At 71.1% G+C, this 106,653-nt stretch carries 111 protein-coding genes, 2 tRNA genes and 1 pseudogene (1 of these 114 running past the window's edge); 74 read left to right on the plus strand and 40 right to left on the minus strand.

Annotated elements, in window-relative coordinates; genetic code table 11:
* The 3 genes from P3T37_RS19985 to P3T37_RS19995 all read left to right on the plus strand — a co-directional run.
* Nucleotides 1–32, plus strand: the final stretch of a protein-coding gene (locus tag P3T37_RS19985) for a DLW-39 family protein (RefSeq protein ID WP_211786189.1). It extends 97 nt beyond the left edge of the window; the window shows 32 of its 129 coding nt (coding positions 98–129); the start codon falls outside the window, past its left edge; the stop codon is at nucleotides 30–32.
* Nucleotides 33–168: 136 nt separating this feature from the next.
* Nucleotides 169–241 (plus strand) — tRNA-Ala (locus tag P3T37_RS19990).
* 104 nt (nucleotides 242–345) lie between these two features.
* Entirely contained in the window at nucleotides 346–1,629 is a 1,284-nt protein-coding gene (locus tag P3T37_RS19995; protein ID WP_280725093.1) for a site-specific integrase, read from the plus strand.
* A 55-nt stretch (nucleotides 1,630–1,684) separates the two neighbouring features.
* Here the strand turns inward: P3T37_RS19995 and P3T37_RS20000 are convergent, their stop codons facing one another.
* Entirely contained in the window at nucleotides 1,685–2,074 is a 390-nt protein-coding gene (locus tag P3T37_RS20000) for a hypothetical protein (RefSeq protein ID WP_280725094.1), read from the minus strand.
* A 20-nt stretch (nucleotides 2,075–2,094) separates the two neighbouring features.
* On the minus strand, nucleotides 2,095–2,511 hold the full coding sequence (locus P3T37_RS20005; protein ID WP_280725095.1) for a hypothetical protein: 417 nt from the start codon (nucleotides 2,509–2,511) through the stop codon (nucleotides 2,095–2,097).
* A 243-nt stretch (nucleotides 2,512–2,754) separates the two neighbouring features.
* On the opposite strand from P3T37_RS20005, the gene P3T37_RS20010 reads away from it, so the two are divergent.
* From P3T37_RS20010 to P3T37_RS20075, 14 genes and pseudogenes are all read left to right on the plus strand, one after another.
* Nucleotides 2,755–2,982 (plus strand): hypothetical protein, encoded by a 228-nt coding sequence (locus tag P3T37_RS20010; protein WP_280725096.1) that lies wholly within the window; start codon nucleotides 2,755–2,757, stop codon nucleotides 2,980–2,982.
* A complete protein-coding gene (locus P3T37_RS20015) occupies nucleotides 2,979–3,176 on the plus strand; it encodes a hypothetical protein (protein ID WP_280725097.1) in 198 nt (65 codons plus the stop codon). Before P3T37_RS20010 ends, P3T37_RS20015 begins: the two co-directional genes overlap by 4 nt.
* Nucleotides 3,173–3,370 (plus strand): hypothetical protein, encoded by a 198-nt coding sequence (locus P3T37_RS20020; RefSeq protein WP_280725098.1) that lies wholly within the window; start codon nucleotides 3,173–3,175, stop codon nucleotides 3,368–3,370. Before P3T37_RS20015 ends, P3T37_RS20020 begins: the two co-directional genes overlap by 4 nt.
* 263 nt (nucleotides 3,371–3,633) lie before the next feature.
* Nucleotides 3,634–4,008, plus strand: a pseudogene (locus P3T37_RS20025) (DNA cytosine methyltransferase); the annotation flags it as partial.
* A 375-nt stretch (nucleotides 4,009–4,383) separates the two neighbouring features.
* The gene (locus tag P3T37_RS20030; protein ID WP_280725212.1) at nucleotides 4,384–4,566 is read left to right on the plus strand and encodes a hypothetical protein; all 183 of its coding nucleotides are present in this window, start codon (nucleotides 4,384–4,386) and stop codon (nucleotides 4,564–4,566) included.
* A 103-nt stretch (nucleotides 4,567–4,669) separates the two neighbouring features.
* Complete coding sequence (locus tag P3T37_RS20035) at nucleotides 4,670–5,599, plus strand: mucin-2 (RefSeq protein WP_280725099.1); 930 nt, start codon at nucleotides 4,670–4,672, stop codon at nucleotides 5,597–5,599.
* Nucleotides 5,596–6,276 (plus strand): hypothetical protein, encoded by a 681-nt coding sequence (locus tag P3T37_RS20040; RefSeq protein ID WP_280725100.1) that lies wholly within the window; start codon nucleotides 5,596–5,598, stop codon nucleotides 6,274–6,276. Before P3T37_RS20035 ends, P3T37_RS20040 begins: the two co-directional genes overlap by 4 nt.
* A complete protein-coding gene (locus P3T37_RS20045) occupies nucleotides 6,273–6,689 on the plus strand; it encodes a hypothetical protein (protein WP_280725101.1) in 417 nt (138 codons plus the stop codon). Before P3T37_RS20040 ends, P3T37_RS20045 begins: the two co-directional genes overlap by 4 nt.
* Nucleotides 6,690–6,772: 83 nt before the next feature.
* Complete coding sequence (locus P3T37_RS20050; protein WP_280725102.1) at nucleotides 6,773–7,609, plus strand: hypothetical protein; 837 nt, start codon at nucleotides 6,773–6,775, stop codon at nucleotides 7,607–7,609.
* Nucleotides 7,610–7,766: 157 nt separating this feature from the next.
* The gene (locus tag P3T37_RS20055; protein ID WP_280725103.1) at nucleotides 7,767–8,783 is read left to right on the plus strand and encodes a hypothetical protein; all 1,017 of its coding nucleotides are present in this window, start codon (nucleotides 7,767–7,769) and stop codon (nucleotides 8,781–8,783) included.
* A gap of 59 nt (nucleotides 8,784–8,842) precedes the next feature.
* The gene (locus tag P3T37_RS20060; RefSeq protein ID WP_280725104.1) at nucleotides 8,843–9,040 is read left to right on the plus strand and encodes a hypothetical protein; all 198 of its coding nucleotides are present in this window, start codon (nucleotides 8,843–8,845) and stop codon (nucleotides 9,038–9,040) included.
* Between the two features lie 254 nt (nucleotides 9,041–9,294).
* A complete protein-coding gene (locus P3T37_RS20065) occupies nucleotides 9,295–10,224 on the plus strand; it encodes a class I SAM-dependent methyltransferase (RefSeq protein ID WP_280725105.1) in 930 nt (309 codons plus the stop codon).
* A gap of 45 nt (nucleotides 10,225–10,269) precedes the next feature.
* The gene (locus P3T37_RS20070; protein WP_280725106.1) at nucleotides 10,270–10,617 is read left to right on the plus strand and encodes an HNH endonuclease; all 348 of its coding nucleotides are present in this window, start codon (nucleotides 10,270–10,272) and stop codon (nucleotides 10,615–10,617) included.
* Between the two features lie 118 nt (nucleotides 10,618–10,735).
* Complete coding sequence (locus P3T37_RS20075; protein WP_280725107.1) at nucleotides 10,736–11,248, plus strand: hypothetical protein; 513 nt, start codon at nucleotides 10,736–10,738, stop codon at nucleotides 11,246–11,248.
* 201 nt (nucleotides 11,249–11,449) lie between these two features.
* On the opposite strand, the gene P3T37_RS20080 is transcribed toward P3T37_RS20075, so the two are convergent.
* On the minus strand, nucleotides 11,450–11,653 hold the full coding sequence (locus P3T37_RS20080; protein ID WP_280725108.1) for a hypothetical protein: 204 nt from the start codon (nucleotides 11,651–11,653) through the stop codon (nucleotides 11,450–11,452).
* A gap of 12 nt (nucleotides 11,654–11,665) precedes the next feature.
* Here P3T37_RS20080 and P3T37_RS20085 point away from each other — a divergent pair, with 12 nt between their 5' ends.
* From P3T37_RS20085 to P3T37_RS20185, 21 genes are all read left to right on the plus strand, one after another.
* A complete protein-coding gene (locus P3T37_RS20085) occupies nucleotides 11,666–12,844 on the plus strand; it encodes a terminase TerL endonuclease subunit (protein ID WP_280725109.1) in 1,179 nt (392 codons plus the stop codon).
* Between the two features lie 14 nt (nucleotides 12,845–12,858).
* Nucleotides 12,859–13,089, plus strand: a complete 231-nt coding sequence (locus P3T37_RS20090) for a hypothetical protein (protein WP_280725110.1) — start codon at nucleotides 12,859–12,861, stop codon at nucleotides 13,087–13,089.
* On the plus strand, nucleotides 13,089–14,279 hold the full coding sequence (locus tag P3T37_RS20095; RefSeq protein WP_280725111.1) for a phage portal protein: 1,191 nt from the start codon (nucleotides 13,089–13,091) through the stop codon (nucleotides 14,277–14,279). The genes P3T37_RS20090 and P3T37_RS20095 overlap by 1 nt, the downstream gene beginning before the upstream one ends.
* A 9-nt stretch (nucleotides 14,280–14,288) precedes the next feature.
* Nucleotides 14,289–15,266, plus strand: a complete 978-nt coding sequence (locus tag P3T37_RS20100) for an HK97 family phage prohead protease (protein WP_280725113.1) — start codon at nucleotides 14,289–14,291, stop codon at nucleotides 15,264–15,266.
* Nucleotides 15,267–15,301: 35 nt separating this feature from the next.
* Nucleotides 15,302–17,041, plus strand: a complete 1,740-nt coding sequence (locus P3T37_RS20105; RefSeq protein WP_280725114.1) for a phage major capsid protein — start codon at nucleotides 15,302–15,304, stop codon at nucleotides 17,039–17,041.
* On the plus strand, nucleotides 17,041–17,682 hold the full coding sequence (locus tag P3T37_RS20110) for a hypothetical protein (protein WP_280725115.1): 642 nt from the start codon (nucleotides 17,041–17,043) through the stop codon (nucleotides 17,680–17,682). Before P3T37_RS20105 ends, P3T37_RS20110 begins: the two co-directional genes overlap by 1 nt.
* 210 nt (nucleotides 17,683–17,892) lie before the next feature.
* Nucleotides 17,893–18,216, plus strand: coding sequence for a hypothetical protein (locus P3T37_RS20115; RefSeq protein WP_280725116.1), 324 nt, complete (start codon nucleotides 17,893–17,895; stop codon nucleotides 18,214–18,216).
* Between the two features lies 1 nt (nucleotide 18,217).
* Nucleotides 18,218–18,682, plus strand: a complete 465-nt coding sequence (locus tag P3T37_RS20120) for a hypothetical protein (RefSeq protein ID WP_280725117.1) — start codon at nucleotides 18,218–18,220, stop codon at nucleotides 18,680–18,682.
* A gap of 12 nt (nucleotides 18,683–18,694) precedes the next feature.
* Complete coding sequence (locus P3T37_RS20125; RefSeq protein ID WP_280725118.1) at nucleotides 18,695–19,558, plus strand: hypothetical protein; 864 nt, start codon at nucleotides 18,695–18,697, stop codon at nucleotides 19,556–19,558.
* Between the two features lie 25 nt (nucleotides 19,559–19,583).
* Nucleotides 19,584–20,066 carry a hypothetical protein gene (locus tag P3T37_RS20130; RefSeq protein WP_280725119.1) on the plus strand — a complete coding sequence of 161 codons (483 nt, stop codon included), beginning with the start codon at nucleotides 19,584–19,586 and terminating at the stop codon, nucleotides 20,064–20,066.
* Nucleotides 20,067–20,089: 23 nt separating this feature from the next.
* Nucleotides 20,090–20,320 (plus strand): hypothetical protein, encoded by a 231-nt coding sequence (locus P3T37_RS20135; protein WP_280725120.1) that lies wholly within the window; start codon nucleotides 20,090–20,092, stop codon nucleotides 20,318–20,320.
* Nucleotides 20,317–21,441: a phage tail tube protein gene (locus P3T37_RS20140; protein WP_280725121.1), complete on the plus strand. Its 1,125-nt coding sequence runs from the start codon at nucleotides 20,317–20,319 to the stop codon at nucleotides 21,439–21,441. Before P3T37_RS20135 ends, P3T37_RS20140 begins: the two co-directional genes overlap by 4 nt.
* Nucleotides 21,441–22,004: a hypothetical protein gene (locus P3T37_RS20145; protein ID WP_280725122.1), complete on the plus strand. Its 564-nt coding sequence runs from the start codon at nucleotides 21,441–21,443 to the stop codon at nucleotides 22,002–22,004. The genes P3T37_RS20140 and P3T37_RS20145 overlap by 1 nt, the downstream gene beginning before the upstream one ends.
* A gap of 19 nt (nucleotides 22,005–22,023) precedes the next feature.
* Nucleotides 22,024–22,488 carry a hypothetical protein gene (locus tag P3T37_RS20150; RefSeq protein ID WP_280725123.1) on the plus strand — a complete coding sequence of 155 codons (465 nt, stop codon included), beginning with the start codon at nucleotides 22,024–22,026 and terminating at the stop codon, nucleotides 22,486–22,488.
* Nucleotides 22,489–22,570: 82 nt separating this feature from the next.
* Nucleotides 22,571–25,252, plus strand: a complete 2,682-nt coding sequence (locus P3T37_RS20155) for a phage tail tape measure protein (protein ID WP_280725124.1) — start codon at nucleotides 22,571–22,573, stop codon at nucleotides 25,250–25,252.
* A 1-nt stretch (nucleotide 25,253) separates the two neighbouring features.
* Nucleotides 25,254–27,488 carry a hypothetical protein gene (locus P3T37_RS20160; protein ID WP_280725125.1) on the plus strand — a complete coding sequence of 745 codons (2,235 nt, stop codon included), beginning with the start codon at nucleotides 25,254–25,256 and terminating at the stop codon, nucleotides 27,486–27,488.
* A gap of 10 nt (nucleotides 27,489–27,498) precedes the next feature.
* Nucleotides 27,499–28,035: a hypothetical protein gene (locus P3T37_RS20165; protein WP_280725126.1), complete on the plus strand. Its 537-nt coding sequence runs from the start codon at nucleotides 27,499–27,501 to the stop codon at nucleotides 28,033–28,035.
* A gap of 52 nt (nucleotides 28,036–28,087) precedes the next feature.
* Nucleotides 28,088–28,456 carry a hypothetical protein gene (locus tag P3T37_RS20170; RefSeq protein WP_280725127.1) on the plus strand — a complete coding sequence of 123 codons (369 nt, stop codon included), beginning with the start codon at nucleotides 28,088–28,090 and terminating at the stop codon, nucleotides 28,454–28,456.
* Between the two features lie 3 nt (nucleotides 28,457–28,459).
* Complete coding sequence (locus tag P3T37_RS20175) at nucleotides 28,460–29,254, plus strand: N-acetylmuramoyl-L-alanine amidase (RefSeq protein WP_280725128.1); 795 nt, start codon at nucleotides 28,460–28,462, stop codon at nucleotides 29,252–29,254.
* Between the two features lie 23 nt (nucleotides 29,255–29,277).
* The gene (locus P3T37_RS20180) at nucleotides 29,278–29,517 is read left to right on the plus strand and encodes a hypothetical protein (RefSeq protein WP_280725129.1); all 240 of its coding nucleotides are present in this window, start codon (nucleotides 29,278–29,280) and stop codon (nucleotides 29,515–29,517) included.
* Entirely contained in the window at nucleotides 29,514–29,831 is a 318-nt protein-coding gene (locus P3T37_RS20185; RefSeq protein ID WP_280725130.1) for a hypothetical protein, read from the plus strand. The genes P3T37_RS20180 and P3T37_RS20185 overlap by 4 nt, the downstream gene beginning before the upstream one ends.
* Before the next feature lie 283 nt (nucleotides 29,832–30,114).
* Here the strand turns inward: P3T37_RS20185 and P3T37_RS20190 are convergent, their stop codons facing one another.
* The gene (locus tag P3T37_RS20190; protein ID WP_280725131.1) at nucleotides 30,115–30,648 is read right to left on the minus strand and encodes a hypothetical protein; all 534 of its coding nucleotides are present in this window, start codon (nucleotides 30,646–30,648) and stop codon (nucleotides 30,115–30,117) included.
* Between the two features lie 145 nt (nucleotides 30,649–30,793).
* On the opposite strand from P3T37_RS20190, the gene P3T37_RS20195 reads away from it, so the two are divergent.
* Nucleotides 30,794–31,066, plus strand: a complete 273-nt coding sequence (locus tag P3T37_RS20195; protein ID WP_280725132.1) for a GntR family transcriptional regulator — start codon at nucleotides 30,794–30,796, stop codon at nucleotides 31,064–31,066.
* A 56-nt stretch (nucleotides 31,067–31,122) separates the two neighbouring features.
* On the opposite strand, the gene tgmC is transcribed toward P3T37_RS20195, so the two are convergent.
* The 6 genes from tgmC to P3T37_RS20225 form a co-directional block, all read right to left on the minus strand.
* Entirely contained in the window at nucleotides 31,123–32,262 is a 1,140-nt protein-coding gene (gene tgmC / locus P3T37_RS20200) for an ATP-grasp peptide maturase system methyltransferase (protein ID WP_280725133.1), read from the minus strand.
* Complete coding sequence (tgmB, locus tag P3T37_RS20205) at nucleotides 32,259–33,224, minus strand: ATP-grasp ribosomal peptide maturase (RefSeq protein WP_280725134.1); 966 nt, start codon at nucleotides 33,222–33,224, stop codon at nucleotides 32,259–32,261. The genes tgmC and tgmB overlap by 4 nt, the downstream gene beginning before the upstream one ends.
* A gap of 1 nt (nucleotide 33,225) precedes the next feature.
* Nucleotides 33,226–33,510, minus strand: coding sequence for a putative ATP-grasp-modified RiPP (gene tgmA / locus P3T37_RS20210; protein WP_280725135.1), 285 nt, complete (start codon nucleotides 33,508–33,510; stop codon nucleotides 33,226–33,228).
* Between the two features lie 134 nt (nucleotides 33,511–33,644).
* Nucleotides 33,645–34,061, minus strand: a complete 417-nt coding sequence (locus tag P3T37_RS20215) for a hypothetical protein (RefSeq protein ID WP_280725136.1) — start codon at nucleotides 34,059–34,061, stop codon at nucleotides 33,645–33,647.
* A 126-nt stretch (nucleotides 34,062–34,187) separates the two neighbouring features.
* Nucleotides 34,188–34,769 carry an ATP-binding protein gene (locus P3T37_RS20220; RefSeq protein WP_280725137.1) on the minus strand — a complete coding sequence of 194 codons (582 nt, stop codon included), beginning with the start codon at nucleotides 34,767–34,769 and terminating at the stop codon, nucleotides 34,188–34,190.
* Between the two features lie 219 nt (nucleotides 34,770–34,988).
* The gene (locus P3T37_RS20225; RefSeq protein ID WP_280725138.1) at nucleotides 34,989–35,171 is read right to left on the minus strand and encodes a hypothetical protein; all 183 of its coding nucleotides are present in this window, start codon (nucleotides 35,169–35,171) and stop codon (nucleotides 34,989–34,991) included.
* Nucleotides 35,172–35,411: 240 nt separating this feature from the next.
* Here P3T37_RS20225 and P3T37_RS20230 point away from each other — a divergent pair, with 240 nt between their 5' ends.
* A complete protein-coding gene (locus P3T37_RS20230) occupies nucleotides 35,412–36,650 on the plus strand; it encodes a helix-turn-helix transcriptional regulator (RefSeq protein ID WP_280725139.1) in 1,239 nt (412 codons plus the stop codon).
* A gap of 328 nt (nucleotides 36,651–36,978) precedes the next feature.
* Here P3T37_RS20230 and P3T37_RS20235 read toward each other — a convergent pair whose 3' ends face one another.
* Nucleotides 36,979–37,839: a DUF5324 family protein gene (locus P3T37_RS20235; RefSeq protein WP_280725140.1), complete on the minus strand. Its 861-nt coding sequence runs from the start codon at nucleotides 37,837–37,839 to the stop codon at nucleotides 36,979–36,981.
* Nucleotides 37,840–38,018: 179 nt separating this feature from the next.
* Between P3T37_RS20235 and P3T37_RS20240 the strand changes: the two genes are divergently transcribed.
* Together P3T37_RS20240 and P3T37_RS20245 are read left to right on the plus strand one after the other, a co-directional pair.
* On the plus strand, nucleotides 38,019–38,543 hold the full coding sequence (locus P3T37_RS20240) for a peptidylprolyl isomerase (RefSeq protein WP_280725141.1): 525 nt from the start codon (nucleotides 38,019–38,021) through the stop codon (nucleotides 38,541–38,543).
* Between the two features lie 165 nt (nucleotides 38,544–38,708).
* A complete protein-coding gene (locus P3T37_RS20245) occupies nucleotides 38,709–39,680 on the plus strand; it encodes a rhomboid family intramembrane serine protease (RefSeq protein WP_280725142.1) in 972 nt (323 codons plus the stop codon).
* Between the two features lie 331 nt (nucleotides 39,681–40,011).
* Here P3T37_RS20245 and crgA read toward each other — a convergent pair whose 3' ends face one another.
* On the minus strand, nucleotides 40,012–40,263 hold the full coding sequence (gene crgA / locus P3T37_RS20250) for a cell division protein CrgA (RefSeq protein WP_280725143.1): 252 nt from the start codon (nucleotides 40,261–40,263) through the stop codon (nucleotides 40,012–40,014).
* A gap of 265 nt (nucleotides 40,264–40,528) precedes the next feature.
* On the opposite strand from crgA, the gene P3T37_RS20255 reads away from it, so the two are divergent.
* From P3T37_RS20255 to P3T37_RS20275, 5 genes are all read left to right on the plus strand, one after another.
* Nucleotides 40,529–41,200: a DUF881 domain-containing protein gene (locus P3T37_RS20255; RefSeq protein WP_348533261.1), complete on the plus strand. Its 672-nt coding sequence runs from the start codon at nucleotides 40,529–40,531 to the stop codon at nucleotides 41,198–41,200.
* A gap of 122 nt (nucleotides 41,201–41,322) precedes the next feature.
* Nucleotides 41,323–41,493 (plus strand): hypothetical protein, encoded by a 171-nt coding sequence (locus P3T37_RS20260; protein ID WP_280725144.1) that lies wholly within the window; start codon nucleotides 41,323–41,325, stop codon nucleotides 41,491–41,493.
* Nucleotides 41,494–41,553: 60 nt separating this feature from the next.
* Entirely contained in the window at nucleotides 41,554–42,216 is a 663-nt protein-coding gene (locus tag P3T37_RS20265; protein ID WP_280725145.1) for an aminodeoxychorismate/anthranilate synthase component II, read from the plus strand.
* A gap of 4 nt (nucleotides 42,217–42,220) precedes the next feature.
* Nucleotides 42,221–43,267 carry a class E sortase gene (locus P3T37_RS20270; protein WP_280725146.1) on the plus strand — a complete coding sequence of 349 codons (1,047 nt, stop codon included), beginning with the start codon at nucleotides 42,221–42,223 and terminating at the stop codon, nucleotides 43,265–43,267.
* 109 nt (nucleotides 43,268–43,376) lie between these two features.
* Entirely contained in the window at nucleotides 43,377–44,048 is a 672-nt protein-coding gene (locus P3T37_RS20275; protein WP_280725208.1) for a class E sortase, read from the plus strand.
* Nucleotides 44,049–44,129: 81 nt separating this feature from the next.
* Here P3T37_RS20275 and pknB read toward each other — a convergent pair whose 3' ends face one another.
* The 6 genes from pknB to P3T37_RS20305 form a co-directional block, all read right to left on the minus strand.
* Complete coding sequence (gene pknB / locus P3T37_RS20280) at nucleotides 44,130–46,244, minus strand: Stk1 family PASTA domain-containing Ser/Thr kinase (protein ID WP_280725147.1); 2,115 nt, start codon at nucleotides 46,242–46,244, stop codon at nucleotides 44,130–44,132.
* A 254-nt stretch (nucleotides 46,245–46,498) separates the two neighbouring features.
* Nucleotides 46,499–47,956, minus strand: coding sequence for a penicillin-binding transpeptidase domain-containing protein (locus P3T37_RS20285; protein ID WP_280725148.1), 1,458 nt, complete (start codon nucleotides 47,954–47,956; stop codon nucleotides 46,499–46,501).
* A 71-nt stretch (nucleotides 47,957–48,027) separates the two neighbouring features.
* Complete coding sequence (locus tag P3T37_RS20290; RefSeq protein WP_280725149.1) at nucleotides 48,028–49,470, minus strand: FtsW/RodA/SpoVE family cell cycle protein; 1,443 nt, start codon at nucleotides 49,468–49,470, stop codon at nucleotides 48,028–48,030.
* Nucleotide 49,471: 1 nt separating this feature from the next.
* Nucleotides 49,472–51,187, minus strand: a complete 1,716-nt coding sequence (locus P3T37_RS20295) for a protein phosphatase 2C domain-containing protein (RefSeq protein ID WP_280725150.1) — start codon at nucleotides 51,185–51,187, stop codon at nucleotides 49,472–49,474.
* A 98-nt stretch (nucleotides 51,188–51,285) separates the two neighbouring features.
* Nucleotides 51,286–51,828: an FHA domain-containing protein gene (locus P3T37_RS20300; protein ID WP_280725151.1), complete on the minus strand. Its 543-nt coding sequence runs from the start codon at nucleotides 51,826–51,828 to the stop codon at nucleotides 51,286–51,288.
* A gap of 12 nt (nucleotides 51,829–51,840) precedes the next feature.
* A complete protein-coding gene (locus P3T37_RS20305; protein ID WP_280725152.1) occupies nucleotides 51,841–52,698 on the minus strand; it encodes a DUF3662 and FHA domain-containing protein in 858 nt (285 codons plus the stop codon).
* 426 nt (nucleotides 52,699–53,124) lie between these two features.
* Between P3T37_RS20305 and P3T37_RS20310 the strand changes: the two genes are divergently transcribed.
* Nucleotides 53,125–53,208: transfer RNA gene (locus P3T37_RS20310), tRNA-Leu, on the plus strand.
* Between the two features lie 107 nt (nucleotides 53,209–53,315).
* Here the strand turns inward: P3T37_RS20310 and P3T37_RS20315 are convergent.
* The gene (locus tag P3T37_RS20315) at nucleotides 53,316–54,038 is read right to left on the minus strand and encodes a helix-turn-helix domain-containing protein (RefSeq protein WP_280725153.1); all 723 of its coding nucleotides are present in this window, start codon (nucleotides 54,036–54,038) and stop codon (nucleotides 53,316–53,318) included.
* Between the two features lie 225 nt (nucleotides 54,039–54,263).
* On the opposite strand from P3T37_RS20315, the gene P3T37_RS20320 reads away from it, so the two are divergent.
* From P3T37_RS20320 to P3T37_RS20330, 3 genes are read left to right on the plus strand one after another with little or no spacing between them, the layout of a single operon-like run.
* Entirely contained in the window at nucleotides 54,264–54,935 is a 672-nt protein-coding gene (locus P3T37_RS20320; protein WP_280725154.1) for a DUF4097 family beta strand repeat-containing protein, read from the plus strand.
* Nucleotides 54,936–54,947: 12 nt separating this feature from the next.
* Nucleotides 54,948–55,910: an ATP-binding cassette domain-containing protein gene (locus tag P3T37_RS20325; RefSeq protein ID WP_280725155.1), complete on the plus strand. Its 963-nt coding sequence runs from the start codon at nucleotides 54,948–54,950 to the stop codon at nucleotides 55,908–55,910.
* The gene (locus P3T37_RS20330; protein WP_280725156.1) at nucleotides 55,907–56,698 is read left to right on the plus strand and encodes an ABC transporter permease; all 792 of its coding nucleotides are present in this window, start codon (nucleotides 55,907–55,909) and stop codon (nucleotides 56,696–56,698) included. The genes P3T37_RS20325 and P3T37_RS20330 overlap by 4 nt, the downstream gene beginning before the upstream one ends.
* Nucleotides 56,699–56,706: 8 nt before the next feature.
* On the opposite strand, the gene P3T37_RS20335 is transcribed toward P3T37_RS20330, so the two are convergent.
* The 4 genes from P3T37_RS20335 to P3T37_RS20350 are packed head-to-tail and all read right to left on the minus strand — an operon-like array spanning nucleotide 56,707 to nucleotide 57,821.
* Nucleotides 56,707–56,859, minus strand: coding sequence for a DUF6126 family protein (locus P3T37_RS20335; protein ID WP_280725157.1), 153 nt, complete (start codon nucleotides 56,857–56,859; stop codon nucleotides 56,707–56,709).
* Nucleotides 56,856–57,209, minus strand: coding sequence for a metalloregulator ArsR/SmtB family transcription factor (locus tag P3T37_RS20340; RefSeq protein ID WP_280725158.1), 354 nt, complete (start codon nucleotides 57,207–57,209; stop codon nucleotides 56,856–56,858). The genes P3T37_RS20335 and P3T37_RS20340 overlap by 4 nt, the downstream gene beginning before the upstream one ends.
* A 3-nt stretch (nucleotides 57,210–57,212) precedes the next feature.
* A complete protein-coding gene (locus P3T37_RS20345) occupies nucleotides 57,213–57,407 on the minus strand; it encodes a hypothetical protein (RefSeq protein WP_280725159.1) in 195 nt (64 codons plus the stop codon).
* 39 nt (nucleotides 57,408–57,446) lie between these two features.
* The gene (locus tag P3T37_RS20350; RefSeq protein WP_280725160.1) at nucleotides 57,447–57,821 is read right to left on the minus strand and encodes a hypothetical protein; all 375 of its coding nucleotides are present in this window, start codon (nucleotides 57,819–57,821) and stop codon (nucleotides 57,447–57,449) included.
* Between the two features lie 227 nt (nucleotides 57,822–58,048).
* On the opposite strand from P3T37_RS20350, the gene P3T37_RS20355 reads away from it, so the two are divergent.
* Nucleotides 58,049–58,843 (plus strand): alpha/beta fold hydrolase, encoded by a 795-nt coding sequence (locus tag P3T37_RS20355; RefSeq protein WP_280725161.1) that lies wholly within the window; start codon nucleotides 58,049–58,051, stop codon nucleotides 58,841–58,843.
* Here P3T37_RS20355 and P3T37_RS20360 read toward each other — a convergent pair.
* On the minus strand, nucleotides 58,833–59,072 hold the full coding sequence (locus P3T37_RS20360; protein ID WP_280725162.1) for a chaplin: 240 nt from the start codon (nucleotides 59,070–59,072) through the stop codon (nucleotides 58,833–58,835). The genes P3T37_RS20355 and P3T37_RS20360 overlap by 11 nt on opposite strands.
* A gap of 388 nt (nucleotides 59,073–59,460) precedes the next feature.
* Between P3T37_RS20360 and P3T37_RS20365 the strand changes: the two genes are divergently transcribed.
* The 3 genes from P3T37_RS20365 to P3T37_RS20375 all read left to right on the plus strand — a co-directional run bounded on the left by P3T37_RS20365 (nucleotide 59,461) and on the right by P3T37_RS20375 (nucleotide 61,615).
* Nucleotides 59,461–59,814, plus strand: a complete 354-nt coding sequence (locus tag P3T37_RS20365; protein ID WP_280725163.1) for a hypothetical protein — start codon at nucleotides 59,461–59,463, stop codon at nucleotides 59,812–59,814.
* Between the two features lie 86 nt (nucleotides 59,815–59,900).
* Nucleotides 59,901–61,286, plus strand: a complete 1,386-nt coding sequence (locus P3T37_RS20370) for a DUF4331 domain-containing protein (RefSeq protein WP_280725164.1) — start codon at nucleotides 59,901–59,903, stop codon at nucleotides 61,284–61,286.
* An 11-nt stretch (nucleotides 61,287–61,297) separates the two neighbouring features.
* On the plus strand, nucleotides 61,298–61,615 hold the full coding sequence (locus P3T37_RS20375) for a hypothetical protein (protein WP_280725165.1): 318 nt from the start codon (nucleotides 61,298–61,300) through the stop codon (nucleotides 61,613–61,615).
* 14 nt (nucleotides 61,616–61,629) lie between these two features.
* On the opposite strand, the gene P3T37_RS20380 is transcribed toward P3T37_RS20375, so the two are convergent.
* Together P3T37_RS20380 and P3T37_RS20385 are read right to left on the minus strand one after the other, a co-directional pair.
* Nucleotides 61,630–62,796: a histidine kinase gene (locus P3T37_RS20380; RefSeq protein WP_280725166.1), complete on the minus strand. Its 1,167-nt coding sequence runs from the start codon at nucleotides 62,794–62,796 to the stop codon at nucleotides 61,630–61,632.
* Nucleotides 62,793–63,458 carry a response regulator transcription factor gene (locus tag P3T37_RS20385; RefSeq protein WP_280725167.1) on the minus strand — a complete coding sequence of 222 codons (666 nt, stop codon included), beginning with the start codon at nucleotides 63,456–63,458 and terminating at the stop codon, nucleotides 62,793–62,795. Before P3T37_RS20385 ends, P3T37_RS20380 begins: the two co-directional genes overlap by 4 nt.
* Nucleotides 63,459–63,710: 252 nt before the next feature.
* Here P3T37_RS20385 and P3T37_RS20390 point away from each other — a divergent pair, with 252 nt between their 5' ends.
* Both P3T37_RS20390 and P3T37_RS20395 read left to right on the plus strand, forming a co-directional pair.
* Nucleotides 63,711–65,477, plus strand: a complete 1,767-nt coding sequence (locus P3T37_RS20390) for a phosphatidylglycerol lysyltransferase domain-containing protein (protein WP_280725209.1) — start codon at nucleotides 63,711–63,713, stop codon at nucleotides 65,475–65,477.
* 236 nt (nucleotides 65,478–65,713) lie between these two features.
* Nucleotides 65,714–66,484, plus strand: coding sequence for a hypothetical protein (locus P3T37_RS20395; RefSeq protein ID WP_280725168.1), 771 nt, complete (start codon nucleotides 65,714–65,716; stop codon nucleotides 66,482–66,484).
* Nucleotides 66,485–66,549: 65 nt separating this feature from the next.
* Here the strand turns inward: P3T37_RS20395 and P3T37_RS20400 are convergent, their stop codons facing one another.
* A complete protein-coding gene (locus P3T37_RS20400; RefSeq protein ID WP_280725169.1) occupies nucleotides 66,550–68,340 on the minus strand; it encodes a serine/threonine-protein phosphatase in 1,791 nt (596 codons plus the stop codon).
* Nucleotides 68,341–68,944: 604 nt separating this feature from the next.
* Here P3T37_RS20400 and P3T37_RS20405 point away from each other — a divergent pair.
* From P3T37_RS20405 to P3T37_RS20425, 5 genes are all read left to right on the plus strand, one after another.
* Entirely contained in the window at nucleotides 68,945–70,162 is a 1,218-nt protein-coding gene (locus P3T37_RS20405; protein ID WP_280725170.1) for a rhodanese-like domain-containing protein, read from the plus strand.
* Between the two features lie 93 nt (nucleotides 70,163–70,255).
* On the plus strand, nucleotides 70,256–70,891 hold the full coding sequence (locus tag P3T37_RS20410) for a DUF5819 family protein (protein ID WP_280725171.1): 636 nt from the start codon (nucleotides 70,256–70,258) through the stop codon (nucleotides 70,889–70,891).
* Entirely contained in the window at nucleotides 70,888–72,231 is a 1,344-nt protein-coding gene (locus P3T37_RS20415) for an HTTM domain-containing protein (protein WP_280725172.1), read from the plus strand. The genes P3T37_RS20410 and P3T37_RS20415 overlap by 4 nt, the downstream gene beginning before the upstream one ends.
* Before the next feature lie 79 nt (nucleotides 72,232–72,310).
* Nucleotides 72,311–73,126 carry a BRO family protein gene (locus P3T37_RS20420; protein WP_280725173.1) on the plus strand — a complete coding sequence of 272 codons (816 nt, stop codon included), beginning with the start codon at nucleotides 72,311–72,313 and terminating at the stop codon, nucleotides 73,124–73,126.
* A 26-nt stretch (nucleotides 73,127–73,152) separates the two neighbouring features.
* Complete coding sequence (locus tag P3T37_RS20425; protein ID WP_280725174.1) at nucleotides 73,153–75,288, plus strand: FUSC family protein; 2,136 nt, start codon at nucleotides 73,153–73,155, stop codon at nucleotides 75,286–75,288.
* Here P3T37_RS20425 and P3T37_RS20430 read toward each other — a convergent pair.
* From P3T37_RS20430 to paaN, 6 genes are all read right to left on the minus strand, one after another.
* On the minus strand, nucleotides 75,268–76,050 hold the full coding sequence (locus P3T37_RS20430; RefSeq protein ID WP_280725175.1) for a TrmH family RNA methyltransferase: 783 nt from the start codon (nucleotides 76,048–76,050) through the stop codon (nucleotides 75,268–75,270). The genes P3T37_RS20425 and P3T37_RS20430 overlap by 21 nt on opposite strands.
* Before the next feature lie 47 nt (nucleotides 76,051–76,097).
* Nucleotides 76,098–77,072 carry a hypothetical protein gene (locus tag P3T37_RS20435; RefSeq protein ID WP_280725176.1) on the minus strand — a complete coding sequence of 325 codons (975 nt, stop codon included), beginning with the start codon at nucleotides 77,070–77,072 and terminating at the stop codon, nucleotides 76,098–76,100.
* Between the two features lie 463 nt (nucleotides 77,073–77,535).
* Complete coding sequence (locus P3T37_RS20440) at nucleotides 77,536–79,959, minus strand: protease pro-enzyme activation domain-containing protein (RefSeq protein WP_280725177.1); 2,424 nt, start codon at nucleotides 79,957–79,959, stop codon at nucleotides 77,536–77,538.
* Between the two features lie 246 nt (nucleotides 79,960–80,205).
* Nucleotides 80,206–81,078: an oxygenase MpaB family protein gene (locus tag P3T37_RS20445; protein WP_280725210.1), complete on the minus strand. Its 873-nt coding sequence runs from the start codon at nucleotides 81,076–81,078 to the stop codon at nucleotides 80,206–80,208.
* A 32-nt stretch (nucleotides 81,079–81,110) separates the two neighbouring features.
* A complete protein-coding gene (locus P3T37_RS20450; protein WP_280725178.1) occupies nucleotides 81,111–82,697 on the minus strand; it encodes an FAD-dependent monooxygenase in 1,587 nt (528 codons plus the stop codon).
* A gap of 192 nt (nucleotides 82,698–82,889) precedes the next feature.
* Nucleotides 82,890–84,587, minus strand: coding sequence for a phenylacetic acid degradation protein PaaN (gene paaN, locus P3T37_RS20455; protein ID WP_280725179.1), 1,698 nt, complete (start codon nucleotides 84,585–84,587; stop codon nucleotides 82,890–82,892).
* Between the two features lie 149 nt (nucleotides 84,588–84,736).
* Here paaN and P3T37_RS20460 point away from each other — a divergent pair, with 149 nt between their 5' ends.
* On the plus strand, nucleotides 84,737–85,327 hold the full coding sequence (locus tag P3T37_RS20460; RefSeq protein ID WP_280725180.1) for a TetR/AcrR family transcriptional regulator: 591 nt from the start codon (nucleotides 84,737–84,739) through the stop codon (nucleotides 85,325–85,327).
* 72 nt (nucleotides 85,328–85,399) lie between these two features.
* Here P3T37_RS20460 and P3T37_RS20465 read toward each other — a convergent pair whose 3' ends face one another.
* Nucleotides 85,400–85,612, minus strand: coding sequence for a hypothetical protein (locus tag P3T37_RS20465; RefSeq protein WP_280725181.1), 213 nt, complete (start codon nucleotides 85,610–85,612; stop codon nucleotides 85,400–85,402).
* Nucleotides 85,613–85,976: 364 nt separating this feature from the next.
* Between P3T37_RS20465 and P3T37_RS20470 the strand changes: the two genes are divergently transcribed.
* Nucleotides 85,977–88,325 (plus strand): hypothetical protein, encoded by a 2,349-nt coding sequence (locus P3T37_RS20470; protein WP_280725182.1) that lies wholly within the window; start codon nucleotides 85,977–85,979, stop codon nucleotides 88,323–88,325.
* A 168-nt stretch (nucleotides 88,326–88,493) separates the two neighbouring features.
* On the opposite strand, the gene P3T37_RS20475 is transcribed toward P3T37_RS20470, so the two are convergent.
* A complete protein-coding gene (locus tag P3T37_RS20475) occupies nucleotides 88,494–89,438 on the minus strand; it encodes a threonine/serine dehydratase (RefSeq protein WP_280725183.1) in 945 nt (314 codons plus the stop codon).
* Between the two features lie 251 nt (nucleotides 89,439–89,689).
* On the opposite strand from P3T37_RS20475, the gene P3T37_RS20480 reads away from it, so the two are divergent.
* From P3T37_RS20480 to P3T37_RS20495, 4 genes are all read left to right on the plus strand, one after another.
* The gene (locus P3T37_RS20480; protein ID WP_280725184.1) at nucleotides 89,690–90,013 is read left to right on the plus strand and encodes a hypothetical protein; all 324 of its coding nucleotides are present in this window, start codon (nucleotides 89,690–89,692) and stop codon (nucleotides 90,011–90,013) included.
* Nucleotides 90,014–90,015: 2 nt separating this feature from the next.
* Nucleotides 90,016–91,086 carry a putative T7SS-secreted protein gene (locus tag P3T37_RS20485; protein ID WP_280725185.1) on the plus strand — a complete coding sequence of 357 codons (1,071 nt, stop codon included), beginning with the start codon at nucleotides 90,016–90,018 and terminating at the stop codon, nucleotides 91,084–91,086.
* Nucleotides 91,087–91,092: 6 nt separating this feature from the next.
* Nucleotides 91,093–91,473: a DUF6188 family protein gene (locus P3T37_RS20490; protein ID WP_280725186.1), complete on the plus strand. Its 381-nt coding sequence runs from the start codon at nucleotides 91,093–91,095 to the stop codon at nucleotides 91,471–91,473.
* A 245-nt stretch (nucleotides 91,474–91,718) separates the two neighbouring features.
* Nucleotides 91,719–92,195, plus strand: coding sequence for a SitI3 family protein (locus tag P3T37_RS20495; protein WP_280725187.1), 477 nt, complete (start codon nucleotides 91,719–91,721; stop codon nucleotides 92,193–92,195).
* Here the strand turns inward: P3T37_RS20495 and P3T37_RS20500 are convergent.
* Complete coding sequence (locus tag P3T37_RS20500) at nucleotides 92,192–92,779, minus strand: Lrp/AsnC family transcriptional regulator (protein ID WP_280725188.1); 588 nt, start codon at nucleotides 92,777–92,779, stop codon at nucleotides 92,192–92,194. The genes P3T37_RS20495 and P3T37_RS20500 overlap by 4 nt on opposite strands.
* Nucleotides 92,780–92,959: 180 nt before the next feature.
* Here P3T37_RS20500 and pdhA point away from each other — a divergent pair, with 180 nt between their 5' ends.
* From pdhA to P3T37_RS20520, 4 genes are all read left to right on the plus strand, one after another.
* Nucleotides 92,960–94,093 (plus strand): pyruvate dehydrogenase (acetyl-transferring) E1 component subunit alpha, encoded by a 1,134-nt coding sequence (gene pdhA / locus P3T37_RS20505; RefSeq protein WP_280725189.1) that lies wholly within the window; start codon nucleotides 92,960–92,962, stop codon nucleotides 94,091–94,093.
* Nucleotides 94,090–95,094: an alpha-ketoacid dehydrogenase subunit beta gene (locus P3T37_RS20510; RefSeq protein WP_280725190.1), complete on the plus strand. Its 1,005-nt coding sequence runs from the start codon at nucleotides 94,090–94,092 to the stop codon at nucleotides 95,092–95,094. Before pdhA ends, P3T37_RS20510 begins: the two co-directional genes overlap by 4 nt.
* Nucleotides 95,095–95,098: 4 nt before the next feature.
* Nucleotides 95,099–96,385, plus strand: coding sequence for a dihydrolipoamide acetyltransferase family protein (locus tag P3T37_RS20515; RefSeq protein WP_280725211.1), 1,287 nt, complete (start codon nucleotides 95,099–95,101; stop codon nucleotides 96,383–96,385).
* A 239-nt stretch (nucleotides 96,386–96,624) separates the two neighbouring features.
* Nucleotides 96,625–98,085, plus strand: coding sequence for a globin domain-containing protein (locus P3T37_RS20520; protein WP_280725191.1), 1,461 nt, complete (start codon nucleotides 96,625–96,627; stop codon nucleotides 98,083–98,085).
* Between the two features lie 16 nt (nucleotides 98,086–98,101).
* Here P3T37_RS20520 and P3T37_RS20525 read toward each other — a convergent pair whose 3' ends face one another.
* The 3 genes from P3T37_RS20525 to P3T37_RS20535 all read right to left on the minus strand — a co-directional run bounded on the left by P3T37_RS20525 (nucleotide 98,102) and on the right by P3T37_RS20535 (nucleotide 102,497).
* Nucleotides 98,102–98,653: an NUDIX hydrolase gene (locus P3T37_RS20525; RefSeq protein ID WP_280725192.1), complete on the minus strand. Its 552-nt coding sequence runs from the start codon at nucleotides 98,651–98,653 to the stop codon at nucleotides 98,102–98,104.
* 211 nt (nucleotides 98,654–98,864) lie between these two features.
* Nucleotides 98,865–101,936 carry a S53 family peptidase gene (locus P3T37_RS20530; protein ID WP_280725193.1) on the minus strand — a complete coding sequence of 1,024 codons (3,072 nt, stop codon included), beginning with the start codon at nucleotides 101,934–101,936 and terminating at the stop codon, nucleotides 98,865–98,867.
* 183 nt (nucleotides 101,937–102,119) lie between these two features.
* On the minus strand, nucleotides 102,120–102,497 hold the full coding sequence (locus tag P3T37_RS20535) for a phage holin family protein (protein ID WP_280725194.1): 378 nt from the start codon (nucleotides 102,495–102,497) through the stop codon (nucleotides 102,120–102,122).
* Between the two features lie 104 nt (nucleotides 102,498–102,601).
* On the opposite strand from P3T37_RS20535, the gene P3T37_RS20540 reads away from it, so the two are divergent.
* Both P3T37_RS20540 and tenA read left to right on the plus strand, forming a co-directional pair.
* Nucleotides 102,602–102,919, plus strand: coding sequence for a cupin domain-containing protein (locus P3T37_RS20540; RefSeq protein WP_280725195.1), 318 nt, complete (start codon nucleotides 102,602–102,604; stop codon nucleotides 102,917–102,919).
* Between the two features lie 36 nt (nucleotides 102,920–102,955).
* On the plus strand, nucleotides 102,956–103,624 hold the full coding sequence (gene tenA, locus P3T37_RS20545; RefSeq protein ID WP_280725196.1) for a thiaminase II: 669 nt from the start codon (nucleotides 102,956–102,958) through the stop codon (nucleotides 103,622–103,624).
* A 56-nt stretch (nucleotides 103,625–103,680) separates the two neighbouring features.
* Here tenA and P3T37_RS20550 read toward each other — a convergent pair whose 3' ends face one another.
* Entirely contained in the window at nucleotides 103,681–106,455 is a 2,775-nt protein-coding gene (locus P3T37_RS20550; protein ID WP_280725197.1) for a right-handed parallel beta-helix repeat-containing protein, read from the minus strand.
* Nucleotides 106,456–106,653: the final 198 nt, after the last annotated feature.

Raw genomic sequence — 106,653 nt, forward strand, 5'->3', positions numbered from 1 at the left:
AGGCCACCGACCCGATCCCGGCCGGTCGCTGAGATTTCGGGTACGGACGGCGGGAGGCCCGGTCGGGTCTCCCGGTCCGGTCCGCTCCCGCTGCTGCCGGGATACCTGCTGAAGATTTTCCGCAGGACCCGGTACGCTATTGCCTGACGGCGCCCGCCGCTCCGTCGAGGGGCTTTAGCTCAGTTGGTAGAGCGCTGCCTTTGCAAGGCAGATGTCAGGAGTTCGAGTCTCCTAAGCTCCACAGCACCGAAACAGGGGCTGACCTGCGAAAACAGGTCAGCCCCTTTCGTTTGCCCAGGCGGAATTACAGCACCGTGTCAGCACGGACCTGGGTACGTTCATCCCATGGCATCCATTCGCGTTCGCGAACGCAAAGACGGCGGCACCACGTACACAGTCACCTGGCGTGACGGCGGGGGCCGGAACGACCCGCAGCAGGACGAGAAGTTCGACGATGACACCAGCGCCGAGCGCTTCCGCGACCTGGTGAACGGGTTCGGCCAGCACTGGCCGCCCGGCTGGGTGAAGGGCAAGGGCTTCGTGGAGGAGGAGCCGGCCGAGCCCGAGATAGACCCCGCCCACATGTTCGAGGCGTTCGCGCTCGCGTACGTCGACCTGCTGACGGGCGTTCAGGGCGACACGAAGGCGAAGTACCGGAAGCTGATCCGGAACAATATGGTCCCGTGGTTCCGAGACTTCTCCGTCGCGGACGGCGAGCTGTCGCTCACCAGTGACCCCATCAAGCTGTGGGTCAACGACCTCGAAAACGGCCGCTGGGGGCCGCACCGGCCCGAAGGGGCCAGGGCGCGCCGCAAGTACAAGGCGAAGACCATCCGGGACAACCACGGGCTTCTGAGCGGCATCCTCGGGTCCGCCGTCTTGAAGGAGCTGCGGGCGACCAACCCGTGCCAACTCACCCGGTTGCCCCGCGCCGACGACTCCGACAGCGATGAGATGTGCTTCTTGGAGCACTGGGAGTACGGACTTATCCACAGTCGCCTTGTGGATATCTCTGTGGACGCCGCCGACATGGTGGAGCTGGCCGCCGGCACGGGGATGCGCTGGGGCGAGATCACCGCGCTACAGCCCCGGGACCTGGTGCGGCGAGGAGGACGCCCCGCGCTGCGTGTCCAGAGGGCCTGGAAGTACGACGAGGATGGCGGGCGGTACATGGGCCCGCCGAAGACCCGGAAGTCGCGCAGGACCCTCGTTCTGACCCCGCGTCTGCACGACATCCTCAGGCAGCGGGTGAAGGGCAAGGGGAAGGAAGATCTTCTGTTCACCGCACCCATGGGCGGCGCGTGGCAGCCGGCCACCTTCCGGCGGGACTACTGGCTACCGGCCATCGAGGCGGCGCGCGAGAACGGACTCACGAAGACCCCGCGCTTCCATGATATTCGTCACACCCACGCCGCCTGGTTGATCGCCGCCAAGCTCCCGCTCCCGGCGATCCAGGCCAGGTTGGGCCATGAGTCCATCCAGACCACCGTGGACCGCTACGGACATCTGCTCGACATCCTCGACGCCGAGGTCATCGCTGCGGTGGACCACGCGCTCACACAGGCCCGCGTCGTGTACACCGGTGACGTTGCCGAACCGAGCCGCGAAGATCTGGCAGCCGCGGCCTAGACGGGAACGAGGGCGCCCCCGGACCGATCACCGGTCCGGGGGCGCCCTCGCGTGGTCAGGCCGCAGCGTTCCCACACGCAGGGGGCAGGTCGAGTGCGCCGCCCTTGATCAGCTGGTCGACATGAGGCACCAACAGCTGAGCCGCTCGGCGGGCGGTGAGCGCGTTCTCACGCTTCCACCGCCGGATCTGGTCCACGAGGGGCGTCAGCCGGTCTCCCGGCACGACCCTCGGGTCGCTGACGAGGATCAACTCGTCAGCTATCGCCACCAGCAGGAGCGGAGCCCCGTGATCGAGTTCCGTCTGCTCGTGGGTGACACTGTCCACGCCCGTTCCCCCTCTTTCCTGCGGCATCGACGCCGTCGGTGCCGCGCCGTCCGCCGACGACCGATCGAACGTACACCCGAACGTGATCGCCGTGACGTCCGACACCTCCGTGAGCTTCACGTCATCCGTTGAGCATTCAATCAGGCCGGGCCGTCGGCGCCCCGGTTCCTGCGCAACTTCTCGATCACGGCTCTGACCTGCGGCAAATCCTGTGGATCCAACGTGGTCAGATGCGCGACGATGGCCTGTACGTCATCCGGATACCCGGACAGCTCCGTTGCGCGGTAGTCCAGGTACTGGGCCGCTGCGGCACGCTGTACCTCGACCAGGGGGCGTCGAAGCCCGGCGGCGAGTGCCCGCAATGCCTGCGGCTCGGGCGCCCGCCCCACCTTGTTCTGGCCCAGCTTGTGTAGCCAGGTGGTTCCCGGGGTGTAGCCGGTCTCCGGGTCGATGGTTATCTCGGTCAGCCGGCGGAGTGATTGCCCCGGCTCGTCCAGAAACGCGCGCACCATCCGCGACAGCGCGTCACTGGCGGCGCCACCTTCTGTGGCTGACATCTTCTCTCCTATTCGCACGCTTCCCCCCGCTTGGCCTCGGAGGTACTGACGGCTTCGCCGGAACCGTGCCCGGCGTCCGCGATCGCGAACGAGGCTACATGGCAAAGGTTTGGTTTTCATGCCGAACGCCTTTGCATGCCACCTCGTGCCAGTGGCGTCCATTAAATGTTCGCGTTCGCGAACGCGTGCGAGTAGCCTCTGACCTGCGAACGAACACACGTTCGTGAACGGGGGAGGAGTGGCATGGATCAGCTACGCGACTACGCCGGGGCCGCCGAGGTGCTCGACCTGCCGGAGACCTGGCTGCGACGGAACATCCGGCGCATTCCGCACACGAAGTTCGGCAAGCACGTCAGGTTCTCGGACGACCACCTTCGGGTGATCCGTGCCATGCACGAGGTGCTGCCGGCCCGTCCTCTCCCCGCCATCACGGCCGGGCCCGCCTCTCTGGTGCCGCGAGGTGCCCGGTGACCGACAACACCGCCGTGGGGGTCGTCCGAATCGTCGGCGCCCCCGCGCTCGTCGAGGCCCTGCTTGCTGCGCTTCACGCCGATTGCGGCCTGTCCGTCGTCCGTGTCTCCCGACCGCTGCCGGCTGGTACGGGAGGAGTCGAACGCCGATACGTGCGCATCCGAACCATGGTCACTGCGGAGGTCGACCGGTGAACCGCGCATACACACCGCCGGACCGCCTGTTTCTCGCCGCCGCCGGCGCGGCCGCCACAGCCGAGGAAGTGCGGGCGGTCTGGCGGCGCGCGAAGACCGCTGGCATGCCGCGCTGGTATCTCGACCGCGTCGCCGCCATCGGACGGACCAAGCCCGATGTCCGGCCCGCCGAAGCGTCGGCGGGTGCGGCATGAGGCGGCCCCAGGTGCGTGGCCCCAGCCTGTCCCCGAGCGGGTCCGAAACGGCCGTTCTGCAACTTGCGGTCGACGGCGGCGCCGTCCCGTACCCCGACACCGTCGTCGAGCCGATTCGGTCAGCTCGGCACCGCAGTTCGGCGAGTGAGGGCGCCGGCGTCGAAAGCGATCCCGTGCCCGGCCAGTTGGACGGCCTCGACGCCATCGCGGCCCTGACGGGCCCCCGGATCGGATCGCTGTGCACCGGCTACGGAGGTCTTGACATGGCTGTGCAGTCGGTGTTCGGCGGCTCGGTGGCGTGGCACTCGGAGATTGATCCCGGGGCGCAGCTGATCCTCGCTCAGCACTGGCCCGAAACACCCAACATCGGCGATCTCACGGTCGTCGATTGGTCCGACGTCGAGCCGGTCGACGTCCTCGTTGGCGGGTACCCGTGTCAGCCGTTCAGCACAGTGGGCCGCCGGAAGGGAACCCAGGATGCCCGCCACATCTGGCCGCACATCGCCCGCGCCCTTGGCGTACTACGACCCCGAATCGCGATCTTTGAGAACGTGTCAGGACACCTTTCCCTGGGATTCGACACCGTCCTCGCCGACCTTGCCCGCCTCGGGTTCGATGCGGAGTGGGCATGTGTTCGGGCGTCCGACATCGGCGCCGCCCACCAACGCCGCCGGCTGTTCCTCCTCGCTCGGCCTGCCGACGCCCACCACGTCGGACGCGAACGGGGCGGGGCGGCACGGTACCGGCGGCGCCGACCTGCGAACGGTGATCTCCCTGTTGCCCACGCCGCGCGCCAGCCATCTCGAAGAGGGGCCGGAGGCGGTGACGCGGTGGCTGGCCCGCCGCGCCCGGCCCCGCAGGGACGGCAAGGCGGCGGACACGAGCCTGCCGTTGGGCCTGGCCGTCCGGATCCTGCCGGAGCTGGAGCAGTACGCGATTGGGGGGTCTACGGCCCGGCCGTCTCCACCTGGGAACGCACCCTCGGACGACCGGCCCCCCACCCCACCGACCCTGTGGGACGCCTGAGCCCCGCCTTCGTCGAGTGGCTCATGGGGCTCCCCGAGCGCCACGTGACCGGCGTCCCGGGCCTGACCCGTCGGGCCCAGCTGCACGCCCTCGGCAACGGCGTGGTGCCCCAACAGGCCGCCCACGCCGTGCGGTTGCTCCTCGACAGGTCCGAGCGACCTGCCTCGTGACCACCGGCGGGCGGCCCGCCCTCTCCCCGAACCTCCGCGCCGACACCGAGAGTGCCGCGCCCCGCAACCTTCGGCCCGCGCCGCACATTGGAGCACAACAGCCGTGACCTGGTTCAAAGTTGACGATACCGCCTACTCCCACCCAAAGCTGCTCACGGCCGGGAACGCGGCGCTCGGGCTGTGGCTGCGCTGCGGCGCCTACACCGCACAGCACCTGACCGAGGGCCGGATCCCGGCCGTGATCGCCGACATGTTCGGCACCGGTCCGCAGGCTGCCAAGCTGGTCCGGTCCGGGCTGTGGCACGAGACCGGCCACACCTGCCGGCGCTGCCCGCCCGTGATCGCCGGCGAGTACCTGATGCACGACTTCCTGCGCTACAACCCGACCCGGGCCAGCGTCGAGGGCACCCGCAAGCGGGAGGCGGACCGGAAGCAAAGGGGCCGCGACCGCCAGCGGACGCGCCGCGATTCGCCCGCCGATCCGCCTCCGTTCGGCGCCGGTCCGGACCCGGACGACGACGGATCCGACCCGGATTCACCCCCGGATTTCGACGAAAGTCCAGGTCACGGCGGGGTGTCCCACCCGGACGGCGCGGGCGCGTCCCACCGGTCCCGGCCCGGCCCGGCCCGACCCGGAGAGGGTGGCGGGGGCAGTAGAGAGAGTTCAGGCCGTAGCGGGCCGCCGCCCGCCTCCACTCTCTGCGCTCTGCCCGCCGACTGGGAGCCCGACGACGCGCTGCTCGCCTGGGCGGCGGCGGCCGGTCACCTCCAGCGCCTGGGACTGGAGGGGCTGGACCACGCCACCGCCAAGTGGCGCGCCCACCGGGCCGCCGGACCCGCGCGGAGCGTGCAGCAGTGGCGGCTCAACTGGCAGCAGTGGATCAACCAGGAGAGGCCCGAGCCGCCTCCGGCCGCGCGTCACCTCCAGGCGGTGCCGCCTTCTCGCCCTTCCCGCGCCGAGCAGCACGCCGCCGCGCTGCAAGCCGCGCTCGACGACATGAACACCGCCAGCCACGAGGAGGACAGCGCATGACCCGCGAGGAAGTCGCCGCCCTGCTCGCCTACGTCGGCCGCCTCGACCCGCGCGCCGCCCTGCTCGACCCCGCCGAGACGGCCGGGCAACTGGCCACCTGGTGTGAGCTGCTGCGCGACGTGCCCGCCACGACCCCCGGTGGGTGGGACGCGGCCGCGGTGGTTCGTCGGCACGTCGAGAGCAGCCCGTACCCGGTGCTGCCGGTCGACGTCACCCGCCCCTGGGCGGCCCACCGCCGGGACCTGCTCGGGCGCCACACCGACCCCCGGCCGGCCGTCGACCCCGACGACGTCGCCGCCTACCAGAACGCGATCCGGGCGCAGCGGCACGCGGTGGCCACCGGGCAGGCCGCGCCCGCCGACTCCCGGCAGCTGACCGGCGGCCCGCACCCCACCGTCGCCGCCCGTCTCGCGGGCCGCGCGCTTCCCCCGGACGTCGGCGCCGCACTGGCCCCGTACCGACCGGCGCGGGCCGCCCGGGAGGCCGCCGCCGTGGCCGGTCGACCCGACGCCCTGTCCGTGCCGTGCGGATGGTGCCGTGCGCCCGCCGGTGAGCAGTGCCGGCGGCGTACCAACGCCACCACCGACCGACCCGGCACCTGGACCCGCCGCCGCACACCGCACCCCAGCCGCATCGACGCCGCCACGACCATCACCCACCGGGAGAGCGCAGCATGACCATCACCCACGCCCCGCACAGCCGCGAGGCCGACGTCGACACGCTCCTGCACCTGGTCGACCGGGCCGAGCGCGGCGCCCTGCTGCCCGCCGAGGCCGCCCTCCTGCGCGCCGGGGTCAACGACATGGCCACCTACCGGCAGTGGTGCACCGAGTGGTCGCGGGTCGCCTCCGTCGGCCGCGCCCGCGCACACCTCCTGCGCCGGGCCCTGCGCCGGGCACTGGAGCGCGCCCGGCGCACCGCGGCGGCCGAGGCCGAACTCGCCCGACTGAAGGCCGCGCAGAACCCGGCGGCGCTGTCGCAGGAGGCGTACGCGGACCTGCTCGCGGCGCAGCTGGTCGACGCCGTCTCCCTGGCCCGCGCCGCGCGCCGGCTGCACCCCGTCGCCCGCCGCCCGCCGGCGGACTCCTGAACCGACCCGGGCGCCCCCGTACTACCGAGAGGGGCGCCCGGGTCGCCCAACCACCCGCGTACCGAAGCCTGGAGAGAACGCCCGTGTACCAGCCCGCCCGCCTTCACCGAGCCGTCGCCCAGCTGTGCACCGTCCGCCGGGAGTGGGGCGCGCTGTTGGTCGCCGTCGAGACCCCGCCAGCCGCCGCCTGGCCGCCCGCGCAGCTGTCCACCCACCTCGCGCAGCAGCTCTCCGCCGATGTCGAGCCCCTCGTCGCCGACCGGGCGCCGCTGACCCTGCGGGAGCATCCTGCGCCGCTCAACCTCGCCGCGCTCGACGCCGCCGTCCGGGTCGAGACGCTCCTGTTCGACCTGGCCGACACCCTTGCGGCCGGCGTTCAACGTCCGATCGCCCGTCAAAGGATCTCCAGCCCCGGCCGCCCCGCCGTCTGGGCCGACGATCTCACCGACGCGAGCGACCCGCGCCGCTGGGTGTACCGCAGCCCCACCGACCCGGGCAGCCGTCGCCACGGCGCCCACTTCGCCGCGATGTGGGTCGAGGGACGTCTCCTCGATGAGGACACCACGCCGGAGCGGGAGGCCAACTACACCGTGCGGCCCGCGCTGTTCGGCCTGCTGCCGGATCATCTGCGGCACGAGGCGATCCGCACCGCCGGGCAGTGTGAACGCCTGGTTCTGCGCGTGCTCGAACTCGACGCCCGCTCGACGCCGATCGAGGGCCGGCCGTGCCCCTGGTGCGCCGGCGACCTGATGTTGCACACCGCCGACGGCCAGGCGCCCCGGGTGACCTGCGGCAGCGGGCCGACCTGCCCGGCGCCCCTTCCACTGGACGAGGAGCAGCGGCGGGTGTGGGGTGCCACCGATCTCGTGTCGTTGGTCACCGCCCTTGAACGGGCCGCCGCCTGCGGCCGGGCCGCGTAGCCATCAGCTCAACTCGGGCCGCCCGGAGGGTTGTTGCCTCCGGGCGGATCCGTGCAGCCCTTGCTCGGATGGGACTGTAATCATTACAGTAATCATTACTGCGGTGATTGCAGGGCCGGACGCTACCCGGCACCCACACGACCAGGGAGAGCACCCCATGAGCTACGCAACAAGCTCGGTGGCCAGCAAAGTTGCCCACCTCCACGAGGACGGCAAGCGCACCTACTGCGGCCGACCCGTGCTTCGCGTCCTGGAGCCGGAAGAGGTCGGCGCCGGCCTGGCCACAGGCAGGCTCCACATCTGCGGCAACTGCCGCAAGAGCCGCGCTTCGTCCGCGAGCACCGCCAAGCGCACGGCGGCGCCGGTGAAGGTGGCCACGAACGCGTTCGAGCAGGCCGCCGCCGGGCTTCTCGACGTGCAGCCGACTGGCCGCTACGCCCTCCAGGTCTGCGAGGACCCACGGGACGTGTGCGAGCGCGACGCCTGCACCCTGCACTCGACCCGCGCATCCGGCACCCTCGACGAGGTCCGCGAGGTGGCCACGATGTTCCGCCACGCCTGGGCCGTCGACTCCACCGGCGCCCGGATCCCGCTCACCGACCCCCCGATCGAGGAGGCAATCGTTGAGCACCCGGAAGAGGCCCACGGCTGCCTGCCGCAGCACGTCACGAATCCCGAAGTGCACGCGGTGATCAGCATCCTGGAGCTCTGCGGTCTCGCGCCCGCCAAGCTGTGGGGCGACGACGGCGAGCAGTGCCACGACGCCACCGGGTTCTGGGTCGAGCCGCGCGGCGGCGGCCGGCTGGCGATCCACCACCTGGAGAACGGGCAGCTGGTCATGCCGGACGGCGGTGCGTGGCGGGCGGAACTGAACGACTACCGGGCCGCGTTGCGCACCGTCGGCTGGAACGTCGAACCGCTCGTCGCCACGTGCTGCGTGTTCGCCCACGTGCCGGACAGCGATCTGCGGCCGGACGTCACCCCGGCCGCCGGGCCGGACGTCCGGAACGTGGCGCAGGCCGCGCTCGCCGCCGCAGTGCGGTCCGGCAACGTCGCAGAGGTCGAGGGGCTGATCGCCTGCTTCCCGGACGGCGACCGCGTGCGCCAGGCGCGCACCGAGATCATCAGGGCCGCCGCCGCGCAGCGCGTGCGGATCGGCCAGAGTAGGACGTGACATCTCGAACGCCGGCCGGGTACCCGCCCGGCCGGCAGCCCCGGAAGGACCCTGAACCGATGCCCGAGCCCGAGAAGGTGCTGACGTACGCCGACGCCGTGCGGATCAAGGGCGAGGAGAAGGAACTCGAACCACAGCTCGCCCGGATCATCGTCGAGGCCAAGGACAGCGGCACGAAGGCCGTCCAGATCGCGCGCGACCTGAACCTGACCGAAGGGCGCGTGCACCAGATCATCCGGGCGTACCGCAACCAGTGAGCCAGGGGCCCGCCGTGGCGACGCTACCGCCAGGCGGGCCCACACCCGCAGACAGAGAGACCTGTCAGGGGCCGCGAACCACCCTACGGCGGCCACACCGAACACTGACCGATCGAACGGACTTGCGTCGTTACCGATTCGTGTCCTAAAGTTCGAAGCGCTTCCGGCGTGCCCGGAACACAGACTCTCGAACGGCCCCGCCAACCGGCGGGGCCGTTCGCGTTTCCCGAGACAACATCGAGAAGGGGGGATCCATGCGAGAGCCCGCACTGTTCGAAGACACCCCACTGGAGCGACTGAGCGCCGGACCGCACGCGATCCGCCCGTTCTCCGTCCTGCGGTCCGATCTCGGACCGTGGCGGGACCGCCGTCGAGCCTGGCACGAGCTGGGCATCGCCAGTCGGGCCGGCCGCGACCACGTCACCACGTTCGCGGTCGACGGCCCGTTCGGGCAGAAGCTGGGCAGCATCAACGGCGGCCTCTCAACCTTCGATCCCGTGCTCGCCGAGGTCAGTTACGAGTGGTACTGCCCGCAGGGCGGCCGCATCCTGGACCCGTTCGCAGGCGGCTCCGTACGCGGCCTGGTCGCCGCGAACGGAGGCTTCCGCTACCACGGCATCGACCTCTCACCGGAGCAGATTGACGCCAACGAGGATCAGGCGGCCGACTGGGCGCAGCGCGATCTACTCGCCGCCGAGCCGACATGGCAGGTCGGAGACGCCGCCGATGTCCTACCGACCATGCCCAGCAACAGCTTTGACTACGTGTTCACCTGCCCGCCGTACCACAACCTGGAGAAGTACAGCGATCACCCGGCGGACCTGTCCGCGATGCGGTGGAAGGACTTCGCAACGGCCTACGAGCAGATCATCGCGGAGTCGGTCCGCTGCCTGGCCGAGGACCGGTTCGCCACGTGGGTTGTGGGCGACATCCGCAACTATGCCGGGATGGTGCGCGGGCTGGTGCCGCTGACCATCGCAGCCCATGAACGCGCCGGCGCCCGGCTCTACAACGATGCCGTCCTGCTCAACACCATCGGCACCGCCGCCATGCGTCTGCCGCAGCAGTGGCGCGCGGCTCGCAAGATGGGCCGGATCCACCAATACGTTCTGACCTTCGTCAAGGGTGATCCGAAGCGCGCGACCGCACTTCTCCCGGATCCGCCCGGCGCTGGTACTGGCTGAACCTGCGCCGTCGCTGCACGGGCACCGACAGGAATCGGGGGTGTGATGCCCAAGCGCTTCTGCCTGGATTGCAGGCAGCTGTTCCCCGCACCGAAGGGGCGCAGCCGCTGCCCGGTGTGCCAGGCCGCGTTGGAGGCCAGGATGAACGCCCGGTCCAAGGGCAACACCACCCGTCGCGGCCTGGGTTGGAAGCATCAGCAGCGGGTGCGCGCGGAGATCTCGGCGGACATGCTCTGCTGGATCTGTGGCCGGCCCGGGATGGCGTCGGATCCGATCACCGCCGACCACGAGGTGCCGCGCGCACAGGGCGGCGGGGACGGTCCGCTGCGGCCGGCGCACCGGTCGTGCAACTCCCGGCGCGGGGCACGGCTGAGGGGCGGCCACGATGGTTGAGCAGGCCCGAAAGGCTTTTTAGCAAGATCATCTTGCTGACCCCTCGCCCTTGGCCCCATTTTTGCGTGGTACCAGCCGCCGTGTTTTTTTCCGGGGCCCGGCTTGGGGGGTGATCACGTTGCCCAGGACCAAGAAGCCGCCGGGCGCGGCCGCTGACCGGCGCAACGGCCGCCGCGCGGAACTGACGGTGGTGCAGGGCTCGCGCCTGGAGCTGCCGCAGCCTCCACCCGGTGTCGCGTGGTGCGACGACGCGGTCGCGGCCTGGGAACGGTACTGGGAGGACCCGGTCGCCACCGCGCTGACCCCGGCGGACGAAGTGCTCGTTCTGCGCTGGCTGGAGGCCCTCAACCGGTTCTTCATCCTGTCGAGGCAGGCCGACCAAGCGCCGCTCGGCGTCGGCAGCCAGGGGCAGGACGTCCTGAACCCTCTCTACAAGGCCGCCGAGATGGCGTTGCGCACGGTGGAGTCCTGCGAGCGGCAGATCGGCATCGGCCCGGCGCACCGCGCCAGTCTCGGGATCGCCCTGCTGACGGAGAAACGCACCCTGGCGGACCTGAACACCCAGTACCGCGAGGAGGTGCCGCGTGGCGGGGGCGACGAGGAGCCGGACCCACGGCTCGGCACGGGCTGATCCGGGCTGCCAGCAGTGCGGTTGGGAGCCGGCGCCGGGGCAGTTGTGGCCGACGTTCGGGCCGATGGCGGTGCGGTGGATCCAGGAGAACTGCATCTGCGCCGAAGGCGACTTCTACGGCAAGAAGATCGTCCTGCGGCCGGACCAGAAGGCGTTCGTCTACCGGTGGTACGAGCACTGCCCGAACTGCGACTACTGGCGCTATGACGAGGCGATCCGCACCGCGGCCACCGGTGACGGCAAGACGACGTTCATCGCCGCGCTGGTGGCTCTGGAGTTCGCCGGGCCCGCCGAGGTCTCGCCGGCGTCGCCCAACATCGTTATCAGCGCCGCCTCGTTCGAGCAGGCCGACCTGCTGTTCAGCGTCACGGCCACGATGTTCGGCGGCCGCGACCAGATCGCCACCGAGTCGCCTCTGTGCGGTTCTTCGAGGTCTACGACACCGAGATCAGCCACGCGGACGGCCGCCCGGGGAAGGTCACGCGCATCGCCGCCGTCGCTGGCACCAACGAGGGTGGCCAGCCCACCGCGTTCATCTGCGACGAGGTTCACGAGTGGGGTGACGTCGGCTCCAGCAAGGCCCGGGTGCGCACGGTGGTCGGCAAGTCGACCCGAAAGCGCCGCGTCCGCTACGAAATCCCCGGCCCGGACGGCGAAATCCGCGTCGTCTACCGGGGTTCGGGGCGGATTCTGAGCCTGTCCACGGCCGGGTTCGACATCAAGAACAGCCTGTTCGGCCAGATGATCATCCATGCCCGCAAGGCCGAGCGGCGCCCTGACGTGGCCCCGCGACTGCTCTACGACCACTTCGAGGCTCCCGAGGGCCTGGACTACGACAAACCGGCCGACCGGCGCACGGCCGTGATCGCCGCCTCGCGCGCGGCCGGTGTGCTGTGGGACATCCAGGCCCGGGTGGACGAGTGGAACACCCCGGGCATGCCCAAGCACGAGTGGATGCGCTACTACGGCAACAGCTGGGTGGCGCAGGCCGCTGACAGCTGGCTCGCCGACCATCCCGGCGCCTGGGACGCCTGCCAGGGCACCTGGCAGCTGACCGGCGACGAACCGGCGGTCCTGGCCGTCGACATGGCACTCAAGCGCGACACCGTCGCCGTGGTGGAGGTGCGGGCCCTGGCGGACGGCCGGTACGCCGCCGTCGCCCGGGTGTGGGAACCCAATGACGCCCGGATCGACCACCGCGAGGTGTTCGCGTGGATCGGGGCGCGCGCCGAGGAACTCGGCGACGCCTTCCAGGGGCTGGTGTACGACCCCAGGTACTTCGAGCTGCCCGCGCGTGACCTGGAGGACGAGGGCCTGTTGGTCATCGAGATGCCGCAGTCGCCGGAGCGGATGATCCCCGCCGTCGGCCTCGCCTACGAGGCGATCGTCAACGGCACCCTCGTCCACGACGGCGGCGACACCTTCACCGCCCAGGTCAACGCCGCCGCCAAGCGGCCCAGCGAACGCGGCTTCACCCTCTCCAAGGGCAAGTCCCGCCGCCACATCGACGCCGCCGTCGCCCTGTGCATGGGCCTTTGGACCCTCGCCGAGCTGGCCGGACAGATGGACGCCAGCGCCTCCGACTCCATCTGGTGAACGGAGGCGAGACGATGCGCCGTCACATCTCCAGTGCCCTGGGGGCTTTCGCAGCAGTGGCCGGCCACGCCGTCCGCTTGGGCCGGCTCGGCGGACGGTACGTCCCCGGCTGGGCGGGGGCCGCCCTGGTGAGCTGGGGCGCGGAGATGGCCTGGCGCCCGGCTGGCCTGATCACGGCGGGGTTGTTCCTGTTGGCCGCCGACGCGGTCATCCCCTCGGGCCGACCGCACGGGGAGGAGGACTGATGGCGCTGTTCCGCAGCCCGCCACGAGGCTCGCGCGAGCACCGTGCGCTGACCTTCATCGCGCCCCCGATCGGCGCGCACCTCCAGGCCGCCCAGGACTACGCGGCGGGCTCCGTCGAAGGCTCGATGCGCCACGCGGTGGTCTGGAAGTGCGTGCGCCTGGTGGCTGACGTCATCAGCTGCATGACACCGATGGTCTACCGGGGCCAGCCCGGCGTTCCCGGCGCGGTGCGCCTGCCGCCGCCCCTGGTGCTCACCCAGCCGATGGCCAGCGCGGACATCAACGACTTCGCGTACATGGGCATGGTCAGCCTGCTGCTGCGCGGCAACGCCTACGGCGAGATCCTCGACATGGAACACGGCCTGCCCACGCAGATCGAGCTCCAGCACCCCGACCGGGTCAAGGTCAGCGTCGACAACGACGGCAGTGTCACCTACCGGTACGGCAACCGTGAGATGAAGCCGCACCAGGTCTGGCACCGCATGGCCTACCGGATGCCCGGCATGCACACCGGCCTGTCCCCGATCAGCTACGCCATGGCCACCACCCGCCAGAGCGTCTCCGCCCAACGCTTCGCCACCGACTGGTTCGACGCCGGCGGCCACCCGGGCGGGGTGATCACCAACGCCAACACCAAGAAGCTCGTCGACCAGGACGAGGCCAACACCATCAAGACCCGCTTCCTGGCGGCCGCGCGCGGCCGGGAACCGGTGGTCATGGGCGGGGGCTGGAACTACCAGGAGATCAAAATCAGCCCGGATGAGAGCCAGTTCCTGGCCACCCAGAAGTGGACCGGCTCCCAGCTGTGCGGATTCTTCGGCGTGCAGCCGGAGCTGGTGGGCGAGTCGTCCGAGGGATCCGCGATCACCTACGCCAACGTCGAGTCCCGCTCGATCGACTTCCTCAAGTACGGGGCGGCCGGCTGGATCGGCCGCTGGGAGCGCTGGTACGGCGCGCTGACCCCGCGCGGCCAGTACGTGCGCCTCGACAAGTCCGCGCTGCTGCAAGGCGACACCCTGACCCGCTACCAGGCGATCCACATGCTGGTCGCCGCCCGGATCATCACCCAGGACGAGGCCCGCGCCATGCTCCTGGAGCTGCCGCCGCTCACCGACCAGCAGCGCGCGGAGATCGACGCCCTGGTCCTGCCGACCCCACCGCCCGTCGGCTCCCCCAAGATCGGCTCCTAGGAGGCCCGCATGTCCCGTCTCGTGCTGCCGGCCTCCGGCCTCACGGTGGCAACTTCCCTTGACGTGCTGGCCGAGCGGCGCTCCGCTCTGCCCGGCTGGCGCGAGCAGCGCCGCCAGCGCGTCCCCGCGCAGTTCGAGTTCCGCGCCAACCCCAGCTCCGCATCCGGGCAGACCTTCGCATTCCGCGGCTACGCCGCGACGTTCGAGCAGCCCTTCGCCATGTGGGACATGTGGGGCGACCCGTACACGGAGGTGCTTGACGCCGGGGCTTGCAACGGCACCCTGGCGGCGCAGGCCGACGTGCAGTTCCTGATAGGCCACGACACCGCCGGGATCCCGCTGGCCCGTACCGGCTCGGGAACCATGACGCTGGCGGCCGACTCGACCGGTCTGGACGTCAACGCCCCATCACTGGACGGCCGTTCACCGCTGGTGCAGTCCTTGGCCAGTGCGATGGAGCGGGGCGACATGGACGAGATGAGCATCGGGTTCATCGCGCTTGCCCAGCAGTGGAGCCCGGACTACATGGAGCGGCGCATCACCGCGATCGACCTGAACCGAGGCGACGTCAGCATCGTTTGCTGGGCGGCCAACCCGAACGCCAACGGCGCCTCGCTGTCCGTGCCGTTGCCCATCACGGCCGCCGGGGCACTGGCGGCCGGCCACCCCGGGGAGCGGCGCGCGGCTCCCGCCGACGGACCCCAGCCTGATTTCAGCGCCAAGCCCGCCCACGACGCCGCCGCGCACGGGACCGGGTCACCGCAGTGCCCCAACGCCGCCTGTGGCGCGGCGAACGCCTCCGACGCCGGGTACTGCGACCAGTGCGGAGAGCCGCTGTACGACCAGGGCGGCCTGGTCGCCTCCGTCGGCGACATGGACGACGCCGTCACCGATGCCTCCGGAATTGTCGAGGAGGACACCGAGATGGCCCTCGCCGACGCGCGCGCCCGCGTCCGGGTCCTGGCCCTGTCCGCCCGCCGCCCCTGACGCACCCCCTTATCCGAACGTGAAGGAGTACCGCTGTGCCTGTGCCTGTCCTTGATGTCCTCGGCGACCTGCGGGCCCGCCGGGAAACCCTGCTCGGCGAGATGCAGACGCTGTCCGCCGCCGCGATGACCGCCGAGCAGCGCACCCGCTTCGCCGAGTTGGACGGCGAGATCACCGAGTTGGACGGTGAGGTCGAGCTGCGCGAGCGCCAGGCGGAGCGCGAGCAGCGCGCCGCGGCCGCCCGTGCCGCCTCCGGGCAGACCGGCGCGGGCGCGCCCGGTTCCGAGCGGCGTTCGGGCTCGGGCTGGTCGGTGGGCGAGGAGCCCAACGTCTACGGCCGTGGCTCCGGCCACTCCTACTTCCTGGACATGGCCCGCGTCGAGGCCAAGCAGGGGATGGGCGACGGCGGCCCGCGCGCGGCCGAGCAGCGCCTGGCCCGCCATGCCCAGGAGCTGGCCGTGGACATGCCGCGCCGCGCCGAGCGCCGCGCCGCCGCTGCCTCGGCCGCGTTCGACCGGATCCACACCACCGGCAGCCCGGCTGAGCGCCGCGCCCAGGAACGCGCGATGGCCATGATGGACAAGTCCGGTGTCAGCCCGTTCGAGCGCGAGAACCGCGCGCTGTCCCGCACCGACGGCGCCGGCGGCTACGAGGTCCCGCCGCTGTGGCTGATCGACGACCTGATCCCCTACCTTCGCGCCGGGCGCACGTTCGCCGACCTGCTGCACGGCATGCCGCTGCCCGCAGGCACCGACTCCATCAACATCCCGCGCATCACGGTCGGGACCGCGACCGGGCCGCAGGTCGCCGACGGCGCCCCGGTCGGCGGCCGCGACATGAGCGACAACTTCGTCAACGCCCGTGTGCAGACCATCGCCGGGCAGCAGGACGTCGGCCTCCAGCTGCTGGACCAGAGCCCGATCGCCTTCGACGAGCTGATCCTGAGCGACTTGTCGTCCGACTACAACTCGCAGTTGAGCGGACAGTGTTTCGTCGGGTCCGGCACCGCCGGGCAGATCCTGGGTGTGTGGCCCGGCGGCGTGATCTCCAACAGCAATGGGATCTATGTCCCCAACAGCAACAACACCGCGAGCCAGTCCTGGGTGAACGGCGGCGGCGCCACCCCGTCCGTCAGCAACAGCATCTTCCAGGCCGGCGGGCAGATGCTGTCGCTGGTCGCCCGTACCCGTCTGCGGCCGCCGACCCACCACGTGTGGCACCCGTGGGTCTGGTACTACCTGCTGACCCAGGTCGACCAGTCCGGCCGGCCGCTGGTCGTGCCAGGCACCCCGAACAACACGGGCTGGAACCAGGCCGCGGTGGACACCGACGGCCCGGTCGTCTCCGGTCCGGTCGGCTGGTACCAGGGCCTGCCGGTGATCCTGGATCCGCAGGTCCCGGTCAGCTTCCCTGCCTCTGGTGGCACCAACCCGCAGATCACCACGCTCAGCAGCGGGCAGTTCGCGATCAGCCCCGGCAGCGGGGCGTTCACGCCGCTGCTGGTGGGCCTGTGGGACGACTGCTTCCTGTGGGAGGGCGAGATGCGTACCCGCGCCCTGACCGAGGTGCTGTCCGGCACGCTCCAGGTGCGCTACCAGATGTACAACTACGTTGCGACGATCCCCAACCGCTACCAGGCGTACGCCAACGTGCAGACCGGCAGCGGCCCGACCACGGTCGCCCAGGCCGGCTCGGCGGTCTCCTACGCGACGCTCACCCAGTACTCGTCCACGCCCGCCAACAGCGTGCTCAACATGATGAACGCGGGGTTCTGATGGATCTCTCCGGCGGGCGCTACCCCGACTACGAGCAGGAATGGCTACTGGACGGCCAGCCCAATCCCCCCTACCGCCGCAGCATTTCGCGCGGCGACATCAACACCACCGCCGCGACGGGAGCGGCCACCACCGTCCCCTACGTCGTCGCGGTGCCTGCCCAGGTCGGCGACGTCATCGGCTACGTCACCTTCGGGATCGGCACTCTGTCCTCCGCACCCGGTGCCGGCTCCTTCGTCGTCGTCTACTCCGGTGTCCCGACGGCGAGTTCGCCCGCCACGGTGCTCGGCGTCTCGGCCGCAACCACGTTCACCGGTGGCGCCAACAAGATCGCCCTCACCTCGCCGGTGGTGGTCGCGGGCACGGTCGGCACCCCGCAGAACGCGGCAGCATCCGGCCTGCCCAACGCCCCGCTGGTACTCGGCGTCGCGATCGTCGAGGCGTGGGGCACCGCCGCGAGCACCTTCGACGCCATGGCCGGCGGATCGTCCGCTTTCAAGGGCCTCCTGGCCGCACAGGTCCCGCTGGTGACCAAGCTCCCGGCGCTCGGCGCCCCACCTGCGCTCGGCGCCAGTTCGGGGACGACGATCACCGCTCCGGCGACCGGCCTGGTCCCTTACGTGGTCCTGAGCCGCTCGTGACCGGGCCGGTACCGCCCGCAGCGCCCCGCACCGACCCCGTGGCCCGCCTGCGGCGCGAAGTGTGGCACGCCACCAACGCCGGCGAACACGCCCTGGCCGCGCGCCTGCAACACCAGCTCGACACCCTCAGCTCCCCTCCGCAGCCCGAGACCACCGCCGCGGCCCCGCCCCGGCGGGAAACCACCTCCCGCACCCGAGTAAGGAATCCCCGTGTCCCTCGCCAGTGAGCTTCACTCCCTCCTCGCCCGCTTCCGCAGCCGTACCGCCGAGCAGGTCAACTCCGGCCAGCTGCTGACCGTCGACCGGCACCTCGACCGGCTCGCCGCCGTCGCCGAGGCCGACGCGCAGAGTGCCGACGCCGCCGGCCACGCCGTCCTGGCCGAGCTGTACACCGCGCTGCACGCCGCCACCAGCGGCGCGGCCCCCACCGCCACGCCGACCGCTCCGGCCCCGACGGCGCCCGCTGCGGCACCGGCCGCGGCGGCCGAGCCGGTCGCCCCGGCCGCCAAGTCCGCTGCCGGTACGGCGGCCTGACGTGCCGGGCTGGAGCGTCACCACGACGACGGCAACCCTGGTCGCCTCAACCGCGGTGTCCGCGATCGAGCTGCGCACCGGTGCACTCCCCATCAAGATCGTGAAGTGGTGGGCCGACTTCAACTCGGCCACCAGCACGGACAAGCCGGTGCTGGTGCAGGCCGGTCGGTTCAGTGCTGCGGTCACCACCAACACGGCCGCGACGCCCGCCGCGATGTCCTACCTCGGGGCGGAGACCGGCGCGCAGACCGCCGCCGGGGTCAACGCCACCACCGAGGGGGCGGGCACGGCGGCCGCGCAGACCGAGGCCCACAACGTCGCTCCGCAGGGCGGCCTGTACGCCGCCTGGGAGACGGACGACACCGCACTGTGGGTGCCGCCCAACAGCTTCTGGCGGCTGCGCATCACCCCCGGATCGGCGATCACCGCGACCACGGCGAACTGCGGCGTCGTCTGGGTCGAGTAGAAGGGGGCGGCGGTGCCGTACGACCTGGGCGGTGTGGCCGCCCTCAGCTGGAGCGTCATCGACACCACCGGCGCACCGGCCGCCCCCGGCGCGATCACGGTGACGGTCACCCTGCCGGACGGCTCCACCGCCACACCTACGCCGATGGCCACGGTGTTCGGCTCCTACCAGGCGTTCTTCCAGACCACGCAGGCCGGGCGGCACACAGTGCGTTGGCTGGCCACCGGCACGCCGGGGCCCGGCGTCGGGGTCGGCGCGATGGTCGACTCCTTCGACGTCGAACCCGGCCTGGCGGGCACCATCCTGTCGCTGGCCGACGCCAAGGACACCGTCAACATCGCCCAGAGCGACACGACGTTCGACGCGCGGATCCGTGGCTACAACGCCGCCACCACCGCCATTGTCGAGAAGCTCGCCGGCGCCGTCGTCGTCCGGCAGGTGACCGAACGCCATCTCGAATCCGGGGCGTCCGAGATCCTCATGCTGCGCCGCGCCCCGGTCTTCCAACCCGTCGGCCAGCCCTACCCGGTCATCTCGATCACGCCGGTGCTGACGTACGGGCTGGTCTACGACCTGTCTCTGATCACCGTCGACCCGGTGCGCGGAACCCTGCGCCACGTCGCGGGCCTGCCGTTCTGGAACGGCCCCTACGACGTCACGTACACCTGCGGACGCCCCATCGTTCCCGACAACGTGCTGACCGCCTGCCGGGTCATCCTGCGCCACCTGTGGTCCCTGGAGCGCGGCGGCAACGGCGCCAACTCCCAGGGCTACGCCGCCGACGACACGGTGATGCTCTACGGCTACGCCATCCCCAACCGGGCGATCGAGCTGCTGGACGGCCCCGGCACCCGCGACCCGGGCGGCATCGCCTGACCAACACCGCTGGGGGTGAAAGTCGTTGAGCACCTCCAGTATCGGCGCCGCCGTGGACTACCTCCTCACGGCCTGCACCACCGCCCTCGGCACGACGGCGCACGTCTTCGACGGCCCGCCCGTCGGCGACACCCAGCTGTCGTTGGACGACCGGATCTGGATCGGCTTCTCGCCGGTCAGCCCGGATCTGCCGGCCGCCACCGGCGACCAGCAGTTCGCCGCCCTCGGCGCCCGCTCCCGCGATGAGACCTTCGCGGTCGTCTGCGCCGTCGAGCACTTCGGCGGGACCACCGCCATGCGCCAGCTGCGCGACGGCGCGTTCGCCCTGCTCGCCACCGTGGAGACGCTGCTGCGCGGCACCGGCGGCAACCCCGGTGACTGCACGCTGGGCGGCGCCGTCCTGTTCGCCCAACTGTCCGGCGGCATCGAGGTCCACCAGGCGCAGACCCCCGCCGGCGCATCCGTGTTGATCCAGTTCCACGTGCAGTGCCGCGCCCGCCTCACCTGACCCCGACCGAGTAGGAGGCCCCGATGGCCCGATTCCGCAACGACCACGGCGAGGACCGGGTGGTGCCGACCCTCGGCTACGTCCTGGTCCCCGCCGGCGACAGCGTCACCGTGCCCGACGACCAGGCCGAGCACTGGAGCGCCGGCGGCTGGACCCGCCTTGACGACACCCCGCCGCCCCAGCGGCCCGCGCCCCAGCCGACGGCCGTGCCCGCCCCGGCGGCGGCCCCCGCCGAGAGTGAGGTCCGGCCGTGACCCTGACCACCGTCGGCGCCGGCATCGGCGCCTGCGCAGCTCTCGTCCCCGAGACCGCCTACGGCGCCGTCGTCGCCTCCCCGGCCTGGACCTGGTTCGAGCCGAACACCGTCGTCCCCAAGAAGACCAAAACCACCAAGCAGTCGTCCGGACTGGCGGCCGGGCGGATGGTGGACCTCGCTCAGCGCCGCGTCGTCGTCGAGCGCTCCGCGACGGTGGAGATGCCGTTGGACTGGTGCCAGGCATCGCACATGACCACCCTGCTCAACCAGATCTCCAGCACCTACGCGTCCGGCGCGGCAGGCTCGCAAGCCGCCCTCGGCGGCATCTGGGCCGCCGGCGCCCGCCTGACCCCGGCCGCCCCGGTCTACGGCTACACCCACACCTTCCGCAACTCCATCGCCGGACGCTCGGTGGCGATGCAGGTCGGCATCCCGACCACCGACGGCGTCCTGCGCCAGTACGATGCGCTCGGCTGCAAGTCGACCAAGATGGCCTGGTCCTGCAAGGCGGGGGAGCTGCTGACGTGCGCGACGTCGTGGGATGCGCGCTACCTCGCAGACCCGGCGATCGACACCGCGTACCCGACCGCTGCCACTGGCGGCGCCACCCAGGCCCCCTACACCCAGGCGACGCCGAGCTACGCCGTCGCGATCCCGTGGGACTTCGCCAACGCGCAGATCCAGATCGGGACTTCGGTCGCGGCGGCATCAGCCTCCACACCGGTCGACGGGGTGACCGCCTTTGATGTGACCGTCGAGCGCAAGATGAAGACGGGCCGCCAGTACTACGGCAACGGCGGTTTGAAGGACGAGCCGATCACGTCCGACGTGGTCGCGATCACCGGCACGCTCGCGTCCGACTTCCTGAACAAGACGTACTTCGCCGACGCGTTCTACTCCGACACCCCGCTGAGCATCATCGTCACCTTCTCGGCCGGCGCCATGTCCGCGACCGCGCCGGCGCTCCAGTTCGTCCTGAACAACGTCTTCCTCAACGACGGCTCCCCAGCCGCGAGCGGCAAGGACGTCGTCACCACCAGCTTCCCGTTCGTGGCGCTGTACGACCTCGTCAACGAGCCGCTCACCGTGATCATGCAGACCACGGACGCGGCCGTCTGATGGCCGCGTCCGCGCAGATCGAAGGGGCCGAGCAACTGCGGGCGCTGGGCCTGCGGCTGGCGGATGCCGATCAGTCGGTGCGCGCCGCACTCGCCAAGGGGCTGCGCGCGGCCGCCAAACCCGTCGTCGCCGAGATCCGTGCCGAGGTCAAGGGCCAGGGCGGATCTGTGCGCGGCGCCGGCGCGCGAGCCCGCGCCGCCCACCGCCTCTCCCGCTCCAAGAGCACCCGCGCCAGCGCGGCGGCCAGCGCCGAGAAGCGCTCGGGACTGCGCGCGACGATCGCCGCCGCCACCGGTGCCACGGTGAGCACCGGAGCGGACCGCACCAACCTGGCCTTCCGCATGCGGTCATCCCAACTGCCGCCAGAGCAACGCACGTTGGGCAAGCGGTGGAACAAGGCGCAGGGCTGGCGGCACCCCGTCTTCGGCCGCGACGTGTGGGTGCAGCAGCTGGGCCGCCCCTACTTCGACACGGTCATCAAGGCCAACACCGCGGTACTGGAGGCGGGCGTGCGGGCGGCGATGGTCGTCCCGCAGCGCATCCTCGACGCCGCCGAACTCTGAACTCCGAAGGGACACAAACATGATCACGTTCACCGTCAACGGGCAGGGCGACACCCTCACCACGGACGACCAGTCGCTGACCTTCCCTGAGGGGCTGGAGGTCGAGAAGCAGGTCGGGATCGGGGCCAGCAAGTACCTCCAGGGCCTGGCCGAGGGCACCACGTACTCGACGGCGGCTCTGTTCTGGATCGGCGCGGTGCGGGCGGCCGCCGCCCGCGACGGCGTGAGCTTCCGCGACGCCGCCCAGGCGCTGCCGTTCGCCCCGTTCGCCGACCGGCTCGACCTGATGGCGACGATGAAGAGCGCGCGGACGGTGGTCGCGCCGGACCCTACGCCGCCGGCGCCGGATGGCTCGCCGGAGACCACGTCCCCCGCCACGTCCGAGCAGCCGCAGCCCCCGACTCCCTCGCCCGACGTCGCGCCGCCCACCTCGGAGTCTTCGCCGAACTCCTCGGAATCCGCCCCTGGGAGTGGGACCTCCTGACCGTCCAGGAGGCCGACGCCTTGATCGCCTACGTCGCCACTCGCAACAGCGGGGGCTGACCAGCACGTAGGGGGTGGGCGCCATGAGCACAACGGACCTGGTGTTCCGGCTCCTGGCGCTCAACGAAGCCTCCGCCGTGTTCAAGGAAGTCCAGGCCAGCGCGGCCGAGACCGCCACGGCCGTCAGCGCGTCCAACGCCGAGATGTCCGCCTCCGCCGAGAAGGCCGCCGCCGAACAGTCGGCGGCCGCCGAGGAAGGCGCGTCAAAGGGCCTGGCCGGAGCATCCCCGGCGCTGCTCGGCGTCGCCGCGGCGGCCGCCGTCGTCGGCGCGAAGTGCGTCGAGATGGCCGGGCACTTCGAGTCAAGCGTCGCCACCTTGCAGACCGGCGCGGGCGAGTCCGCGGCGAACATGAAGATGGTGTCCAGCGGGATCCTGGACATGGCGCCGCAGGTCGCCACGACGACCGACCAGCTCGTCAGCGGAATGTACATGGTCGAGTCGGCGGGCTACCACGGCGCCGACGGTCTGACCGTCCTGCACGCGGCCGCCGAGGGTGCGAAGGTCGGCGCGGCCGACTTGGGCACGGTCGGCAACGCCCTGACCGATGTCCTCAACGACTACCACCTGCCTGCCTCGCAGGCGGTCGCGGTCACCGACCAGCTCGTCACCACCGTCTCCTCCGGCAAGACGACGATGGAGGAGCTGGGCAGCTCGCTGTCCAACGTCGTCCCGCTCGCGTCCAGCGCGCACATCGAGTTCAGCCAGGTCGCCGGGGCGCTGGCGACGATGACCGGCCACGGCATGTCCGCCCAGCAGGCCAGCCAGGACCTCGGCAACACCATCCGGTCCTTGCAGGCGCCGAACGCCGTCGCGGCCGCAGAGATGCGCCAGATGGGCCTGGACTCGACCCAGGTCAGCCAGCAGCTCGGCACCAAGGGCCTGACGGGCACGCTCTCCGAACTCACCTCCGCGATAACCGCGCACATGGGCCCGGCCGGCACCGTGATCCAGTCGGCGTTCAACAACTCCACCGCCGCCGCGGCGAACGCCAAGACCATGATGGCGTCGATGCCGCCCGAGCTGCAGAAGATGGCCCAGGGCCTCCTTGACGGCAGCGAGAGTTCCAAGCAGTGGACGGCCGGCATCAAGGCCCTGGACCCGGTCCAGAAGGGCCTGATGACGCAGTTCGAGGGCGTCGCCAAGCAGACCCACGAGTTCAACTCGATGCTGACCAGCGGCGGGCCCGCCGCGCAGACCTACAACGCCGCGCTGGAGAAGATGACCGGCGGTGCCACCGGCCTGACGACCAGCCTCATGCTGACCGGCGAGAACGCCGGCACCTTCGAGGCCAACGTCAAGGCGATCGGCGCCGCCGGGCAGAACGCCGGCAAGGACGTCACCGGCTGGTCCGAGGTCACCAACACCCTGTCGTTCAAGCTCGACCAGGCCAAGGCCGTCGTCGAGACGCTCGGCATCCGGATCGGCATGATCCTCATGCCAGTCGTCAAGGACGCCGTGGGCGGCTTCACCGACCTGGCCCAAGGGGCGCTGGCAGCAGGCTCCTGGCTGGAGCGGCACAAGCAGGTCGCGGAGTCGCTCGGCATCGGCATCGCCGCCGTCCTGCTGCCGTCCCTGTGGGGAGTGGTGGCCGCGCTCGGCGCCGCCGCCGTCGAAGCCGCCATCGCCGCCGCCCCGTTCATCGCGGCCGCCGCCGTCGTCGCCCTGCTGGCCTACGGGTTCATGCAGCTGGTCGGCCACTGGAAGGACGTCGAGCATGTCTTCGCCGAGGGGTTCGCCTGGATCGGCGACCACTGGAAGATGCTGGTGTCGATCTTCCTGCCCGGGATCGGCCTGTTGACCGCCGGTATCGCCTTCCTGGTCGACCACTGGAAGCAGGTCCAGCACGACCTCGGCGCCGTCTGGACCTTCATCGAGCACGCATTCGAAGACGAGTTCGTGGATCCCGCGAAGGACGCGCTCCACGACGTCGTCGGGTTCTTCGACGTGCAGTTCGAGGCGTGGCGCTACCTGTTCACCCAGGAGATCCCGGGCTGGTGGCGCTCGGGCGTTGGGTTCTTCGAGCATGACTTCGTGGACCCGGTGAAGGGCGCGGTCCACGACGTGTCCGGCTTCTTCGACACCGAGTTCGACGCGTGGCGCTACCTGTTCACCCAGGAGATCCCGGGCTGGTGGCGGTCGGGCGTCGCGTTCTTCGAGCACGATTTCGTGGACCCGGTCATGAACTCCGTCCACCTGGTGGAGAACGGCTTCTCCTCCGTGTTCGGCGCCCTGTCCGGTGACGTCGAGCGCGGCTTCGGCGCCGTGGTCGGCGCGGTGCGCCCGCCGGTCAACTCAGTGATCGGCCTGGTCGACCGCGCGATCGACGGCCTGGACTCCGTCCACGTGTCCATCCCGTCCTGGGTGCCCGAGTTCGGCGGCAAGAGCTTCGGCGTCAACATCCCCAAGATCCCCATGCTCGCCGCCGGCGGCATGGTGATGCCGCAGCCCGGCGGCACGACCGTCACCGTGGCCGAGGCCGGGCAGCCCGAGATCGTCACGCCGCTGCCCGCCATGCAGCAGGCCATGGCCGCAGCCCTGGCCACCGCCGGAACCACCGCGCAGGCCGGGGCCGGGTCGAGCCCGGACCGGCCCCTCTACCTGCAACTGGAGCTGAAACTGAACGGCCAGACGATCGACAAGCAACTCGTCCAGTTCCTCAAGTCGGGCGGACGCCTGCAATCCGTCGCCATGGCGACGGCCTGACATGCCGTACGCGACCCGCACCCGCGTCCAACCCGTCCCCCGCCCGCCCCGGCGCCGCAACCCGTGGATCCGGCACGCCCAGGCCACCCCGGCCGGCACCGGGCAGAACCTCGCGCAGCAACTCGCCGGTGCTGCCTCAACCCCGCGCGTGTACATCTCCTTCGACCCGCCGTACACCCTCAACCCCGCCTGGCTCGACGTCACCTCCTACGTCGACCAGGACCAGCCCATCACCATCAACCCCGGTCGCCCCGACGGCCTCGCCGACCCCGGCGCCGCCACCTGCACCCTCACCGTCGATAACACCGACGGCCGCTGGACGGCAGGCAACCCGTCGGGCGCCTGGTGCGGCCTGATCCGCAAGGGCATCTGGCTGCGCGTCGACCTGCTCCCGCTGTCCGGCACCGTCTCCCGGCGCTTCACCGGCTACATCACAGCCCTGCCCACCACCATCACCGGCGCGGGCGCGCAGAGCCAGATCAGCGCCAGCGACGTCCTCGTCCTGCTTACCCAGGCCCCCAAGTACTCCACGATGCTGGTCGAGGAGTGGATGTCCGACTCCGTCGGTGCCCCCTACATCGCCGGGTACTGGCCGCTGGACGAACCCGCCGGCGCCACCTACGCCTCCGACATCTCCGGCCAGGCACCCACCGGCGCACAGACCCTCGCCGTCCGCTCCTTCGGAGTCAACTCCGGTACCGGCCTCACCTGGTCCGCCACCCCGGCGCCCGGCTTCGACGGCCGCCAGACCCTCACGTTCACCCCCAGCGGCCCGCCGCTCTCCTCCTCCTACGGCAACAACACCTTCAGCAACAGCCTGCCCTACGGCTCCTACCTCCAGGGCACCGTCAAGCTCGCCGCGGTCGCGCAGATCACCTGTTGGGTCAGGACCAGCATCGCGAACCAGCCCATCTGGAGCTGGTCGGACCCCAGCGCCAACTATGCGATCGGCCTCGACCTGACCCCCGACGGCTACGTCGAGTTCTGGCAGTCCCAGCTGAACTCGGCCACCCCCAGCACTCTCCAGAACCTCTACACCGTCGTCGGCCACTCCCCCATCACCGACGGTGCCTGGCACCAACTGTCCTTCCGGATCCAGACCCCCGCCGTCACCCAGTACAACGTCACCTATTGGTCGTTGACCGTGGACGGAGCCCAGGCGTTCGGCGGCTTCGGCACCTCCTCCCCGTCCACCGGTTACTGCCCGACCGGCAACCTCTCCCGCCTTCTGATCGGCACGGCCGAAGGCTGGAACGGCGCCTCCCAGGCATTCGGGCTCAGCATGTTCACGGGCGCGATCTCCGACGTCGTCGTCCACCTCATCCCCGCCGCCGCAATCAACCCCGCATGGATCGCCGCCTGGATGGCCGGGTCCAACGGCCACATCGGCGAGAACACCGGGCAGCGCGTCGCCCGCCTCGTCTCCTACGCCGGACTACCCGCCCCCGAGGCCCCGGTCAGGCTGCCCGGCACGTCCCTGACGGTGCTTCAGCCCACCACCGGCACCAGCAGCATCCTCCACGTGGGTACCACCGCTCACCCCTGCGGCATCCAGGCCATCACCGGCAAGAACCCCCTCGACGCCCTGCGCACCGTCGCCCACACCGAGAACATGCCGCTGTTCGTGGATGCATACGGCCGCATCACCCTTCAAGCGTCCACCCAACGCACCAACACCACACCGGCGTTGACGATCTCAGCCGTCGATCTCGACCCGGCGACCGCCTTCGCCGACGACTTCCAGTACCTCGTCAATCAGGCCCAGGTCACCCCCTCGGGCGCGGGTTCCATCACCGTTACTACGGGCGGCGCCAACTCCCGTGCGCTGTACGGCGAATACTCCACCCAGGTCGACACCGTCAACCTCACCGGCCTGGAGGCCGCCAGCCTCGGCGCCGCAATCGTCGCGGCCGGTGCCAACCCGCCGCCGCGCCCCGCGCCGCTGGCCGTCGAGGCCGCCACCCTCGCCCAACTGCCCGCCTACGGACCGGCTTGGTACGACGCCGTCCTCGCGCTCACCCTCTCCAACGTCCTGCAAGTCACCGGCTGGCAGGAACAGAGCCCCTACGGCCTCGCCGGCACCAGCACCCACATCATCGAGGGCTGGACCGAGACCATCACGGCCGGTCAACACCTCATCGCCTGGTCCACCTCTCCCGCCCAGGGCCCCACCTACCAGTGCGACTCACCCACCCTCGGCCGCTGCGACACCCCCGGAATCACGCTCGCCTACTGAGGAGGAACCCTTGGCCGCCCGCCTGCTGCCCACCGCGCCCGCGTGGTCGGCGAACCAGGAGATCACCTCCACCCTGCTCAACCAGATCTCCACCTACTTGCAGTTCTGGGCCAACCCGCCCAGCTTCCGCGCCGAGCAGCACACCGTGCAGTCCCTCGCCAACGCCACAACCGCACAGATCACCTGCGAGACCACCGTCCACGACAGCGACACCGGGCTGTCCACCAGCAGTCCGTTCTCCTACGTCGTGCCGTTCGCCGGGATCTGGGACTTCGACGGTGGCGTCGGGTTCGCCGCCAACGCCACCGGCCTGCGCGCGCCGATGATCTGCCAGAACGGCACACAGATCAACGGCGGCGGACCCATCTACAGCCAAGTCGCCAACTCAGCACTGTTCCTGACCTCCGCCAAGGGCGTCGTGTGCAACGTCGGCGACGTCATCGGCCTCTACGCGCAACAGCAGTCCGGCGCAGCACTGAGCACCAGCAACTCCTCCGGCCAGTACTCCTGGTTCGCCGGCCGACTCGTCTCGCTCCAAACCCCCTGATCGGGAACCCGCACCGAGCCACGAACTACCGGAGGCACCAAACCAGATGACCATGCCAACACCACTACATGACCCCGCCGACCAGCCGCCGCGCTCACGCCTCGACCGGGCCCTCGACGCCGTCCCGCGCCTACTCGCCCACCGCATCCACATCCTGTTCCTCGGCGTCCTTGGCCTCTGGCTGATCGCCGTTCCCCTGCTGCCCGGCACCGGTGCGATCCGGCCCTCCGCGACCGCCGAACTCATCGGCGGCAACTGGACCAACGTCAGCTCCGCGATCGGCGCGTGCATCGCCGCTGGCGCCGGTCTCGCCGCCCACCACGAAGCGCGCCGCCACCGCCGCATCGCCGAGGCCGCCCACGCCCTGGTGGCCGAACTCCACAGCGCCCACATCCACACCACTACGAACGAGGAGAACTGACCGATGGCACGCATGCCCGCAGCCCAGTGGATCGGCCCGACCGCCAACCTGTACCCCGGCGGGATGGTCGAGCACCGCGGCCTGGTCCTGCACATCCAGGACGGCACCGAGGCCGGATCCGAATCCTGGTTCAAGGACCCGTCCTCCGAAGCCTCCGCACACTTCCTCAACCCCAAGTCCGGCGGCTTGCGCCAGCTGGTGGACACTGACGACGCCGCCTGGACCGAGATGGCTGGCAACCGCCACTGGGTCAGCATCGAGAACGAGGGCCTCGGTGGCGACAGCCTCACCCCCAGCCAGATCGAGAACTGCGCCCAGCTGCTGGCCTGGCTCCACGGCGAGTACGGCATCCAGGTGCAGGCCACCGACGACCCGGCCGGCACCGGCGTGATCGGCCACGGCGACGGCGGCGCGGCCTGGGGCGGCCACTACGACTGCCCGGGTGACGCGGTGCTCGCCCAGCGCCCGCAGATCCTCGCCCGCGCCCAACAGATCCTCGGCCAGCCCGCACCGGCGCCGAGCCCGTCCCCCGCCCCCAAGCCGGCCGGACCGGCTTGGCCCGGCGAGTACCTGCGCGTGCAGGCCCCGATGCTGCACGACGGCAACGTCCAGACCTGGCAGCAGCACATGCACGACCGCGGCTGGAACATCGCGGTCGACGGCTGGTACGGCCCGGCGAGCGCCAACATCTGCCGCCGGTTCCAGGCGGACTCCAGCGCGCACGGCTGGCCGCTGGACAACGACGGCGTCGTCGGCCCCGCGACCTGGGCCGCCACCTGGAACCGACCGATCAGCTAACCCACCGACCGGAGAACCTCACCATGACCGACGCCACCCGGCGCACCGCCCGCACCGCCGTGCAGACCCTGTTCGGCCTGGTCGCCGCCCTGCCCCTGCTGGTCTCCACCAGCGGCCTACCCGCCACCCTGCCCGGCCTTGGACTCGCCCTGGCCGTCGCCACCGCCGTGACCCGCCTCATGGCCCTACCCGCCGTCGAGAACCTGCTTCCTGCATGGCTGCGCACCCCGGCCCCCGTCACCCCGGAGGTTCCCGCCGAGTGATCACCGCGACCGCCGGCGCCGGCCAGGTCGACGTGGTCGCGCTCTGGGCCGGCGCCATCGTCGCCGTGTGCACCGCCGCAGGCATCCTCTGGCGTGCGACCCGGGCCCTGCACAGCCTTGCCCGCCATGTCGAGGACTTCGTCACCGCCTGGGCCGGCACCGACGAGCACCCCGGGGTCGTGGCCCGACTCGGCGCGATCGAGCACCGGATCGGCAAGATCGAACACGAGGTTCACCCGAACTCGGGCCTCAGCCTCCGCGACGCCGTCGACCGCGTCGACCAGCGCACCGCCCGTCACCTCGACCCACCGTAGTCAGCACGGCGCCCCCGTACCGGCATCTCTGCCGGTACGGGGGCGCTTTCGTCGTTGTGCTGGTCGCTCTACTCGGCCGGGCGCTGCGCCCAACAGTCGAGCGCGCGGTACCGGATGACTCCGTCTGTCCAAGGGCGGCAGTCGTGCGGTGTTCGAGGGTCGTAGCTGAGTTCGTGGCTCGCGCCAGTGAGGATCTGCCAGCCGTCCTGCTGGCACCGCAACAGCCCGCGCGCGTTGCCCCGGCGGGTGCCGTCCGGCAGGTCCCTGATGAACGCCTTGCCCATCACGCCACCGCCCCGGTGAGCACCTGGGCGTCCTGGTAGGTGTAGCCCGGATCCTCAAGCCCGGCAGAGGCGGCCACGAGGGCACGCTGCCGGCGGGCCTGCTGGGCCTGCTCGTGGTGGGCTGTCCACAGCGGCACCACGGGGGTGATCGTGGCCGACCTCGCAGCTGTCGATCGGGGCGCGTGCTGAACTTCAACGCGGAACGCGTGGCCGCGCACAAGCGGTGTCTTCGGGAGAATCGTCCGTCGAAGCAGGTGGACCGGGATGGGCCGCCGCAGCGCGGAGCACAGCGGCAGAGTGTTGAGCGGGCGGACCTGTACGGGCTCGTCGCGGTCCCAAGACGCGCGACTCTGTCCAGCCAGTTCGATCAGGATCGGGGCAAGGTCCCGGTCTCCGGCCCGGTGCCGACCGGCGGTCTCGCCCAGCTGCGGGATGGTGCAGGCCAGCAAGCCGGCCAACAGAAGGAACAGGACCCAGGCGCAGGCCCAGGCAGTAAAGTCGGTCATGTCGTCGCTCTCCCAAGCTTCGGCCATGCCCCGGGACGGTTGCAGCCGCCGCCGGGGTCTCTTTGTTGTTGTGGTCCGACCGTATTCTTACTCGCCTAACTTGTCTAGGTCGTCTGCCTCGTTCAGCTTGTCTGAGTGGTCGCACTTCTGGCCTGTTGTCTACGCTGCCGATATGGCCGACCAGCAGCGAGACCCGCACGCACCGACCGCCCCGTACCGGCAGGCGCTCGCCGAGGTGGTCGACGAGATTCGGGCAGGCCAGTACGACACCGGTCGGCGGCGCTTCCTCTCCGAAGCTCAGCTTTGTGAGCGGTTCGGCATCGCCCGTGAGACGGCGCGGCGAGTTGTTCGGGAGCTGCGGGAGATGGGTCTCGTCTACACGGAATGGGGCCGTGGAACCACTGTCGTGGCGCCGGAGGAACGACCGGCCCCCGAGGACAGCTGAGCCCCGTCCGCAGGCTTGCTGAAGGGCGGACGGGGCTGGCCAGGTCTGGAGCTAGCTCAGATGGGCAGGTCCCACCCCGGACCGTCCTCGGTGCCGATCCAGACCCGCTGTCCCATCTCTGTGATGGTGATCCCGAATCCCTCCTGGTGCGGAGACCCGGCCGCCTGCCACTCCAGGACGGCTGTCTCGACCTGATCCCAGAGCCGCAGCGGCCCCCGTTGCGTCACGATCCATCCCCCGTCCGGGTTCACCGCCGTTCGGGCCTGGGAGCCGGTGGCCACGTCCGACAGGATCTGCTGCCCAGGTGCGCCGATCTGCTCGGCGGACGGTGCGGCGAGCTGCGCGACCCAGCCACCAGTCCAGTCGTTGATCAGCTCGGGGTCGATGCGGGTCGGACGTTCCTCGCCGGGCATGGGCCACAGGCTCTGGCGCGGCGGCCGGTCATGCGGACGGGCCACCATGAAACTCGTGTACCCGGGCAGGAATCGACCGGTGGCGCGCCCAGGCCCGGTCACGGTCAGCAGCGCCAGACCGAAGCGGAACGACCAGCCGGTCAGCGTCACCAGGATCTTGCCGCCCGGCTTCACCTGGTACAACCACGGCATGGGCACGTGACGTACCGAACAGGTGGCGATCAATCGGTCGTAGGGTGCGCCGTCCGGGGCGCCCAGGAGGCCGTCACCGACAACCAACGTCGGGCTGAACCCAGCCTCCGTGATCGCACCCTTCGCACGCTCCGCGACGCCCGGGTCAACCTCGACGCTGACGACGTTCTGTGAGCCGAGGCGGTGCGCCCCCAAGGCCGTCGAGTACCCGGTGCCGGTCCCGATTTCCAGGACACGGTGCCCAGCCTCCACATCGAGCTGGTGCCACATCCTGAGAACGAGCGATGGCAGGGTCGACGAGGACGACGGTGCACCGATCGCCGGCCCCTTGGAATCGCTCGGCAGCAACTCCCCGTCCAGTTGGGTGATCAGCGTCTCGTTCCTGTAGACAGCCTCCAGCCAGCCGTCACCGCCTTCACTCACCGACTCGAAGGCCGGGGGGAACGAGTCGGGGATCGCACGGAAGTACGTGCGCACGAAGGCTTCGCGCGGGACAGCCTCGGCGGCAGCTCGCCAGGCCGGATCGGGCAAATCCCCGTCGGCTTCCAGCTGCCGAACCAGGGCCGCCCGCAGGGCGGTTGCATCACTCACGAGAGTCGTCCTTTCTGAAGTTCATCAGCGATTGCCAGCCCGATGGGCATGGTGATCTCTGGAGGGAACCAAGCCCACTGGCCACTGGGGTTGCACTCAAGGAAGTACCAGGCCCCTGCTGCGTCGACGGCGAAGTCGAACGCCCCGAAGACGAGCCCCATTTCCGTGAGGTATCCGTCCACCGAGGCGGCGACGGCGTCCGGCACGCTGATCGGCTCGTAGCTGAGAAGATCCTGCCGCCGGCGCCAGTCGAGTTCCGGCCCCGCGATCCGGGCAGCGATCAGCTCCGTGCCGACAGCCGTCAGCCGCACATCGAACACCTTCTCGACCTTGGCCTGAAACAGATGAGGGCACACGGACACGGCGTCGGTGATGTCGGCCGGGTCCACGTCGCGCACCCAGACCTGTTGCGCCGCGTCGTTCGCGTCGCAGTAGGCCGTGTTCCACAGCGGCTTGTACACGGCCGGCCGCTCGGTGCAGAACTGCCGGGCCTCGAAAGGATCCATGGTGATGATGGTCGCGGGTACCAGGAACCCAGCGCGCAGCGCGGCGGCGAGCTGGGCGGGCTTGTACTCGCCGTTCCTGATTCGCCAGGGGTGGTTCACGTGGTGCGCACCGGGCAGTGAAGCCAGGATGCCGCCGACGCCCCAGAACATCTGTGAGCCAGCGAACTTGGCATCCTGGCCATCCAAGTCGGACGGCCCGCGGTACGCCGTTGGCCGGCGCCACCAGACCGACCGGACGTGTTCAAGATCGAGTGCACGGGTCGGTGTCACAAGTGCGCCTCGCTGACCGCCGGTTCCATAACTGGCGGTCAGCGAGGCGCCGTTGTACAGATCGACACCGGGGTCTACGCGCACGACCGGAACACGGCGCTCGGCGAGGATGCGCAGGACCACATCCGCTGTGGCGTCGAGTGAGTTGGTCAGGACCAATACGGCCCCGGGTCGATCATCGGTCATGTCAGCCGGTGCCCTGGTCCTGGTCGTTGGCGGGCATGCTGTCGATGTCGCTGGGCTGGGCTTGGCCGCCGCTCTGCCCGTCGCCGCCACCGCCACCGGTAGTGGTCGGCGTGCTGGTGTTGGTGCTCGTGCCGTGCGCCCCCATCTCCAGCTTGCGCCCCTTGTCGTCGTAGTACACGGCGACCTGGGTTTCGGGGTCGATGACCGAGGTGAGCGCGGGCACAGGCCCGGACTCCACGAACGGTCCCATGCGGGTGGTGCCCCACGGAGGTGCAGCAGTGCTCATACCGCGTCCTTCCATCAGTAGGTGCCAGTTCAGGCCCGCCCCGGCCGGCGGGCGCGCGCGTTACTGCGACCGGGGCGAGCAACCCGCGCCAGCGTCCCTCCCCAGAGGAACGGCGCGGGAGTCTGTGGGCTGAACTACCCCGTCGAGGAGCCGGCACCACGAGCCCTCGCGTCGCGTGCCTCGGCTTCCAACTCGGCGCGGAGCCTCCAAGCTTCTTTCTCGTTGCGGATGTGCACTCCCCACTCCACGAAGCGCTTGCGCAGGTGCCCCGGCGACACTCCGAGCACGGCAGCCACGTGAGCCAGGCCCTGCCGTGCGTACAGCTTCACGGCTAGCTCTCGGTCCAACGTCGGTAGCCCGGAACGGCTGTTGTTCTCTGGCGTCGGCGCGGCTTGGCTCCTGCCACGCCGCTTGAGCACGCCCCACGTGTCGAACAGGCTGCTCATACTGGACGTTGAGATGCCGCTATCACTGGCCAGCGTGGCCAGCGACACCCCGGCGCGGTACCGCCGGGTCAGGGCGGCCTGTTCCTTCTCGCTGAAACTTCGCATGTCTCCTCAACTTTGGGGAGTCCCGCCCGCCCACGACGGGGGGCGCAGGCGGGCGGGACCTGGCCCGTGCTGGTTGTCCTCAACTCGATTCCCCAGACGCCCAGCACGGGGGCTTGTTGGCGCTGCTCAGGCGGCGACCACGCGTCGGTGTCTCGACTCGGTGGCCAGCAGGTCCCAACGCGCCAGCCGAAGAACGGCGTTCAGCCAACGACCGGCCGTCTGCCGAGCTACTGCGTTGACGGTGGGTGGTGGGGCCGTGTCGCTGACGGGAGCACAGGCGCCCGAGCGGCGTGCAGTGGCGGCCGAGCCGGGGAGTCCGATTGTCGCGCTGACGATCTTGCCGGCACCGGCGTGCCTCCACGTCCAAGTGATCGACTCGGCGTCAACGATCGCAAGCCCCCGGCCCGCAGTGCCATCGTCGTACGGGTCGCACGGCGTCGGCGCCACACGCGATCCGTCCTCGACCGCGACGGCGAGGTTCCCGCCCGGGGTGCGCCAGACGCTGGCCAGGATCGGGCCTGCACCGCCGGCATGCCGGATGGCATTGGTGACCAACTCTGAGATAACGCGGCGGATTGCGTCCGCGGTGTCATCGGGCAGCGCCTCGGGGCACCAGGCGCGCGCGGCTGCGACCGCGCGACGGCGGGACTCGGCGACGGCTTCGGTGTCGCCGGGGGCGACCGTCCACGACTCGTCTGGGATGTCCAACGCCTGTCGGCGACTGGTCACTGCAACCCCCGGGCTTGGCGCCGGCGCCGGCCTTCTGCGAGCTGACGAAGCACCTGTGCGCGCCGACGAATCCGGTCCTCGTTCGGAAGGTAGACCGCCGTGACCGCGCCCGTGTCAGTGGCGCTGACATACGCGGTACCGGCGGTCGTTAAGGCGCGCTGCTGCGTCATCATCATCGGGGTTGCCCTTCGGAGGTATTCAGAGCACGGGGCGACGGCACGAATGTGCTGGGGTGTCGTGACTGGTGATGAACACGGCGAGCCTGGCGTGCAACTGCTCGGTCTCGACGCGGGACAGGACGAGATCGGCATCACCCTGCGGCTCGTCAATGGAGTACAGACGCAGGGGGATACGGGTTTCGCCGCTGGTGGGGTCGTGCACAGGTACGGCTCCCCGACGCGGGGATGCATGCACGGCGGTGTGTGACATGCCGAAACCGTAGAGTGACGGCGCATCATGAAGGGGGACAGGCTGTCCCCCTCACGCTGCGCGTACCCGTTGTTACCCGCAGAACGACCTTCACGGCGGCTGCGGGCCGCTCTACGGTGGAGGAAGCCGCCGTCCCGGCCGTGCGTCCGGCTGAGGCACCGTCCGGGGCGGCGCTCAGCCGAGGAGAAGCACATGTCAGAACTGCCCGAGGAACTGACGCCCGGTGAGCGGATCCGGGTCCTACGCGAACGGCGCGGGATGACGCGCCCCGTGCTGGCTGGCCTGGTTGGCCGCAGCACGGATTGGCTCAAGAAGATCGAGAGCGGTGAGCGGCCAATCACCAGTCACGCGCTGCTGCTCAAGCTCGCGTCCGCGCTCCACGTCACCGACCTGTCGGCGCTCACCGGGCCGGCCGAGGCGGCGCAGCCGGTCAGCACTGGTCGCCTGTTCCACCCCGCATCGGCGGCCGTCTGGGCAGTGTTGCTCGAACGTGGCACTCGACCGCCGGCGCCGCTGCCGTCCGGCACCACTGTTGCCGGATACGCGGCCGACGTGGACGCCGGTTGGCGACTGTGGCACAAGGCGGCGAACAACCGAACCGACGTGGGACTGATCGCGCCGGACCTCATCAGGCATGGCGAGACGCTGAGCCGCACCACCATGGGCGCCGAGCGGCGCGCTGCTCTGGTGGCGCTGGCTGCCGCGTACCGGCTAGCGCAGCAGGTGATCGCGTACATCGGGCCCGCCGAGGCGGTCTGGATGCTTGGTGACCGGGCCATGTCGGCGGCAGCTGACGCAGACGACCCGGCCGCGATGGGCGCGGCGGCGTGGAACCTCGCGAACACGATGCGGGCGGTCGGCGAGCACGAAGGGGCCATGATGCTGGTCACCACGGCCGCCGAGCGGCTTCGGCCACATCTCGCCGAAGCGCCGGAACACTGGCGCGGTCTGTACGGCGCGCTGCATCTGCACGCCTCGATCACCGAAGCGCGAGAAGGTAGGGACGGCTCAGCGTGGAACCACTGGGACACGGCCGACCAGGTGTCAAAGTCGCTGCCAGCTGGCTATGCCGAACTCGCCACGGTGTTCGGTCGAGCGAACGTCGACCTCCATGCGGTGAGCATCGCGACCGAGCTGCGCAGCTCGGGGAAGGCGCTGACATTGGTGGATGAGATCGACCCAGACTCGATCCCCTCGACCGAGCGACGTACCCGGCTGTGGGTTGACGCGGCCCGGTCGCACATGAACCGGGGTGACCGGACGGCCGCACTTCATGTGATGGGGATAGCGCTCAAGATCAGCCCGGAGACGGTGAAGTTCACACCGCAGGCCCGTTCGGTGGCGGCCGAGCTGTGGCGGAAGGCGCCGCGCTCAATGCGGGCCGAGACGCTGGAGCTCGCCGAGACGGTAGGGATCATGACTGGCACCTGACTGCTTGCTGGAAGGTGACCGGTCCCGTAGTGAAGATGGCTACTATGCGTCACTCCGTTCGGCCCGATCGAACGAGCAGGTCGGGGCATCAGTCCATGATCATCCGTGCTGTCATGTCAGCACGGACCGGCATCGACCATCGCTGGCAGGCATCGAATGACATGGACTTAGTACCGCTATGTCCGAGTTTGCCGAGTCGTCGCAGGTCAAAAGTGGGCAAAAATATAGTTCGAGTCTCCTAAGCTCCACAGGTTCCACACGTACGAAGGCCGACCCGGTGATCCGGGTCGGCCTTCGGCGTATGGCGGGCCGGGCGGCTGGCGGGCCGTCAGTGCGGCTTGCGCGGGTCGTGCGGCTTGGGGTGGTCGTCGGGGGTGCCTGCGGTGTGCGGGCGGTCCGCGGTGTCGCGGCCGGGGTCCGGGGCGTCGGGGGCCGAGCCGTTGAGCGGGGCGGTGCCGGGGGTGCCCGCGCCGGTGGCGGAGGCGCCCATGCCGCTGCTCGCCGGGTGCACGGTGTTCGGCGGGCCCTGTACGGCGGGCGGCTCGATCAGCCACTCCGGCTCGCTCTGCTTGCGCCACCACTGCCAGACCAGCACACCGCTGCCGACCGCGACGGTGCCGGCGATGGCCAACCCGGTGGCGAGGCCGCTGCGGTGCGCCTTCTTGGCGTTCCTCGCGGCCAGCTTGTTGATCTCCTCGGCGCTCACGTTGCCGTGCAGGGCGGTGAGCGCGGCGCTGCCGCGCTGCTGGGCCTCCTGGACCAGCGGGACGGTGACCGCGCGGGCGTCGTCCAGGGCGCTGCCGATTCTGGGCAGGGTGGTCGTCCTCGCGTGGGCGCCGGCCCGGTCCGCCGAGTGCTTGGCGGCCAGCGCGGCCTCCTGGGCCCGGTGGACGGCCCGCAGGGTGTTCTCCTGGGCCTTCGGCGGGAGCGCGGCGAAGGCGTGCTCGACGCGCGGGGCGACGTGCTTCACATAGCCGACCCGGGCCGTCTGGGCGGCCTGCAGGCTGCCGGCTCTGGCCTGGCCGGTGGCGGCCTCGATCCTGGGGCCGAGCGCGTCCAGCGCCGGACCGAGCCGCTGGCGGGCCTCGTCCGCATAGTGCGCGGCGGTGTCCTTGGCCCCTGCGGCGTAGGGCGCCAAGGTGTCCAGGGTCTTGCCTGCGTTCTCGCGGGCTGTGTCCAAGCGGGTCACGAGATCCTCCTCCTGGGGGTGGCGTCTCTATGCACATATCCACCTGATTGGAGATCATGCATCCCGATTTGTCCCCCCGCATGGCAGGCTGGGCCGTCCGCGAGCGGCGATTCCCCCGCCGGGCGGGGCCTGCGTGGGAGGATTCAGGGGTCAGTGACGTAGACAGGAAGGCACTCCCGGTGGCCCAGAAACTGCTCGCGACCCTCAGGACGAACCACGGCGACATCGTGATCGAGCTCTTCCCGAACCATGCGCCGAAAACAGTGCGGAACTTCGTGGAGCTGGCCGAGGGCGCACGGGAGTGGACCGACCCGAACACCGGGCAGAAGGCCAAGGGCCGGCTCTACGACGGCACCGTCTTCCACCGGGTGATCAGCGGTTTCATGATCCAGGGCGGCGACCCGCTGGGCACCGGCACCGGCGGCCCGGGCTACAAGTTCGCGGACGAGTTCCACCCCGACCTGGCCTTCACCAAGCCGTACCTGCTGGCGATGGCCAACTCGGGCCCGGGCACCAACGGCTCGCAGTTCTTCGTCACGGTGGCCCCGACCAGCTGGCTGACCAACAAGCACACCATCTTCGGTGAGGTCGCCGACGCCGCGAGCCAGAAGGTCGTGGAGCAGATCGCCGCCCTCCCGACCCAGCCGGGCGACCGCCCGGTGGACGACGTGGTCATCCAGTCGGTGGAGATCACCCGCAGCTGAGAGCCTGTGTCCGTGCAGTGGCCGTCCGCCCCGGCGCCCCGCCGGACGGCCACCGGCCCGCCGGGGCCTTGACGCCCGGCAGTAGCCTTGGCGGTCCGGTGGTACTCCGTACGGCGAAGGCGCCGCCGGGAGCCGCCGGGATCCGTCATGAGGAGGAGTTCCCGGATGGTCCAGGACGAGCCCGGCCGGCCCGATCCGAGCAGCCCGCAGCCCGACGCGGCGTCGGCCCGGCCGACCGCTCCGGGCGTACCCGCGCAGCCCGTACAGTCCGCGCAGCCGGCACCGGCCGCGCACGTGCTGCCGGGCTGCTACCGGCACCCCGAGCGGGAGACCGGGATCGGCTGCTCGCGCTGCGGCCGTCCGATCTGCCCGCAGTGCATGGTGAACGCCTCGGTCGGCTTCCACTGCCCGGAGTGCGTGAGCGGCGGCACGGCCCAGGTCCGCAGCGCGACCACGCGCTTCGGCGGCCGGCCGGTGCGCGACGGTGCGCTGGTCACCAAGGTCCTGATCGGGATCAACCTGCTGGTCTTCGTGCTGGCGGCCTATCTCTACAAGCCGCTGCAGCAGGACTTCGCGCTCTACAGCGTCGGGCCGCAGTTCAACGGGCACCTGTACGGCGTCGCCGCCGGCCCCGACCAGTGGTACCGGCTGCTGAGCGCGACCTTCCTGCACATCTGGCCCTGGCACATCGCTTCCAACATGCTGGCGCTGTGGTGGATGGGTCCCACGGTCGAGCGGGTGCTCGGTCGGGTGCGCTATCTGGCGCTGTACCTGGTCTCCGGTCTGGCCGGCAGTGCGCTGGCCTACCTGGTGGCGGGCGACGCGATGAACTCGCTGGGGGCGTCCGGGGCGATCTTCGGCCTGTTCGGCGCCACGGTGGTGCTCTACCGGGCCTCCCGGCAGCCGCTGGGCCCGGTGGTCGCGCTGATCGTCTTCAACCTGGTGATCACCTTCTCGGTGCCCGGGATCGACTGGCGCGCGCACGTGGGCGGGCTGGTGGCCGGTGTGCTGACCGGGATCGGGATGATGCACGCGCCGCGGGCGAACCGGAACCTGGTGCAGGCGGGGACGGTGGTGCTGATGCTGGCGGTCATCCTGGGGATGGTGCTGGTGGAGACGGCGCGCCTGCACGGTTGATGCCGGTGCGGGGGGAGTCGGTTGTCCACAGCGTTCGGCGGCCTGTGCGCAGGCCGCTCGCCCGTTTCCCCCGGTGAACCTGGTCTACGCGCGTCCGCCTGGTGCTTCGACGGCCCGCGCGGAGGTGGACGGAGCACTGCCCGGGGCGTGGTATGCACGGGGCCCGAAAAGTTATCCACAGACTGGGGGTACTTTTCCCCACTGTGGATAACTGTGTGGATAAGCACATCGCAGGAGTGGCGCACGCCACCGGCGTGCCGGCCCCGGGCAACGCGAACGGCCGCCCCACCGGACGGCGGGGCGGCGCGGACGGGCAGGCGTCAGAAGGCCGTTACTTCCACTGGGTGGAGAGGCCGAAGCCGGCGGCGATGAAGCCGAAGCCGGCCAGGATGTTCCAGTTGCCCCACACGTGCACCGGCCAGGTGCCGCCCGTCACGTAGAACGTGACGATCCACAGCAGTCCGATCAGGAACAGGGCGAGCATCGCCGGGGCCACCCAGCTTCGGCCGCTGCTGATCTTGACGGCCGTCGCTGAGACCGGCGGGGTGTAGTCGGACTTCTTGCGGAGTCGAGACTTCGGCACGAGGGGTTCTCCTGTCGATGCGCTGTGGACCGCGCAGGGTTCAGCGGGGCGGGGCGGCTGTGGGGACCGGGTCCGTACGGGAGTACTCCGCACATGCCACCGGCGTCCGTTAGCGTAGTGGCTCGCCGGGTCAGAAGGAGATAAGGGTACGGTGCAGAATTCCTCGATTCCCGGAGAGATTCCCCACGCCCCGGGTCCCGCGCCCCACCGGCCCGTCCGATTTGTCGGGCGTGCCCTGACCTGCGGCGTTTTCGCGCTGGCCGGCGTGCTGTTCTACGTCAGCGCGCACGCCGCGAACGGCATCGACCTGCGCACCGACAACTCGCTGCTGCAGCTGAGCGACGTCATACAGCAGCGCAGCGACCAGAACCAGCAGACCCAGTCCGACCTCACCGACCTCCAGCAGCGCGCGGACCAGCTGGCCGGACACCAGGGGCAGAGCCCGGCCGACGCCGACCGGCTCGCCGCGCTCCAGCAGGAGGCCGGCCTCACCCCGCTGCAGGGCCCCGGCCTGACCGTCACCCTGAACGACGCGCCGCCGAACGCCACCGCCCGCATCCCGGGCGTCCCCGAGCCGGGCGTCAACGACCTGGTGATCCATCAGCAGGACATTCAGGCCGTGGTCAACGCCCTGTGGCGGGGTGGGGCGGCGGGCATCCAGGTGATGGACCAGCGGCTGATCTCCACCAGCGCGGTGCGCTGCGTCGGCAACACGCTGCTGCTCCAGGGCCGGGTCTACTCGCCGCCGTACGTGATCCGGGCGGTCGGCAGGACGGCCGAGCTCAAGGCGGCGGTGGACGGCGACCCGTCGATCCGCAACTACCTGCAGTACGTCACCGCGTACGGGCTGGGCTGGAAGGTCCAGGAGAGCACCGAGCTGGCCATGCCCGGCTACACCGGCACCACTGACCTGCAGGTCGCCACCGCACAGCCGTAGCGCCGCCCCGGGCCCGCGGGTAGCACGGGCGGGCGACCTGTGCGGGAGATCGGCCGCAGCCGCAGTCCCGCACAGGTGGGAGGTCTACTCTGGTCCCCACTGCCCATCACCTAGGGAGCACCATGTACGGCTGGATCTGGCGCCATCTTCCGGGCAACGCCCTGGTCCGGGCCGTCATCTCGCTGCTGCTGGTACTCGGTGTGGTCTACGTGCTTTTCCAGTACGTCTTCCCCTGGGCGGAACCGCTGCTCCCCTTCAACGACGTCACAGTCAACAACGGCGGTGCCGGCTGACCGCCGCCCGCCCGGCCGCTCTGATCCCCCGTACCCCGCACCTCACCGGAGTTAGCGCGAATGACCCCGCCTGTCACCGCCCCGCGGATTCTCGTGGTCGACAACTACGACAGCTTCGTCTTCAACCTGGTCCAGTACCTGTACCAGCTCGGCGCGACCTGTGAGGTGGTCCGCAACGACGCGGTGACGGTCGAGGAGGCGGTGCACCGCGACGGCGACCGCGGCTTCGACGGCGTGCTGCTCTCCCCCGGCCCCGGCGCGCCCGAGGAGGCCGGCGTCTGCATCGACATGGTGCGCCACTGCGCCGACACCGGGCTGCCGCTGTTCGGCGTCTGCCTGGGGCTGCAGTCGATCGCGGTGGCCTACGGCGCCGTGGTCGACCGGGCGCCCGAGCTGCTGCACGGCAAGACCTCGCTGGTCAGCCACGAGGACGGCGGCGTCTTCGCGGGGCTGCCCTCGCCGATGACGGCCACCCGCTACCACTCGCTGGCGGTCGAGCCGGACACCGTGCCGCAGGAGCTGGTGGTCACCGCGCGCACCGACAGCGGTGTGATCATGGGCCTGCGGCACCGCGAACTGCCGGTCGAGGGCGTCCAGTTCCACCCCGAGTCGGTGCTCACCGAGGGAGGGCACCGGATGCTGGCCAACTGGTTGGCGCAGTGCGGCGACCCGGAGGCGGTAGGCCGCTCGGCCGGGCTCGCCCCGGTGATCGGCCGGGGCTGAGGTCATGACGGCGGTGCGTCCGGAGGGGCGCCGGGACACGGGGTACGGGCAGCAGCAGCCGTACGGCGGCCCGGAGCCGGACGGCTGGGGTGTGTACGAGACCGCACAGACCGCTCAGCTGCCGGTGATCGAACCCCAGGAGCTCTACCGGCCCGGGCCGGCCCAGCAGGGCGACTACCCGTGGCTGGCCGACCAGACCCTCCAGCTGCGGGCGATAGCGGTGGACGCCGCGCCGGCGGACGGCGAGGCGGCCGCCGCGGGCCGGGCCGACCGGCGCCGGGCCCAGGGCGGGGTCTCGATGCGCTCCGGCAACGGCCGCAGGCGGGCCGCAGGGCGCCGTTCACCGGTGCCCCGGCCCAAGGAGGCCAAGGGCGTCATCGCAGCCCGGCTGGTCGGCGAACTCTGCATCACGCTCGGCCTGGTGATGCTGCTCTTCGTCTCGTACCAGCTGTGGTGGACCAACGTGCAGGCGGACGCCTCCGCCAGCAGCGCGCGCAACAAGCTGGAGAAGCAGTGGGCCGCGCCCGCCGCGCCGGCCCCCGGTGCGCCCGCGCCCAAGGACCCGGGGGTCTTCGCCCCCGGCCAGGGCTTCGCGATCCTCTTCGTCCCCAAGCTCGGCCTCCAGTACCCGATCGCCGAGGGCACCGACACCGAGAAGGTCCTCAACAAGGGCCTGGTCGGCCACTACACCGGCACCGCGATGCCGGCCGATGCCAGCGGAAACTTCGCGGTGGCCGCCCACCGGACCACCCACGGCCAGCCGTTCCGCCGGCTCGCCGAACTCGGGCCCGGCGACAAGGTCGTGGTGGAGACCGCCACGTCCTTCTACACCTACGAGGTGGAGGGCGGCATCCCCGAGACCTCGCCGACGAACGTGACGGTGCTTCAGCCGATCCCCAAGGGCTCGCCGTTCAGCCAACCGGGTCGCTACCTGACGATGACCACCTGTACGCCCGAGTTCAGTGCGCGGGGGCGGCTCATCGTCTTTGGCAAGATGATTGCCGAACAACCGAGGAGCCAGGGGCAGCCTCCGGCGCTGACGACTCCCTAGAGGCCCGGGGGCGTGGGCGTGCCGAGCGGCCCGCGGTCACAGCGTGAGGCGGGACCACGTGAGGCAGCAGCGGACGGCAGTCAGGCGCACGCGTAGCCGGGGGGCGGCGCTGTTCGGCGCCGCCGGGGAGCTGCTGATCACGGCGGGGCTGGTGCTGGCGCTCTTCGTCGGCTACTCCCTCTGGTGGACCGACCTGGTCGCCGACGGACGGTCCGGGCAGGCCGGCGACCGGCTGCGCCGGGCCTGGACGGCGCCGTCCGGCGCCGCGTCACCCGAGCGCGTGTACCAGGCGGGTGACGGAGTGGGATTCCTGCACGTCCCGGCGATGGGCCGGGACTACCAGGTGCTGATCCGGATGGGGACCAGCCCGGACGTCCTCAACGAGGGCGTGGCAGGGGTCTACCAGGAGCCCTACCGCTCGGCGCTGCCCTGGGACGCCTCCGGCAACTTCGCGCTCGCGGCGCACCGGGACGGGCACGGCGCGAAGTTCCACGACCTGGACGCGGTCGGCAAGGGCGCGGCGGTGGTGGTGGAGACCCGGGACCGCTGGTACGTCTACCGGGTGGACGCCGTGCTGGAGCAGACGTCCAAGTACGACACCGGCATCATCGCCCCGGTCCCGGAGGGCTCCGGATACCGCGGGCCCGGCCACTACATCACCCTGACGACCTGTACGCCGGTCTACACCTCGCGCTACCGGATGGCGGTCTGGGGCAGCCTGGTCAGGGTCGACCCGGTGGACGCCCAGCGGACGCCCCCACCGGAGCTGCGGACGGGCTGACCGGCCGCCCGGTGCCGGGAACGCCCGAAGGGGCTGTCGACGTGGTGTCGGCAGCCCCTTCGGGGTGGGGGTGGTCAGGGGCTAGTTGCCGCCCTGGGGTGTGAAGGGCGGGCCGCCGAAGGTGCCGCCGATGGGCCCTTTGGTGCTGCCGCCACCGGGGGTGGTGGTGATCACGATGTTCATGGTGGGGTCGACCAGCAGGTTCGGCCCGGGGCTGGTGCTGACCACGACCGCGTTGTTGTCGCTGGGGCCGTTGAAGGTGAAGCCGAGCCCGGCGCCCTTCAGGGCGGCGGTGGCGTCCTTCACGGACTTGCCGGTGACGTCCGGGACCTGGATCTTCGCCGGGGCGGCGTAGATGATCAGGGTGATCTTCGAGCCGGGGGCTGCCTTGCCGTTGGCGGCGGGGCTCTGCGAGGCGACCGTGCCGACCACCTTGCTGGGGTCGGTGGACGGCGTGGTCTTGGAGGAGTCCACCGTGAAGTTGGCGTCGGTCAGCTGCTGGGTGGCCACGTCGGTGGTCTCGCCGACCACGGAGGGGACGTTCACCTTGCCGGGACCCTGCGAGATGGTCAGGGTGATCGTGGCGCCCGCGGGGGCCTGGCTGCCGGCCGCCGGGCTCGTAGAGATGACGGAGTCCTGCGGGACGGTGGGGTCGTTGGCGTACTGCGGCGTGCCGAGCACGAAGCCGGCGGTGGTCAGCGCCTGGTTGGCGGCGTCCTTGGGCTTGCCGGTGACGTCCGGGACCGCCGTCTGGGCCGGGCCGCTGGAGAGCTGGACGGTGATCGTGGAGCTCGAGGCGACCTTGGCGCCGGCGGCCGGGTTCTGCTTGCAGACCATGCCGCTGGGCTGGTCCGGGCAGGCGACCGGGGCGCCCTGGGTGACCTGGAGGCCGGAGCCCGCGGCCTGCGCGGCGGCCTGTGCGTCGGAGAAGGACTTGCCGGCCAGCGACGGGACGGTGACCTGGCCGCCACCGCCGGGGCCCTTGAACATCGCGGTGGCCACGAAGAACGAGCCCACCAGGACCAGCACCGCCGCGACGGCGAGGATGATCCACGAGGTGTTGCTCTTCTTCGGCTGCTCGTCGCGGCGGCGCCCGGCGCGGCCCTGGCCGTCGTCGTAGCCGTCGTTGCCGCCGCCGTAGCCGTCGTACTCGTCGTTCTGGTAGCCGCCGGGGCCCTGGCCGTAGCCCTGCTGCGGGCCGCCGACCGGGGGCAGCATGGTGGTCGGCGCGCCGCCGCCCTGCTGGGGCAGCAGGTTGGTCTGGCCGTACGGGTCGTGCTGCTGCGGGTAGCCGTTCTGGTCGTAGCCGTAGCCGCCCATGCCGTAGGCGGCGGCCTGCTGGGCGGCGGCGACCGGGAGGCCGTCGAGGAAGCGCTCGATGTCGTCGCGCATCTCGTCGGCGCTCTGGTAGCGGTAGTCGCGGTCCTTGGCGAGCGCCTTGAGCACGATCGCGTCGACCTCGGGGCGGACCTCGGGGTCGTAGGCGGACGGCGGCTGGGCCTCCTCGCGCACGTGCTGGTAGGCCACCGCGACCGGCGAGTCGCCGACGAACGGCGGGCGGACGGTCAGCAGCTCGTACAGCAGGCAGCCGGTGGAGTAGATGTCGGATCGCGCGTCGACCGTCTCGCCCTTGGCCTGCTCGGGGGAGAGGTACTGCGCGGTGCCGATCACGGCCGAGGTCTGGGTCATCGTCATGCCGGCGTCGCCCATGGCGCGCGCGATGCCGAAGTCCATCACCTTGACGTTGCCCTGGCGGGTCAGCATCACGTTGGCGGGCTTGATGTCGCGGTGCACGATGCCGGCGCGGTGCGAGTACTCCAGCGCCTGCAGGATGCCGATGGTCATCTCCAGCGCGCGCTCGGGCAGCAGCCGGCGCCCGGAGTGCAGCAGCTCGCGCAGCGTGGAGCCCTCGACGTACTCCATCACGATGTACGGGATGGAGATGCCGTCGATGTAGTCCTCGCCGGTGTCGTACACGGCGACGATGGCGGGGTGGTTCAGCGAGGCCGCGGACTGCGCCTCACGGCGGAAGCGGGCTTGGAAGGACGGATCCCGGGCCATGTCGGCCCGGAGCGTCTTCACTGCGACGGAGCGGCCGAGCCGGGTGTCATGGCCGAGGTACACCTCGGCCATGCCGCCGCGTCCGAGGACGCCGCCGAGCTCGTACCTGCCGCCGAGGCGACGAGGCTCTTCCATAGTTCCGACCCTCTCCCTCACCGGCCGGTGAGGATGTGACGTAGGTGTCCCCGCACGCTCTGAAGTGACGCTGTCCTCGCCACGGTGGTTCTGTGACTCATGTCCCACACCGGAGCGGGACAGGAACTTCAGGGCACACTCGCTGCTTGCGGATACGCTACCGGTCGCGTGCGGCACAACTCGACACGCCCGGCAGCTGAGACCAGACCGGTATCCGGGTCAGGGTACGGGACCGGAGCGGACCGGCGAAGGACCTACTGGCCGATCACGGCCTGCATGATGGACTTGGCGATCGGGGCCGCGATGCTGCCGCCGCTGATCTCGTTGCTCGAGGCCGCGCCGTCCTCGACCACCACCGCGACCGCCACCGGCGCGCTGTCGCCGACCTTGGCGTAGCTGACGAACCAGGCGAACGGCAGGCCGCTGTTGTCCTGGCCGTGCTGTGCGGTGCCGGTCTTGCCGCCCACCTCGACGCCGTTGATCTGCGCTTTCCTGCCGGTGCCGTTCTGCACCACGTCGACCATCATCTGCTGGAGCTTCTGCGCGGTGGCCGCGCTGATCGGCTGGCCCATCTGGTGCTCGGTGTGCTTGGAGATCGTGGTGCTGTTGGCTGAGCGCTCCTCGTCGACGAGGTAGGGCTGCATCAGCTTGCCGTTGTCGGCGATGGCCGAGGCGACCATGGCCATCTGCAGCGGGGTGGCCGCGGTGTTGTGCTGGCCGATCGCGTCCATCGCGGTGCCGTCCGGCGAGGAGTTGGTCGGGAAGACGCTGGGCGCGGAGCGGATCGGGGTGTCCACCGTGCTGTTGAAGCCGAACTTCTGGGCCTGGGCGAGCAGCTTCTGCCCGCCCAGCTCGGCGCCGATCTTGCCGAAGACGGTGTTGCAGGAGATCGCCAGCGCGTCCTTGAGGGTCGCGTTGGTGCACTGCTCGTCGGGGTTGTCGTTGTTCAGCTGGGTGTTGGTGCCCGGCAGGGTGTAGACCTGCGGGGTGTCGGTCGGGTCGTCGATGTTCTGGAACTTGCCGGTCTCGAACGCGGTCGCGGCGGTGACCAGCTTGAAGGTCGAGCCCGGCGGGTACGTCTGGCGCAGCGCCCGGTTCAGCATCGGCTGGTTGGGGTCCGCGTTGAGGGACTTCCAGGCGGCGCTGTCGGAGTCGGCGGTTCCGGCGATGCTGCTCGGGTCGTACGACGGGGTGCTGACCAGTGCCAGGATCGCGCCGGTGCGCGGGTCGATGGCGACCGCGGCGCCCTTCTTGTCGCCCAGCCCGTCGAAGGCCGCCTTCTGGGCCTTGGCGTTGATCGTGGTGACCACGTCGCCGCCCTGCTGCTGCTTGCCGGTCAGCATGTCCAGCGTGTTGCGGAAGAAGAGCCGGTCGTCGGTGCCGGACAGGATCGGGTCCTCCAACTGCTCCAGCTGGTTGCTGCCGAAGCTCTGCGAGGAGTAGCCGGTGACCGGGGCGTACATCGCGCCGTCCGTCCAGGCGGTCTTGTACTTGTAGCGGTAGCCGTTGACGAAGGCGGAGCTGGTGACCGGCTGGCCGCTGACGATGATGTTGCCGCGCGGGTAGGCGTACCGGTCGTACTTGACCCGGTCGTTGTACGGGCTGTTGGCGTAGCTGTCGGCCTGGACGCCCTGGATCCAGTTGGTGCGCAGCAGCAGCGCCATGATCAGGAGCAGGCAGAAGACGGAGACCCGTCGAATGGGCTTGTTCAAGAGACGGGTCCCCTCCTCGATCCTGGCAGCAGCTGGTCGGTGCGGCGTGAGTCATTCAACCGCACCTTTCTTTACGCTCCGACCGCCCGGGTCGGTTCCGGCGCCGGACGGCGGGCGCTGTCGCTGATCTTCAGCAGCAGGGCGATCAGGACCCAGTTGGCGATCACCGAGGAGCCGCCCTGGGCCATGAAGGGCATCGTCATGCCGGTCAGCGGGATCAGCCCGGTGACGCCGCCCGCCACCACGAAGACCTGGAGGGCCAGGGCCGAGCCGAGTCCGACGGCGAGCAGCTTGCCGAACGGGTCGCGGGCCGCCAGCGCGGTGCGCAGCGCCCGCTGCACGATCAGTCCGTACACCGCGAAGAGCGCCATCAGGCCGGTCAGGCCCAGCTCCTCGCCGAAGGAGCCCAGGATGAAGTCGCTCTTGGCGGCGAAGCCGATCAGCCAGGAGCGGCCCTGGCCGAGCCCGGTGCCGGTGATGCCGCCGCTGCCGAAGGCGAAGAGCGCCTGGCCGATCTGCTCGGTGGAGCCGGCCGGCGGGTGCGGGCCGAAGGCGGCCAGCGGGTCGAGCCAGGCGTTGATGCGGACCCTGACGTGGTTCTCGGCGGAGCCCACCAGGGCCGCGCCGGCCACCGCGAGCAGCAGGCCGAAGACGATCCAGCTGGTCCGCTCGGTGGCGACGTAGAGCATCACCACGAAGAGGCCGAAGAAGAGCAGCGAGCTGCCGAGGTCGGTCTCGAAGACCAGGATCAGGATGCTCAGCACCCAGACCACCAGGATCGGGCCCAGGTCGCGTCCGCGCGGCAGGTAGAGGCCCAGCACCCGGCGGCTGGCCAGCGCCAGGGCGTCCCGGTTGGCCGTCAGGTAGCCGGCGAAGAAGACCGCCAGGATGATCTTCGCGAACTCACCGGGCTGGATCGAGAAGCCGCCCAGGTGGATCCAGATCTTCGCCCCGAAGTCGCTCGCGCGGGCCGGGAAGAAGGCGGGCGCGGCGAGCAGCACCAGGGCGGCGGCCATCGAGACGTAGGTGTACCGCTGGAGCACCCGGTGGTCCCTGAGCAGGACGATCACCGTGCCGAAGAGGGCCACCCCGAGGCCGGACCAGAGCAGCTGGTTGGCGGCGGCCGGGTAGTTGTTCGGGAGCAGCGGTCCGGCCTTGTCCAGCCGCCAGATCATCACCAGCCCGAGGCCGTTGAGGAGCATCGCCAGCGGCAGCAGCAGCGGGTCGGCGTAGGGCGCGAAGCGGCGCATCACCAGGTGCGCGAACAGCGCGAGCGCCCCCATGCCGAGCCCGTACTCCAGCATGCCCGCGGGCAGCCGCCGGTCGAGTGCCAGGCCGACGTTGGCGTAGGCCAGCATCGGCAGCAGCACGGCGATGGCGAGCAGGCTCAGCTCGGTGTTGCGCCGGTTGGGCGCGCCGGGTGAGCCCAAGCCCGCGGTGCGGCCGATCCGGCCGTTGAGCAGGAAGGCGCTGAGGTTCAGCGCTCCCCCGCCCGACGGCTGGTCGGCGCGCATGTCAGGCGGACGCGCAGTCGGCGGCCAGTGTCTGCTCCTCCGGGGTGAGCACCGGCCCGCTGGGTGATGCGGCGGGCGGTGGGGGCGTGCTCGGGGCCGGCGTGCTGGGCGCCGGCGTCGTACTGGGGGACGCCGTGCCCGCGGCGGGCGAGGCGCCCACCTTGGGTGCGGCCAGGAACGCGGCGCCGGTGACCGCCCCGCCGGTGTTCAGCGAGGACGGCGTGGGCGAGGCTCCGGTCGCCGCGGTGCCGGTCGGCTTGGCGCCCTCGGAGACCTTCTTGCAGACCGCGGCCTGCGCGTCGAAGGCCTGCACCCGCTTGGTGGCGGCGTCCAGGCTGTCGGCGTCGATGGTGTTCTTGAGCTGGTTCTGCTGGTAGACCGGCAGGTACTTCAGCTCGACGTTCGGGTACTCCTGGTAGACCGAGGAGAGGCTGAGACCGGCCAGGTTCTGGCTGATCCCCCGGTAGACCGCGACGTGGCCGCTGTCCTCGGCGACGTAGTACTGCCCCTGGGTCCACTGCCAGCCGCCGTACGCGGCGCCGCCGACCAGGCCCAGTGCGACCACCAGGATCGCCGAGCGCTTGAACCAGCGGCGCTTGCGCGGCGCCTCCTCGGCCGGCGGGTAGTCCTCGGCCCGGTAGCCGGCCGCGTCGTACTCGCCGGCCGGGGCCGGTGCGCCGTAGCCCTCGGGGCTCTGCGCCGCCGCGCCGTAGCCGTCCGCGGGGTACTCGGTGCCGTAGCCCTCGGCCGGGCCGAAGCCGCCCTGGGACTGGTCGTAGCCGGCGTCGTACCCCTGGTCGTAGCCGCCCTGGTAGCCGTCGGCCGGACCGAAGGCGCCCTGCGGGGCCGGCGGCTGCTGGCGGCCGAGGCCGGCCGCGCGGCCGGCCGGGGTGTCGATGATCGCGTGGTCGGTGGCCGTCCCGTGCGGGCCCTCGGCGACCGCGCCGACGACCATCGGGATGCCCGCGAACTGGCCGCTGAGGGTGTCGGTGGCGCCGACCTCGATGACGTCCGCGACGATGCAGGTGATGTTGTCGGGGCCGCCGCCGCGCAGGGCGAGCTGGATCAGCTCCTGGATGGTCTGCTCGGGGGCGTAGAAGCTCCCGAGGGTCTCCTCCAGGGTCTGGTGGCTGACCGGGCCGGAGAGGCCGTCTGAGCAGATCAGGTAGCGGTCGCCGGCCCGGACCTCGCGGATCGACAGGTCGGGCTCGACCTGGCCGCGGCCGTCCAGCGCGCGCATCAGCAGGGAGCGCTGCGGGTGGGTCTCGGCCTCCTCCGCGGTGATCCGGCCCTCGTCCACCAAACGCTGCACCCAGGTGTGGTCCTGGGTGATCTGGGTCAGCGAGCCGTCCCGCAGCAGGTAGGCGCGGGAGTCGCCGACGTGGGCCAGGCCCATCCGCTCGCCGGTCCACAGCAGCGCGGTCAGGGTGCAGCCCATGCCCTCCAGCTGCGGGTCCTGCTCGACCATGACGCGCAGTCGCTCGTTGGCGGCGTGCACGGCGTCGCTGAGCAGGGTCAGCAGGTCGGCGCGCAGGTCGGCCTCGTCCAGCGAGACGATCGAGCTGAGGGCCTCCGAGGAGGCGACCTCGCCGGCCGCCGCCCCGCCCATGCCGTCGGCCACGGCCAGCAGGCGCGGGCCGGCGTAGCCGGAGTCCTCGTTCCCCTCCCGGATCAGTCCCTTGTGGGATCCGGCGGCGAACCGCAGCACGAGGCTCATTCTGTGCGTGCCCCCCTCTGGGCCTCGCGCACGGCAGCGGCAGCAGCGTGGCTGCCGTCCCGGCTGGTCATGGACGGGGTGCTGTCCCTCATGCGCTACTACTTCCGCAGTTCGATGACGGTCCTGCCGATACGGATCGGCATACCCGGCTGGAGCGGCGTCGGCGTGGTCAGCCGCTGCCGGTCCAGATAGGTGCCGTTGGTGGAGCCTAGATCCTCTACGGTCCACTGCCCAGCCTGATCCGGGTAGATCCTGGCATGGCGGGAGGATGCGTAGTCGTCGTCGAGCACGATGGTGGAGTCGTGCGCGCGGCCGAGCGTGATGGTCTGGCCCTGCAACGCCACCGTCGTGCCGGTCAGCGAACCTTCGACCACGACCAGCTGGCTGGGTGCGCCGCGGCGGCCGCGGCCCAGCTGCTGGGTGGCGTCGCGCTGGGCCTGCGCGGGCGGTGCCTGCTGCGGCCGGGGCGGCGGCGTGCCCGCGCCCGCGCCGGCCGCGCTGCCCGCCGCCCGCCGGCCGCCCTTGGCGGTGCCCTTGGCGCCGAACATGTCGCTGCGGATCACCTGCACCGCAACGATGACGAACAGCCACAGCACAGCCAGGAACCCCAGCCGCATGACTGTCAGGGTCAGTTCTGACACCGGTACCCCGCCCTACCCTTCGACCTGTCGGTAGATGATCGTCGTGCTGCCCACGACGATCCTCGAGCCGTCGCGGAGCGTAGCGCGCTGGGTGTGCTGTCCGTCCACCACGATGCCGTTGGTGGACCCCAGGTCGAGCACCATCGCGGGGGTGCCGGGGCGGATCTCGGCGTGTTTGCGGGAGACTCCGGGGTCGTCGATCCGGACGTCGGCCTCGGTGGAGCGGCCCAGCACGCAGGCGGTGCCGGTGATCTGGTGGCGGGTGCCGTTGACCTCGATCCAGCGGCGCGTGTTGGCGCCGGCGCCCGAGCCGGGGAACGGCCGGACGTTGCTCGGGGCGGGCGGCATCGGCGGCATCGCGGGGGGCGAGTTCGGCGGCGGGGGAGCGCCCCCGAAGGTCGGCGAGCTGCTCTGCTGCCACGGTGCGCCGGGCGCCTCGGTGGCCGGACCGCGGCCGTAGCCGGCCGGCGGCTGCTGGGCCGGGGCCTCGGGGGTCTCGGTCGCCAGCGTGCGGCTGCGCACCCGGTAGAGGCCGGTGTCCAGGTCGTCCGCGCGTTCGAGATTGACCTGGAGCGGGCCGAGGAAGCTGTAGCGCTGCGCCTCCGCGTACTCCAGGACCATGCCGGAGAGCTCCTGGCCGAGCTGGCCCGCGTAGGGGCTGAGCCGCTCGTAGTCGTGCGCGCTGAGCTCGACGATGAAGTCGTTGGGCACCACGGTGCGGTCGCGGTTCCAGATCGTGGCGTTGTTGTCGCACTCGCGCTGCAGCGCTCCGGCGATCTCCACGGGCTGGACCTCGGACTTGAACACCTTGGCGAAGGTGCCGTTGACCAGACCCTCGAGTCGCTGCTCGAACTTCTTCAGGACTCCCATGGGGCACCCCCTTCCAAGGGTTCTACCGGCTCGGCCCGGGCTTGATTGCGGTACTTCCGTACTGATCGTATCCACGCCGCGGCCATCCGTACGGTTCCCCGGCCGGGCGGTGCCCGGTCGTGGGCTTGCGCACACCGCTTCGCCCAGGTCTGCCCGGTGGCGAAGAGGTACCCCTCGGGAACGGCCCTCACCCCTGGGCCGTTCCCGGCTCACCCGTTCGCCAGGCCGTTCGAGTCGCGGTCCGGGCAGACCTGTGCAGGTGGGCCGGGGCGAGGGATTCGTAGGTTCCCCGGAGAGCGTGCTAATGTTTCTCATGTCGGAAGGGGCGCCCGAGAGGGAGCCGAAGCCGGACGGAAGATCGAGAAGCGGGTCCAAACCGATTCGAAATCATCCGGACGATCGGTTAGCATCTACGACATCACCCATGCGCGGGTGGCGGAATAGGCAGACGCGCTGGATTCAGGTTCCAGTGCCCGAAAGGGCGTGGGGGTTCAACTCCCCCCTCGCGCACAGTAAGGAACGAGCCCCACCCGGATGATCCGGGTGGGGCTCGTTCTGTTTGCATGCCCGTGTTGTGCACCCGTGGCCCGCCGTTGGGCAGGCCACGGGACGGCCGTTCAGCCGCGATCCGAACCCGGCGTGTAGAGGATGTCGCGGGCCTGCTCCGCGGCGCGGACGATGGTCTCGCTGATGAAGTCGCTGAAGCGGGCGATGTTCTCCAGGCGGACGGCGGCCGGGCTGTCGCGGCCGAGGACGCCGACGCCCTGTCGGGCGGTCTCGGCGATCTGGGCGATGCCGCGGGCGCTGGCGATCGTCGACTGGTACCAGACGTCCTCGTCGACGAAGTAGCGCTCGCGGCGGCGGTCGTCGCGTTCCCGGCGGATGAGGCCCTGCTCTTCCAGGAACGAGATCGACTTGGAGACGGACGCCGGGCTGACCTGGAGCTGCTGGACGAGTTCGGACGCGGTGAGGTTGCCCGCGTCGGCGATGAAGAGGCAGGTCAGCACCCGAGCCGTCATCTTGGGCAGGCCCTGTTGCATCAGCAGGGTGGTGAACGCCTCCTCGTACTCGCGCACGGCCGCGTCGTCGCGTCCGTGGGCCTGGGCCGGCGTGCCCTGGCCGCGGGGTGCGGCCTGCCGGTGCCGGTGGGCGCGGCGTTCGGTGGCGCGGTGCGCCAGGTCGGCGCGGTAGGTGGTGGGGCCGCCGTTGCGCAGCACCTCGCGCGTGATCGTCGAGGTGGGGCGGTCGAGGCCTCGGGCGATCTCCGCGTAGGCGAGGCCGTCGGCCAGCCCCAGCGCGATCTGCTGGCGTTCCTGCTGGGTGAGCCTGCCTCCCGGCATCGCGATCTCCCTTCACGCTTCTCTGATGCCTCGAGCATAGCGTTCACTCTCCATCCAATGCAACGAGAAGGGCGGCTGACGTTGCGTTAGAACTAAAGTCATTGCAACGATAATGGGGGTTCTACCTGCGCTGATGCCGAATATACGCAACGAGCTTGTTGCCACATCCTTGAACGCAACGTAGCGTTTCTCAAGTCAGAAACAGAAGCGCACAAGGAGAGCACGATGCAGAAGTTCGACACCCCCACCCCGATCTCCGCCGTCCTCGACATCCCCGCGGGGCGCATCCAGTTCATCGCCGCCGACCGGACCGACACCAGGGTCGAGGTGCTGCCCGCCAACGCCTCCAAGGGCCGCGACGTGAAGGCGGCGGAGCAGGCCACGGTCGTCTACCGCGACGGCGTCCTGCGGATCGAGGCACCGGCGGCGAAGAACCAGTACTTCGGCCCCTCCGGGTGCATCGAGGTGACCGTCCAGCTGCCCGCCGGCTCGAGCATCGACGCGAAGTCGTCCTGCGCTGAGTTCCGGGGTGTCGGACGCCTCGGCGACGTCGCCTGCGAGGGCGCGTACGGCCCGGTCAAGATCGACGAGGCCGCGAGCGTGCGCCTGGCCGCGCACGTCGGTGACGTCTCGGTCGGCCGGCTGACCGGCCCCGCGGAGATCAGCACCCAGAAGGGCGACATCCACATCGCCGAGGCCAGCTCCGGCACGGTCGTGCTGAGCACCCAGGTCGGCGACGTGACGGTCGGCGCCGCCCGCGGAGTCTCCGCCTCCCTGGACGCCGGCACCGGCTACGGCCGGATCCACAACGCGCTGAAGAACACCGACGGCGCCGCCGCCGGCCTGAACATCCACGCGACCACCACCCACGGCGACATCGCCGCCCGCAGTCTCTGAGGAGCACCCATCATGACCAAGCTGGCCATCGCGGCGAACGGGCTGCGCAAGTCCTACGGCGACCAGGTCGTGCTCGACGGCGTCGACCTGGCCGTCCCCGAGGGAACGGTCTTCTCCCTGCTCGGCCCGAACGGCGCCGGCAAGACCACCGCCGTGAAGATCCTCTCCACCCTCGTCCGCGCCGACCCCGGCACCGGCGACATCCACATCGGCGGCCACAACCTGGCCACCGACCCCCAGGCGGTGCGCGCCGCGATCGGCGTCACCGGCCAGTTCTCCGCCGTCGACGGCCTGATCACCGGCGAGGAGAACATGCTTCTCATGGCGGACCTTCACCACCTCTCCCGCAGCGAGGGCCGGCGCACCGCCGCCGAACTGCTGGAGCGCTTCGACCTGGTGGAGGCGGCGAAGAAGCCCGCCTCCACCTACTCCGGCGGCATGAAGCGCCGCCTGGACATCGCGATGACGCTGGTCGGCAACCCGCGGATCATCTTCCTCGACGAGCCGACCACCGGCCTCGACCCGCGCTCCCGGCACACCATGTGGCAGATCATCCGGGAGCTGGTCTCCGACGGCGTCACCGTCTTCCTCACCACGCAGTACCTGGACGAGGCCGACGAGCTCGCCGACCGCATCGCGGTGCTCAACGACGGCAGGATCGCCGCCCACGGCAGCGCCGCGGAGCTGAAGCGGCTCGTCCCGGGCGGGCACGTCCGGCTCCGCTTCACCGACCCGGCCGCGTACCAGGGCGCCGCCCGCACGCTCGGCGACGCCACCCGCGACGACGACTCCCTCGCGCTGCGGGTCCCCAACGACGGCAGCCAGCGCGAGCTGCGCTCGATCCTCGACCGGCTGGACCTCGCCGGCATCGAGGCGGACGAGCTGACCGTGCACACCCCCGACCTCGACGACGTGTTCTTCGCCCTGACCGGCAGCGCCGATATCCCCAGCCAGTCCAAGGAGGCTGTCCGATGAGCTCCCTCTCCCTCGCTGTGCGCGACTCGTCCACGATGCTGCGCCGCAACCTCCTGCACGCCCGGCGCTACCCGTCCCTCACCCTGAACCTGCTGCTCACCCCGATCATGCTGCTGCTGCTCTTCGTCTACGTCTTCGGCGACACGATGAGCTCGGGCATCGGCGGGGGCGCTCCGAACCGCTCCGCGTACATCGCGTACCTCGTCCCGGGCCTGCTGCTGATGACCATCGGCAGCACAGTGGTCGGAACCGCGGTGTCCGTCTCCAACGACATGACCGAGGGCATCATCGCCCGCTTCCGCACGATGGCGATCCACCGTCCTTCGGTGCTCGTCGGGCACGTGGTCGGCAGCGTGCTGCAGTCGATCATGAGCGTGGTCCTGGTGGGCGCCGTCGGCGTGGCCATCGGCTTCCGGTCCAGGGGTGCCGGCGTCCTGGAGTGGCTGGCGGCGTTCGGGCTGCTCGTGCTCTTCGCCCTGGCGGTCACCTGGATCGCGGTCGGCATGGGCCTGGTGAGCCCGAACGCCGAGGCCGCCAGCAACAACGCGGTGCCGCTGGTCCTGCTGCCGCTGCTCTCCAGTGCCTTCGTCCCGATCCACTCCATGCCCGGCTGGTTCCAGCCGATCGCCGAGTACCAGCCGTTCACGCCCGCCATCGAAACGCTCCGGGGCCTGCTGCTCGGCAGCCGGATCGGCGACAACGGGTGGCTCGCGGTCGTCTGGTGCGTGGGACTCGCGGTGCTCGGCTACTTCTGGTCGACCTCGACGTTCAACCGTGACCCGAAGTAACCGGGAGTTCAGTGCTTGCCGAGCGTGAAGAGCAGGATCAGGAAGGCGGCCCAGACATGGGTGGCCGCGATGTAGATCACCGCGCGCACCAGCATCGCCTTGCGCTTGCTCTTCTCGTCCTTGGTCGCCTGCGGGTTCGCGGCGGTGCTGCTCTTGTTCATCGGGTGGCCTGGGTGCTGGGGGCGGGGGCATCGTGCAGCTGTTCGAGCAGCAGGCCCTGGTCGGTGATCAGCTCGGTGAGGATCCGGCGGGCGGCCCGCAGGAGTTCGGCGACGTCCGGGGTGCTGAGCGCGTACACCACGGTGTTGCCGTCCCGGGTGGCGCTGACCAGCTGGGTGCGGCGCAGCACGGCGAGCTGCTGGGAGAGGCTGGACGCCTCCACGTCTATCTCGGTGAGCAGCTCGCGCACCGGGCGCGGGCCGTCCTGCAGGAGTTCGAGCACGCGGATGCGCACCGGGTGGCCGAGCGTGCGGAAGAACTCCGCCTTGGCCTGGTAGAGCGGGACGGGCACCGGTCAGTCCTCTCCGCGTTCCTCTTCGGGGCTGTGCGCCAGGGCGATCCCGTGCTTCTCCGCCATCCGCAGCAGGCCTGCGATACGGCCCTCGTACGCCTGGACGCCGTCGAGGTCGCCCTCGGCGCGCGCCTTCGCGAGGTCGCCGCGGGCCTGGGCCAGCTGTGCGCGCAACTCTTCGTCGAACAGTCCGGTCACGGCTCCAGCATCTCCGGAGTTGAAGAATTCTTCAAGCAGTCAGACGACCAGCTCGCTCTCGATCCGCCGGGCGTGGTGGCGGGCCAGTGCGAGGTTGGCCCGGGCGCGGTCGAGGACCAGGTAGAGGAAGAGGCCGTGGCTGCCGGTGCTGGTGAGCGGTCGGATCAGGTGGTACTGGTGGGTGAGCGTGCTGAGGATGTCCTCCATCGCCTCCCCCGCACGGCCCTGCAGCTCCACGGCCCGCAGGGTGGCGCGGACCACGTCGGTGCTGCCGGCCGCGGCCAGTGCGAGGTCCAGGTCCGCCGCGTGGCCCATGGTGCCCAGGGCCATCCCGCTGCCGACGTCCACCAGCGCGGCTCCCAGCGCGCCCTCGATGGTCATGGCGTCCTTGAGCGCGTTCTCGATGCCGGACATGTGGTCCTCCTGGCTGATCGGATCGATGGCACGAGGGTAGGGAGTTGGCCGGTGGGTGCCGGTCTGATGACTGGAACTGATCACTACCTGATCACCGGGCATCGGATCTGTTGAGTAGACGTCGTCAATTGAAGACTTCTTCATCCGGATCGGACGGCCGGGCGGCGTACCCTTCGGCGCACCGGGGCCCGCGAAGGACCCCCACCGGACGGACGGAGTGATCACGCATGACGGGCGCGGTGACGTGGCGGGTACGGCCGGCCGAGCCGCGGGCGGTGGTGCTCCTGCTGCACGGCGGCCAGGTGGAGAGCACCGCCCCGGCCCGGCCCTGGCACCTCGCGGTGGTGCGGATGCGCGGGTTCGTGCGGCCGGTGGCGCGCGAGACGGCCGGCCGGGCGGTCGCGGTGGGCCTGCTGCGCTACCGGTACCGGGGCTGGAACGGCGACCGGGCGCACGCCGCCCGTGACGTGCTGGCGGCGCTGGACGAGGTGGCGGCCGCCTACGGCCCGGTGCCCGTGGTGCTGGTCGGGCACTCGATGGGCGGGCGGGCCGCGCTGCGGGCCGCCGGGCACCCGAACGTCACCGGTGTCGTCGCGCTCGCCCCCTGGTGCCCGCCCGAGGACCCCTGCGAGCAGCTGGCCGGACGCCGACTGGTGGCTCTGCACGGCGACCGGGACACGGTGACCGACCCCGCCGAGACCCGGCTGCTGGCCGCCCGGGCCCGGGCGGCGGGGGCGTCGGTGGCCGGGATCGAGGTGGCCGGGGCCGGCCACGGGATGCTGCGGCGCTCCGCCGACTGGCACCGCTCCGCCGCTCGGCTGGCGGCCGCCCTGCTGGGTCTGCGCGAGCCGCCGGAGCAGGTCGCGCAGGCGCTGGCGCTGGGCGGGGGCGAGGCCGGGGGCCTGCGGCTGCCGCTGCCCACCGTCGAGCAGTGGCCACCGATCCGGGAAGCCCGCGAACGGCTGCGGCCGCCCCCGGCCCGGGAGGGGCGGAGACGGCCGCAGCGCTGGGTCAGGCGTTGACGCAGGTGTTCCCGAAGGCCGGGTTCGCGATGCCGACCAGGTTGATGCTGTTGCCGCAGATGTTGATCGGGATGTGGATCGGGATCTGGATCAGATTGCCCGACAGCACACCGGGCGAGCCGATCGCCGCGCCGTTGGCGGTGGCGTCTGCGCTGGCAACACCGGCGCCGCCGAGGACGAGCGCACCAGCGGCGCAGGCGAGCACAACGGCCCTGCGGAAGTCCTTCATGGGTCTTCTCCATTCCTTGCGGGATCGAACAGGGTCATGCGAGAACACATTCGTCCGGATATAGCCGAACGTGTTCCCATACTTACTCTTCGTCCTCGGAAGTGCCCTGGGCGGTTACGCCACCCGCTATTCACCCGGTCGGCTGATCCGATCGTCGAGCAGATTGCGCTCGGCGGCGGTGCGCTGCGCCGCGCGGGTGAGCGGCCTCGCTCGTCCGGTCGCGTCGGCTTGACCAGCAATGCTGACGCCGTTTCACTTCAGCGTGGCTGCCGACCCTCTGCCACCGGACGGCCCTTCGTGTACGTACCCGATCTGTGCCCGTCCCGCTCGTAGGACCGAGCGCGAGGCTCGGGGCCTCCCCGTTCACCGAGTCGGAGGAAAACGACCCATGTCCCTGGATACCCCTGTGCCCGAAACCGCCGCCGAGGCGGGCCTGTCCCGGCGCGGCCTGATCAGAAACGCCACCGCGATCGGCGCGGTCGGCCTCACCGCCGGCCTGCTCTCCGGGCTGGGCACCGGCAGCGCGGCGGCCGACCCCGCCGACCCGGGCGAGCAGGCGGCCGACCCGGACGCGGCGGCCGCGGCGGACGCCGCCGATCCCGAGACGTCGACGGAGCAGACGCCGACCGTGGTGCACCTGCGCAACGCCCGCACCGGCGAACTGGACGTCTTCCACGGCCAGAGCCACCGCCGGGTCCAGGACCGCGAGTTGGCCGACGCGCTGCTGCGCACCCTGGGCTGACCCGCACTTCCCGGTCGGCACCGCGCCGGAGCCGGCCGGGTCCCCCCGTCCCAACCCCCTTGTCCCAGCACCCCTGTGAGGCCACCTTGTCGTCCCACCGCGAAGCTCCCGAGATCTCCAAGGACCCGGTGGCGGACAGCACCGACGTCTACGCCTTCGTCAGCCCCGACGCCTGCGAAACCGTCACGCTGATCGCCAACTACCTGCCGCTGCAAGGCGCGGCGGGCGGTCCGAACTTCTACGAGTTCGGCGACGACGTGCTCTACGAGATCCACATCGACAACGACGGCGACGGCCGGCCGGACATCACCTACCAGTTCCGCTTCGAGGTCGAGCTGTCCAACCCGGACACCTTCCTCTACAACACCGGCCAGATCCTCTCGCTGGACTCCGCCAACTGGAACCGCAAGCAGTTCTACACGGTGACCAAGGTCGAGGCGGGCGGCCGGGAGACCGTGCTCGGCCGCCACCTGGCCTGCCCGCCGTGCAACATCGGCCCGCTCTCCACCCCCGACTACCCCTCGCTGGCGTCCGCCGCCGTGCACTCCCTGGACGGCGGCCGCAAGGTCTTCGCCGGCCAGCGGGCCGAGGGCTTCTACGTGGACCTCGGGTCGATCTTCGATCTGGGCAACCTGCGGCCCTTCCAGAACCTGCACAGCCTGAACGTCTTCAGCAGCCCCGCCCCCGGCGTCAACACCACCGCCGACCTGAACGTGCACAGCATCTCGCTGCAGGTCCCGATCACCGAGCTGACCCGCGGCGGCTGGCAGCCCGGCGACCCGGGCGACCCGCGTGCCGTGATCGGGGTGTGGACCTCGGCCAGCCGCCGACAGGCCCGGATCCGCAGCGCGGAGAGCCGGCACGTCGAGTCCGGCCCCTTCGTCCAGGTCTCCCGGCTCGGCAACCCGCTCTTCAACGAGGTGCTGGTGCCGATGAGCCGCAAGGACGAGTGGAACTCCGTGCCGCCGTCCGACGACAAGAACTTCGCCCAGTACGTGGCGATGCCCGAGCTGGCGAAGCTGCTGCCGGCGCTCTACCCCGGCGTCTTCCCGAACCTGGCGGCCTACACCAAGCCGCGCGCCGACCTGCTGGCCATCCTGCTGACCGGCATCCCGACCGGCGTGGTGCCCGGCTTCCAGAACTTCACCGGCAGCACCGAGGCCGACATGCTGCGGCTCAACGTGGCCGTGCCGCCTGCCGCCAACCCCAACATCCTGGGCCTGGTGGGCGGTGACGCGGCCGGCTTCCCGAACGGCCGCCGGGTCTTCGACGACGTGGTGACCGTGGAGCTGCGGGCCATCGCCGGCCTCACCCTGCCGCTGGTGGACAAGACGTTCACCCCGGACGCCGCCGCGGGCGAGATCACCGACGGCCTCACCCCCGCCGACGTCAAGAACCCCTACCTGACCACCTTCCCCTACCTCGGTGTCCCGTACGACGGGTACAACAACCCGCCCAAGACCCCGTCCTGATGGAGGCCTCCATGCACACCCACGCGCCGCTGCCGCCGCCCTCGCGGGAGGGCAGCGTCGTCCTGGAGATCGGCGGGGACCAGGGCGCGGTCATCATCCACACCGGCCCGGCCGAGGACGGCCTGGAGATCGAGGTCGGCCCGCTCGACCCGACCGCCCGGCGCACCCACGCCGCGGTCCGGCCGCGCCACCTGGGCGGCCGGACGGTGCACTGCGCGGTGATCAGCCCGCTGCCGGCCGGCGAGTACGTCGTCTGGCGCGACCCGCTCACCCCGGCCGGCCGGCTCACCGTGCACGGCGGCGGAGTGAGCGAGTACCACTGGCAGTAGCTGTCTGGTGGTGGCTAGTCGGCCGGCAGCTCGGTGTGCACGGCGAAGCCGCGGTCCGCGGTGGGACCGGCGCCGAACGAGCCGCCGAGCAGCTGCGCCCGCTCGCGCAGGCCGACCAGCCCGTGCCCGCCGCCCGGCAGCGGCGCGGGATGGCCGGCCGCCCGGGCGGGCGCCGGCCCGTTGTGGACGTCCACCAGCAGCCGGCTGCCGCGGGCGGTCACCCGGACCCGGACGGCCGAGCCCGGTGCGTGCTTGCTGATGTTGGTCAGCGCCTCCTGCACCGTCCGGTAGGCCGCCCGCTGGACGGCTTCGGGCCAGTTCCGCTCGCCCGGGTGCAGCTCGGCGGCGGCGGACAGCCCGCTCTCGCCGATCAGCCGGGGCAGGTCGGACAGCTGCGGCTGGGGGGCGGGCGGCACGCTCCCCGGGTGCAGGTCGGTACCGCCGGCCGCGCGCAGCACCCCGACCATCTGCCGCAGCTCCTGAAGGGTGCGCACCGACAGCTCGCGGATGGTCGCGGCGGTCCGCTCGGCGCACGGGTCGGTGGTGGACACCTGCAGGCCGCCGGCCTGCACGCTGATCAGGCTCACCTGGTGCGAGACCACGTCGTGCATCTCACGGGCGAGCCGGGCCCGTTCGGTGGCCAGCACCCGTTCGGCCAGCAGCCGGGCCTCGCGCTCCTGCCCGCGGGTCAGTTCCTCGAGACGCTCGGTCAGCTCGCGCCGGGTGCGGGCCAGCAGGCCCAGCGCGACCGGGGCGATGCCCAGCAGCAGCGACTGGATCATCGCCAGGCCGTTGGACTGGTTGAGCGCCAGCGGGTCGATCGAGGAGTTCTGCTCGGAGACCGACCAGGTGAAGTAGTCGGCCAGCGCGAAGCCGGTCGCGCAGAGCACCGTCACCGGCAGCCGCCGCCGCGCGGCGGCCACCGAGTAGACGGCGGTCATCGGCGCCAGCCAGCTCTCGGTGAAGAAGGTGCCGGGCAGCGCGAGCAGCACCGAGACCACCGGGTAGCGGGTGCGCAGCAGCAGGCCCAGCACGGCGACGCCGTTCAGGGCGTTCTTCCACCAGACGGTGTCCCGGTCCAGCAGCCAGGTCTCCAGCAGCGCCAGCAGGACGGGCAGCAGCAGCACCACCCACGGCCTGGCCAGCAGACGGGCGGCGGCCGACCGCCGATCGGCTCTCACTGCTGCTTTGGCGCCCGGACCAGCGCGGCCCGGTGCGCGATCACCGCGGCCTGCACCCGGTTCGCCGCGCCCAGCTTGCCCAGGATCGCGCTGATGTGGTCCTTGACCGTGCCGGTCCCCAGGAAGAGCCGGTCGGCGATCTCGGCGTTGGCCAGGCCCTCGCCGAGCAGCGCCAGCACGTCCAGCTCGCGCCCGGTCAGCGAGCGGACCATGGCGAGCGCCGCCGCGTCCGGTCCGCCGCCGTCCACATAGCCGCCGATGACCGTGCGGGTGACCGCCGGGGAGAGCATGCTGCCGCCCGCGGCCAGGATCCGCACCGCGTGGACCAGCTGGTCGGGCGCGGTGTCCTTGAGCAGGAAGCCCGCCGCGCCGGCCCGCAGCGCGGTGCCGATGTACTCGTCGGTGTCGAAGGTGGTGAGCATCGAGACGGCCGGCGGGTCGGGCAGTGCGCGCAGCCGGCGCAGCACCGAGATGCCGTCCAGGTCGGGCATCCGGATGTCCAGCAGCACCACGTGGGGCTTCAGCCTGGTGACGTACGCCTCGGCGTCGGCACCCGAGCACCCGCCGACCATCTCCAGGTCGGAGGCCGAGCCCACGATCAGCCCAAGGCCCGAGCGGACGAGCAGCTCGTCGTCCACGATCAGCACACGGATGGCTGTCACGTTCCCTCCTCATCTCTCAGCAAGGACGAGCCTAGGGCGTCCGGCGACCTCACCCCCGCCGATCGGCGGGGTGGGAATCAGCAGCCCGGTTCACGCGAATCTCTTCCGGGGTGAGCCACGATGGAGGACGCCCCTGAGGCACAAGCGGATGCGTCCCTGCACCTGATCGTTTGGAATTGAGCTGTGTCCACCACCACGAAGCAGCCGTCCGCGGCTGCCGCGGCCGCGCCCCGGCCCGGGTTGCTCGCGCGCATGCGGCCCCGCGCCGCCGCCGCGACGGTCTGGTACCTGCGGCTCGTCGCCCTGCTCAACCTGGTGGCCGTCCTGCTGGTGCCGTTCCGCAACACGGTGCGCCACCACTCCGAGGGCGACTTCTTCACGCCCTACCTGGTGACGGCCGGCCTGGCCACGATGGTGCTGTCGCTCTTCCTGGCGGTCGCCATGCGGCGGCGCAAGCGGGCGGCCTGGATCTTCAACATCGCGCTGGGCGGCCTCACCTTCCTGATCTACGTACTGGCGCTCGCCTGGCCGGGCGAGAACCACTTCCGCGACCACGGCTTCAACTACTTCTCGGCGGTGCTCACCGGGCTCCTGGTGCTGGCGCTGCTGGTGGGCCGCAAGGAGTTCGTCTCCAAGGGCGACCGGTCCAACCCCAAGATGGCGGTGGCCACCTTCATCGGCGGGCTGCTGGTGGGCGGGGCGATCGGCGCGCTGCTGGTCACCCTCAACAACTCGCTGCCGGGCGCGGGTCTGGGCGACCGCTTCGGCTACGCGCTGGCCCGGATGATCACCATCGAGCCCACCGAGCACGTGCAGGACGTCATCGACGTCCCGACCTGGGTGAACGCCTTCATCAACGCGATGAGCGCGGTGCTCTTCCTCCTCGTGCTCTACGTCGCCTTCCGCAGCCCGCGCGACAAGGAGCTGCTGAACCCGGACGACGAGCAGCAGCTGCGCGAGCTGCTCGCCAAGCAGGGCGGGCGCGACTCGCTGGGCTACTTCGCGCTGCGCCGCGACAAGGCGGTGATCTTCTCGCCGACCGGCAAGGCCGCGGTCACCTACCGGGTGGTCGGCGGCGTCTCGCTCGCCTCGGGCGACCCGATCGGCGACCCGGAGGCCTGGCCGGGCGCGATCGAGCTGTGGCTGGCCGAGGCCCGCGAGCACGCCTGGGCGCCGGCCGTGATGGGCGCCTCCGAGGAGGCCGGGGTGATCTACGCCCGGCACGGCCTGGACGCGTTGGAGCTGGGCGACGAGGCGATCGTCGAGCTGGACGAGTTCTCCCTGGAGGGCCGGGCCATGCGCGTGGTCCGGCAGGCGTACAACCGGGTGAAGCGGGCCGGCTACACGATCCGGATCCGCCGGCACGAGGACATCCCCGAGGAGGAGATGGCCGAGCTGCTGACCAAGGCCGACCGCTGGCGGGACGGGCAGACCGAGCGCGGCTTCTCGATGGCGCTCGGCCGACTCGGCGACCCGGCGGACGGCCGCTGCGTGATGCTGGAGTGCCACGACGCCGAGGGTGAGCTGCGGGCCGTGCTCAGTTTCGTCCCGTGGGGCGACAAGGGCCTCTCGCTGGATCTGATGCGCCGCGACCGGGAAACCGAGAACGGCCTGATGGAGTTCATGGTGATCGAACTCCTGGAACAGGCGAAGGAGATCCAGCTCGAACGGGTTTCGCTGAACTTCGCGATGTTCCGCTCGGTGTTCGAGCGCGGTTCGCGACTCGGAGCCGGACCGGTGCTGCGGCTCTGGCGCGCGGTCCTCGGCTTCTTCTCGCGCTGGTGGCAGATCGAGTCGCTCTACCGCGCCAACGCCAAGTACCGGCCGATCTGGGAGCCCCGCTACCTGCTCTTCGAGAAGAGCAGCGAGATCCCGCGGATCGGCATCGCCAGCGCCCGCGCCGAGGGGTTCATCACCGCACCGAGCCTGCCCGCCCTGTTCCGTCGTCGGCATGTCCGGGTGGCCTCCGTGCCGTCGGCTCCGAAACTGCCGACGGCGGAACGTGGAGGGAAGGGGTAGTCCCTCCGCCGGGGGGCGGAGGGGACCCAAGGACTCATCCCGCGGGGGGAATGCAGGGCGACTTGAAACTCGCTTTATCCCCCGCGGAGATGAGCGGAAAATCAGTCTGTGGACCGAGCGAAATCGTTTTGCTCGTGCCTACGCTGGACGAACAAGCCGACCGGGTATGTATCGGGGAACCCGGGCGGACAGGGCTGCGGGGACACAGTGTCGGCAGCGGACATGGAGAGGTAGCCGTGAACCAGAGGACCCACGCGGGGGACGAGCGACGAGGGCGGGTATCGCCGATCAGGCGGGCCGTCGTCGCCGAGTGGGGAACGCTGTACGTGACGGTCCGGGACCAGCTGGCGCGCAGGCGTCTGGCCGCCATCCCGCTCGCGACGATCGCGACGTTCCTGATCCTCCTGTTCAGCGTCGTCCAGCACCTGCCGGGCGGCGAGCGGCTGGTGACCCACCTGGGGGTGGTGAAGGCCGCGCTGCCGCTCGACGTCTCGCTGCTGCGCACGCCGCTCTCGCTCTACGTGCCCGCCCTGGACCTGCCGGTCTGGGGGGCGCTGGCCCAGGTGCTGCTGGTCTTCGGGATCGCCGAGATCGTGCTCGGCCGACGGATGACCCTGCTGATCGCCTACGCCTGCACGCTGGCGGGCACGTTCTTCGCCCGGATGGGTGTCGCGATCGGCCCGGACCATCTGCTGGGCCTGCCCGAGAAGGTCGCCCAGTACCGGGACACCGGCCCGTCCGCGGCCGTGGTCGCGCTGGCGGTCTGCGTCGCGTGGAAGTGCCGTGCCTGGTTCACCATGGGCGCGGTGCTGGTGACCATGGTCGGCGAGGCCGTGCTGCTGCCGAACCTGGCCGGCCTGGAGCACGTCGTGGCGCTGGCCACGGCGGTGCTGATCGCCGCCTCGGCGGAGGTCTTCGGCAGCTACTGGCCGCGGGTGCTGACCGGGGTCGGCGCCGCCGCCCTGGTCACCGGGGACAGCCGGCGGCCGTCCGGCGCCGTGCTCTGAGTCCACCTGGCGCCCACCTGCTGCTGCCCCGCCGCTGATGCTTCTCAGCGGCGGGGCAGCACGTTTCAGCGGCGGGGCAGCGGCAGTTCGAACCAGACGACCTTGCCCACCGCCTTGCGGGCGGTGCCCCAGCGCTCGGCCAGCTTGCTCACCAGGTTGAGGCCGCGCCCGTGCTCGTCCAGCGACTCGGCGGGCTCCAGTGAGGGGAGGTTGTGGTTGTCGTCGCTGACCTCCACCAGCAGCTTGTCGACCCGGATCAGCTGGAGCTGCACGTAGTCCCTGGCTACCCGGACGGCGTTCGTGACCAGCTCGCTGACCAGCAGCTCGGTGGTGTCGCTGAGCCCGTCCAGCTGCCAGGCGGCCAGCTGGTCGCGGACCAGCTGGCGGGCCCGGCGCACCTCGGAGCGGTCCACCGCCAGCTTCCAGGTGGCGACCTCGGTCTCGGCCACGCCGTCGAAGCGGGCCACCAGCAGGGCCACGTCGTCCTTGCGGTCCTCCGTGTGCAGCCGCTCCAGGACGGTGTCGCAGGCCTCCTCGGGAGTCTGCTTGGGGTCGATCAGGTTCCCGCAGAGCGCCGCCAGCCCTGCTCCTATGTCGCCGCCGCGCACCTCGACCAGGCCGTCGGTGCACATCACCAGCATCGAGCCGTCCACCACGTCGATCTTCTTGGCCACGAACGGGACGCCGCCGACCCCGATGGGCGCGCCGGCCGGGATCTCCAGCAGTTCGCCGGTGCCGTCCGGGTGCACCAGGACGGGCGGCACATGGCCGGCGCTGGCCAGCTCGCAGGTGCGGTTGATCGGGTCGTAGACCGCGTAGAGGCAGGTGGCCAGATGCTCGTCGCCGAGTTTCTGGGCCAGGTTGTCCAGGTGGCGCAGCAGCTGGCCGGGCGGCAGGTCGAGCGCCGCCAGGGTCTGCATCGCGGTACGGAAGCGGCCCATCGCGGCGGCCGAGTGCAGGCCGTGGCCCATCACGTCGCCGACCACCAGGGCCACCCGGCTGCCGGGCAGCTGGATCGCGTCGAACCAGTCGCCGCCGACCTGGGCCCGGCGGTCGCCCGGCATGTAGCGGTGCGCGATCTGCACCCCGGGGATCCGCGGCGGGCTGGTCGGGATCATCGAGCGTTGCAGGGTGGTGGCGACCTTCGCCTCGGCCCGGTGCAGCCGGGCGTTGTCCAGGGAGAGCGCGGCGCGGGCGGCGAGCTCCAGCAGCGTCGCGGCGTCGCCCTCGTCGAACGGCGCGCGGCCCGGCAGTCGCAGCAGTTTCAGGGTGCCCAGCACGGTGCCGCGCGCGGAGAGCGGCAGCACCAGCATCGAGCGGCCGCAGACCACCGGCACCAGGCTCGGGCCGCCGAGCGCGGCCGCGTAGTCGCCGGCCAGGTCCTCGGTCACCACCGCGACCAGCACCGCCTGGTTGCGCTGCAGCGCCATCCCCGGCGGGGTGCTGCGCGGCATCGCCAGGAGGGCGCCCTCCTTCAGCACGTGGTCCCAGGTGCCCGGGGACTCGTGGAAGCTGGCGGCGACCCGGCGCAGCATGGTGTCGTCGTCCGGCTGCTCCTCGGGCAGTTCGGCGTCCGAGATCAGCCGGTCGAGCAGGTCCACGCAGGCGAAGTCGGCCACCCGCGGGACCAGTACCTCGCACAGTTCGCGCGCGGTGGCGTCCAGGTCCAGCGTGGTGCCGACCTTGCCACCGACCTCGTTCAGCAGGGCCAGCTGCTCTCCGGCCTGACCGGTCGTCAGCATCGGGAGCAGCTGGTCGGCGCGTGAGGCGCGCGAGGCGTGCGGGATGCGCGGGGTGCCCGCAGTGCGCGGGCGGCTGCCGTTGGCCAGCGCGCCCGCGCTCTGATCGGGCGTCACGGGCTGATCGTTCGTCAGGGTGGCCCCCGGGGTCGACGCGGATCCCGGACCGGCCGGGCGCGGGCCGGGCCGGGCGGGAGGGACGGGAGGAGCGGTTGGGGCAGTAGCAGCCTGCGGTGCGGGGAAGATGACGGGTGCGTCGTTGCGAGGCTCTGGCACCGTCCGCAGGCCTCTGCCGCCGCCGGCCGGGGCGCGGGCCGGGGTCACCGGCCCCGGTACCCGGGGCAGATCGAGGGGTGCGTCCGATGTGGAGTTTGGGTGGTCCGCCATGGGATTCGCGTCGCTCCCGCCTGGCCGGCCCGATGGTCGGCCTTCACCTGCGCGGCTTCAGGCATTCGTGCTGTACCGCTCCCAGCGAAGCATGTTGTGGCCCTCCAGCGAAGCACGGAGCAGGCCGTGACCGGAACCGAAACGCAGGTATTCGTCAGTATCAGTTGCGTGTCACCCAGCGTGCGCCGTCCCGCACGCCCTGTCCACAGTTTTGTTGGCCTGATTTCGTCCTTGCCACGGCCCCCGGCCGGTGGGCGCGGCCCGGGTAGGGTGGCGGAGCCCGGGACGGATGCGTGGGATCCCGGCCCGGACGAGTGGATGAGCGAGGCGACAGGTGACCGCGGAGAGCCCCGTCCGGTGGACCGACCCCGAGCGGCAGCAGCTCGAGGAGCGGGTCGCCGCCACCGAGATCGCCTGGTTGACCCTTGAGGTCGACGTGGAGACGCTGCGGGTCGAGATCGACAACTTCGCGCTGATCCACCACGAGCGCCTCGGCCCGCTCTACGCCCGGCTGGACGAGCTGGAGGCGCTGGTCGCGGAGGCCCTGGCGGCTCGCACCGGCGCTCCCGAGGACGTCCGCCGCGCGGCCGAGGCCCGCCGGGTGGTCGACGAGCTGCCGGACCTGGACGCGCTGTTCGACAGCGTCCGGGCCGCCGAGGACTCCCTGTACGAGTCGCTGCACGAGACGCCGCCGCAGCCCGCCGAGCCGACCCGCCGGGTCCGCCCCGGCAAGGACGCCCAGCGGCTCTACCGCGACCTGGCCCGGCGTGCGCACCCCGACCTGAGCACCGACCCCGCCGAGCAGCACCGCCGCTCCGCCTTCATCGCCCGGGTCAACGAGGCGTACGCGCGCGGGGCCGCCGAGGAGCTCGAAGCGCTGGCCGAGGAGTGGTCCACCGCGCCCGAGACGGCCCCCGACCTCCGGGCACCCGACCGGGGCGAGTGGCTGCGGCAGCGGTTGGAGTGGCTGACCGGCAAGATCACCGAGCTGGCCACCGAGCAGGTCCGGCTGGAGGGCACCGCGATGGGTTCGCTGCTCCGGCTCAGCCCGCAGGACCCCGACCGGCTGCTGGAGGAGCTGGCCGAGCAGCTGCTGGCCAGGGCCGCCGAGCAGCAGGCCGAGCTGGCGCGGCTGCTCGGGGCCCCGCAGACGGAATCGGCCTCGGGCGTGGCCGAACCAGTGGACAATAGGCATATCCCTTCGCAGACCCAGGAGAGCCCGAGGATGTTCGCGCAGATCCCCACCACCGCGGCCGCAGCCGTTCCCGCCGAGGCCGTCCTGGTCGACGTCCGTGAGCAGGACGAGTGGGACGCCGGCCACGTCGAGGGCGCCCTGCACATCCCGATCGGGGAGTTCACCGCCCGCATCGACGAGGTGCCGGACGCCCCGCTGTACGTGCTCTGCCGGGTCGGCGGGCGCTCGGCGCAGGTCGTGCAGTACCTGGTCGCCCAGGGCCGCGAGGCCTTCAACGTGGACGGCGGGATGTTCGCCTGGGAGGCCGCCGGGCGTCCGATGGTGAGCAGCTCGGGCGCCGGCGCCTTCGTGCTCTGACGCACCCGGGCCGCGCTCGGCGGGGAGTCTCGGCGGGCCGCGCTCGGCGGGGAATCTCGGCGGGGAGTCTCGGTGGGGAGTGGAGCACGCGGAATGACGGACGACGGCGGTGCGGCGCGGGTCTGGTCGCGGCCCGCGCTGGCCGTGCTGATGACGGCCGCGGTCGTGCTGGCCGGGTGCACCGCGGGGTTCCTCGGCGCGCTCTTCCTGCACGTCGCGCCGCCCAACACGCTGTACCAGCGCTATCAGCAGCAGGTCGACGGCGTGGTCTACCCCGAGTTCGAGCAGAACTGGAAGCTCTTCGCGCCCGACCCGCTCCAGCAGAACCTGACGGTCGACGCCCGGGTCCGCACCGCCGCGGGCACCGGCGGGTGGATCGGCCTCACCGCGCAGGACATCGCCGCGATCCGGGGCAACCCGATCCCCAGCCACGCCGACCAGAACCTGCTGCGCCGGGCCTGGGACTTCTACGACAGCACGCACAGCACCCAGGACGACAGTGCCACCGCCCCGAACGGCGCGCTCGCCCAGGAGTACCTCAAGCGGATCGCGCTGCAGCGGATCGGCCGGGACGCGGGCGGCGATGCGGTGATGGCGATTCAGTTCCGGGCCGGCACCAGCGCGGTGGCGCCGCCACCGTGGAGCCGGGAGAGCTGGTCGACCCGGACGCAGTACCGGGAGCTGGGCTGGTGGCCGGTCACCGACCAGGACTACCGGGGGCTGCGATGAGCCAGTCGGAGACGGCAGCGGGTTCGGGGGCAGGGGTGGGGGCAGCGGTGGGGGCGGACGGCCTGGTGGCGGGCATTCCGCGGCAGCCGTCGCCGTCGCCGTCGCCTTCGCCGGAGTCGGGGCAGGCGGTGCCGCGGCCGGTGCTCGGTGCTGCACCGCTTGTCCGGACGCCGGCCGTCCGGTTCGCCGGCGCGGTGCAGAACGCCGTGGTCGCCGGCTTCCACGCCTTCACCGGGCGCGCGCTCGGGCGCCACCAGGCGGCGACGGTCCGGATCGGCTTCGCGCTGGTCTTCACGCTCCAACTGCTGCGCGAGTGGCCGCACCGGCGCGTCCTGTACGGCGACCGCTCCCCGTGGGGCCTGGACCTGGCGCGCCAACTGCTCGCCGGCAACCACGCTTTCACCGTGCTGGTCTGGTCCGACAGCCGGTGGTGGTTCGAGGCGGTCTACCTGCTCGCCGTGCTGGCCGGGATCCTGCTGATGCTCGGCTGGCGGACCCGGGCGAGTGCGGTGCTCTTCCTGGTGGCGGTGCTGTCGCTGCAGAACCGCAGCGTGCTGATCGGCGACGGCGGCGACAACATCGTCCACCTGATGGCGATCTACCTGGTCTTCACCCGGTGCGGAGCGGTCTGGTCGCTGGACGCCCGCAGGCGCAGGCGCGGTGCCGAGGGGAGCGGCGTGTCCGGGGTGCTGCTCTGGGCGGCCCTGGGAGGGCTGCTGGCGGCGGCCCAGCTGACCGGCCGCATCGACTGGCGCGGCCCGACCTGGCCGTACGTGGGCTGGGCGGTGTTCTTCTGGACGCTCTGGGCCGTCGCGGGCGCCTGGTACACCGTCAACCGCTGGTGGCCGCACGGCGAACCGCGCGCGGTGCTGGACGCGCTGGCGAACATGCTGCACAACTGCGCGCTGCTGGTGATCGCGGTGCAGGTGGTGCTGATCTACTCCACGGCCGGCTGGTACAAGGTCCAGGGCTCGCGCTGGCAGGACGGCACCGCGCTCTACTACCCGCTGCACCTGGACTACTTCACCCCCTGGCCCTGGCTCTCCGGCCTGCTGGGATCGAGCGCGGTGCTGGTCTTCCTGCTCTCCTACGGGACGGTCCTGGTGCAGGTGGCCTTCCCCTTCACCCTGTTGAACCGGCGGCTGAAGAACGTCCTGCTCGCCGTGATGATGCTGGAGCACCTGGCCATCGCGATCGTGCTCGGCCTGCCGATCTTCTCCCTGGCGATGATCGCCGCCGACGCCGTCTTCCTGCCCACCGCAGCGCTCTGCTGGCTCGCCGGGCGCGTACGAAGGATCGCGCGCTGGTGGCGCGCGCCGGTGCTCCGGCTGCTCCGATGAACTGATCGGATGTCACAACCTCACTCGAACGGACTCGTTGAACCGGGTGTCCTGCCGTCTACCCCGAAAGAGGGACGCCGTGAACGAGAACGAGATGACGATGGTGCAGTCGACCTTCCCCGGGAGTGGGCAGGCGCTGCGGATCGTGATGATCGACGGGGAGCCGTGGTTCGCGACCGCGGACGTGTGCAAGGTGCTGGGGAGGGGGAACCCGAGCCGGGCGAGCCAGATCGTGGATCCGGAGCACCGGCGGACGGTGAATACCCGTCGGATTAACCTCACTCCGAGTGAGGTTAATCGCGTTTCCGCAGGTGGAATTGACTACCACCGAGGAAGTCCGATGATCAACCTGGTCAGCGAGGCTGGGCTCTACGTGCTGATCATGCGCTCTGACAAGGGCGCTGCGAAGCCGTTCCAGCAGTGGGTCACCAGTGAGCTCATCCCCTCCATCCGGCGTGGCGACGTCGACGTCGAGCGGGAGCGGAGGCGGCTGCGGGAGACCGTCGGGGAGGCGCTCGGGGAGGGTGGGGTGGCTGCGCGGGCGGTGGTGGTGAGCGACCTCGGGTTGACGGTCTGTGCGGATGGAAGCGTGCACTGTTCGCACGGGGAGATGTCGATCTGCTTTCCGGCGAAGGAGGAGGACACCGGACCTCCGTTCGGGCCGTACTTCCGCTGCCCGGAGGTGGAAGCGGTGGGGATTGCGGGGCGGAAGGTGGTGGAAATGTGTGCGCGGGTGAAGTTCGTGGATCTGGTTCGCCGCCTGGCGAGGCCGGAGAGGGTGCAGAGGGAAAGGGAGCGTGCGGGGGTGGTGGTGGAGATCGGGTCGCGGGTGGTGGCGCGCGGGGCTGCCTGGGAGGTGGCCGAGCTGCTGCGGGAGCTGGGTGAGGCGGGGTAGGTCGGGGGGCGCCTACGATGTCCGGTATGCCCTGGTTGGCCGCGCTGCGTGACTCCGGACGGGCGGGGCTGCGTCTGGAGCGGGTGTACACCGAGCCGAGGCGGGCCGCGCGGGGTGCGTGCGCGGTGGCGCTGATGGTGTTTCCGACGTTGGCGATCGCGGGGCCCGCGCTCGCCACCTCGGCTGCGATGGGGGCGTTCATCGCGGGGACGGCGACCTTCCAGCGCAGCTTCCGGCCGCGTCCCTCGCTTGCGGTGGTGGCCGGGACCGGACTGGGGGTCAGTACTTTTCTCGGCTACCTCGCGGTCTCGGTGCCGGGGCTGTTCCCGGTGCTGCTGGCCGTCTGGTCCTTCGCGGCCGGGTTGGCGTGGTCGCTCGGGCAGACCGCGGGGGTGGTGGCCACCAACACGGTGACGGTGATGCTGGTCGTGGTCCAGCTGCCGGTCAGCGTGCCGACGGCGCTGGGGCACGGGGCGCTCTGCGCACTGGGTGGCGGGGCGCAGGCGCTGGTGATCGTGCTCTGGCGGGGCAGGCCGTGGGGTGTGCAGCGGGACGCGCTGGCGGACGCGTACGCCTCGCTGGCCGACTACGCGCGGCGGCTGCGGCACGATCCGCACGCCACCATCGATCCGGGACCGCTGATGACCGCCCGGCACGCCGCCGCGCTGACCGCCCGGCAGCAGCGCCGCCGGCCGCCGGAGCTGCGCGGGCTGCGGACGCTCGCCGAGCGGATCCGGCCGACGCTGGCGGCGGTCGCCGATCCGTCGATCGGAGCGGCGGCCGAGGGGCCGGAGCGGGACCGGGCGCGGGAGTTGCTGGCGGGGGCGGCGCAGCTGCTCGACGCGCTGGCCCGGGCGATCCGTACCGGGGAGCCGGTGCAGTACCCGCAGTCCGCGCCGACCGCGCTGGTGGTGCCGGCGGGGCCGGTGCTGCGCGGTCCGGCGCTGCGGTCGGCGCGGCGGCTCACCACGCTGCTGGTGCGGGCGGCGGGGACGCTGGACCGGACCGAGGAGGACTCGCTGTCCGAGCCGGTCACCGGGCCGAGCGGCGGGCTGGTGCGGCCCGGGGTGGCCCGGATGGTGCCGGTGGCACTGCGCACCGCGCGGGCCCAGCTGCGGGCGGACTCGGTGGTCCTGCACCACGCCGTCCGGCTCTCCGGCGTGGTCACCACGGCATACCTGCTGGCCAGGCTGGCCGGTCTGGAGCACGGCTACTGGGCCGCGATGACCGCCGCGATGGTGATCCGGCCGGACTTCGCGCAGACCTACAGCCGCGGGGTCGCACGGTTGGCCGGCACCGTGGTGGGCGTGCTGCTGGCCACCGTGGTGGTGAAGGTGGCGCACCCTGGCCAGTGGGTCTCCTGCGCGCTGGCCGTGCTCTGCATCTTCGGCGCGTACCTGACCCTGCGGACCGGCTATGCGGTGACGACCACCTGCATCTCGGCCTACGTGGTCTTCCTGCTCGACCTGGGGCCGGGCGATCCGGTGCACACGGCGTACGAGCGGGTACTGCTCACGCTGCTGGGCGGCACGGTCGCGCTGCTCGCCTACGCGCTCTTCCCGACCTGGGAGACCGCGCGGCTGCCCGAGCGGACCGCCGCGTGGATCGCCGCCGTCGGTCGCTACTCGGCGGCCGTGCTGGCGGCGTTCGGGTCGGCGCAGGGCCGCGGTAGTGATCGGGTGCGGGAGGCGCTGCTGGACTTCCGGGAGGCCCGGGCGGAGTTCCTGCAGGCCCTGGAGCGGTCCGCGGTGGAGCCCGTCCGGCATGCGGTGCACTCGCCGCAGCTGTCCCGCAAGCAGCTGGCCAAGGTCCGGGAGGCGGTCGGGTTCCTGGCCCGGGTCTCGCTGCTGATGGAGGCGCACCTGCCCGGGCAGCCGGCGGATCCGGTGCCGGGCGCGGCGGAGTTCGGCCAGGTGCTGGCGGAGGCGACGGCGGTGGCGGGGGCCGCGGTGCTCAGCGGGCGGCCGGCGGACTTCCGCGCGGTGCGGGTGGCGCACCAGCGCTGGGAGGAGCAGTTGGAGGCCGATCCGGAGGTCGCTCGCGCGCATCGCCCGGGGGACCGGCTGGACGTGGTCCGCTCCAGCGTCCGGCTGCTGCTGCAGGCGCTGGGCGAGCTGGAGCGGGCCGTCCGGGCCAGGCCGTCAGGCGGGCGCGGGGGCTGACGGGCTGTGCGTCATCCAGTGGAAGAGGCCCATGCCCACGGAGGTGGCCAGGTTGAAGCTGGAGACCTGCGGCCGCATCGGGATCGCCAGCAGCCGGGTGGCCCGGGCCCGCAGTTCGGGGGAGACGCCGTGCCGCTCCGAGCCGAAGGCGAGCAGTGCGTCGTCCGGGACGGTCACCGAGCGGATGTCCTCGCCCTCCGGGTCCAGCACGTAGAGCGGGCCATCGGGCAGTTCGGGGACGGCGAGCCGGGCCACCGCGGTGGCGAAGTGCAGGCCGGCGCCGGCCCGGACCACGTTGGGGTGCCAGGGGTCGATGTCGCCGGTGGTGATCACGCCGGTGGCGCCGAACCCGGCGGCCAGCCGGACCACCGCGCCGATGTTGCCGAGGTTGCGCGGGTTGTCCAGGACGACCACGGGGGCCTGCCGGGGCGTGCCGCGCAGGGCGGCGAGGACCGCGTCGGCGCTCGGACGGATCGCCAGCGCGGCGACGCCGGTGGGGTGCGGGCGCGCCACCAGCTCGCGCAGGACTCTGGAGGGGACCTCGACGGCGGCCGCCGTGACGGTCCGCGCCACGTCGTCCGCGAGGTCGCCGGCCAGCGCGGCGAGCGCGGCCCGGTCGGTGGTCAGCACCTCGCGGACCTCACCGCCGAAGCGCAGGGTGTGCTTGAGCGCGTGGAACCCGTCGATCAGGACGGCGTCCGGCAGCGCGGCGGTCTCCCGCCACCGCCGGACCGCCTCGTCGGGGGCGTCGTGATCTCTCATCCCCCCACTCTCGCACGGCGGCCGTACAGGCCCTGGGCCCCGGTCGGCTACTCCCACTCCCAGCGGATGCCGGTCTGGCCCGGCTGCTGCTCGGTGGCCAGCACGTGGGCGCTGGCCGAGGCGCCGATCCAGAGCCGCTGGCGCACCCGGTCGGTCTCCGCGCCGGGGTCGCGTTCGTAGCGTTCGCAGTGCGCGGGCACGGCGGACGGGTCGAAGTGCACCTGGAGCACGTACTCCCGGACGGGGACGGCGAAGCGGCGTCCGTAGACCGTGGTGGGGGCGCCGGGCGGGAGCTCGACCTCGTACTCGAAGACCGTGCAGTCGCCGAGTCCGAGCGGGCGGTCGAGCAGCAGTTCGGCGACCAGCAGGCCGATCTCCGGGCGGCGGCGGACCCGGCCGAGCCGGGCGTGCCGGACCGAGGAGATCTCCGGGCACCCGGTGGTGCCCTCGTCGGCCTTGTGCACCACCAGGCAGCGCGATACGCCGCCGGCGGTGGCCCGGACGACCTGGCGCATCCGCAGCAGGACGCCGAACTGCTGGGCGTCCACGTAGTAGGCGTCGTGGACGCTGAGGCGCTCCAACTCGCCGATGGGCGGCGCGTCGAGCTCCTCGAAGACCTGGGCGATCTGTGCTTCCTCGGGCCAGATCTCCTCCATCGGGAGGCTGCCGGGGACTGCGGCGGAGACCCAGCGCCCGCGCGGCCGGGGCGGTCCGAGCAGGCTGGAGAGGGTGCCGCGGGGCAGCGTCAGCAGCTGTTCCAGCAGCCCGACGGCGAGCATCGAGGAGGCCCGTTCCGGCTGACTGCGGCCGCGCCGCCAGTAACTCAGCGTCGTGACGCTGACTCTGACGCCCCGTTGGGCCAGGGCGGAGCGCAGCCGGTCCAGGCTCAGTCCGCTGGCCTCGATCGCGCTGTGCAGGGTCTCGGCGAACGTGCCGGTGGCGGGCACCGGCTCCGGCGCAGGGGCCTGCGCCGGGGCGGCGGGAGCGGCGGGCGCGACCGCCACCGTGTCGACGGCGGTCATGGTGCCGACGCTGCCGACGGATTCCGCGGCGTGACAGACCGAAGGCAGAACAGGTCGAAGTCGAAGGGGTGCCGTACCGACCGGATCGGTCAACAGGGCCGAATGGTTCGGCTGCTGTTCGACCAACCGGAGGCGTCCGGCGCTGTACGGGTATTGCGAGCCCATGCGGATACCTTCCCCACCAGCCGAGTTCGGCGGGATTGGCCCAGTGACGGTGTCGTGGGGGCGTCACCGAGCTGGGGGAACCTTACGCACGGAGCAGAGGCTACGTCATCTACCGGTCGGTATGACAGTGGTCACGACAAATTACTTTCACCGCAGTTGCGTTGATCTCCAAGAACGCGAAACACGAATGCAACAATCCCGTCGGTATCGGGCGGTGGCCCGATACCGACGGGATTGCTAAGTGGCTGTTATAACGTGCGGAATGTGTCAGTCAGCCACCGTTTAATCACGCACGGTGTCAGCTGGTGGTGACCGCGGTGTCGTCGATCACGAAGCTCGTCTGCAGCGAGGCGTCCTCGGTGCCGGTGAACTTCAGGGTGACCGTCTTGCCGGCGTAGGCCGAGAGGTCGACGGTCTGCTGGGTGTAGCCGGTGTTGGCGTTCACGTTGGAGAAGGTCTTCAGCGTGGTGCCGTTGGCGGCGACGGTCAGCTTGTCGTACGCGGTGCTGCCGGTCTCGGCGGTGTCGATGTGCAGCCAGAAGCTGAAGGTCGCCTTGCAGCCGGCCGGGATGGTGACGGTCTGCGAGAGGGTGTCGGTGTGGGTGCTGCCGTAGCCGTCGAGGTAGGCCTTCCAGGAGCCGGAGTGCGCGGGCTCGGAGGTGCCGTTGTCGAAGACGCCGGAGGTCGCGGTCCAGGCGCCGGAGGCGCCGGACTCGAAGCCGGGGTCGGCGAGCAGCTGGGCCGGGGTGCAGCCGGTGGAGCCGGCGGCGACGGTGAAGGTGAAGGTGGTGCTGCCGGTGGCGCCGGTGCTGTCCTTCGCGGTGACCGTGACGGTCGAGGTGCCCGCGGCGGTCGGGGTGCCGGTGATCAGGCCGGTGGAGCTGATCGACAGGCCGGCCGGCAGGCCGGTGGCCGAGTAGCTCAGGGTCTGGCTGGTGGCCGAGTCACTGCCGCTGACCTGCAGGCTGACGGCGGTGCCGACGGTGCCGTTCTGGTTGCCGGGGGCGCTCACGGTGACGGTGTTGCCGCCGCCGGTGGAGCTGCCGCCGCCGAGCAGCGCGTTGGTCAGCGCGTCGCCGACCGGGGTGCCCCAGCCGGTGACCTGGTCGTAGCCGGTCTTGGTGCTGAAGTCCTGGTTGGCGCCGGACGTCACGTCGTGGAACGTGGTGCCGTAGTTGGCGCTGTTGGCGACCGCGTAGAGCGCCGGGTTGGCCTGGCCCAGGTTGGCCTTCGAGGCGGCCGCGGCCTTCTGGTTGAAGAGCGCGGTGAAGCCGGACCAGAGCGGGGCGGCGGCGCTGGTGCCACCGTAGACCTGCCAGCCGGGGCTGCTGGTGCCCTGGGTGTAGATCGCGAAGCCGCTGTTGGGGTCGGCGTTGGAGGACACGTCGGGGACGGTCCGCATGCTGCCGGTGATGCCCGTGCCGGTCTGCCAGCTGGGCTTGGAGAAGACGGTGGAGACGCCGCCGCCGGCGGTGCTCCAGGCGCTCTCCGAGGAGTAGGTGTTGCCCGAGAGCTGCAGGTTGGTGCCGCCGACGCTGGTCACGTAGGTGTCCGAACCGGGGAAGTCCACCGACTTGACGGTGGCGCCGCTGGTGGAGCGGCTGCAGTCGCGCGAGCCGTCGTCACCCGAGGCCGAGTAGACCGAGATGCCCTGCGCGGCGGCCTGCTTGAAGGAGTTGTCGACCGCGGTCATCGAGGACTGCGTGGTGTCGGGCTCGCAACCGCCCCAGGAGATGGAGATGACCGAGACCTGGTTGTCCGCCACGATCTTGGCGGCCATGTCGATCTCGCCCTGGTCGCTGTTCGGGGCCTCGTAGACCAGCTGGGTGGCCTTGGGGGCCACGCCGCGCACGATCTCGCTGTCCAGCTCGACCTCGCCCTGGCCCTGGCCGGGAGCGCTGTCGTAGCTCTGGCCGTCGACCGGGACGGTGGTGACCGCCGGGCCGGTCAGGCCGAACTGGTTCTGGTAGGTGGTCAGGTTCGAGGCGGTGTAGCCGTCGAACTCCCAGAGCGCGACCTTCACGCCGGTGCCGTCGGCGCCGACCTTGTTCAGGTTGTAGGCGCCGTCGTACTGCGCGGGGCCGTAGCCGCTCGGGGTGGCCATCGGGGCCGAGGCGTTCGGCTTGGCCAGCTGCGGGGTGCGCACGGTCTTGTTGTTCAGACCGGAGATGCCCTGGACGATCGACGCGACGTCGGCCGGGAGGGAGGCGGCGTTGTCGTTGGCGTAGAACTTCTTGGCGCTGGAGGCGTCGTAGTACGCGCTCTCGTGCGTCCCGAAGGCCTGGGCGATCTGCGCCGTGGTGCCCTTGGCGTCGATCACCTGGCGGTTGGCGCTGACCGTGGCGGTCAGGCCCTGCGACTTGAGGTACGCCGTGACGTGGTCCACGTCGGCCTGGGTCGGGCCGTAGCGGGCGTTGAACTGGGCCGGCGTCAGGTAGTGCCCGTACTCGTTCGAGCCCGGGGTGCTGACCGCGGCGAGGAAGCGGTCCAGGTCGGCGGTGTTGCGCAGCTTGAGGCTGACCGCGACCGAGAGCTGCTGGGCGGCGGGAACGTCGCCCTGCTTCTGCGAGTTGGCCACCGCGGGGGTCACGGTGTTGGGCAGGGATATCCTCGGAGTCACCGTGTTGGGGGTCGCTGCTTGCGCGGCGGTGACTCCCATGGAGGCCACGGTCAGGGGCAGCAGGGCGATGGCCGCTGCGAGGGCGAGAGGGCGGGGACGCACGGGCTCCTCCTCTGGCCGGCGTGCATGTGCCGGCAGGGGCTAAGCGTTCCGGGGTCGAAAACGCTTGGATGAACATCCCAGAAATTCGCTGGGAGTTGTCCCATGCTTAGGTAATTGGTTCCTAAATAACAGTCAAGTGTTAAAGCGGTGGATCTGAACTGAATGGAGGGGGTTTCATACAGTGAATAGATTCCGGCGCGGCGGCGGGCGAGCGGACCGGGGCCTGGAAAATGAATTGACGGAACGTCAGTTCTCGTGGTGGACCGGGCAGCCGGGAGTGGGGAACGTGCCGAGGTCGGCCAGCCGGAAGCCGTTGGGGTAGCCCTTGATCTCGGGATTCTGCCGCGCGTAGTGCGGGGTGCGCCGAGGTGGCAGCAGGCGCACCGCCCGGGCGCGCAGCCGCAGGGCGCTCTCGACCAGGGTGCGGGTGAGCGGGGCCGGCGGCTGGTAGCGGAAGGCGCGCAGCAGCGGCTCGTCGAGCAGGGCCAGGCTGGCCGCGCGGACCGCGCCGGCCAGCGGGCGCGGGTACCAGGAGGCCATCAGGTCCAGGGTGGCGTCGGAGACCTGCCGGGCGCCGGCGTCCCAGCCGAAGTGCGCCTCCTCGTAGGCGTCCAGGAAATCCTCGAACTCCTGGTAGCTCTCCGGGATTTCCTTGATTCCGAGGCGGCGTCCGAGGGCCCGGTAGTAGGCGGCGGTGGCGCGCAGTTCGTGCTCGGAGAGCCGGCGCCAGCCGTACCGGTCGATCCAGCGCTTGGGGACCACCACGAAGGTGCAGAGCACGTAGCGCATGTCGTCGTCGGCGATGTCGTAGCGCTGGTGCATCTGGTTGACCCGGCGGATCGCCGTCCGGCCGTCCTCGGTCTCGAAGCCGTGCTCCACCACGGCGCCGAGCAGCAGCGAGGTGTCGTCGTAGCGCTTCTGGCAGCGGTCCGTCAGCTCGGCCGTCTCGGCGAGCAGCCGGCCGATGCTGGGCACCGCGTAGGTGCGGTAGAGCGCCAGTTCCAGGGCCCGGGTGTGGTCCCACGGGAACTCGTAGGTGGAGGTGAGCCGGTAGATCTCCAGGAAGTCGCGCTCGGGGTCGAGTTGCTGGATCTGCCGGAGCCGGTCGTAGCGCTTCATCGGACCATCGTTCCACAGCATCCGACGGATCGTCAGTCTGCTGACGGCTGCCCCAGCCAGTGGATCAGCGCGGCGCGCAGCTCGGCCCGGCTCGGGTCGGCGGCGGCCCAGGCGGCGTAGCCGTCCGGGCGGACCAGCAGCACGGTGGAGCGCAGCTTGCCGTGCGGATCGGCCGGGGCGGCGTGCACCAGCCGGTCCGCCCAGGGGTCGGTGACGGCGGCCTCCAGGCCGCTGAACGGCGCGCCGGGCGCCCGCTCGTCGGTGGTCACCAGGACGAACTTGCCCTCGCGCAGGGCCTCGTAGAGCCGGGCGGGCCGACCGGGACGGTCCGCGGCGAGCCGCAGGTCGGGCATCCGGTGCCCGGCCAGCGGGTGGGCGCCGGGGCCGGCAGGGTAGCTGATGCCGATGCCGGAGATCGTCCGGGCGCCGCGCGAGACCAGCGGGCCGAGCGAGTCGGCCACCGTGGTGAGCGACGCGCGCACCGCCCGGGTGACCGCGCTGCGGGCCAGCGCCAGCCGGATCAGCGAGCCCGAGCTGCGCAGCACCGACCGGCCGACCGGGTGCCGCTCGTCCTGGTAGCTGTCCAGCAGGCCGTCGGGCGCCCAGCCCTGGACCACCGCCGCGAGCTTCCAGCCCAGGTTGGCGGCGTCCTGAAGGCCGGTGTTCATGCCCTGGCCGCCGGCCGGCGAGTGGCAGTGCGCGGCGTCGCCGGCCAGCAGCACCCGGCCGTCGCGGTAGCGGGCCACCTGGCGCTCGTCGCTGTGGAAGCGGGACATCCAGCGGGCGTCGTGCATGCCGTAGTCCTCGCCCAGCGTGCGGCGGGCGATGTCGGCGATCTCGGCCAGCTCTACCGGTGCGTCGTCGGGCAGTTGGCGGGTGCGGTCCCAGGCGATCACCCGGTACCAGCCGTCGCCGAACGGCGAGAGGAAGCCGAAGCCGGCCTCGGTGGCCCGCACCGTGACGACGTCCTGCGGTGCCCGCTCCAGGCGGACGTCGGCGAGCAGCACCGAGCTGATCACCGACTCGCCCGGGTACGGGATGCCCAGCAGCTCGCGGACCGTGCTGCGCACGCCGTCGGTGCCGACCACGTACGCCGCCCGGTGGGTGACCGGGCCGGCCGCGGTCCGCACCTGGACGGTGACGCCGTCCGCGTCCTGGCGCAGGCCGGTCACCTCGTGGTCCCGCAGCAGCTCCGCGCCGGCCTTCACCGCCCGTTCGTGCAGCAGCCGTTCGGTCTGCGACTGGGGGGTGATCAGGACGAACGGGAAGCGGGACGGCAGGCGGCTGAAGTCGACGGTGAGCTTGGAGAAGAGCCGCATCGAGGAGAGCGTGGAGCCGGTCGCGAGCAGTTCGTCGGCCAGGCCCCGGGCGTCCAGCTGCTCCAGGGTGCGGGCGTGCACGGTGAAGGCGCGGGTCAGGTTGGACTCCTTGCCGCGCCGCTCCAGCAGGGTCACCCGGACCCCGGCCGCGGCCAGGTCGCCGGCGAGCAGCAGGCCGGTCGGGCCGGCGCCGACGACGATCACGTCGGACTCCTGGACCTCGGACTCCTGGACGTCGGTCGGCTGGGCGGCGGACTCCTGGACGGCGGGCTGCTCGGACTCGGTCGGCTGGTCGGTCATCGCCATCTCCCGGTGCTCGTACGACGCTCAGGTAGGGAGGGCGTCTCAGCCCCACCTCAGCTTCCCATCATCGCGGGCCCGTCCGGCGCTGTGAATCTCCCTGCACGGCGGATTCGGGTTCGAACGGGAGCGGCCCGGCCGACGGTGCTGACACGTCGGCCGGGCCGCTGCTGGGGGTGGAGCGGGTTGCGCTTACGCGGGGCGGCGGACCTGCACCACGCGGAACCGGTTGGCGACGAACGCGGCGTCCGTGTACGCGGCGTTGGCGGCCGGGTTGGCGCCGGTGCCGTGCAGGTCGGAGAAGGCCGCGGTCTGGTTCGGGAAGACCCCGCCGGTCAGGTTGAGCGAGAGCGAGACCCCGGTGTCCAGGCAGGCCTGCACCAGCGCCAGCTCCACCTCGGGCGAGGTGGTGTAGCCGGTCGCGGTCATCGCGCCCTGCTCGGTGACGGTGCGCCGCAGCAGGTCCACCGCGTCGCTGCTGGAGTCCACCGCGACGGCGAAGAAGACCGGGCCGAAGCACTCGTTGAGGAAGACCGCACGGTCGTCCGGCTTGTGCGCCTCGACCTTGATCAGCGCGGGCGTCCTGATGGTCGCGCCGGGGAACTCCGCCGACTCCACCACCCGGGGGGCCAGGGCCAGTTCGCCGTACTCGCCGCTCGCCGCGGCGGCGCTGCGCTGCAGCACGGCCGGGTTGACCACGGCGCCCAGGATCTGCGCCGCGCGGGCGTCGTCCGAGAGCAGGCCCTCGATGGCGCCCGCCAGGTCGGCCACCACCTCGTCGTACGACTTCGGGCCCTGGTCGGTCTCGATGCCGGTGCGCGGGATCAGCAGGTTCTGCGGGGTGGTGCACATCTGGCCGGAGTAGAGCGAGAGAGCGAAGGAGAGGTTGCCCAGCATGCCCTTGTAGTCGTCCGTGGAGTCGACGACCACGGTGTTGACGCCGGCCTTCTCGGTGTAGACCAGCGCCTGCCGGGCGTTCTGCTCCAGCCAGTCGCCGAACTCGGTGGAACCGGTGTAGTCGATGATCCGCACGTCCGGCAGCAGCGCCAGCGTCTTGGCGATGCCCTCGCGCTCGCGCTCGGCGGCCAGGGTGACCACGTTCGCGTCGAAGCCGGCCTCGGCGAGCACCTCGCGGGCGATCCGCACGGTCAGCGCGAGCGGCAGCACGGCGCGCGGGTGCGGCTTGACCACCACCGGGTTGCCGGTGGCGAGCGAGGCGAACAGGCCGGGGAAGCCGTTCCAGGTGGGGAAGGTGTTGCAGCCGACCACCAGTGCGAGGCCGCGCGGGACGACCACGGACTCCTTGGCCAGCCGCAGCGGGTCGCGCTTGCCCTGCGGCTTGGTCCAGCTCGACTGCTCCGGCAGCCTGGTCTGCTCGGCGAAGGCACAGGCCACCGCCTCCAGACCGCGGTCCTGCGCGTGCGGGCCGCCGGCCTGGAAGGCCATCCCGTACGCCTGGCCGGTGGTGTGCATGACCGCCTGGCCGAACTCGTGCGAGCGGGCGTTGATCCGGGCCAGGATCTCCATGCAGACCGCGGCGCGCGCGGCCGGGCCCGCGGCGGCCCAGGCCGGGGCGGCGGCCCGGACGGCGGGCAGCAGGGCGTCCAGGTCGACCCGCGGGTAGGCGATGTCCAGCTCGATGCCGTACGGGGAGACCTCGGTGCCGACCAGGTCGCCCGCCTCGGGCTGGCCGGGCAGCGCGAAGGTGCTGCCGAGCAGGGCGTCGAAGGCCGCCTTGCCGTCGGCCGCGCCGCTCTCGCCGTAGGCCTTGGGGAACTCGGGGTAGGGCGACCAGTAGTCCCGTTCGGCGAGTGCGGTCAACGCCCTTGCCAGGGTCGCCTGGTGGCGCTCGATCAGTTCGCTGACGAAGGGGTTTTCCGCTGCGGCCATGCTGCGCTCCTCGGTGCGGGAGGACGGGGGCTGACAATCCCCAGCGTAACCGAACGATCGGTCGGCTCAACAGACCCTGCCTTGTGCGTTTACTCGCCGGGGCCACCCTCGGGTGATCGGCGGCGGCGGTCGCCGGGGATACTCGGAACATGGCCGCCTCTCCCACCACCCGCACCACGTACACCGTCGACACGCTGCTCGCGGTGACCGTGGAGGTCTTCAACACGCGCGGCTACGACGGCACCTCGATGGAGGACCTCTCCCGGGCGGCCGGGATCTCGAAGTCCTCGATCTACCACCACGTGCGGGGCAAGGAGGAGCTGCTGCGGCTGGCCGTCGGCCGCGCCCTGGACGGCCTGTTCGGCATCCTGGACGAGCCGCCGGCCGTCCAGGGGCGCCCGGTGGAGCGGCTGGAGCACGTCGTGCGGCGGACCACCGAAGTGCTGCTCGCCGAGCTGCCGTACGTCACGCTGCTGCTGCGGGTGCGCGGCAACACCGAGACCGAGCTGTGGGCCCTGGAGCGCCGCCGCGACTTCGACCACCGGGTCGCCGACCTGGTCCGCGCCGCGGTCGCCGAGGGCGAACTGCGCGCGGACGTCGAGCCGCGACTGGCCACCCGGCTGCTCTTCGGCATGATCAACTCGATCGTCGAGTGGTACCGCCCCGGCGCCGGCCCAGACGCCGTCGACGGCATCCCGGACGCGGTCGTCCGGCTCGCCTTCGCGGGGCTGCTGGCCTAGCGACACAACGAGGACGGCACGTAGCTGGGCACGATGTGTGGCGATCAACGGCGCCGGTGCGGGCGTAGGGGGCTAGAGGATGTGGAGTACCTCGGCAGTCTTGAAGAGGAGGTACGTAGTCCCCGTGGAGCTCCCGGCCGCCCAGGCAAGAGCTGAGGTCCGCGAAAGGCCGTCGCGGCGGGCGAACAGGTAGCCGGCACCTGCCACCGTTGCGCTGAGAAGCAGCGCAACGGTGACAACGAAGATCGGGACGGGGATACCCGTGGACGTGGTGGAGGCGTTCATGTGTTTCCCAAGAGTCTCTGCCGTGCGGCATGCACGGTTGGTAACGCCGTTGGCCACGGTGGCTTTCGGTGCGTTCCGATCAGCCTCGATGCCCGACAAGGTGTTGCGGCAGGGGGAACGCGTTGACGATTTGGGGCTTCACCCATCGTGCCCGCATGCGTTGTTGTTGACGGCTGGGTGGCAACACCTGTCCGTGGGTGCGCTGTTGGACCAGTGCGTTGACGATTGGGCGCAACACCGCGCTTCTGGCGCCAGAAGGCTGTCGTGTCGGGGACAGTAGGGGAGGAACGGCTTCGGTGCCCGCCGCCGGGCAGGCTCCTGGCCGACGACACGTCGCGCGAAGGCGGCCCGTCCGCTTCCAGGCGTGGGCCACTTGCAGGTGATCAGTTGCGAGAGGATCACGGAGGGCAGTCCTGTGGGGCAAGACGAGCCGCGCTCGGGGGAGCTGGCGATACGCAAGGTTGGCCAGTTACCGGAACGACAGGAGTTCGCGGAGCATCTGAGGTTCTTGTTCTCGCGGCTGGAGACGAGCTACCGCAGCTACGAGAAGCTCAGGAATGTCACGCCGTCAGCGCTGAGCCGGTACTTGAACGGCGGGCGGGTGCCGACGAAGAGGTTCGTTGAGGACCTGTTCGACGATCTGGAGGCTGCCGGGTTCGTCGTGGCCGTCGCGGAACGAGATCTCGTTCACAGCCGCCGTGAGGCAGCACTCCGCAACGGCAACAAGGTCCAGCAGCTGCATGTCCAGTTGGAGGAGGCGCAGCAGGACCTCGTCGGTCTCAGGGAGCGTGAGGAGAGGCTGGCTCGGGACCTGTCGGACCGAGAAGGTGCTCTGGCGGAGCTCGACAGGCAGCTTCGCCTTCTGAACGAGGCTCAGGATCTTGAGCGTCGCTCCCAGGCTTCTGCTCTGACCGAGTTTCTGCAGGAGTACGAGCGTCTGGAGGAGGAGCGCGACCGCCTGCGCGATGAAGTGGATGGCCTCCGTAGGGAGGTGTTGCGCGAGCGGGTGCGTGCACTCAAATCGGAGGAGCAGTGCCGCCTGTTGGCGTGGCAGCTGCAGGATGCTGGAGAGATGCTGCAGGCCGGCGGCTCCTTCGACTCTCTGGTGCAGAACCTGGACAAGGCGCCGGTTCCTGACCTGGTGGCACTGGTCGCCGGGGCGGATGCGGAGCATGCAGGAATCGCGGCCGAGCTGGTTCGCTCAGTGGGGCAGCGCCGCCCCATTGCGGACGTTGTCGCGTTGTTCGTTGCCCTTCGTGACGCGGGTGGCAAGCATCACGCGGACCTGACGCTGCCGGCAGCGGTGGTTGCCCGGTCGGTGGAGGACGTCTCCGCGCTTGTTGAGGGCTTTCATTTGGAAGGGCTGGACGCATACACCTCCATCGTGGTCCGAACAGCCGTCGAGGTTTTTGCAGCTCAGAGCGTCACGGACTTGATCTTGAGGCTCCACATGCGGGGATTCCATGAGCCTGCGGAGTCCCTTGCGGTGGCTGCCGCCGTGTGCCGTCCCGTCGCGGAGGTGGTGTCGAACCTCATCGTTCTGGAGCAGTACGGTCTGCATGGCATGGCCCTGACCGCTCTGCACATGGCTGCCAGGGAGAGGTCTGTTCCCGAATTGGTCAATCTGATCGAAGATCTGGAAACGGCCGGACTCTCGGATTTCTGCCATGCCCTGTTGATCGCTCCTAGGGCGGTCAGGTCCGCGACCGAGGTAGCCGATCTGCTGACCCGTTTGGAAGCCTGTGGGCTGACCTGGCTGGCCGACAGTGCCTTCGAGGACATCACCCAGTACGGCTCCGCGGACGCTGTCGTGGCGGTGATCTCTGCCCTCCACACGGTTGACCGCCACGAACGGGCGACCATTGCACGGAATCAGGCTGTGACACACCGATCAGCGGAAGACGTTGCGGTCCTGATCGCCGGATTCCACGCGGCCGAGTACCACTCCCACGCTGCCGAAGCAATGTCGGACTTCCTGCGGGGTCGCGGCATCGAGGACCGGGTAGCACTCTTCGCGGCCTTCTCCTCGGTTTCCAAGGACAAGGTTGCCGATAAGATCCTGCGGCACGCGGCCCTCACGCTGCCGTGGCACACGGTCGGATCGCTGATCATTGACCTCGATCTCTGTGGCCTGCACGGCCAAGCGGAACTGATGCTGACGGCGTCGGCCGAGGATCGCCCGCCAAGGGACGTAGCCGACATGCTCGCGGCTCTTCCTTCAAGCATTGCACGGCGAGACATTGTCGACCCAGCCCTCTTCAACGCCGCACAGACCCGCACGTTCCAGGATCTTGCGGCGTTGATCGTCGCACTGCAACTGTACGGACTCCCCGGTTATATCGACGTCCTGTTGCGGTCCACCGAAAGCGATGGCCCGCACAGCAGGATCGAACTGCAGGATGCCCTGCAAAAGCAGCTCAGCAAGAGGACGCACCGTCCGAGCCTTTGGGCATCTGCCGAAGGTCTGAATGTCTCTGACCAAACTGAGCAAGGAGAGAAGACAGAACTGCGACTGAACGCCGGACGCAGACTCTGGAACTACTTGTTCGAACCGGTGAGCGGTCCCCCGAAGCGGGAGCTCCTGAGGGAGCGGCTCGAACTCCGCCAGTCCTGCGTGAAGGCCGACGAGGAAGTCGCCAACCTCCGGCTGCAACTTGAGGTGGAGATCATCCGCCGGGAGGCTGCGGAGGCCCGCGCCACTGCGACCGAGTAATCCGCTGTTGCGCCCAGGCGAGGGCTGCTTTCGCGGGTCGGTGGCCCAGTGTTCGCCGACGCCGGGGTGCGGCCGGCCTTGATCAGGCGGGTATCAGCAGGGCGTGGCCCATACGGGTCCGAAGCGGCTTGGCGCCAGCCGACCGACTCGGCTGACCGGGAAGCCTCGCTACGCCAGCGAGGCGGGGTCGGTGTTGGCGCCGCAGAGGACGACGGCGACCCGCTCCTGCGGCTGGGGGCGGTACGCGCCGGAGAGGAGGGCGGCGAGCGCCGTCGCTCCGCCGTGTTCCACGACGATGCGCCGGTGGTCCCACAGGGTCTGCCGGGCGCTGGTGATCGCCTCGTCTGGGACGAGCAGCGAGCGGGCCTGGGTGCGGCGGGCCCAGTGCAGGGCCATCTCGGAGACCCGGCGGGCGCCGAGCGAGTCGGCCGCCACGGAGTCCACGGACACGTCGACCGGTTCGTCGGCCTCGATCGCGGCGTTGAGTGCGCGGCAGTTCGAAGGCTCGACCGCGACGACCTTGACGCCATGGTGGTCGGCCGCGATGGCCGTCCCGGTGAAGAGGCCGCCACCGCCGACGGCGACGATCACCGTGTCCAGTCCGGGTACGGCCGCGCAGATCTCGGGGAGCAGCGTGCCGGCCCCGGCCGCGATGTACGGGTCGTCGTAGGCGTGGGACGACAGCGCACCCGTCTCGGCGGCGAACCGGCGGGAGGCGACCAGTGCGTCCGCGTACTCCTCGCCGACCAGCCGGACATCCGCGCCGTACGCCCGCAGCTTGGCCACCTTGACCTGTGGCGCCGTGGTCGGCAGGAAGACGGTGGCGTTGACGCCCTGCGCCTTCGCGGCCCAGGCGCACGCCAGCCCGGCGTTTCCCCCGGAGGCGATGACCACGCCGGCGTCGGACATGCTGCTGCTCTGGCGGTGGGCCGCGATGAAGTTGGCCGCGCCGCGGTCCTTGAAGCTGCCGCTGTGCTGCATGAAGTCGAGCGCGAGGAAGACCTCGGCCCCGCCGAAGCCGCCCGCGTCGGCTGGGATGACGGGAGCGGTGCGGGTGATGCCGTCGATCCGTTCGCGGGCTGCCTTGACGTCGTCGTACTGGGGGATGGACATGGAGTGCTCCAGAGGTGCCAGGACCCGGCGATCGGGTCGCCCGTGATGGTGAGTGCCGATGAAGAAGGCCAGGGCGACGCGCCGTCCGGTGGCGTCCATGATGCCCGTGACCACTTGCAGGGGTCGTCTCCGGGGATGGCTGCCCCTATGTCCGACTGAGAGTCCAGCAGTCTCAGGGACCGATCGATTCGCACGGATATTCGGTGGCATGATAGGGAGTTCGATGTGACCTGAAGCGGGGGAGGTCAGGGATGGGTACGCAGTTTCGCGTCGACTTCCAGGCGTTGGATCGGGCGGCCTCGGGGGTGAACGGCACGCTCGACGAGATCAGCGTGCAGAAGGTCAGCGACATACCGCACGACCCCTCGGCGATCGGCCACGGGAAGCTGGCGAGCACGCTGTCTGATTTTCTCAGCCGCTGGCAGCGCGGCGTGGACAACCTCGCGAAGGACGGTCAGGAGATAGCCACCCGGCTGACGGCGAACGTCACTGCCTACCGCAAGGCTGACAAGGGGGTTCAGGATCAGTTCATCGGCGTCGTGCAGGGAACTGGCACCGATCCGGGGGTGAAGTGACGGTGACGGACCTTGGAAAGACCAACGACCCGAAGGCGCTGGTCCCCGGCGACCCGGCGACGATCAGTCATACCCAGGCATCGCTGCAGGCGTACGGTGACCTGCTCCACCTCGCTGGCGCGGGACTCCAGCGGATCGACACCAGCGACGGCTGGAGCGGCGATGCCGCCGACGCGTTCCGCAAGGTCTTCCACGGCCAGCCCACCAAGTGGCTGCAGGCAGGCGACGCGTTCCATGACGCCGCCGGTGCCCTGAACACCTATGTGTCCGTGTTGAGTTGGGCGCAGGGTCAGGCGACCGACGCCATCAATCTCTGGAACTCGGGCGACGCCAGCCATCAGGCCGCGCAGGAGAAGCTGGACAGCGCCCGCAGCCAGTTGGACAGCGCGGGCAAGGCTGCCGCCACCGTCGTGGGCAAGGCACGTGACCTGGCGCCCCCGAAGCCGGGCTTCTGGCACGACGTGGGCTCGTTCTTCTCCGACGCCGGACACGTCGCCGTCCAGGTCGGAGAGACGGCGGCGACCGATCTGGCCTCGGTGGGCAACGCCATGCTGCACGATCCGGGGTCAACCCTTTCGGTGGCTGGCGGGTTGGGCCTGGCGGTGCTCGGCGCCGGTGGGGAGGTTGGCGGGGTCGCGCTGGACATCACGGGAGTCGGCGCGGCACTGGGCGTGCCGCTGGCTGCGGTCTCGGCCGCAGCGATCACCGGCGGTCTCGGCATGGCCGGTGTCGGCATGACCAACGTCCTTCACGACGCGGCCGGCTCGGACCGCGTCAACATGAACTCCGACGGTGGTGGCAGCGGCGGATCGGGTACCGGCGGGGACCCGGCTCCCCGGTCGTACCAGTCGAATCCTGGTAGCATCGGCCAGGATTTGGGCTATTCCCGGCGCCAGATCAACGACGCGATTCACGCGGTCAAGGGGCAGGGCGGCTGGCGCGGGATCGGCGGAAACAAGAACCCGGATGTCGTGGTCGACACGAGTACCGGCGAGGTCTATCCGAAACTCCCCGATGGAAGTCCCGCCGACGACAGTATCGGAAATATTTTTGACTACCTGCCGGAGGACTGAGCACGCGTGACGAACGAGACGAGCAATCTGCCGGACCGTCAAATCCTGCCTCTGCGGGGAAGGCGCGTGGTGGACATCACGTGGGCCGACGAGGTCACCTTCACACTCGACCCGCCCGGCGAGATCACTGTCGGAGACGGCGCCCTGTTCACGAAGGGACCCGTCACCGCCCCCGGCGTCGATCCAACACTGCTGAGCCAGTGCGCCAAGGAGGATGTTCTCCAGACCGTCGGTGCCGAGATCCTGTCGGCAGTCGCCTTCAACTCCGGCGCGCTGCGGATCGTCTTCCAGCACGGCCGGCATCTGAACGTCACCTCCAAGGGGACGTTCGTGTCGGCCTCGGTGAGGTCGGGCGGCGCCCTCACGTGGACACGCCCCAGGGCTTGAACCAGACATATGCGGACTCTCCACTTGGGAGGCTTCGCTGCTGCATCTGCGGACATGGCACCGAGAGTGCGCAGGACTACATTCAGCTTGAGCTGAGTGCTGATGCGAGTGGGGCGCGGCAATTTCTGGGTGCGCATGCCGAGCACTTGAACTCGGTTCTGGCGAAGGGCTTCAGCGTGGAAGTGCACCTGATGTAGGGGAGATTCCGGCTGCTGCATCGGCCGCTCCTGAGGAGAATGATCCGCATGGCTATTTCCTATGCTCTCGACATCGCGACGGCGACTCCCGCGATTCAGGTCGCCCGTGCGCTGGACACTGTTGCCCGGGCCGTCGGGCTGTTCCATGCGTCGGTCACCCCTGAGCTGCTCGTTGGCGAGGGTGTGGTGACCGGACGCGGTACGTGGATCCGCGTGGGCGAAAAGACGCCGCAGCCGTGGAACCCGGTGATCACCGACCTCGGGTTCACGCCGAGGGTGTGGGTGGTGTTTCGATTCGACAAGTTCAGTGACAGCTCCGGTCAGCAGGACGACATGGTTCGGTTGGTGTCCGGCCTGTTGGAGCGGGTTACCGGTGACGCGGTGCTGCACTTCGATTTCGAGGTCGTCTGGCTGTTGCGGCGCGGCGGTGAGCTGAGCCTGAACGAGCGGGACGACATCTGGCCGCCGCAGCGGTTGGCTGCCGTGTCCCTGCCGTACCGCCGCGCCACGTACGCCTTCTCCTAGGCAGGGGGGACTCGGTCGGTCTCCTCGAAGACGAGCAGGGTCTGGGTGGCCAGGACCTGGGGGATGCTCTGGATGCTGCCCAGGACGAGTTCGCGCAGGGCTCGGTTGTCGGGGGTGTGGACGAGCATTAGGACGTCGAACTCGCCGCCGACCAGGGCGATGTGGGCGACGCCGGGGAGTTCGAGGAGCTGGTCGCGGACGGTGCGCCAGGAGTTCTGGACGATCTTGAGGGTGACGTAGGCGGAGGCGCCCTGGCCGGAGCGTTCGTGGTCGACGCGGGCGGTGAAGCCGCGGATCACGCCGTCCTCCATCATCCGGGCGATCCGGGCATAGGCGTTGGCGCGCGAGACGTGCACGCGTTCGGCCACTGAGCGTATCGAGGCGCGGCCGTCCTGCTGGAGGAGGCGCAGGATGGAGTGGTCCACCCGGTCGAGGCCGCGCTCGACCGGCGGTGGTGCGGGTGCCGGCGCCGGTACCCGGGCGCCGCCGGGCGGTCGGCCGGACAGGCCCGTACCTGGCACGGAGTGCCCGTTGCCTGGCACGGAGTGTCCCGTGCTCGGTCCGGCCATTTGTTCAGCGTCCATGTCCCCCGGCTCTCCTGCTGTGGACGTGCTGCCTTCAGTCGACTGCTGTGGCGGCCGATTGTCCAGCACCTTCACTCGGCTGTGGCCACAATGAAAAGACAACCGAACAATCGGTTGGGAGGCAACCCCCTCCCGCTGCCAGCGGCCCTGCCCCTCCCCACCCCCCTGGAGGTGCCCGAGATGACCGTCCTCGACCACAGGCCCACCGCGTCTGTGCCTGGCTGGCTACCCGGAGCAACCGGCCCCCGGACCGACCCCGCGCCCCTCCTCCCGGACCCTTCCCCGGTCCGCCTGCTCGGCACCCCCGAACTGGAGAAGGCCGACCCCGCGCTGCTGCTCGACCTGTACCGGCGCCTGGTCGTCGGCCGCCGCTACAACCAGCAGGCCACCACCCTCACCAAGCAGGGCCGGCTCGCCGTCTACCCGGCCTCCACCGGCCAGGAGGCCTGCCAGGTGGCTGTCGGCTCGGTCCTGCAGCCGCCGGACTGGCTCTTCCCCAGCTACCGCGACACGCTCGCCGTGGTCTCCCGCGGGGTGGACCCGCTGGAGGCGCTCACTCTGCTGCGCGGCAACGCGCACACCGGCTACGACCCGGTGGCGACCCGCACCGCGCCGCTCTGCACCCCGCTGGCCACCCAGGCCCCGCACGCCGTCGGGCTGGCGCACGCCGCCCGGCTGCGCGGCGAACCGGTGGTCGCGCTGGCGATGCTGGGTGACGGCGGCACCAGTGAGGGCGACTTCCACGAGGCGCTGAACTTCGCCGCCGTGCTGAACGCCCCGGTGGTCTTCCTGGTGCAGAACAACGGCTACGCGATCTCCGTCCCGCTCACCCAGCAGTCCGCCGCGCCCAGCCTGGCGCACAAGGCGGTCGGCTACGGCATGCGCGGCCGACTGGTGGACGGCAACGACGCCCCGGCCGTGCACGCGGTGCTCTCCGAGGCCGTCGAGCGGGCCCGGCACGGTGGCGGCCCGACCCTGGTGGAGGCGCTGACCTACCGCCTGGAGGCGCACACCAACGCCGACGACGCGACCCGCTACCGCGAGGACGGCGAGGTCTCGGCCTGGCGCGAGCACGACCCGATCCTGCTGCTGGAGCGCCAGCTGCGCTCCTCCGGGCTGCTGGACGACGCCGTCGCCGCGGCCGCCGTCGAGCAGGGCGAGGAGCTGGCCGCGCGGATGCGCGCCGAGTTCCACGCCGAGCCGGAGCTGGACCCGAGCTCGCTCTTCCGGCACGTCTACGCCGAGCCGACCCAGCAGCTCCAGGAGCAGGCCGCGCAGCTGGCCGCCGAGCTGGCCGCGGAGGCGGGTCGATGAACAACACGCTCACTCCCGCCGCCACCCGGACCAGCACGATGGCCCAGGCGCTCAACGCGGCCCTGCGCGACTCGCTGCGCGAGGACCCGGCGGTGCACCTGCTCGGCGAGGACGTCGGCGCGCTCGGCGGGGTCTTCCGGATCACCGACGGGCTGACCGCCGAGTTCGGCGCGGACCGCTGCCTGGACACCCCGCTGGCCGAGGCCGGCATCCTGGGCACCGCGATCGGCATGGCGATGTACGGGCTGCGCCCGGTGGTCGAGATGCAGTTCGACGCCTTCGCCTACCCGGCGATGGAGCAACTGGTCTCGCACGTCGCCAAGATGCGCAACCGGACGGCCGGCCGGATGCCGCTGCCGATCACCATCCGGATCCCCTACGGCGGCGGGATCGGCGGGGTCGAGCACCACAGCGACTCCTCCGAGGCGTACTACGCGGGCACCCCCGGACTGCACGTGGTCACCCCCGCCACCGTGCAGGACGCCTACGGGCTGCTGCGTGAGTCGATCGCCTCCGACGACCCGGTGGTCTTCCTGGAGCCCAAGCGGCTCTACTGGTCGAAGGGCGAGCTGGACACCGCGGCCGGCGGGGAGCCGATCGGCAAGGCCGTGCTGCGCCGCACCGGACGTTCGGCGGTGCTGATCACCTACGGCCCCTCGCTGCCGGTCTGCCTGGAGGCGGCCGAGGCGGCCGCCGCCGAGGGCTGGGACCTCGCGGTGCTGGACCTGCGCACGCTGGTGCCGTTCGACGACCGGACGGTCTGCGAGGTGGTCCGCTCGCTCGGTCGGGCGGTCGTCGTGCACGAGTCGACCGGCTTCGGCGGGGTCGGCGCCGAGATCGCTGCTCGCGTTACGGAGCGGTGCTTCCATCACCTGGCCGCGCCCGTGCTGCGGGTGACCGGCTTCGATATTCCCTACCCGCCGCCGATGCTGGAGCACCACCATCTGCCCGGGGTGGACCGGATTCTGGACGCGGTCGCGCGACTCCAGTGGGAGGGGTGACATGGTGCCGATCGTGCGCGAGTTCACGCTGCCCGACCTGGGCGAAGGGCTGACCGGGGCGGAAGTGGTGCGCTGGCTGGTGGAGGTGGGCGAGGTGATCGCCGTCGACCAGCCGGTGGTGGAGGTGGAGACCGCCAAGGCCGTGGTGGAGGTGCCCTGCCCGTACGGCGGGGTGGTCACCGCGCGGTACGGCGAGCCCGGCGAGGAGCGGGCGGTCGGGCAGCCGCTGGTGACGGTGGCGGTGGGTTCGTCGGCGGCCGGCGGGGAGCAGGACCAGCCGCTGGACGACGGCGCCTCCGGCAACGTGCTGGTGGGGTACGGGGTTTCGGCGGGCGGCAAGGGTTCGCGGCGCCGCCGGGTCGGGGTTCCGGTGGCTGTCGCCACTCCTGAGGTAGCTGCTCCCGAGGTGGTCGCCCCGGCCGTGGTCGCGGTGATCTCCCCACTGGTGCGGCGGCTGGCCCGGGAGCACGGCATCGACCTGGCCGGCCTCACCGGCAGCGGTCCCGAGGGCCTGATCCTGCGGGCCGACGTCGAGCGCGCGGTCGCGGCTCCGGCTGCGCCCGCTCTCCAGACCGGGGCGGTAGTTGCCGAGGAGGCCTCGATCCCGCTGCGCGGGCTGCGCCGCACGGTGGCCGAGAAGCTCACCCGCAGCCACCACGAGATCCCCGCCGCCACCTGCTGGGTGGACGCCGACGCGACCGAACTGCTGGACCTGCGACGCCAGATGAACCAGGGCAACGGCCCGAAGGTGAGCCTGCTCGCGCTGCTCGCCCGGATCTGCACGGCGGCGCTGGCCCGCCACCCGGAGCTCAACGCCAGCGTCGAACTCGACGCCGCGGGAGCACCGGTGGCGCTTCGCCGGCACTCCGCCGTCCACCTGGGCTTCGCGGCCCAGAGCGACCGCGGCCTGGTGGTCCCGGTGGTGCGCTCGGCGCACCTGCTGTCGACCGAGCAACTGGGCGCCGAGCTCTCCAGGTTGACCGAGGCGGCGCGGGCCGGCTCGCTCAGGCCGGCCGAACTCACCGGTGGCACCTTCACGTTGAACAACTACGGCGTGTTCGGGGTGGACGGATCCACGCCGATCCTCAACCACCCGGAGGCGGCGATGCTCGGGGTCGGCCGGATCGTCGCCAAACCCTGGGTCCACCAGGGCCAGTTGGCGGTTCGCCAGGTGACCCAGCTGTCCTTCACCTTCGACCACCGGGTCTGCGACGGCGGTACGGCCGGCGGGTTCCTGCGGTTCGTCGCGGACTGCGTGGAGCAGCCGGGGATGCTGCTGCGCCAACTCTGAGGGCTGAACCCCGTCCGCGCGCGAATCGGCCGAGCCTAGCGTGCGGGCGGGGAGGGTGTCCGGCGTTCGCTCAACTTGTCGGATGAGCTTTTTGGTCGTGCCACGCTACCCGAGGCGTTGCAGGGACGACCGGAGGCGAAACGATTCTCTTGAGTACGCGTCAGGCTGAGGTGAAGTCGCTTCCCGCGCTGCTGGTTCGTTCCGGGCACGGGTCGGTCGCGGCATCCGCGGTACCGGGCATGCCGGTCCCCGCGGCGCCCGCAGGGGAGCCGCCGGGGCCGACCCAGGTCGCCGGTGTCCCGGTCCCGCCGCGCCCCACCGCGCCGCCGACCATCCCCGCGCCGCCGGTGCCGCAGGTGCCCGAGCCGGTACCCGCGCCCGTTCCGGCGTCCTTCCTTCCGGTGCCGGTCGCGGCAGATCACCCCGCAGCAGAGCGGCCCGCCATCGAGCCGCTCTTCAGCTGGGCCCCCGGGCTCAACTGGGCCGGGCCGGGCGACCAGTGGACCCAGGCCTGGGAGGGCCAGGAGCCCAGTGCGGCCCCCGCTCCCGGGCAGGCCGCCGCCGAGCCGCCCACCGCCCGCGACGTCGAGCTGATCCGCGCCAGCCTGGCCGCCGTCGAGCCGGTCGCCGACCGTGCCACCGCGCACTTCTACGCGCTGATCTTCGCCCGCCACCCCGAGGTCCGGGCACTCTTCCCGGCGGCCATGGACGTCCAGCGCGACCGGCTCTTCCGCGCCCTGCTGATGGCCGCGCGCAGCGCCGACGACCCCGCCGGACTGACCGAGTACCTGAGCCGACTGGGCCGGGGCCACCGCAAGTACGGGACGCTGGCGGGCCATTACGGCGTGGTCGGCGAGTGCCTGGTCGCCGCGCTGGAGAAGTACTGCGGCGGCCGCTGGGACGCCGAGATCGAGCGGGCCTGGCGCCGCGCGTACGGCCTGATCTCCACAATCATGATCGATGCGGCCGAGGGCGCCGCCCGGCACTCGCCGCCGTGGTGGCAGGCCGAGGTGGTCTCGCACCAGCAGCGCGGCCGGGACATCGCGGTGATCACGGTCCGCCCCGACCAGCCGTACCCGTACCGGGCCGGCCAGCACGCCACCCTGGAGACGCCCTGGTGGCCGCGGGTCTGGCGGCACTTCTCGTTCGCCACCGCGCCGCGCCCGGACGGTCTGCTGACCTTCCACGTCAAGGCGGTGCCGGCCGGCTGGGTCAGCAACGCGCTGGTGCGCCGGGCCGCCCCCGGGGACGTGCTGCGGCTCGGCCCGGCGGGCGGCTCGATGGTGGCCGACCACGCGGACCCGGCGCACCTGCTCTGCCTGGGCGGCGGCACCGGCATCGCGCCGATCGGCGCGATGGTCGAGGAGGTCGCCGAGCACGGCCCGGCCGGCCGCCGGATGGAGGTCTTCTACGGTGCGCGGCAGGCGGGCGAGTTGTACGAGCTGGAGTCGCTGCTGCGCCTGGCGCACCGCCACCCGTGGCTCTCGGTGCGGCCGGTGGTCTCCGAGGAGCGGGTGCGGCCGGGCGCGGCGCTGTCCGGACTGCTGACCGACGTGGTGGCCCAACTCGGGCCCTGGGACGGCCACCACGCGTTCCTGAGCGGCCCGGCGGCGATGGTGCGCCGCGGGGCGGGCATGCTGACCAGGTCCGGGGTGCGGCCCGAGCACATCCGGCACGACCTGGTCGGCGACCTGGCGTAGGCCTGTCCGGCGGTGGTCAGCCCAGGTCGGCGGCGAGCATCGCGCGCACCCCTTCGATGTTGGCGGCCAGGAAGGCCCGCAGTGAGGGCGGCACCAGGTTGACCGCGGTGACCCCCTCGCGGGTGAACGGCAGCCGGACGATCTCGTACTCGCCCTGCGGGTCGTCCACCTCGGGGCCGTGCCGCCGCGACGGGTCCATCCCGGCCAGTCGGCAGACGAAGAAGTGCTGCACCTTGACCCCGTGCGGGTGCAGCAGGCTGCCGTCCTCGTGGTGCGAGTGGGCGACGGTGTCGACGAAGGCGGGGACGACGTCGACCACCTTGCCGCCGAGTTCCTCGTCCACCTCGCGGTGCAGCGCGTCGGTGACGGTGCGGTCCTCGGGCTCGACACCACCGCCGGGCGTGATCCAGTACGGGTTGCTGCCGGGCCGGGTCCGTTTGATCACCACCAGCGAGGCGGTGCCGTGCGGGTCGTCCTCGGGAAGGTCGAGCAGGATCGCCCGGGCGGTGCGCTTGACGACCGGGCGGGGATGCGGAGTGCGGGACGGGCGGGCTTCGGAAAGGCCCATGGTCACCTCAGGTCACCTCCGGGAGGTCCGGGTGCCGCGGTGGCGGCCGGACCGGCACGTTGTGCGGGAGTTTGCCGCAGCCGCGCACTGCTGAAACTCGCACAGGTGGACGAAAGGGAGGGATGGGTTCCGGTTGGTACTCCCCGGCGGCCCGGGAATGCGGAAGGGGCGGGCAGCGGACCAGGTCCGCTGCCCGCCCCTTCCGGTCGGATCAGCTGTAGTAGCCGAACAGGTCGACGATCACGTGGGTGTTGCCCGCGGACACGTTGGTGAGGTTGACGATGCCGTCAGGACCCACCGGGACGGTGACCAGGTTGGGGATGGTCTCGCCCGCCGTCCAGTTCAGGTTGGACGAGTTCGGCCGGCTGCCGCCGGTCGGCCACGCCGTCAGGAAGCCCTCGGACGTCGGCTCGGTGACCGTGACGTTGAGGACCACCGCCTTCGCCTTGCCCACCGCGGTCGTGGTGTCCAGGTGCAGCTGGCGGGTCTCGCCGGACCCCAGCGCGGCCGCGTTCGTGCCCAGGCCGCTGCGGGTGTCCATCAGGCGGCGCGGGAACGAGGTGTGGAAGGCCGAGCCCGCCGGAGCCGCCGCCGAGAAGTACCCGAAGACGTCCGCGACCACGTGCGTGGTGCCGAGGCTGCTGTTGTAGATCGTCACCTTGCCGTCCGGGCCGACCGGCACGATCACCTGGTTGGGGATCGTCTCACCGGCCTTCCAGTTCAGGTTGGAGGTGCCGATAGGGGTGGTGCCGGAGGGGACGACCGTGAGGAAGCCCTCGCTGGTCGGCGCCGTCACCGTGACGTTCAGGACCACGGCGGTGACGCCGGTGGCCGGGATGCCCGCCCGGCCGGCCACCTGGAGGGAGACCGCGGAGTCGGACGGGATCGGCGTGCTGGTCGGCGTGCCGATGGCACCGCGGGTGTCCAGCAGGCGGTTCGGGCCGGCGCTGGTGAAGCTCGGGCCGGTGGGGTTGCTGCTGGTGTAGTAGCCGAAGACGTCCGCGACCAGGTGGGTCGGGCCCCAGCCGCTGTTCAGCAGGACGACCTTGCCGTCGGCGCCGACCGGGACCGTCACCAGGTTCGGGATGACCTCGCCGGCCGTCCAGTTCAGGTTCGAGGTGCTCGGCACGATGCCGCCGGACGGGTAGACCGTCAGGTGCCCGTCGGTGGCGCTGTCGGTGGTGGTCACGTTCAGGACGACCGCGGTGACGCCGGCGGACGGGATGCCCGCGCGGCCGGTGATCTGCAGCGGGACCGAGCTGAACGCGGGGACCTTGGTGGTACCCGGCGTGCCGACGGCGGCGCGGGTGTCGAGCAGCCGGGTCGGCGGCGTCGCGGCGAAGGTGCTGCCCGGCACGCAGAGGCTGCTCGCCAGGTTGCCGCCGTTGGGCGTGCCCAGGCCGGAGGCCATGTCGTAGCCGGGGCCGGCCTCGTAGAGCGGGGCAGGAGCGCTGGGAGAGTTCGACACCGCGCCGAAGTTGTTGTCGCCGACGGTGACGTCCCGCAGCGAGGAGCTGCCCGCGAGCTTGTAGAGCGTCGGGTTGAGCAGGCCGACCGGGCCGCTGGTGGTGCAGGCGGACGAGGCGTCGGCCTGCGCGGCGATGGCCGCCCACACCGGTGCGGCGGCGCTGGTGCCGCCCATCCGGAGCCAGTAGGTGCTGCTGGCGTCGGCGTTGACCGCGACCAGGTAGCCGGTGTACGGGTCGGCCAGGGCCGACACGTCCGGGACCTGGCGGCAGGCCTGCCCGGCGCCCGCGTGGCACGGGGTGCCGCTGTAGCCCGGGCCGGTGAACCCGGCCTGGAAGCCGGTGGCGCTGTCCAGCGCCCAGGCCTGCGAGATGCCGCCGCCGCCCGCGCCGCCGTGGAACCAGACCGACTCGGCGACGGATGCGCCCTGGCCGGTCATCGAGGTGCCGCCGACGCCGGTGACGTACGGCTGGCTCGCCGGGTCGTCGGTGGAGAGCCGGCTGTCGAATGCGCCGGGGCGCGAGCAGTCCATCGAACCCGAGTCGCCGGAGGCCGCGACCACGGTCTGGCCCTGGGCCGCTGCCTGCTCGAAGACCTGGTTCTCGGCGCTGATCTGCGCGGGGGCGCCGTTGGTCGGGTCGAGCAGCGCCGTCTCGCAGACACCCCAGCTGGTCGAGATGACCTGGGCCTTGTTGTCGTTGACGATCTGGCGCAGCACGTCCACGGTCTGCGTGCTGCTGGCCATGTTGGCGTCCGGGCCTTGGTAGACCAGGATGCTGGCCTTCGGAGCGAGGCCGATCACGGTGTCGATGTCCAGTGCGGACTCACCGCCGACGTTGCCGTCGTTGGTCGGCGCCGCGGTCGGGCCGCCGTCGACCTTGACCCGCGAGATCGGGGTGTTCGTCCCGTAGCAGTTCTGGAACGACGAGACACCGGAGTCGCTGTAGTCCTCCAGCTCGTAGAGCGCCACGGTGACGCCCGCGCCGCCGTTCGGCACCGTCTGGCCGGTCATGTTGTAGGCCTGGGCGAGCGCGTCGTAGCTGTAGTAGTCGCGGTTGTTGGCCCGCTGGAAGTTGCTGGCCTCGTAGTTCACCAGGCTCGTGCAGATCTGCGGCGTCGTCCCGGTGGCGTGCGAGCCGAGGGTCGCGCTCGCCTTGGCGTTCGGCACGGCGGCGGCGTCGTGCGCGGTCGCCAGGTGGTTGTGCGTGCGGGCCAGGTTGTCGAGGCCGACCACGGCGGTGACCGCGGTGGCGGCCTTGGCCGACAGGGTGGGCGCGGCGGTGTTGGCGTAGGCGGTGCTGCCGTCGGCCAGCTTGTAGCCCGCGAAGCCGGTGCCGAAGGACTTCTTGGCCTGGGCGACGGTGGTGTCCACCGGGATGGTCAGGCCGTCGCTGCCCAGCGCGCCGGGGTGCAGCCCGGCCGCGGTCAGCGCCTGGGTGACGCTGTCGACGGTCGCCTTGTCGGCGCCGAAGACCTGGGCGAACTGACCGGTCTTCAGGTACTGGTGGTACCGCGAGGAGGTCGGCGTGGAGACGTCGTGCAGGAAGCTCTTCAGCGCGGCCGGGTCACGCGGCGACAGCGTGACGCTCAGCTGGAGCGCGGTGTCGTCGGCCGGCGCCGCGACCGGGGTCGCGCCGGCGGGCGCGGCGGGCGCGGAGCCCACTCGGACCGGAGCCGGCGTCGGCGAGTCTGCGAGTGCGGTGCCCGGCGTCAGCAGCGCGGCGACCACGGCGACGCAGGCGCCGCCGGTGAGAAGGCGCTTTGTAGCGTTATGGGGTATTCGAGGACCGCTCAGCGGATCCAGAGGAGTGGCCATCCATGCTCTCCAGGTGCGTGCACAAAATAGCGGAGCTGCTGCGTGCGCTGCCCCGTGGCGGTGGATTCGCCCTGACGTGCCATAAGTCGCTCGTTTATATCATTTTCAGACGAGGTAGCAGCGAACAATATGGCCCGGCGCCAGTAAGGCGCCGGGCCGGTCCTGCGAGCAGCGGGTGCGGGCTCAGTCCTCGTCACCCACCGCCATGTTGAGGCCCCAGGACACCAGGCTGATGATCAGCGAGCCGAGCAGGGCGGGCCAGAAGCCCGTGACGTGGAAGTCCAGGTGCAGCTTGTCGGAGGCGAACGAGGTCAGCCAGAGCATCAGGGCGTTGATGACGAAGGTGATCAGGCCCAGGGAGAGGATGAACAGCGGGAAGGAGAAGAACTTCACCACCGGCTTGATCAGCCAGTTCACCACCCCGAAGACAACCGCGACCGCGAGCACGGTGAGGGTCTGGTGCTGCCAGTCACCGTTGGAGAGGGTGATTCCGCTGACGATCCAGGCGGCGACCCAGATGGCCGCCGCGTTGATGAGGGTCTTGATTGCGAAGTGCTTCATGGCTCCGCATGGTCGCAGGCCCGGCCGGTTGGTGGAAGTCCCGGCGCGGGATGTTGGCCGCCAGGGTGTTGAATGCCGCTGTACCGAGACGAGGAGCAGGGGCGATGAAGGTCTTCCGGCTGGACGAGCTGGACGCGGAGCGGGCCGCCAACGAGGGTGCGTACCTGCGCTTCCTGAAGGAACGCCACATGTCGGCGGGGCTGTACGCGCTCTCGCCCGGCGACACCGACACCCAGAGCGCGCACGAACAGGACGAGATCTACCAGGTGATCAGCGGCCGGGCCTACCTGACGGTCGGCGCCGAGACCACCACCGTCGGCCGGGGCACCGTGGCGTACGTGCCGGCCGGGGTGCCGCACCGCTTCCACCACATCACCGAGGAGCTGCGGGTGCTGGTGGTCTTCTCACCGCCTGAGACCTGAGCCCTTCGACGTGAAGGGTTCGCCTAGGGTCTCGGTATGACCCAGACGCTGACCGAGGAACTCTGGACGGCCATCGAGCCGGTCTACGCGAAGATCCTCGACCACCCCTTCCTGGCCGGCCTGACCGACGGCACCCTGCCGCGCGCCGCCTTCCGGCACTTCGTCATCCAGGACTCGCACTACCTGCGCGACTACGCCCGGGCGCTGGCCGTCTGCGCCGCCAAGGCACCGGGCGAGCAGGAGGTACGGGCCTTCGCCGACGACGCGATCGGGGCGCTGGCCGCCGAACAGGGCATGCACGCCGAGTTCCTGGACGCCTTCGGGGACACCGCCGCGCAGGCCGCCGCCGAACCGGTGCTGCCCACCACCCGCGCCTACACCAGCTACCTGCTGGCCACCGTCTACGGCGGCTCCTTCGCCGAGGCGGTCGCCGCGGTGCTGCCCTGCTACTGGATCTACGCCCGGGTCGGCGAGCAGCTCCTCGCCCGCTCCTCCCCCGACCCGCTGTACGCCCGGTGGATCGCGGTCTACGGCGACGAGGCGTTCCAGTCCGTGGTGCGCCGGGTACTGGAGCTCACCGACCGCCTCGGCGAGGAGATCTCGCCGGCCGAACGCCGCCGGGTGGTCGAGCACTTCAGCACGACGTCCCGGTACGAGTGGATGTTCTGGGACGCGGCCTGGCGCGGCGAGGTCTGGCCGGTCTGAGGCGGGTACGGGTGAGGGCCCGGCGGCTTCTGCTGCCGGGCCCTCAGGTGCGTGGGTCAGTTGTTGGTGAAGTAGCCGAAGAGGTCGGCGACGAAGTCGGTGTGGCCGGCGAAGTTGTAGATGTCGACCTTGCCGTCGGTGCCGACCTGGGCGATGGCGTGGTTGGCGATGTCGGTGTTCGGGACGACGTTGAGGTTGCTGGAGCCCGGTCGCGGGGTGCCGTCGGCGTAGACGGTGAGGAAGCCGTCGTTGTCACCGCCGGTGGCCGTGACGTTGAGGGCTGCTGCGGTGGCGCCGGTGGGGATGCCGCCGAAGGCCGTGACGCTGCCGGGGCCGGGCTTGGCGGCCGGGCCGGCATCTCGGGTGTCCAGGAGGCGGGTCGGCGAGACCGGGGTGAACAGGCCCTTGCCGTCCGGGCTGTAGTAGCCGAAGACGTCGGCGATGACGTGGACGCTGCCGCTGTGGTTGTAGATCGTCACCTTGCCGTCGGGGCCGACGGGGACGATGACCTGATTGGGGGTGTTGCGGCCGGGCTGGAAGTTGAGGTTGGAGGTGCCGGTGAACGGCGTCCCGGACGGGTAGGCCGCCAGGTAACTGACGTCGGTGGCCTCGGTGGTGGTGAGGTTGAGGACGACCGCGGTCGCGTTCGAGGGCACCGAGCCCTGACCGGTGACCTGGAGGGGCAGCGTGGAGTCGGGGCCGAGCTTGCCGGCGTCGCCGTTGTTGCGGGTGTCCAGGATGCGCGCGGGGGTGGTCGGGGTGAACTTCGACGCGGCGCCCGGCATGTAGTAGCCGTAGACATCGGCGACGACGTCCACCGAACCCGTGTTGGTGGCGACCTGAAGACTGCCGCCGCTCCCGAGCGGGACGGTGACCAGGTTGGCGATGTTGGTGCCGGCCGTGTAGTTCAGGTTGGACGTGCTGGGCTGGTCCGCACCGGTCGGGAACACCGTGAGGTGGCCGGTCTGGTTCGCGTTGGTCGCGGTCAGGTTGAGCACGACCGCGCTCGCCAGGGCCGGGGCACCGGTGGCGATGTACTGCGGGGTGCCGGCCGTCAGCGAGTGGTGGTTACGGGTGTCCATGACCCGGGTGGGCGTGATCGGCACGAAGCCGGCCGGGTCGTACTCGGCGTCGACCTGGACGCTGGTGGACGCGGTCGCGCCGGTCTGGTCGGTGAGCTTCGCGGTGACGGTGTACTTGCCCGGCTTGGGGAAGGTGTGCGGACCGTCGGACTGGCCGATGGTGCCGTCGCCGTAGTCCAGCCGGGTCCCGTTGATCGCCAACGCCCACGGGACGACGGAGCCGGCGGTCGAGAACGAGTAGGTCAGCGCCGCGGGCTGCTTCGTGGCGGTCAGCACCGGGACGATCGGACCGGGCGCGTTGACCACGACCTGCCAGTTGGCGGCGGTCACCCGTCCGCCGAGGCCGTCCGTGACCGTCACCTTCGGCGTGTAGGTGCCGACCGTCTGGTAGCTGTGGGTGGTGCTCGTGGCGCTGGAGACCACCACCGGGCTGCCGTCCCCGAAGTCGTACGAGTAGGTCAGCTTGGTGGGCCAGGTGGTGTAGGCGTTCACGAAGAGGGTCGTGGCCAGCGGCGCGGGGCCCTGGGGCGCGTTGGTGGCGGTTTGGACGTCCAGGTTGGCACCGGTCAGGCCCTCGTACTCGTACGCGCCGCGGTCGCGGAAGGTGCCGCCCGGGCCGGTGTTGGCCACCGTGGGGTCGTCGACCGGAGCCTGGCCCGCCAGGTCGGTGTCCAGCAGACCGGGTGCGTTGGAGTCGGCCGAGTCGATCGCCGGGGAGCCCTCGGTCAGCTGGCTGCCGACTTCCTGGAGCGCCGGATCGGCGTCGATGTCGTGGGCGGCCTGCCCGGTGGCGGTGTTCAGTGCCTTTGCCGTCGGGTAGGCGGTGCCGGACCAGCTGTACGCCGAGCCGCCCGCGATCGGGTGGGCGATGTTGTAGTCGGTCCGGCTCTGCGCGGCGGAGTCGGCCGAGACGGCGATCTCGACCTGCGGGCTTCCCGCCGGGCAGGTTGTGCGCGGGGACACGGTGAAGATGTTGTTCTCGACGACGGCGCCGGTCGATCCGCCGGTCAGACTGATGGCTGTGCCGCAGTCGGACTGGACCGTGTTGTTGACCACGGCGGTGTTCGGTGCACCGACGGCGGTGAGGGCGCCGGTGGGGCCGGTGTAGAAGTCGTTGCCCACGACCGTGGTGCGCTGGGATCCGGCGTCGATCAGGACTGGCGAGTTGTTCGAGATGACGTTCCGGCTGATCGTGACGTCGCTGCTCTGACCCGACACCCGCACGGCGGCGGTCGGGTTGGGCAGCGCCGGGTCGACCCAGCTGGCGTTGCCGTCGATCTTGATCCGGGTGGAGTCGGTGATCGCGATCCCGTTGGCCGACTGCGAGACGGTGAAGCCGTGGATCACGATGTCGTGGGCGCTCGTCACGGCGAAGGCATGGGCCTGGTGGACCGGGTTGGGGTTGGTCGAGATGGCGGCGTGGGCCGCAGCGTCGTGGACCAGCCCACCGCCGCTGAAGGTGATGGGCTGATCCGGCGTCCCGGAGTGGGTGATGGTCACCTGGCTCTGGTACAGCCCGTCCGGCGAGACCTGGACGGTCTGCCCGGGCTGGGCCGCGTCGGCGGCGGCCTGGATCGTGCAGTACGGCTGGGCCTGGGTGCCGGTTCCGCTGTCGGAGCAGTGAGCGGCGGCGGCGTTGTCCACGTAGAGCGTGGTGGCGTCGGCCGAGGCGGCGGACGGTAGCGGCAGGCCCAGGACGGTGATGAGGCCGGCGGCGGTGAGGCCGCCGATGGCGCGATAGCGGCGCACGGTACTTTCCCCCCAAGAAAACGATCAGGACGCGATGCTATCGGTGCCGTTTCCGGAAGCACCCCCAGGTTTCTCTTGAGGACGCATCAGGGCCCGGCCGTTCCCTTGGGTTCTAACGGTCCTCGCAACACCCGTGATCGATGGGAGTTGCGGGGACCGTGGGCGTTGAGCGTGGTGGTCTCGCAGGATTGAGGGAGC

Source organism: Kitasatospora sp. MAA4 (assembly GCF_029893355.1).
Lineage (GTDB): Bacteria > Actinomycetota > Actinomycetes > Streptomycetales > Streptomycetaceae > Kitasatospora.

Bases quoted from the DNA above. Each gene is read 5' to 3' on its own strand.
- P3T37_RS19995 (WP_280725093.1), top strand. From the start codon at position 346: ATGGCATCCATTCGCGTTCGCGAACGCAAAGACGGCGGCACCACGTAC.
- P3T37_RS20005 (WP_280725095.1), bottom strand. From the start codon at position 2,511: ATGTCAGCCACAGAAGGTGGCGCCGCCAGTGACGCGCTGTCGCGGATG.
- P3T37_RS20010 (WP_280725096.1), top strand. From the start codon at position 2,755: ATGGATCAGCTACGCGACTACGCCGGGGCCGCCGAGGTGCTCGACCTG.
- P3T37_RS20040 (WP_280725100.1), top strand. From the start codon at position 5,596: ATGACCCGCGAGGAAGTCGCCGCCCTGCTCGCCTACGTCGGCCGCCTC.
- P3T37_RS20045 (WP_280725101.1), top strand. From the start codon at position 6,273: ATGACCATCACCCACGCCCCGCACAGCCGCGAGGCCGACGTCGACACG.
- P3T37_RS20055 (WP_280725103.1), top strand. From the start codon at position 7,767: ATGAGCTACGCAACAAGCTCGGTGGCCAGCAAAGTTGCCCACCTCCAC.
- P3T37_RS20060 (WP_280725104.1), top strand. From the start codon at position 8,843: ATGCCCGAGCCCGAGAAGGTGCTGACGTACGCCGACGCCGTGCGGATC.
- P3T37_RS20065 (WP_280725105.1), top strand. From the start codon at position 9,295: ATGCGAGAGCCCGCACTGTTCGAAGACACCCCACTGGAGCGACTGAGC.
- P3T37_RS20070 (WP_280725106.1), top strand. From the start codon at position 10,270: ATGCCCAAGCGCTTCTGCCTGGATTGCAGGCAGCTGTTCCCCGCACCG.
- P3T37_RS20090 (WP_280725110.1), top strand. From the start codon at position 12,859: ATGCGCCGTCACATCTCCAGTGCCCTGGGGGCTTTCGCAGCAGTGGCC.
- P3T37_RS20095 (WP_280725111.1), top strand. From the start codon at position 13,089: ATGGCGCTGTTCCGCAGCCCGCCACGAGGCTCGCGCGAGCACCGTGCG.
- P3T37_RS20100 (WP_280725113.1), top strand. From the start codon at position 14,289: ATGTCCCGTCTCGTGCTGCCGGCCTCCGGCCTCACGGTGGCAACTTCC.
- P3T37_RS20110 (WP_280725115.1), top strand. From the start codon at position 17,041: ATGGATCTCTCCGGCGGGCGCTACCCCGACTACGAGCAGGAATGGCTA.
- P3T37_RS20135 (WP_280725120.1), top strand. From the start codon at position 20,090: ATGGCCCGATTCCGCAACGACCACGGCGAGGACCGGGTGGTGCCGACC.
- P3T37_RS20145 (WP_280725122.1), top strand. From the start codon at position 21,441: ATGGCCGCGTCCGCGCAGATCGAAGGGGCCGAGCAACTGCGGGCGCTG.
- P3T37_RS20150 (WP_280725123.1), top strand. From the start codon at position 22,024: ATGATCACGTTCACCGTCAACGGGCAGGGCGACACCCTCACCACGGAC.
- P3T37_RS20155 (WP_280725124.1), top strand. From the start codon at position 22,571: ATGAGCACAACGGACCTGGTGTTCCGGCTCCTGGCGCTCAACGAAGCC.
- P3T37_RS20160 (WP_280725125.1), top strand. From the start codon at position 25,254: ATGCCGTACGCGACCCGCACCCGCGTCCAACCCGTCCCCCGCCCGCCC.
- P3T37_RS20170 (WP_280725127.1), top strand. From the start codon at position 28,088: ATGCCAACACCACTACATGACCCCGCCGACCAGCCGCCGCGCTCACGC.
- P3T37_RS20175 (WP_280725128.1), top strand. From the start codon at position 28,460: ATGGCACGCATGCCCGCAGCCCAGTGGATCGGCCCGACCGCCAACCTG.
- P3T37_RS20180 (WP_280725129.1), top strand. From the start codon at position 29,278: ATGACCGACGCCACCCGGCGCACCGCCCGCACCGCCGTGCAGACCCTG.
- P3T37_RS20190 (WP_280725131.1), bottom strand. From the start codon at position 30,648: ATGGCCGAAGCTTGGGAGAGCGACGACATGACCGACTTTACTGCCTGG.
- P3T37_RS20195 (WP_280725132.1), top strand. From the start codon at position 30,794: ATGGCCGACCAGCAGCGAGACCCGCACGCACCGACCGCCCCGTACCGG.
- tgmB (WP_280725134.1), bottom strand. From the start codon at position 33,224: ATGACCGATGATCGACCCGGGGCCGTATTGGTCCTGACCAACTCACTC.
- tgmA (WP_280725135.1), bottom strand. From the start codon at position 33,510: ATGAGCACTGCTGCACCTCCGTGGGGCACCACCCGCATGGGACCGTTC.
- P3T37_RS20215 (WP_280725136.1), bottom strand. From the start codon at position 34,061: ATGCGAAGTTTCAGCGAGAAGGAACAGGCCGCCCTGACCCGGCGGTAC.
- P3T37_RS20230 (WP_280725139.1), top strand. From the start codon at position 35,412: ATGTCAGAACTGCCCGAGGAACTGACGCCCGGTGAGCGGATCCGGGTC.
- P3T37_RS20245 (WP_280725142.1), top strand. From the start codon at position 38,709: ATGGTCCAGGACGAGCCCGGCCGGCCCGATCCGAGCAGCCCGCAGCCC.
- P3T37_RS20260 (WP_280725144.1), top strand. From the start codon at position 41,323: ATGTACGGCTGGATCTGGCGCCATCTTCCGGGCAACGCCCTGGTCCGG.
- P3T37_RS20265 (WP_280725145.1), top strand. From the start codon at position 41,554: ATGACCCCGCCTGTCACCGCCCCGCGGATTCTCGTGGTCGACAACTAC.
- P3T37_RS20270 (WP_280725146.1), top strand. From the start codon at position 42,221: ATGACGGCGGTGCGTCCGGAGGGGCGCCGGGACACGGGGTACGGGCAG.
- pknB (WP_280725147.1), bottom strand. From the start codon at position 46,244: ATGGAAGAGCCTCGTCGCCTCGGCGGCAGGTACGAGCTCGGCGGCGTC.
- P3T37_RS20290 (WP_280725149.1), bottom strand. From the start codon at position 49,470: ATGCGCGCCGACCAGCCGTCGGGCGGGGGAGCGCTGAACCTCAGCGCC.
- P3T37_RS20295 (WP_280725150.1), bottom strand. From the start codon at position 51,187: ATGAGCCTCGTGCTGCGGTTCGCCGCCGGATCCCACAAGGGACTGATC.
- P3T37_RS20305 (WP_280725152.1), bottom strand. From the start codon at position 52,698: ATGGGAGTCCTGAAGAAGTTCGAGCAGCGACTCGAGGGTCTGGTCAAC.
- P3T37_RS20315 (WP_280725153.1), bottom strand. From the start codon at position 54,038: ATGCCGGGAGGCAGGCTCACCCAGCAGGAACGCCAGCAGATCGCGCTG.
- P3T37_RS20320 (WP_280725154.1), top strand. From the start codon at position 54,264: ATGCAGAAGTTCGACACCCCCACCCCGATCTCCGCCGTCCTCGACATC.
- P3T37_RS20325 (WP_280725155.1), top strand. From the start codon at position 54,948: ATGACCAAGCTGGCCATCGCGGCGAACGGGCTGCGCAAGTCCTACGGC.
- P3T37_RS20330 (WP_280725156.1), top strand. From the start codon at position 55,907: ATGAGCTCCCTCTCCCTCGCTGTGCGCGACTCGTCCACGATGCTGCGC.
- P3T37_RS20335 (WP_280725157.1), bottom strand. From the start codon at position 56,859: ATGAACAAGAGCAGCACCGCCGCGAACCCGCAGGCGACCAAGGACGAG.
- P3T37_RS20350 (WP_280725160.1), bottom strand. From the start codon at position 57,821: ATGTCCGGCATCGAGAACGCGCTCAAGGACGCCATGACCATCGAGGGC.
- P3T37_RS20355 (WP_280725161.1), top strand. From the start codon at position 58,049: ATGACGGGCGCGGTGACGTGGCGGGTACGGCCGGCCGAGCCGCGGGCG.
- P3T37_RS20360 (WP_280725162.1), bottom strand. From the start codon at position 59,072: ATGAAGGACTTCCGCAGGGCCGTTGTGCTCGCCTGCGCCGCTGGTGCG.
- P3T37_RS20365 (WP_280725163.1), top strand. From the start codon at position 59,461: ATGTCCCTGGATACCCCTGTGCCCGAAACCGCCGCCGAGGCGGGCCTG.
- P3T37_RS20375 (WP_280725165.1), top strand. From the start codon at position 61,298: ATGCACACCCACGCGCCGCTGCCGCCGCCCTCGCGGGAGGGCAGCGTC.
- P3T37_RS20390 (WP_280725209.1), top strand. From the start codon at position 63,711: ATGCGGCCCCGCGCCGCCGCCGCGACGGTCTGGTACCTGCGGCTCGTC.
- P3T37_RS20410 (WP_280725171.1), top strand. From the start codon at position 70,256: ATGACGGACGACGGCGGTGCGGCGCGGGTCTGGTCGCGGCCCGCGCTG.
- P3T37_RS20415 (WP_280725172.1), top strand. From the start codon at position 70,888: ATGAGCCAGTCGGAGACGGCAGCGGGTTCGGGGGCAGGGGTGGGGGCA.
- P3T37_RS20425 (WP_280725174.1), top strand. From the start codon at position 73,153: ATGCCCTGGTTGGCCGCGCTGCGTGACTCCGGACGGGCGGGGCTGCGT.
- P3T37_RS20430 (WP_280725175.1), bottom strand. From the start codon at position 76,050: ATGAGAGATCACGACGCCCCCGACGAGGCGGTCCGGCGGTGGCGGGAG.
- P3T37_RS20435 (WP_280725176.1), bottom strand. From the start codon at position 77,072: ATGACCGCCGTCGACACGGTGGCGGTCGCGCCCGCCGCTCCCGCCGCC.
- P3T37_RS20445 (WP_280725210.1), bottom strand. From the start codon at position 81,078: ATGAAGCGCTACGACCGGCTCCGGCAGATCCAGCAACTCGACCCCGAG.
- P3T37_RS20450 (WP_280725178.1), bottom strand. From the start codon at position 82,697: ATGACCGACCAGCCGACCGAGTCCGAGCAGCCCGCCGTCCAGGAGTCC.
- paaN (WP_280725179.1), bottom strand. From the start codon at position 84,587: ATGGCCGCAGCGGAAAACCCCTTCGTCAGCGAACTGATCGAGCGCCAC.
- P3T37_RS20460 (WP_280725180.1), top strand. From the start codon at position 84,737: ATGGCCGCCTCTCCCACCACCCGCACCACGTACACCGTCGACACGCTG.
- P3T37_RS20465 (WP_280725181.1), bottom strand. From the start codon at position 85,612: ATGAACGCCTCCACCACGTCCACGGGTATCCCCGTCCCGATCTTCGTT.
- P3T37_RS20475 (WP_280725183.1), bottom strand. From the start codon at position 89,438: ATGTCCATCCCCCAGTACGACGACGTCAAGGCAGCCCGCGAACGGATC.
- P3T37_RS20480 (WP_280725184.1), top strand. From the start codon at position 89,690: ATGGGTACGCAGTTTCGCGTCGACTTCCAGGCGTTGGATCGGGCGGCC.
- P3T37_RS20495 (WP_280725187.1), top strand. From the start codon at position 91,719: ATGGCTATTTCCTATGCTCTCGACATCGCGACGGCGACTCCCGCGATT.
- P3T37_RS20500 (WP_280725188.1), bottom strand. From the start codon at position 92,779: ATGGACGCTGAACAAATGGCCGGACCGAGCACGGGACACTCCGTGCCA.
- pdhA (WP_280725189.1), top strand. From the start codon at position 92,960: ATGACCGTCCTCGACCACAGGCCCACCGCGTCTGTGCCTGGCTGGCTA.
- P3T37_RS20510 (WP_280725190.1), top strand. From the start codon at position 94,090: ATGAACAACACGCTCACTCCCGCCGCCACCCGGACCAGCACGATGGCC.
- P3T37_RS20520 (WP_280725191.1), top strand. From the start codon at position 96,625: ATGCCGGTCCCCGCGGCGCCCGCAGGGGAGCCGCCGGGGCCGACCCAG.
- P3T37_RS20525 (WP_280725192.1), bottom strand. From the start codon at position 98,653: ATGGGCCTTTCCGAAGCCCGCCCGTCCCGCACTCCGCATCCCCGCCCG.
- P3T37_RS20530 (WP_280725193.1), bottom strand. From the start codon at position 101,936: ATGGCCACTCCTCTGGATCCGCTGAGCGGTCCTCGAATACCCCATAAC.
- P3T37_RS20535 (WP_280725194.1), bottom strand. From the start codon at position 102,497: ATGAAGCACTTCGCAATCAAGACCCTCATCAACGCGGCGGCCATCTGG.
- P3T37_RS20540 (WP_280725195.1), top strand. From the start codon at position 102,602: ATGAAGGTCTTCCGGCTGGACGAGCTGGACGCGGAGCGGGCCGCCAAC.
- tenA (WP_280725196.1), top strand. From the start codon at position 102,956: ATGACCCAGACGCTGACCGAGGAACTCTGGACGGCCATCGAGCCGGTC.